Source organism: Ethanoligenens harbinense YUAN-3 (assembly GCF_000178115.2).
In the GTDB taxonomy this organism is placed as follows: domain Bacteria; phylum Bacillota; class Clostridia; order Oscillospirales; family Ethanoligenentaceae; genus Ethanoligenens; species Ethanoligenens harbinense.
The window spans coordinates 625999-741341 of record NC_014828.1; the positions used below are offsets into that span (position 1 = coordinate 625999).

Sequence of the window (115343 nt, forward strand, 5' to 3'; positions counted from 1 at the left end):
AGCGGCGTACGCAGATCGGTACGCTCAAGGCGCTGGGATACGGCAATGGCTCCATCCTGTCGCAATATCTGTTTTATGCCGGTGCCGCGAGCGCCTTGGGCAGCGCGGCAGGAATCGTTTTGGGCCTGTGTTTGCTGCCAAGGATGCTGTTCCATGCCTACATGAGCATGTTCACCATGCCGGTGATGGACATTTTGGCTCAGCCCGGCATCGCGGCCGCCGCGGCAGGCATCGCCCTTTCGCTTATCTTGTTTGCTACCGCGATTACCTGCATGGGCGAACTGCGCGCGGTACCTTCCGCGCTGCTGCGCCCCGAAGCCCCGAAGGCCGGCAAACGCATCCTGCTTGAACGCATCCCGTTTATCTGGGAACACCTGTCTTTCAGCCGCAAAGTGACGGTGCGCAATCTTTTCCGCTATAAAAAGCGCTTTTGGATGACGGTGCTCGGCGTGGCCTGCTGCTGCGCGATGCTGGTTTCCGGCTTTGGCCTGTATGATTCCATCTCCACACAGGTTTCCGCGCGCGAATTCGGCGGCATTCTGAAATACAGCCTGACCGTGCAGATGAAAGACGATGCAAGCGCTTCTCAGATCGCTGATGTGGCCGGCGCGCTGCAAAAAACATCCGGTGTCGCATCGTTGACGGAGAACACGCAGAAAACCGTCACAGCCAAAAACGGCGCGGCTTCGCAGCAATGCAGCCTGATGGTGCCGCAGCAGCCCGCCAAATTTTCAGACTACATTGCCCTGCGCTCCGTGCCGGGGGGGTTGGGTAAATCGGGCAGCCCTCTCAGCCTGACGGACAGCGGCGTCATCATCACGCAGCAATTGGCCAAAAACCTGGGCCTGAAGCAGGGTGACACCCTGACTGTACAGGACGACGATACCCATTCCCACCGCTTCCGGGTTTCGGGTATTGCGGAAAACTATTTGATGAATGATGTGTTCATCACTCCTGCTGCTTATCAGGACGCGTACGGTAGCGCGGCCGATGTCAACCAGCTCCTCGTCAATCTGAAAGCGGGCGCGTCGCAAAACACGATTTCGGAAAACGCGATGAAGATGGACGGTGTGGCCTCCGTTTCGTTGTTGTCCGATCTCAAGCAGACGTTCAGCGATACGGTCAAAAGCCTGAACGGCATGGTGGCCATTGTGATTTTTTCCGCGCTGCTGCTGGCGGCGGTGGTGCTTTTCACACTGACCTCCATCAACATTGCCGAGCGCTTCCGGGAAATCGCCACCATCAAGGTATTGGGATTCTACGACAGGGAGGTGTCCGGATATGTTACGCGTGAGAGCTATATCCTGACCCTCATCGGCATTGCGCTTGGATGTGCCGGGGGCATCGTATTGCATGCACGCATCCTTGATGCCATTTCGGTCAACAACGTTATGTTCGTGCGCTCCATTCTGCCGCAGAGTTTTCTCATCAGCGCTGCGCTGACGCTGGTATTCACCTGGTTGATCAACCTGCTTGCAATGCGCGCCATGCAGAAGATTGATATGGTGGAAGCGCTGAAGGGGACGGAATGATGGTTCGTATTGCCGTCAGAGCAGGGAACGTGTTTTTGAAATCAACAACGGCCGGTTTGGGTCGATTCTTTTTCCCATAAAGCAGGGAAAATGCGCTGCCAGATTTTTGCGCCCGGTTTTATACCGGGCGCTGTTTTTGTCTTCTGTTGTACATTCCGCATGTTCCGCTGAAATGGGGGATTTTGGATTGCATGTATACACGATTGCATTGCAGAGCCGATGATCTCTGAGCGGCACCCATAGCGCAAGCTGTACAAAATGCACGGCATGTTTCCCTTTTAATTCATATCATAAATTTCGCTTTCTTGGGAAAAAGTCCGTATTAATTGTTCTGTGGACACATGATACAACAATTTTGTTGGAAGTAAATAATTTATATTTAAATTAACGGGAGGAAATACATATGTCTGAAAATTGGCTGGAACTGTCCGGGAAAACGGTTGTTGTCACCGGAGGGGCATCCGGAATCGGTAAAGCGATTGCGGCGGAGCTTGTTCGCTGCGGTGCCAATACGGTCGTCACGGATCTGGCCGTGCAGGACGGAGCGGATCAGGACGGCGCCTACTGCGTTCAGTCCGACGTGACCAAGAAAGACAGTGTGGTATGGTTTTGCCGGCGGTGGTGTTTTCATGCTATGCAATCCGGCCTCTCTTTCGCTGGGGCGTTTCTTTCCGGAATTCTACAAACCCGGTTATGTCGCTTCCGCCATGGAGTTCAACCACACCAATATAGGCCTTTTCCCGCATGTCAACCCCGGTGAATTGTTCATCTACCTGGACATTGCAAACGGCATCAAAACACTCGGACTCAATGCGACCGATCTGGCGGTGCGTTATTTCCTGGTTGGTCTGGTCTTGAACCTGATGAGCGGCTGGGTCACCGACTTCACGGTCCGCTTCGTCGAAAAACAGCAGAAGATTCGCCTGAGCAGGGAACTGGGCGTACCGAATACCGTGTTAGCCGAAGCGTAAGGTGTGAGGGAGGATAAAGAAAACGGCCAACTATCGTGCGGTTAAAATTGTCAGGGGCAGCAATGGATTCGGCGGTCCGCTCATCATCCGGCCGACCAACCAGCGTAACAAAATCGCTTATATCACAGGCGGCAGAAAACCGCCCGTGGTGGATAAACTGGAAGAACTTCTGGAACTCGAGTCCATCAATGGGTTCAAGACCGGCATCAAGGACGATGAGATCGCGGTCATCGTGATCGACTGCGGCGGCACACTGCGCTGCGGTATCTACCCGCATCCCGACGGTCAATGTAATGCCTGTTAGGCAAAGCGGACCGCTGGCCAAATACATCACGGAGGACATCTATGTATCGGACGTGGGACCGGCGCAGGTGCTTCCGTTGGAGGGCGACGAAGCGGCGCAGGTTCCCGAGGCTGCCGCTTCTGCCACCCAGGAGCCGCCCGCCGCTCCCGCTCAGCCGGAACGGAAATATAAGTATTCGGGGGACGAGAAGATTTCCGAAACGATGAAAGATTCTCCCAACCGAAACTGGATGACGTCGACCGGCGTGGGCGTCGGTAAAGTTGTGAACGTACTGTACCAGGTGGGACGCGACGCCGTCAGCACGATGATCCATACCATCATTCCGTTCATGGCCTTTGTTGCCATGCTGATTGGTATCGTAAACGCGTCCGGTTTCGGCAACTGGTTTGCCAAGATCATGACCGGCCTGGCGGGGAATGTCTGGGGCCTGGTGCTTTTGGGCTTTATCTGCTCGCTGCCGTTCCTTTCTCCGCTGCTGGGGCCGGGCGCCGTCATCGGGCAGATCATCGGTACCCTGATTGGTGTGCAGATCGGCAAAGGCACCATTCCACCGCGGCTGGCGCTGCCCGCACTGTTTGCCATCGACGTGCAGGATGGCTGCAATTTCATCCCGGTTGCCCTCGGTCTTTCGGAGGCGGAGGAGTCTACGGTGGAAGTCGGCGTGCCCGCAGTCCTTTACTCGCGCTTCCTGACCGGCGCGCCGCGTGTGCTGCTCGCATGGGTTGCAAGCTTCGGCCTTTATGCCGTCAAGTAAGAGTGCGGTGGTCCCCTTCTTCACAGGGACGGCATGTGCGCAGCAAACAGTTGCGGCATCAATCTTCGCTTGAGTCTGCTCAGCCCATATTATACATTCAGTAAAGTGCTGGATTACATATCGAAATGGAGGGAAGCGCTTTTTTGGCAGCGCGCGTATATGACTACGATTTATGAAAACATGGTTAAAAGCATGGGTGCATGCGTCAACAGCTTTCAGGACGAAGGTATGTTCATCCTTTTTGGAAATCAGGCGCCCGATACGCTGCAGGATTACTGCTATGTGATCGACGTTCTGCCAATTAACGGCAAGATCGAACCCGGGCAGGTGGCCGAGATCGACGGAACCCGCTATATGATCACGGCGGTCGGTGAACTTGTGGAAAAGAAACTGGGCAATTTCGGGCATGTGACCTTTTCTTTTACCGGTGATACACAGGCGGAGCTGCCAGGCACTATCTATTTGGGAAAAAAGCCCGTTCCTCAACTGAATATCGGGTCCCAAATCACAATCCATTCATAAAAGCAGAACAAAGCGATTGATAAAAGGAGTCATGGTCGTGGAGCAGTTTACCTATGTCATCAAGGACAGCGGCGGAATCCATGCCCGCCCGGCGGGCATGCTCGTGAAAAAGGCGGCGGAGTTTTCGTCCAGAGTTGTGCTGAAAAAAGGTCAAAAAGCCGCCGACATTCATCGGCTTTTTTCCATTATATCTCTGGGAGCCAACAGGGCGATACGCTTACGATTGAAATCGAAGGCCCGGATGAAAAAACTGCGGTGGACGACTTAAAAACGTTTTTTGCATGCAGTTGTGCGGGTGCCATAGGCGGGCCGCTGGAAAGGCGGAAGGCGGACTCTTGACAAAGAAGACGGCCTGTTGTATTATTGTATGAGTTGTTTAATACAATAATACACAAGCCCGTTTACCGGAGGTGATGGGGTTGGATGTGGAATTCCGAGCATCTGAACCAATTTATACCCAGATCATGGATGAGATCAAGCGTCAGATCGTTTCCGGAGAGCGGGGGCCCGGCGACAAGGTGGAACCTGTGCGCGATCTCGCACGGATGCTGGGCGTTAACCCCAACACTGTGCAGCGGGCATTTTCGGAACTCGAGCGTGAGGGGCTGATGTATACGGAAAGGACCAGCGGAAGATATATCACCGCCGACCGGGAGCGGGTCAGCCGGGTGCGGGAGCAGTCGCTGATGCAGACCGTTGCGGATTTCGTGGGGCGCATGCGGCAATCCGGCCTCATGGATACGGATATCGTGGGTCTCGTGCAGCAGTACATGGATGGGGGGGCCACAAATGGATCGGATTATGGCGGATAACACCGGGGAAGGGGCGTCCGGCGTTCCGGGCGGCTTTCTGGAACTGCGGGGGGTCACCAAGCGGTATCCGGGAAGGGTGGCTCTGCGGGGTGCCACGTTTTCCATCCCGCGCGGGCGCATCGTGGGGCTTCTGGGACCGAACGGCGCGGGCAAAACGACGCTCATCAAAATTCTTGCCGGCATCCTGGGCGGATATGAGGGTACGGTGCGCATTGATGGGCAGGTGCCGGGCGCCTACACCAAATCCATCGTTTCCTATCTGCCCGACAGATCGTCCCTTCCTCACTGGATGCGGATCAGTGATGCCGTGGCGTTTTTTAGTGATTTTTACGCCGATTTCGACCGGGCGAAAGCCATGGAGCTGATCGGCCGCTTGAGACTCAACCCCGCGGAACGAATAGCCAAGCTTTCCAAGGGCACCTGCGAAAAAGTCCAACTGGTGCTGGCTATGTCGCGCACGGCGGGACTCTATGTGCTGGACGAGCCCATCGGCGGCGTGGACCCCGCCGCGCGGGATGTCATTATGGACACGATCCTCACGCAGTACTGTGAAAACAGTACGCTGCTGCTTTCCACTCAGATCATCGGGGATGTGGAACGCGTCTTCAACAGTGTGATCTTTCTCCGAAATGGGGAAGTGATCCTGAACGAGGAAGTCGATGCCGTGCGCGAGCGGTACAAGCGGTCTGTTGACGGTCTGTTTCGGGAGGTGTTCAAATGCTGCTGAAACTGCTCCGGTGGGAATTTCGTTCCACTTATAAGAAATTCGGCCTGGTGCTGGCAATTTTCGCGTTGGTCTGCATTGCATTGCCGCTCATCCTGTTCGCGTGCAACCGGCAGGCCGCCATCATCTGTTCGCTTTTCACATTTTCGTTGGGGCTCAGCGCGTCCTGCATCATCCTCTATATCTTCTGCATGCAGCGGTATAACAGCAATTTTTACGGCAGCGAAGGGTATCTGATGTTCACCCTGCCTGTCGAAAGCCAAACACTGTTGCTTGCCAAACTACTGTCCGGGTTCATTTGGACATTGGCGTCCTTCGCACTGGTCGGCTGCGCCACTTATACGGCGCTCTGGATCTTCCGGTCGAACGCCGATCTCTGGCGGGTGTTTGCACCTGTGATGGATCTCTATCATTTTAACCCCGGTCTGTGGCTGCCGATGGCTCTGTTTTTGCTGCTAAGCATCCTTGACGGTCTTATGATCCTGTATTTTGCCGTGACCGTTTCCAAAATCTCCATCTGGGGCAATTGGGGCGTTGCGATGGGGCTCGTCACTTTTTTCGGCATCTGCGTTCTGCAAAGCCTGCCCACGTTTTTCCGGACGGGCCAGCTGGCGCGTATATCCACAGGCACGGCACATGCCGTGTCGAAAGCACAAACGCTGAACCTGAGTGCGTTTTATAGTTGGCAGTCCGGCTGGCCGATGATGTTGACCTACGCCGTCGTTTTGGTTGTTCTTTTTCAGCTGACGGTGCTGCTGCTAAAGAAGACGACCGCGTTGAAATAGAAGCCGCTTTCTCTGTCGGCCCGCGCGCTGTACGGTGCGCTTATACATAACTCATAATCATCTGGAGGAATTAGCTATGACAAAAGTAAAAGTGAAACCGGGCAAATGGCTCTATCTTATCGGGGTGCTGCTGATCGTGGTCGGTATCGTGGCGGCAATCGCCACCGCCGCAAGCGCAGGCATGACAGCCATGCAGAGCGCCACAAAAGTGGAGGTTCCCGGTACAAGCACCGTGCAGGTTGAGAAAGCCGGTATGTACTCCATCGCGTTTTATCTTTCGTCCGACGGCAAACCGGTGCTCGATACGTCCCCGTACAAGAACATGACGTTTGCACTTACAGACGCCGCCGGCAACTCTGTGAAAGTCACGAGCGCGGGCAAAGTATTTTCGTTCAATGCCACCAAGACGGGCGCCTACACGTTGGTCACCGCATATCCCGCCGGCAGCGGTCCCTCCGCGACGATGATGGTCATGCCGCTTTCCGGTATCAATGGCGCGCTTATCGGCGTGCTGTTCTGGGGCTTTGTCATCGCTGGCGTGGTTCTCATCATTGTTACGGCGGTGCTGCGCAGCAAAAACCGCAAAAAGCTGTCTGTGCAATAAGAACCATATGAAAAAGGAGGTGGCACTATGCCGGAAGCGGCTTTGTTGACCAAAAACCTGAGAAAAGACATCGGTTCCAAAACCATTGTGTCGGATATCAACCTGAACATTCATACGGGCGAGGTTTTCGGCTTTTTGGGGCCGAACGGCGCGGGCAAAACGACGACCATCCGTATGATCGTCGGCCTCAGCCGCATCACGCAGGGCGATATTTTCATCAATGGCCATTCGGTGCGCACGGCGTTCCGCGAAGCCATGTGCGACGTGGGCTGCATCGTGGAAAACCCGGAACTGTACAAGTACATGTCCGGGCTTGATAACCTGCGCATGTTTGCCCGGCTCTACGCCGGCATTACACAGGCGCGCATCGACGAGGTGGTCAAACTGGTCCATCTCGAAGACGCCATCCGCGGCAAAGTAAAGACCTATTCACTGGGCATGCGGCAACGGCTGGGCATCGCACAGGCGCTGCTCCACCGTCCGCGCCTGCTCATTCTGGACGAGCCGACCAACGGGTTGGACCCGGCGGGCATCCGGGAAATGCGCGGGCTGTTCCGCAGCCTGGCCGAGCAGGGGACGACGGTGTTCGTTTCCAGCCATATCCTTGCCGAGATGCAGCAGATGTGCGATCGCGTAGGCATCATCCACCATGGGCGAATGGTGACGGTAAAGACGGTGGACGAACTGGTTGACATGTCGCACAGCGGCGGCGTGCAACTGCTTGTCCGCACGGGCGACAACGGCAAGGCGCTTGCGTGCATCACGGAACTGAATATACAGGCCGGCATGGAAAAAGACGGCGTGCGCGTTTCCACCGAGCCGGCACGGGTGCCGGAGATCGTCCGCGCGCTGGTCGGCGCGCAGATCGACGTGTTTGCGCTGGATACGCAGGAGGCGCATTCGCTGGAAGACGTCTTCATCAAACTCACCGGGGAGGAACAGCAGAATGGGTAATTTTCTTTCGCTTGTTTTCGTGGAAAACACCAAGCTGTGGAAGCGCCTCTCCACCAAAATCATGCCGCTGATCCTGATCGGGTTGATTTTTGGCCTGGCTGCCCTGATGAAGGTGCAGACCACGATGGTGGAAACCTACTCGACAAGCGGGTCCTCCGGCCAGTCGCAGACCCAACAGGCGCTGCCCGGCGGTTGGAAGGCAGCGTTGGAGGCGACGGATAAATCCCTCCAGAGCGGCATCGACACAGCCGAGAAAAGCGATCGGCAATCGGAAAAGAACACTCTCGATCAGACAAAACGGCAGTTGGCCGAAAACAAGTATGATCTGAAAAACAATATCAAACCGGCCACGCTCAACAGCGACGGCACATTGAACACCAAAGCGGTGTCGAATTTCTGGGGGAATGTGTTCAGCGTCGGGGCCGGTTCGCTGGTCACGCTGTTTGCCATCATCGCCTGCACGGCTCTGGTCGCGGGGGAGTTCTCCGACGGCACGATGAAAACCGTAATTCCGCGCCCCTTTTCCCGCTGGCAGATTTTAACGGCCAAGCTGCTGGTGTCGGTCGGCTATACCGTCCTGCTCATGGTGCTTGCCAATCTGGTCGCGCTTGCGTCCACGGCCATCTTTTTCGGAACCGGCGGTGCGGGAGACCCGGTGCTGCTGTGGCTGGGCGGCAGCATCGTCCCCACGCCGGGCTTTGCGGCCTTCGCGCTGGTGACGCTGCTTGATCTGCTGGCCGCGCTGGTCTATTTGTTCCTGACCTTTGCACTGTCGGCGATTACCCGCTCGCGTGCGTTTGCGACGGGACTGTCCATCTTCCTGATGTTCGGCGGCAGCTTTACGCTGTTCCTTGCCTATAATTTCAATTGGGGCAAGTTTATCTTTTTCGCGGATACGGCGTTTTCCACCTTTATCCGGAACGGCGCGCCATTTTACGGCATCACACTGGGACTGGCGCTGCTCATCTGCGGCATCTACAGCGCCGGTTTCCTCGCGGCCTCTTATATCACCTTCAACAAGCGGGATATCGCGGGCTGACGGCAGCACACCGGCGGCTCGGGCTTGCAGAAATATCCGCGGGGCGCGACCAAAGAAAAATGGACGGCCCGGCGGATATTTTGCAATATTTTGATTGACAGATTGCATCGCAGGGATTACAATACAAACAGATGTGATAAGGGAAAAGGCTTTGAAAGGGAAGAGTACGCACGTTTGCCGGCGCAGAGAAGGGATGTTTGGTGAAAATCCCTGCGGCGGCGTGTGGAAAGTAGCCCCGGAGCTGTGAACTGAACGCGCTTCGCGCAAGTAGGCTTCATCGGGTGTCCGCCGTTACAGGGAACGCCGCATCGGCCTTGTGCCCGTGCGGGCAGAGTGTGCGTGCCTTTTCGGGCGCGCAAACATAGGTGGTACCGCGAAAGAATCAGCTTTCGTCCTATTGGTTTAGGACGAAAGCTTTTTTGTTGCCTGTTTGCAGCAGCCGACCGTTTGAAAGGAGAAAAGATGGAGACAGCGTTTGCGACGCGGATGCGTCATGTGAAGAAATCGTTTATCCGGGAGATTTTGAAAGTGACGGAGGACCCGTCGGTCATTTCGTTTGCGGGCGGACTTCCCAATCCGGCGTCGTTTCCCGTGGAGGCGGTGAGTCGGGCGGCGCAGGCCGTGTTGGCGGAGGACGGGGCGAGCGCCCTGCAATACAGCACGACGGAGGGCTTCCTGCCCCTGCGGGAATTTATCTGCGCGCGGTATGCCAAACGGTTTGGCCTGCATGTTTCCCCGGAGGAAATCCTTATTACAAACGGCTCCCAACAGGGGCTCGATCTCCTCGGAAAGATTTTTCTGGATGAAGGGGACGGCGTTCTGCTTGAAGCGCCCGGTTATCTGGGGGCCATTCAGGCGCTGTCGCTTTATCAGCCGCGCTTCTGCACCGTCCCGCTCCGGGAGGATGGGGTGAACATTTCCGCTCTGCGGGACACGCTGGACCGCTATGGACCCAAGCTGTTTTATGCCGTGCCGAATTTTCAGAACCCGTCCGGCCTGACCTATACAAAAGAGAACCGGGAAGCCGCCGCGGCGCTTCTCCGCCGGCATGCCACCCTTTTTATTGAAGACGACCCTTATGGTGAACTGCGCTTTGCGGGGGAAGAGACACCGTCCATGCGGCAGTTCTTAGGCGAACAGAGCATTCTGCTCGGTTCGTTTTCCAAGATCGTCGCGCCGGCCATGCGACTGGGCTGGATCTGTGCGAAACCGGAGATCATGGAAAAACTTGTCGTTGCCAAGCAGGCCTGCGACCTGCACACCAACACATTTGCGCAGCGTGTGGTGGCCCGTTATCTGGCTGATAACGATCTGGATGCGCACATCGCTGCTATCCGGCAAATGTATAAAGAGCGCAGCGACTGCATGGCGGACGCGATTGCGCGGTATTTTCCGCCGGAGGTGCGCTGCACCCGGCCGCAGGGCGGTATGTTCATGTGGGCGGAGCTGCCGCAGGGCATGTCCTCCATGGAACTGTTCAACGAAGCGTCCGCCATGCGAGTGGCGTTCGTACCGGGGGCGCCGTTCTATGTGGACCGCACGGATGCCCCGACCTTGCGCCTGAACTATACGAATTCCGACGAGGCGGCGATTGTCGAGGGCATCCGGCGGCTGGGGCGCGCGATGGATGAAATGCTGAACGGGCGCGTTTGCTGCGCCCAATAGGCGCGGAGGTGATGGCCGGTGCTTGCAAGGCGGCGCAACGGGCTGGTATACTGGATTTACCGACAAGTGGAAAGGATATGGACGGATGGACAGACAGCAGGACTACTTTGGTATCAACGTTATCCAATACTGCAAAGCGCACAATGCCTATGTGGACGAAAAGCTGGATGCCGGGGCGCACCTTGAAGAATTGCTGGAATGCCATGACCGAAAGATCCGTTGGCTGCAGCACGAGCGTTTGGTGCATCTGCTGGTTACCATATGGACGTCGCTGATCGTGCCGTTTCTCTTTTATCTGGAGCTCGCGGTCGTGTCCAATTTGTTGGTCGTGCTGCTGCTGCTCGGCTTGCTGGTGCTGTTGGGCTTTTATCTGTTCCATTACTTCCGGCTTGAAAACATGGTGCAGCACTGGTACAAAGTCTCCGATCGAATCCGCCGGAAGATGGAAAACCGATAAAGAGCCTGCTGCGGCTGCCTCGTGGTGTTCTGTACGCCGTGCCGGACTTCTCCCCAAGAACAGGCGCGGGTGGTTTGAACTGCACAGGAAAAACGGATATGGAAAGAAAAACGCCTCCCATTGCAGGAAAGCACGACGATGGGAGGTGTTTTCTTGGCTGGAAAAAGGGAATGCCGGTTCACCGCCGGGATGCGGAGAGTTTAAAAAGCAATCTTATTGCCATTTTGGTTAAAAGTCTGTATAATAGGATTGCCGGCGTCTGCTTGTATCATTGGAAACGGCCAATACCAAAATCAGGTATGTTTCAGTGTGCCTCGATTGAGAAACAGTATGCGGTAGAGGTGGAAACACACGGGCGGCACCGGGCATGGCCGAAGAATATCTGAATTGTACAGGGAGAGATGAGCGGTTTGTTTACGATTGTAGCTTTAAAAATATTTCTCATCGCCATATGCGCGGGCTTTTTAGGCTCGCTTTTGGGGCTTGGCGGCGGCATCATCATCACGCCCGCGCTGACTCTGCTGTTTGGGATCGATATCAAATATGCGGTGGGGGCCAGCATCGTTTCAGTTATCGCCACATCAAGCGGCGCGGCGGTCGCATATATCAAAGACAAAATCACCAATGTCCGCGTCGGGATGTTTCTGGAGATCGGCACAACGCTCGGGGCCATCACCGGCGCATTTTTAAGTGGTATCATCCACTCGCAATGGTTGTATATCATTTTTGGGCTGTTGCTGCTGTATTCATCGGTGATGATCCTCAAAAAATCGAAATCCGAACTGCCGCAACGTGTCGAGAACCACCCGGTAGCGCAAAAGCTGGCGCTGAACGGCGCGTATTATGACAAGGTGCTCGGGCGGCAGGTCGTTTACAATGTGGCCGGCGTTTACGGCGGCCTTGGCATGATGTATGTGGCCGGTGTTGTTTCCGGGCTGCTCGGCATCGGCAGCGGCATGTTCAAAGTCATGGCGATGGATCTGTTTATGAAACTGCCGTTGAAGGTATCCAGCGCCACCAGCAATTTTATGATCGGCGTGACTGCGGCGGCCAGCGCGGGCGTGTATTTTCTGCGAGGCGACATCGACCCCAAGATCGCTGCTCCGGTGGCACTTGGCGTGCTGCTCGGGGCCACGGTCGGCACGAGGGTGATGGAAAGGCTGAGAAGCCGGACGCTGCGGTACATTTTCGCACCCGTGCTTGTGGTTGTGTCCATTCAGATGATTGTGAAGGGGGTGCGGATGTGATGGAGAAACGAAAGCAAAGAGACATTGAAACGATGATCAGCCTGTCACTGAAAATCGGCGTTTTGTGCAGTGCTGCCATCATTGCGGCAGGTTTTCTGCTTTTTTTGTTCACGGGCCGCAGCGGATATGCCGGCGGCGCGTTTCCCACCGATCCGCTGTCGATCTTGCAGGGCATCGCCGCCTTTAAATCCTATGCGGTTATCCTCTCGGGGCTGTTCGTTCTGATTTTGACGCCGGTTTTCCGGGTCGGGTTTTCCATTTTTCTCTTTTTAAAAGAAAAAGACCATGCGTTCGTCAAAATCACAGCGCTTGTGTTTGCGATTTTGATTGTCAGCTTTCTGCTTGGCGCGGTAGAATGACCGCCATCGGGTCCGTTCCGACCGCTTATGTTCCCGCCGGGGCCGCCGCGCAAAAATCCATGAATGCGTGCATGGGTCCGGTGAGGTATTTGTTTTTATGATGGATGATTTTAAAGGTGCGCTCAAACCGCACGGAATCAACGGTTACGACGGAAAGTAAACCGGAGGCGATTTCATTTTCCGCCGAGCGTTTGGAAATCACAGAAACCCCGAGGTTTTCGGCCACAGCCATTTTGATGGTGTCGGCGTTGTTGCAGGTCCAGGTCGCTTTCCAGGAAAGCCCGTGCGCCGTCATCACGTCCTCAAATGTTTTCCGGGTGCCGCTCCCCTTTTCCCGGATGATGAATGCCTCGTTTTCGAGTTCATGCGGCGCGATCTTGGTAAGTCTCCCAAAACGGTGCTGTTTCCCGCAGACCAGCACCAGTTCATCCTGCATAAACGGTCGGCAGACGACATCCAACGAAGTGGTTTCCCCTTCCACGAGCCCGATGTCCACGCCATCCTGCAGAATCAGTTGCTCCACCTGTCGGGTGTTGTCTTCCACAACTTCAATGCGGGTTTCCGGGTGCTGTCGCATGAAAGCGGCCGCCAGCTTTGGAAGAACGCTGGCGCCCACGGTCACGCTCGCCCCGATTCGCATGACACTGTATTCGCGCAGGGCTTTCATGTCCTTTTCGATCTCGGCGTTCATGCCGAGCATATGGCGCGCATAACTCAAGAGCTTTTCTCCGGCCCGTGTGCGATATAATTTTCTGGAAAGCCGCTCAAACAGCCGGACATCATAATAGCGCTCCAGCTCGGCGACCGCCTGGCTGACCGCAGACTGCGACATGAAAAGGGACTGGGCTGCTGCGGTCATGTTCATGGTATCACAAACCGCGACAAAGATTTGAAAATGGCGTAAGGTCAACAGACCGTCCTCCTCTATATATAAGGTATTCTTATCAAGATAATTAAATACTAATATTTTACTTATTGATTGTCAAGCGGTATACTATTCCCTGTAAAGGGGAAGAAGTATGAAATCGGTTTTAAACAAATTGCCGGGCATCGGGCTTGCCGCTCTGCTTGCGATACCTGCCTGGCTCATCGGCAAAGCGTTTCCCATCGTCGGCAGTCCGGTGCTGGGGATCCTGTTCGGTATGATCGTTGCGTTTTGGAGACGGCCTGCCTTTTTGGATAACGGTATCCGGTACACCGCCCAAAAACTGTTGCAGTATTCCATTATTCTGCTGGGATTCGGCATGAACCTGTTCAACATTTTCAGAGTGGGCGGGCAAACGCTCCTGCTGATGGCGTTTACGTTGACGGCCACGTTCCTTACGGCGTTTGTTGCTGGAAGACTGCTGAAATTCGGCGGAAACACGCGCACACTCATTGGGGTCGGCACCGCCATCTGCGGCGGTTCGGCCATCGCCGCGACCGCACCGGTGATTCATGCCGAGCATGAGGAAGTGGCGCACTCCATTTCGACCATTTTTCTGTTCAATGTGATCGCCGCGTTTCTGTTCCCGTTTCTGGGGCATGTGCTTGGCATGAGTGACCACAATTTCGGCCTCTGGGCAGGCACCGCCGTGAACGATACCTCGTCCGTGGTGGCGGCGGGCTATACGTTCAGCAATGCGGCAGGCAATCTTGCTGTTATCGTAAAGCTGACCAGAACCTTGATGATCGTTCCCGTCACGCTGGTGCTGGCAATCTATACATCGCGCCATGCTGCCGGAAAATCGAAAAACAGTTATTCCATCGTCAGGATATTCCCGTGGTTTGTGCTGGGATTTATAGCGGCGGCTATTATCAATACATTCTGCCCGCTTCCGGGCGGCGCGGGGAAAGATCTTACACAGGTGGGACAGTTCGTTATCGTGATGGCAATGGCGGCTATCGGCATGAATACCAATGTGGTGAAGCTCGTAAAAAACGGGGCGAAACCGATTTTGTTTGGTTTCATCTGCTGGGCGGCCCTGTCGCTGACCTCCCTGGGCGTGCAATACGCATTGCTCAAAGGGTAGAGCATGCCGAGCCTGTAAGACGGAAAACCATGGCCGGAACGCCAGAATAGAAAAACAGCGGCAGGATACGAAGGACGTTTCCTGCCGCTGTTCTGATATAGAATTGACACACCCATTTTGCATGCCGGCCGCTAATCGCCCCGCAAGCCTGCCGAAAATCAGCGCGACCGGGTGCCTCGTTCCGTCTCATATGCCCATGAGCGGATGCCGCCCATGCTGCTCACATTGGTGTAACCCATGGCGGTGAGCAGGCTGCATGCCGAGGCGGCACGCGCGCCGCTCAGGCAGTAGACGATGATCTCCATATCCTTATCGTTGGCAACTTTGGAGATCTGGGACTGCAAGCGGTCCAGCGGCACGGAAACACTGTGCGGTATATGGACCTCCGCATACTCTTCAGGTGAGCGAACATCGAGCAGAAGGATGTTCTGGCCGGAAGCAAGGCGGTTTCTTGTTTCTTGGGGAGAAATGTCCCGATAAGCCTTTTTTCCAAACAATGATCCAAACATGATGAACCTCCCTATGGTTTCAAACAGTTGCCAGACGGAACATGGAAAGCAGCTCGGCTTTCGAAGTCACGCCGGTCCTGCGCCCGACGACCTTGCCACCTTTAAGAAAAACAAGTGTCGGGATGCTCATAACCGAAAACTGCGCGGCAAGCTCGGGGTTTTCGTCCACGTTCAGTTTGGCGATGACCGCGGAGCCCTCGAGTTCCTCCGCAAGTTCTTCGATGATGGGGGACTGCGCCCGGCAAGGTCCGCACCAGGATGCCCAAAAGTCGATCAGCACCGGCTTGTCGGCATTCAGGGCCGCATCTTTAAAATTACTGTTGTTTAATGTCAGAACCGACATGATGATCACCGATCCTTTCTTGATTTCGTTCTTAGTATACTGCGGGGCCTCCGGCATTTCCGTAACATGATCACCCACCCGGATTTTCCGGCAGAACAGCGGCAGAGGAAACGCAAAACGGGTTGTTCCGTCGTGCCGTACAGCTCGGTTTGCATGCCGTCGGCATCTCTGGGGGCGTCTGTTTCATACGTGCGGTCTATTGCTTTGGAGTTGATGCAAAGCGAGATTCCGTGTGGAAAGTATGAGAATTAGTCTTCGCAAACAGCATCACATAAAAATTCCGTGCCTTTTGCCACACAGCCTGCACAGGGCAGTTTTTTGGCCGCCCGAATCTCTTTGCAATAGATGGAACCGGCGTTTTTTACAAAGTGCTCTTTCAGGTCGTCTATTTTGTCGGCTTTTCCGGTTGCTTCCAGGAAGACTTTGGCGGCATACATTGCCCCGCATTCCCCATTCGGTGCTCTGCCGCCGCCGTACTGGATGAACTTTTCGGGATTGATATCGCGGATATGGAGTTCTTCGGTGAAGGTATTTGCGACTGCTTGTGCACAATTGGATTTTTTATATCCGTCAAGACCCGCAAAATATTTCTTTGATGTTTCAACCAGCTTGCTCTTGTTATCCATAAATCCAGTCACCTTTCTTAAGCATTGTTTGTCTTTATTATAGCATGTGTTCTTCGGCGCACTGTGATATTGTTACAAATGTGTTCCGGTCTGCGCCGACGTGACTGTAAAGCACAAATACTGCTCTTGTGTCCGGATGGAAGGATGAGACGGATTCCGCTGTGATATGCATGGATGTTGCAGATGATGCGATAAAGTATACGGCGGGCTGGCTTTCGCATGCGATGGTGTTACTGTTCGATTTCAAATTCCGCTTTCCATTTGTCGTTTTTCAACCAATCATATAATTGGCTGGATTGTATGTAATCTTCTTGTTTATTATCAACAACTTTAAGCACACCGGAAAGATAATGGCTGGTATACCCTGTCCCGTTGGATATCAGATACCACACAGGCTGTATCGTTATGGTATGTCGGTCATATGTATTTATGTTTAAAGCAGATGGTGCAATGTTTGCGTTAAAAATGGCGTCCGGGGAGGTTTGCGACGAAGGGATGACGCCATTATAGCCTTTCGCTTGTTTCAACCAAAACGCTATTTTAGATAAAGTCGAATGTGGGGATTTGGGAATCCACAGTATGGCAGCGGCTGAATCATCCACCACATGAATGGTTTTGATATTTGAAATGCTTTCCAATTCGGTAAAAGAAGAAGATTCCATTCTACTCGGCTCGGTCTGGGTTACCTTTATGGAGCTGATGTTCTGATTCGGGTGAATTTTTTTCTCACAACCTACTGTGAAATTTAAAGATGTTGTGAAAATCAGTACCAAACAGAATGACGCTTTCCTAGAGTTTTTCAATATGATCCTCCTTGTAACCATGAATGATGCATGTCGCCCCACGCTCTCCGTGTGGAGAGCAACTAACGCGCCTGCGTCTGAAAAGTGAACAAGATTGGTAAAATCCTTCTACTTGACCACCTTGGTCAGCAGTTTCTTCTGATTGCCGATACTGTAGCTTTCACCGTCCAGATTGTCATCGCGGGAAAGCCTCTCATAAAGAAATGCGGTTGTGTCGCGGGTTTTCTTTTTGCCCGACTGTTTCATAACGTTCTCCTTTCCGGCAGTCGGGCAGTATTTACAAGAACGGTATACCACATCCGGGTGCCGTTGTCACGTCTGTGACGGAGGGGCGATACCCTCCAGGCATCCGCCTGCATGAGCTTGACGAGGATTGTGCCGATGGTTTCGTTCCCGCTTATCTGAAAAAACGGCTCGACCATAAAGGCTTTGCCGTCCACCTGATATCTGGAGGCTCTTTCAAAAGGGCTGCGCCCGTTAGTGCCGGGCGGCCCGTAGGTTCCAGCGGTAAATGTCCGGTTGATATTTGGAATAGGCATCGTGCGTCCCCTCCTTTCGCTTTTTTCATCGGCATCACAGGAATGAGTTGGCTCCACAGGAGCAGAGCCAGCCCATGATCTCTAATGCCGATGTTCTGCCGTATTTGCCACGCTATTTCAGGTTGCGACCGGCTCAGCCGCATCATAGCTCCGCAATACCGTGCCGTGCCTTTGCCAAAGGTCGCGCGTACCGCAGGGTTCCCCCTCAAGTCCATGGAAGTCGTGAGAAAGTACCATTGTGTCCCGCGTGTATCATCGAGCCAGGTTTGCCAAAACCGGGTGGGAAAGTGCGTGGATCGCTCCGGCCTTTACCATTGTCGCGCCGCCTTTCCTTCGCTTGTTGCTTTCGCAGCCACGAGGGGTATGTACCTGAAATGCCGTATATTCAGTTATCGAGGTTCCGGTAGAGAGGAATTAAAAAGTCTCTCTACTTATCATGGATAGAGGCCCTATTTTGACTCTTTTTTAGTAACCGTCAAGACCGCGCGCACCTTGTAAGCATGGTGTCGGGGAAGGTACAATGAACTTCAAAAGGGTTCAAAACATGTAATGGAGTGTTTTGGACCAAATTGGAGTGAATAAAATGGATACGCAAAAAATCGCGAGGGAGTTCCGGCTATCAGAGTGGGGCGAGGCGGTAAAGGAGCGAATAGCTGGCGGGCAGAGCGTGGACGCATTTTGCGAAGAAAAAAACATCAGCAAGGCCACCTATTACTACAGGCAGAAAAAAGTACGGGAAGCTGCCTGCATGGAGCTTATGGAGAAACAAAAGCGCGGAACCGGGCTTGTGCCGGACGGCTGGACGCAGCTTACGGAAGCAAAATCTGTTACTGCCGGCGAAGGCACCCTAGACATTGAAATCGCCGGCTGCCATATCCTTGCAAATGCCCAAACCGACCTGGAATTGCTGGCGAGAGTCTGCCGCATCCTGAGATCGCTGTGATGCAGTTCGGAGAAAAACCTGTGTATCTTTGCTGTGGGTGCACGGATATGAGGAAATCGATCAACGGGCTAATGACGCTTGTGCAGCACAGTTTTTCTCTCGACCCTTTTGTCGACGCGCTGTTCGTGTTCTGCAACCGAAGCCGTGACCGCCTGAAAATACTGGAGTGGGACGGCGATGGCTTTTGGCTGTATTTCAAACGGCTGGAACGCGGACATTTCCGCTGGCCGTCGTCAGACGAGGAAACCACAATGACGCTGAACAGTGAGGAACTGTCTTGTCTGATCGATGGCGCAAGGCTGGAGAAAAAGCTTCGCCGCAGCGAAGTTCTTGAACACAATATTTCGTAACACATCGGGATACGAAAATGCCGTTTTTTCTTGATTCTATGCGGTTTTTCCGGTATAATTAGAGAATGGAAAAACAAGAAAAAACAATTGAAATACCGCTTTCTGTTTACGAGAATTTTCTCAAACAGGCGGAGCAGATTGCCGAGCTAAAACAGCAGATTCAGTGGCTGATGGAGCAATTCCGCCTGGCCAAACGTAAGCAATTCGGCGCGTCCAGTGAACAGACGGACAACGAACAATTATGTCTGTTTAACGAAGCAGAGCAAACCGCCGATTTGACCGTGCCAGAGCCGGAAACCACCGAGGTCAAGGCGCATTACCGCAGAAAGACGCGCCTGACCACCGACAAGTTGCCGGAAGATTTACCTGTTGAGACCATTGAACACGAGCTGCCGATCGAGGCGCGTATCTGTCCGGACTGCGGTTGTCCTCTGCACAAAATGGGGGAAGACATCCGTGAGGAACTGAAAATCATCCCGGCAAAAGCCGTGATTGTACGCCATGTACGGCACGTCTATGCCTGCCGCCACTGCGAGGAGTCCTCTGATCGTGTGCCGATTGTCAAGGCGGAGATGCCAAAACCCGTCATCAAGGGAGGGTTCGCATCACCCGAATCCGTCGCCCATATCGCCGTGCAAAAATTTGTGATGGGCAGCCCGCTTTATCGGCAAGAGCAGGAGTGGGCGCAAAGCGGCATTCTGCTCTCACGTCAAACCATGTCCAACTGGCTCATCAGAGCCTGTGAAGATTGGCTGGAGCCAATTTATCAGGAAATGAAGCGACAGCTATGCAATCATCAAGTCCTTCACGCAGACGAAACCACCCTTCAGGTGCTGCATGAGGACGGCAAGCCCGCCCAGAGTAAAAGTTACATGTGGCTTTATCGTACAAGCGGCGAGGCTAAGCGCCAGATTGTGCTGTATGACTACCAGCGGGATCGAAAGCATATCCGTCCGAAAGACTTCTTAGAGGATTTTTCAGGTTTTCTCCATGCAGATGGTTATGACGGATACCACAAGCTGCCTGACCGAATCACCGTGGTGGGCTGTTGGGCGCATCTGCGTCGGAAATTTGACGAAGCGCTGCAAACACTGCCGAAGGATAAACGGAAATCGTCTGACGCCGCAAAGGGGATTGCTTACTGTGACAGGCTGTTTCATTTGGAGAAACAGTTCACTTTGCTGACCCCGGAAGATCGTTTGAAGGAACGCGAACAGCAAAGTAAACCGGTGGTTGAGGCGTTCTACGCCTGGGTCGGATCGCTCCGGGAACTGCCTAAAACCCTGATGGGTAAAGCAATCCATTATGCACAGTCACAGCGCATGTATCTTGTGCGGTATCTGTTGGACGGACGGCTGGAAATCAGTAACAATCGCGCGGAAAACGCCATTCGACCTTTTGTAATGGGACGGAAGAACTGGCTGTTTTCCAACACGCCAAACGGTGCAAAAGCCAGCGCAATCTATTACAGCTTGATCGTCTCTGCCAGGGAGAATGGTCTTGTGCCTTTTGAGTACCTCACAAAGATTTTCACCGAAGCGCCCAATGGCGCGGATGTTGAAAACCTCATGCCTTGGGGGGCGTGCCCGTTGATTTGACGGTTACCTTTTTTAAAAGGATTTTCTAAGTATTAAAAAAGATCCAGTCCGCGGGATGGACATGCAAATTACCTTTTTCGACATACCTTCTGCTTTCGCAATGGCTGTATTACTGATCTCCATGAAATAATGAGCAAAAACACGCCGAGCCTGTTTTTCCGACAAAGAAGCAAAAGCGGATAGAAGCGTTTCTCAGCGGCCTCGCGTTCATAAGTTTCCTCGGTAGACGGCTCTTTGCGAATAATGTGGTTTTCAATTCCATCGTCTATGTCGAGTGAGTATTGAGCATGGTTGTAGTATCTGCGCCGCTGGAATGCCATCTCGTCTCGTTTCGACACAATAAATACCTCGCCACTTCGTCTGGGACTTCGATGAAACTGTCGGATGCATAGAGAGAAGGGGAATAGTCCCGTAGATTGGCCATTTTCATTTTGATTCCTCCGTTTTGATCGACCTGGATGGAACGAGCCAAAACGGAAAAGGTGGTGAGCGGTAGCCGGGATATTCCGCTGCGGTGTATGGGTCAAAATGGGCAGAAAAAATGCCGGGCAGCGAGTTTACAACCTGCGGCTCGACATTTTTCGACTCTGTTGAGAATAAAATATTGTTCAACGTAGAAACTGCACTTTTGAATTTATAAACATATCCATTTTTGCCTTTTTACAACAGGAGCATATTGCTGCGACCAAGTATAAATCAGATAATAGAAATAATGACGTCGTCACGACTATGACAATTACCACAGTAATACTAGTCGGTAAGAAGATGATTGGTTGAATCAGGAAAAGCGCATGGATATTTCTTTCTCTAATACAAAGCCATTGAAGCATCTTCCACACCTTTTTTTGTCTCTACAGGGATATTTATTGTCAGCTATCAAGGCCCGTGTATCACAGGCAAAAAGCACCGATGACGATCAGATAAGCCAATCTCGTGAATTTGCTGTCCCATTTCACGTACAGGCTACTTGTGAAAATAGGGGTATCCAATTTTACCGAAGAGTAAGGTGACATGTAATTTAATTTCGTCTTGAAATACCATCTTGTTCTCCGAAATTAGCAACATGAATAATGGTATCTTGCCGACGGAAAATACATATACACGGTTTACTTCGATTATATTACGCCACTATCTGTAACGAGCCACTTTGTTACACTTCTCAACTTCTCACATGTTTCTTCAAGTTCTCTTTCAGGATTTGACATTTCTACAATTCCGGCACCTGCCCGCAGCCAAGTATCATCGACTGTTTGAAAAACGGTTCGCAAGACCAACGCTGCATCCATAGTACCAGTAATATCATATGTTAGTACACAACCGCTATATAAATTTCTTGGATCATTCTCTAATCTTCCAATAGCTTCAATTGCTTCAAGCTTGGGAATGCCTGATGCCGTAACTGCTGGGAAAAGCATGTTAAGTGCATGCCATGCATTACAGCCGTTCTTTAAGTGCCCCACTAATCTGGAACCCAGATGTTGAACTGTCCCTCTTTTTATCACAGACATATATTTGGACACTGCAACAGATCCAGGTATACATACTCGATTTAGTTCTTCAAATGCTAATTTAACTGAAATTGCATGTTCGGCAATTTCTTTAGGATCACATAATAATTCCCTTTCTAATTTCTGGTTCATCTCGTAATCATCTTTCACCAACGCGCGCGTTCCCGCCAATGGAAAAGTGGACACGATAGAGTTCGAATTTACTTCCACTACAGTCTCCGGGCTAAAACCTAAAACTTGCATTTGATCCCAGCTAATAAGGTATGAACGTTCCGGATTATTCGCTATCCGTCCGTATACATAGCTAAGAGGCATATTTAATCTACTGTCAATGGATATTTTTCTCGACATTATCGCTTTCTGATATTTATTATTCTGAATTTCCTTAATACATTCCCTTACAATATTTTTATAGTATTCAGCATTTTTATCCAATAATTGATTATCGTCCAACAGCGAAACATTTGAGGATTTTATATTTATCAATAAATTTTCATAATCCTTTATAATGTAAGCAAGAGTTTCTTTTTCTTTTAGTAATTCCTCTTCGCTATGTGTCTTAATTTCCAATTTATCTACATTCAATTCATATTCGATTTCTGGAAGAAAAAGTCGTATGAGAGCCTTGCTTTCATTCCCTAGTGGTACATGGTAATTATGACGCGCTAGGCCAAAATTGCACACACCATAGAATCTCCACCCGTCTTGTCCGGCGTAAATGCAAACATTTTGCAGGGTATCACTTAATACTCCTGTTTCATATAATTTCTTACCGTCGGCGCTGAATAAAGTGACATATTCATCCGTTACAGAAATTTCCGCATGAATTCCGATTCCAATTGATATTTTGTTGCCATTCTCATATAATATATAATTCGATTGGTTATGACTTTGGCAAATCACTGCGGCTAATATATACGGATTTTCTGCCATATTTTTTACTTGGCATTTATAATTGAAAGACGTGTTTTCATTAGACATAAAGAATCCCCTCTCATTATAGGCGGAAGATTGATGTTCTAATTCTTGATATAAACCTTGGAAATATAATTAACATCTATCCCGATGTTTTATAAATATCCTGCTTGTGAAATCAGCGAAAGACGGTCGGCTTCAAAGTCACATCTGTGAGTTGCCTGTAGTGACATTATGGGCGTTCAAGCAATCATGATCATTAATTATTGGGACTTGATTTGCTTAAGCCTGATCCTGTCGATTTTTTCCGTTGGCCCCATCGGTATTTCACTTACAAAACTATACTTAGTAGGGCATTTAAAATGGTCAATATTTGATTTCATATATCGTGTAAGTTCTTTAACTAAATCGTTGCCCGGTAGTATGGATGGCTCTAAAACCACATAGGCAACAATTTGCGTCAATTCTTCTTGGCTTACTTCATCATCAACTGCTGCTTGGCGAACTTTGGGGTGTTTAAGTAAAATATTTTCTATTTCATGAGCCTCAACCCACATTCCGTTGACTTTAAATAAGTCTATGCATCTTCCAGCATACCAGAAATATCCATCTTTATCTTGATAAAATTTATCACCCGTCCGCATTGAGTTTCCAAACATGACTTTTTGATTTTCTTCGTGCCTGTTCCAATAACCAAGCATAAGACTTTCGCCACTTACCAATAAGTCACCAATGACACCAACAGGCACAGGGGTGTTATTTGCGTCGACTACTTGAACCTTGTATCCTGGGACCTCCAGACCCGTGCTCCCAGGTTTGACTTTTCCGAATTGATTGGAAATAAAAACATGTAACAACTCTGTTGTTCCCATGCCTTCGATGATTTCGACGCCGAATCGTTCTTTCCAGCTATTCCATAATGCCATTGGTAATACTTCACCAGCGCTGTACATGATTCTCATGGGATTTGTGTCAATTAATGCAATATCCGCTATATGTAATAATGAGGAGTAAATCGTTGGTACACCAAAAAATATTGATGGTTTATATTCATTTATAGTATTAACAATTTCGAATGCGTTGTTACTATCACTTAAAATGGAAGTTGCGCCTACCCCGAATGTAAGAAAAGTTGAATTGCCTAAACCATATGCAAATGGCAATTTTGCAACAGAATAGACAATATCATCCTCCGTTATATTCAATATGCCTTTACCAAACAATTCGATGCATATGACTATATCATGGTGCATGTGGAGAACGCCTTTTGGCCTACCACTACTCCCTGATGTATACATCCAAAATGCAATATCATCGCGTGACGTGGAGGAGGTTTCTAATTGTTCTGAGCACGATTCCACTGTTGAAAGAAAATTGTTATTAGTGTTATCGTCAATAATTATTATGTGCTGAAGCCAAGGTGTATCAATTGCTCCCAATTTGCTTTTCCACTCTTTATTTGTAATTAGTGCATGAACTCTACTGTCCTTAATAATGTACCGAATATCATTCGGCTTTAATCGAGTGTTTATAAGGATTGGAACAATCCCAACTCGTATCGCCCCTAATAACGCAAAAACATATTCAGGCTGGTCTGGGAGCAAAATGGCGATTCTTTGTTCCATTACAATTTGCATATTTTGTAATGCATTTCCATATTTGCAGACATACCTTTCAATATCTGAGTACGTGTATTTACTATTTGCATAGTATAGAGCAATTTTATCGCCTCGAAATTTTTCTATGTTACATGTGCGAATTAGATATTCACTTACATTAAATTTTTCCGGCAAATTAGAATATATATTTTCCATATCTTTATTCCCCCAACAACATACATCTCATTTTGCAGATCCTTTGCTATTCACCAACTGACATATTTCTCCCAGCGTAATATCATTGGAAATTTTATATAGCAATGAAACATCAAAATCAAAAGCGTTTTTCAATGCTAATACGACCTCAATGATTTCACTAGAATCCAGTCCAAGGTCAGAGTGAACTTTTGCAGACTCTTTAATTTTATCACTTTCAATTCCCAAATCAATCAAAGTCGCTTTTATAATTTTCAGTTCAGAATAAGTGCTCATGCTCACACATCCTTTCAATTCCCATCATTTTGATTGCTGATAATCTCATTTGTTTCAACCACAAAAATTCGTATAATCAAACTGGCTGATAATGCTGCAACTGAACATATAAGGGTGGAAACAAAAAAAGTTAATCCATTTATAGTAATACCAACTATTGCACTTCCAGATGCTGTTCCAGCCCACATAAAGGAGTTGTTTAATGACATTACAGTGCCGCGTGAGCTACTGCTCAGTTGGGTCACAATCACTTGCATTATAGCAAAGGAGGCCCCACCTGCGGCTAACCAAACAAAAACGTCTATTCCAGCTAATATTATGTTAAAAGAAGAGAACGAAAGTATAAAAAGAGATGCAACCATTATTAATGTTGATATGGATACAAATTTTTTCTTCCCTACTTTATTGCTTAAGACACCGGCCAACTGCATGCCAATTAAATTCCCGACTCCTGCAATAATTAAAAACAGACCCGACATTGAAGTATTCAGTTTAAAAGTTTTATTTAACCAATATCCCAGAAAAGTGTATAATCCAAAATTTGCGAAAGCGACAAAAAATGTTGTCAAAAAGCTAAAAACAATATTCCGTTGCAGAAATACTTTTTTAAAAGAAATAAAATAATTTTGCTTGTTCACGGCCGATCCGGACATAGGCAAAAACGCGAGAATGAGAACGACTACTACTATGGCAATAGATCCGAGTACATAAAAAGCTTGTTGCCAACTCATAAACTGGGCTAACGCTGAGCCAGCAGGGACCCCAATAATCATACCTAAGGATAGTGCAGAAGCTATAACGGCAGTAACTTTACTACGCTCGGCATCAGAAAAATAATCGCCTATATATGACCATACGTTCGGAGCGGCGAATGCTGCCCCAGCTCCAGTCAGTGCTCTTGCGACAAGAGTGATCGCAAACACAGAAGTTAATCCGGTTGCTATGGATGCCAGTGCAAAAACAGCCATCCCAACAAGAATCATTTTTTTCCTGCCAATCATATCTGACAGAGGGCCCATAAAAATTGATACCAACACATAAAACAACGAATAAGCGGTTACTAAATATCCAGAAGTTCCGGCAGCTACGTTTAGCGTTTTCGAGATAAGTGGAATGAAAGGGGAGATAATAAATGTGTCACATCCTATTAGAAAAAAAACTGCGAATAAAAGTACCGTAACAAGTATTTTTTTATTCAAGTGGAATACCACCTTTCTTTTTTCTGATTAATCCACCATACAAGAATCTCGTTAATGTTATTATATAGATACGGAGAAGTATGCTGACCTTGATTAAAAATAAAAACATTTTTTTCGCAGCACGTATGTAGAAATGTTTTAATCAAAGACTCTACAGGAGAGATCTCATCTTTTTCAAAATGCACTAATAGTATCGGAAGTCCTGGAAGCTTTTTTATTATTTCTCTTACATCGTGATCCAAAAAAAATTGGCGTAAACGTTCAGTATCCATACGTACATTATGACCACCTTTATGTTCCTCCATATTTTGTATGGTTAAATTCCATATTTCAGGCGACATAACCCATTCCGGTGTTATCGACATACCAAAAACGCCTATTATATTTTTGCGTTTTGCAGCAGCATGAAATGAAAAAAGCCCTCCCATGCACTGCCCCCCTAGAATAACTGGTAGCTCTAAAGAAAAAAGAGATTGTACATAGTCTATTGCTGTATATAAATCATAAATAGTCTCGTAATTTGCCATTCCATCACTTTTTCCATGTCCACGGAAATCAAAAGTAAAGACATGATTTCCACTTTTGCAAATGGCTATAGCTTTTTTTTCAAGCCATTCCTTTTTACCGCCCAAATCATGTGACAAAACGACAATGCTTTTGTTAATGTTATCCTCGTTTGTATAAAGTTTCCCGCTCAATTCTATGTCATTACAGCTAAAGCTAACATCTTCAATTTCCAACTTTATCACTCCTATGTAGTTGGATTTTCAATTGCCGTTTGGTCAATTACAAAAGCTTTTTCCATATATAAGAACCGACTAAGGTATTCCTCATGTGGATTTGAGAAATCCATGTGATTCGTGGGAAGTCCTTTAAAAAGTTTTTTGTTGGAACACGAGAAGAGAAAGCGATTTAGCAGATCATTATCATTCGATAATAAAGATAATGATAGTGATTCAAAAGGAACTTCAAAGTATTCTCCATTGCAGTTGTCAATAAAAGTTACAAAAGGAAATGGAAGTTCAGCCCCAATATCATTTTTGTTGCGCATATTTGATTCGGTTTGATAAAGTATTGTTGGTAAAATATATGTAACCCCATTCAGTGTCGTCATTCTCGAAAAATCACGATACTTTTCTGTAATATCAATATAGCCATTCTGAATCATTTTTTCTACATAGTTGTTATATGATTCAGCGATTACATGAGATTTGATTGCCCCTATAGTTGCTTCTCTGTTTAATGGATCAAATAGCCCAACCTCTGATATTGATTTCGCCAGCAGCTCTGACAGCTCTGCTCCATTTCCGATAAAAAACACAGTGCTAGCATTTATGCAGCCACGTCCACTGGATTCGCACATAGATGTAAGAATTGTATTAATTACCTTATTCTTATGTTTATGATAATACTCTTCGTCTACTATAACTGCGCTACGGCCCGGCCCAAAAACCTTTATGCTGTTTTCGATGTATTTTTCTTTTATCTTGGAATCTCCAAAAAGCATTGAAAGATCTGTAGAATCAATCAGTGTATCGATTCCAGAATGTTGGCTTGGTATAAACGTAAAATTACATTTAGGAAAACCTGCCTCAATTAAGCATTGAATTAACCTATACGGTGTAAAAGGATCATCATCTGAGGGACGTAAAACCACAGGATAACCGAGGGCTACAGCGAGCAACCATAAATTGTTAACGTTAGGGTGGTTCGAAGGAGTCATTACGAACAGATTGTTTGCTCGGGGTACCCAAGCTATTGTCTTATTCTGAATATAATAATAACCTCTTTCTAGAGCTTCAATATCTCCATTCGGAATTTGCGGCCTTAATGCATCCTCTATATTTTCCATTAAATCGCTTAATTGGTCAATTGAATTGATTATTACAGAGAAAGGCATGCCAGTGGATAAAGAAACTAGCGTTGCATATTCGTTTTGATCAATAACCTCGCCTCCCATTTTTATTTTGCCTTTTTGAAATAATTTTGATGCAGTTTTGAATATGTCGATAACTTTCTTTACCGAAAAATGGCGATATAGATTCGTTGTTTTCAAATCTGGTTTCAGCATCCACTTTAATACATTTTCATCTATATGCATCAATTCTGCGATTTCTTTTCCAGTGTATGAATACAGCTTAATAAAATCGCCATTATAATCTTCATTTCCATTGATAATCGCACTAATTTTCATTAGTAGACCCCCTCGATTATCGCATCCTTCATTTTTTCATATAGTGCAACATCAGAAACACCATCCCAGGCATATTCATCTGTTCCGGGTATACGAATAGCTTCATCTCTCTCAAGGAGATTTGGAATAAAATAATCCTTGTTCAAAACCGTAATGCATATACGACCTTTTTGGTAATAATCGACGCACTCTTTCCAAGAATTATCATTTACAACTTTCAAAGTGAAATATGGGAAAAAACCATAATAACGAACACCAGTACTCTCCTTGTATCCAACGCTAGGGGCAACCCCCATCAATGTGTTTCCATAGCTAATGCAAAGAGGAATGTCCTTTGTAATATTACTCTTTAAAAATTTATAAAATGGGCCGGTAACATGAGTCCCGCCAATAATAATACCTTTAATATTTTTAAATGACACTTTACTGGCAAGTTCAGGAAGTAGCTTGGGAGTTGTCATAATACAAGAAATGTTTTGTGTGTTCAGTATATTGACGGCTTGGAGAATGACATGATCTATATATTGTTGAGTTCCTCTTTTGTCATTTTCTTTCACCATCACTTTTATCCATCTCGTATCAATATCTACGAAATAGCATAAACCACCTCCACGTATTTTTGCGATTTCAGCCGTCGTATGTCCAACGACATGTGGTCCGGACGGGCCGAGGTGAAGCCAATTTCCTTTCTGCGGAAAGTTATGTTTGTCGAGTGAAAAGGATATCCATTCTGCTAATTTCTTTCTGTATTCACAATCAATTATACGTTTGGGATCCCCTAACGTTCCACCGGTTTCAAAAACTCTTAAAGCAATATTGTTGTTTTTATATCCACGCGGAATTAAACTATCAACAGGAACTGCTTTCAAGTCTTCGTCGTTGAATACGCCGAACATTTCAAGATCTTGAAATGTTTTTATTTTTTGAATTGGATCAAATCCTAATTCTTTTATTTTGTTGAGCCAATAATCACATCCTGTGTCTTCACTAAAATGCCAAGAAATAATCTTTCTAGTCCATTCATCCAAATCCACATTTCTGTTAAAAAAAGGTTGGAAAACCGTCATGTCTATCCACTCCATTCTTTTTGACAAATATTAAGTCTTTAAAAAATTCAATTTTTAAATATGTGTTTTGTTTCTGGAAATAGTTTTATGAAATCTTCTTTTTTACTTATTTCATAACCATCAGTATTTTTGTCAAATGATATCATGCCGATTTCGCATAGTCCCTGTAAAAGTTTTGGAGTGTTTCTTTTTGTTTGTTCGGGGACATCCATTAATCGAAGAATTGAATTGACATCGGATTTTGGATGTTTTAATAAAATATAAGAAATTTGATAAATCAAGGTAGGATATGTCTTGAAATTTTTCACAGTTGGATAATTTCCGGAGACTTCAATATTATGGATAGAGTGTCCCATTTGTGTTTCAATAGCATTTTTTAAATATTTTACCGAGAACGGATCAACTCCAATAAATTTAGAAGCGATATAATCAACCTCTACGACATTATCTCCTGTCATAAATATTCCAGCGCCAACAGGGTTTCCGAAAATTGGGCCTTGACCTTCTAATGCCTGAATTCCATCGACTATTGTAAGGTTTGGCCTAAACTCTTTTAGCAATGCGACAAGTAAATCATGTATATAAAGATGGTATTGGGATTTATTTTTAACGGAAAGAAGACCGAATAGATTCTTCATGCCTACGGAAATTTTCGCATATATATGAGCTTTTAATACAGGAATATTTATAAGATAATCAAAGTTTTTTAGTAAATCTGCAAAGTCTATATTGTACTCTTTTTCGAGGCCTTTTATTTTTCTTGTTGATGTTTTTTCTTCGCTTAAGTTTACTAGGCTCGTGTTTGGATAATCTGAAAGAAAACTTGGATTCCATACTTTTATGTTGTCTTTGAAATCAGAGCTTGTGGTATCCGATTCGACGATATATACATTTTTAAATCTTGATAAAGCATTTAGCGCCCCTTTGATTATCTCATGATGAGTAGTGACCCCCGACTCGGGTGAAAAAGGCGCACAAATATTAGGTTTTATTATGATCTTGCTTTCCTGTGCAAGATTTCTAGTGTATGATTCCACTATGTTTTCCACGATATTTTCTACTTCTTGTAAGTCGTCAACCTTTTCAATAAGCACTCCCATAATGATATCTCCCTTTTCTTTGTCCGATACTTTAGATGAAAATTTATTTGGTATACCTATTTCCAGAAAGTTGACACATCTTACCTTTAAATATATAATAACGATATATAACTGTAAAGTAAGCACTTGGAAGTAACATGGTATACAATATATACTATGTATATCATGCGAGGAGGATTAATTATGATCGATTTAAACAATTTGCCTCCATGCCCTGTAGAGACCACGCTATTGCTTATAGGCGATAAATGGAAGGTCATCATTATTCGTGAGTTACTAACGGGAACAAAACGGTTTGGACAATTAAAGAAATCCATCGGAACTATAACACAAAAGGTATTAACTCAAGATTTAAGGGTTATGGAAGAGAATGGACTTGTTAAAAGAAAAGTCTATGCCGAAGTGCCTCCAAAAGTAGAATATTCCCTTACGGAATTTGGAAGGAGTCTAAAACCTATTTTGGATGCAATGTATAAATGGGGAAAGGACTTTCATACCATAGTGGCAAAAAAAGAACTTTTATCTGGTATGAAATAGAAACTATGGCACTTTGAGGTGCTTACTTTACATATTGAATAAAAAGAGTTTATACGTAACCGTCAAGACCGCGCGCACCTTGTAAGCATGGTGTCGGGGAAGGTACAATGAACTTCAAAAGGGTTCAAAACATGTAATGGAGTGTTTTGGACCAAATTGGAGTGAATAAAATGGATACGCAAAAAATCGCGAGGGAGTTCCGGCTATCAGAGTGGGGCGAGGCGGTAAAGGAGCGAATAGCTGGCGGGCAGAGCGTGGACGCATTTTGCGAAGAAAAAAACATCAGCAAGGCCACCTATTACTACAGGCAGAAAAAAGTACGGGAAGCTGCCTGCATGGAGCTTATGGAGAAACAAAAGCGCGGAACCGGGCTTGTGCCGGACGGCTGGACGCAGCTTACGGAAGCAAAATCTGTTACTGCCGGCGAAGGCACCCTAGACATTGAAATCGCCGGCTGCCATATCCTTGCAAATGCCCAAACCGACCTGGAATTGCTGGCGAGAGTCTGCCGCATCCTGAGATCGCTGTGATGCAGTTCGGAGAAAAACCTGTGTATCTTTGCTGTGGGTGCACGGATATGAGGAAATCGATCAACGGGCTAATGACGCTTGTGCAGCACAGTTTTTCTCTCGACCCTTTTGTCGACGCGCTGTTCGTGTTCTGCAACCGAAGCCGTGACCGCCTGAAAATACTGGAGTGGGACGGCGATGGCTTTTGGCTGTATTTCAAACGGCTGGAACGCGGACATTTCCGCTGGCCGTCGTCAGACGAGGAAACCACAATGACGCTGAACAGTGAGGAACTGTCTTGTCTGATCGATGGCGCAAGGCTGGAGAAAAAGCTTCGCCGCAGCGAAGTTCTTGAACACAATATTTCGTAACACATCGGGATACGAAAATGCCGTTTTTTCTTGATTCTATGCGGTTTTTCCGGTATAATTAGAGAATGGAAAAACAAGAAAAACAATTGAAATACCGCTTTCTGTTTACGAGAATTTTCTCAAACAGGCGGAGCAGATTGCCGAGCTAAAACAGCAGATTCAGTGGCTGATGGAGCAATTCCGCCTGGCCAAACGTAAGCAATTCGGCGCGTCCAGTGAACAGACGGACAACGAACAATTATGTCTGTTTAACGAAGCAGAGCAAACCGCCGATTTGACCGTGCCAGAGCCGGAAACCACCGAGGTCAAGGCGCATTACCGCAGAAAGACGCGCCTGACCACCGACAAGTTGCCGGAAGATTTACCTGTTGAGACCATTGAACACGAGCTGCCGATCGAGGCGCGTATCTGTCCGGACTGCGGTTGTCCTCTGCACAAAATGGGGGAAGACATCCGTGAGGAACTGAAAATCATCCCGGCAAAAGCCGTGATTGTACGCCATGTACGGCACGTCTATGCCTGCCGCCACTGCGAGGAGTCCTCTGATCGTGTGCCGATTGTCAAGGCGGAGATGCCAAAACCCGTCATCAAGGGAGGGTTCGCATCACCCGAATCCGTCGCCCATATCGCCGTGCAAAAATTTGTGATGGGCAGCCCGCTTTATCGGCAAGAGCAGGAGTGGGCGCAAAGCGGCATTCTGCTCTCACGTCAAACCATGTCCAACTGGCTCATCAGAGCCTGTGAAGATTGGCTGGAGCCAATTTATCAGGAAATGAAGCGACAGCTATGCAATCATCAAGTCCTTCACGCAGACGAAACCACCCTTCAGGTGCTGCATGAGGACGGCAAGCCCGCCCAGAGTAAAAGTTACATGTGGCTTTATCGTACAAGCGGCGAGGCTAAGCGCCAGATTGTGCTGTATGACTACCAGCGGGATCGAAAGCATATCCGTCCGAAAGACTTCTTAGAGGATTTTTCAGGTTTTCTCCATGCAGATGGTTATGACGGATACCACAAGCTGCCTGACCGAATCACCGTGGTGGGCTGTTGGGCGCATCTGCGTCGGAAATTTGACGAAGCGCTGCAAACACTGCCGAAGGATAAACGGAAATCGTCTGACGCCGCAAAGGGGATTGCTTACTGTGACAGGCTGTTTCATTTGGAGAAACAGTTCACTTTGCTGACCCCGGAAGATCGTTTGAAGGAACGCGAACAGCAAAGTAAACCGGTGGTTGAGGCGTTCTACGCCTGGGTCGGATCGCTCCGGGAACTGCCTAAAACCCTGATGGGTAAAGCAATCCATTATGCACAGTCACAGCGCATGTATCTTGTGCGGTATCTGTTGGACGGACGGCTGGAAATCAGTAACAATCGCGCGGAAAACGCCATTCGACCTTTTGTAATGGGACGGAAGAACTGGCTGTTTTCCAACACGCCAAACGGTGCAAAAGCCAGCGCAATCTATTACAGCTTGATCGTCTCTGCCAGGGAGAATGGTCTTGTGCCTTTTGAGTACCTCACAAAGATTTTCACCGAAGCGCCCAATGGCGCGGATGTTGAAAACCTCATGCCTTGGGGGGCGTGCCCGTTGATTTGACGGTTACGTTTATACTATACGCGAAGCCAACAACAAACGTTTAGGAGGTTGACAAAATGATGTTGAGTGTTGAACCAGTATTGAAGGAAAATCCCAATGGTATCCTCGCCACGAAAAATGGTGCAATGCTAGCGACGCGTATGTTTCAGTTCTTGTTTTCGGATGAAAATAAAGCTTATTTTTGCACCAGTAGTCAAAAGCCAGTCTATGAACAACTGCAAAAAGATGCGAATGTCTCGTTTTGTACCTATGCCCCTAAGTTTGATCCCGTAGTTTCGTTAAATGGAAAGGTTCATTTCGTTGACGATATTGCGCTGAAAGATCGTGCGTTGGAAGAAAACCCGGGAATTAAACGAATTTACAAATCATCAGCCAATGAAATATTTAAACTTTTTTACATTGCTGTTGAAACAGTCAATACGTTTAGCTTCAGCGAAGGTCCGAAAACAATACACGTTTAAAATCAAGTGATTATATTCGAAAGAGTCCGACAATTAGTAGCTTTGTTTATGCAGGGCACTTTAGTCGGGCCTTTTTGTGTGATTATTCTTTTGTTGACCGCAGAAAACGTTGTCATATACGGTTGCAATGAATGATGTAGTAACGATAGGCAAGCCCGTTTCGCGGCTTGCAATCTTCAATAGTTCTAGTCCGTCCGCCTTTAAACCCTGAAATGAATAAGGTGAAGTGCGTGGCTTATACGCAATTACCACGTAAGAGATTTGCCCCTGCCAATTGAACTCTATGTGCCACTTCAACAATTTGCTTTTCACTTTCCACCGCACAGGGCCCGGCCATCCTAGCAAATTGTTGACTGCCAATTATCAAGTTGTCTTTGATTTTAATACTAGTGTTTTGAGGATGCATTTTACGGTTTGCTCTTTTATACTGTTCGTTAATACGATCAACGCTTTCCACAGTTTCCTGCGTTGCGAGCATTTCCTTGTCAATTGAAGAGACATCCCTGAATAATCCAATGGCCGTGAACTTATCTCCAGCCGAGATATTTACAGTTACATTACACTTTTCTATCAGTTGTAGAAGTCCATCAAACTTTTCCTTTGGTACGCCACTTTTTACGACTACAATCATATTGCGCCTCCAGTATGTCATTGCATAGTTCTGTGAAAAGCAAAAAGCGTCTGAAGACTATTTAGTCTTCAGGCGCTGAATATGAATAGAACGATATGGCTACTAAAAATATAGTCAAAATCCTCTTTCATCCAGACTTTACTGTCGGTCTTGGAATTTCACCAAGTCCTGTGCTCTCGCACCTGCGCTTGCGCGCTCGCGGACTATACCGCCGATTGGGGATTTCACCCTACCCTGAAGATTTATAACTTTTTAATATAATAGCACGTTTTACCATAAATTCAATCTTTTTTCCAAAAATATTAAAAATTTGTGGCAAATACACTAACACAATTAACATTGAAGTTCCGATATATGAAGAATTTAGATGTTTGTTGATTGCTCATCTTCCTCATATGTTATAGCACCCGCAGATTGCTTTATGCCACCCTCAAATTTTCTGCGCATGCTGTTAAAATGCACAGGCTAATCTGATAAATCCGGCAAGCAGGGCAACTGTGACCACAGTTGTCCTGCTTGTTTTGTGCGCTAATTTTTGATGAGAGCGTTTTTAGACAGTCCCCGTAATCATGCTTCTATCGCGCGAATCAGATTGACCATTTCAATCGCGCCTTCCGCACAGTCAAAGCCTTTGTTGCCCGCCTTGGTTCCGGCGCGTTCAATGGCCTGCTCAATATTTTCCGTCGTAAGTACACCGAACATCACCGGAACTCCACTGGCAAGCGCCGTTTGCGCGATGCCTTTGGAAACCTCGTTGCAAACATAGTCGTAATGGCTGGTACTTCCCCGGATTACAGCACCGAGGCAGATGACCGCGTCGTATTTTCCGCTTTTCGCCATTTTCGACGCGATCAGCGGAATTTCGAATGCGCCGGGAACCCATGCCACGTCGATGCTGTCCTCCGATACATCGTGGCGCTTCAAACCGTCTAGCGCGCCGGACAGCAGTTTCGAAGTAATAAATTCGTTAAAGCGGGCTGCTACAATACCGGCCCGGAACTCTTTGGATACCAGTTTTCCTTCGAAAATATTCATTTGTAAAAGCTCCTTCAATAATTAAGAATATGTCCCATGCGGGACTGCTTTGTTTTCAGATAAAACAGGTCATAGGGGGTGGCGTCCATCTGGACGGGGACCCGCTCTGCAATTTCCATACCGTAATCAGCAAGTTGATACACCTTGTCGGGATTATTGGTCAAAAGCCGAAGCGTCTTGGCCCCTAAATCCCGAAGAATCTGCGCGCCGATGAAATATTCCCGTAAATCGCCCGCAAAGCCAAGCGCCTCGTTTGCTTCCAGCGTGTCCATCCCCTGATCCTGCAATTCGTAGGCCCGGAGCTTATTGATCAGCCCGATGCCTCGTCCTTCCTGCCGCATATAAAGCAGGATGCCGCGTCCCGCCCGTTCGATCTGCGTCATGGCGGATGCAAACTGCTGTCCGCAGTCGCAGCGGAGGGAGCCGAAAGCGTCCCCGGTCAGGCATTCGGAATGAACGCGGCACAACAGGTTTTGCCCGTCCCCTATTTCTCCCTTGACCAGCGCGATGTGATGCTCTCCGTTGAGCTTGTTGACATAGCCGTATGCGGTAAAATTCCCGTATCGGGTGGGCATCTTGGCAGCAGCGACTCGCTCGACCAGCTTGTCGTGCTTTTTTCGGTAATCCTGCAAGTCTTTAATCGTGATAAAGGTCAGTCCACATTGACCCGCAAGCCGAATCAGTTCCGGCGTCCGCATCATCCGGCCATCCGCGCTCATGACCTCACAGCACAGGCCGCACTCTTTCAGTCCGGCAAGCCGCAGCAGGTCAACGGTGGCCTCCGTATGCCCGCCCCGTTCCAGAACGCCGTTCGGCTTCGCCATCAGCGGAAACATATGACCGGGGCGACGGAAATCCTCGGGTTTTGCGTTGTCGCTTACACAGGCGCGGGCCGTGACGCCCCGTTCTTCGGCAGAGATGCCCGTCGTGGTATTTACATGATCAACGGAAACCGTAAACGCCGTTTCGTGGTTGTCGGTATTCTCGGCAACCATCTGCGGAAACCGGAGCTTTTGGCAGAGCGCAACGCTCATGGGCATGCAGATCAGTCCTTTGCCGTGCACCGCCATAAAATTAACATTTTCCGTTGTGGCGAATTCAGAGGCGCAAATCAAATCCCCTTCGTTTTCCCGATTCTCATCATCCGTTGCTAAAATTATTTTTCCCTGACGCAAATCGTCAAGCGCTTTTTCGATCGTGCTAAATGCAAACATGCCGGTTCCTCCTAAAATCCATACCGGGCAAGAAATTCCTTTGAGATGCCACCCTGCCCTCCCGGTGTGCGGAGCAGCTTTTCCACATACTTTCCGATGCAATCGTTTTCCAGATTCACCGTGTCCCCGACGCGCTTTTCCCCAAGCGTGGTGTTTCGGGCCGTGTGCGGAATCACGGACACACTGAAATCCTGTTTCGTTACGCCCGCAACAGTCAGACTGATACCGTCAACGGCGACGGAACCCTTTTCGATCACATACCGCAGGATAGAGGGGGATGTGCGGACCGTGAACCATATCGCGTTTTCATCTTTCTGCACTTTACTGATGACACCGGTTCCGTCGATATGTCCCGCCACGATGTGTCCGCCAAACCGTCCGTCCAGCGGCATGGCGCGTTCGAGGTTGACTGTGCCGCCGACATTCCTGTTCAGAAGATTAGAACGCGCGGCGGTTTCGTGAATCACATCGGCGGAAAAGAAATCTTCCGCCAGTGAAGTGGCCGTCAGGCATACGCCGTTGACCGCAATACTGTCACCCAGTCTCAAACCGTCCAGAACTGCCGATGCGCCGACGGTCAGGACGGCGGAGCATCCGCTTTTTTGGATTGAGCGGATGATTCCCACTTCTTCTATGATTCCTGTGAACATGAAAGCACCTCGCTTTCCAGCAAAATATCTTCTCCTAGCCGTGTCACTTGTGGCGAGGCAAGCCGGAACGCCTGCTCCGGGCTTTCCACGCCCATCCCCGCCACCGGTGATTTCGCATTGATGCCGCCGAACAGCTTCGGAGCGACGTATGCCTGTACCTTGTTGACGATGCCGCTTTGCAACGCCGACCAGTTCAGCGCACCTCCGCCCTCCAGCAGAACGCTGTCGATCCCTTTTTTCCCTAATGCAGTCATGAGCGCCCGCAGATCGACATGCCCGTCCTTTGCTGGGAGCGTTAGCACCTCGCATCCGGCATCCCGGTAAGGGTACGCAAGGGCTTCATCCCGTGAGCAGGTGACAAGAATAGTGGGAGCCTCTCCCGTTATCCGCACAATCTGCGCGTTCAGTGGTGTCCGAAGTCGGGAATCGCAAACAATGCGGACGGGATTCCTGCCGTCCGGCAAGCGGCAGGTCAAAAGCGGATCGTCCGTGAGAACCGTGCCGATGCCAACCATGATCCCGGAATACCGGTGCCGGTCCTCCTGTGTGCGCCTGCGGGCAGTTTCGCCTGTAATCCACTTTGATTGGCCAGAGCATGTGGCAATTTTCCCATCCATGGTCATCGCATACTTCATCACAACATAGGGCATCCGGGTTCGGATAAAATGAAAGAATACCTCATTTATCCCGGTGCAGGCATCACCCAATACACCTTCCGCGACTTCAATCCCGCGCTGGCGTAAAATCCGAATTCCTTTTCCGGCAACCAGCGGATTCGGATCGACCGAACCGACCACTACGCGATGGATACCGCTTTCCAAAATCGCATCCGTACACGGCGGTGTTTTCCCGTAATGGCAGCATGGTTCCAAGGTCACATACAATGTCGCCCCCTGCGGCGGTTCCGTGCAGGAAGCCAGCGCGTTCCGTTCCGCATGCAATTCTCCGTACCGCCGGTGCCAGCCTGTTCCAATTACACGGCCGTCTTTCACGACAACGGCTCCAACCATTGGATTCGGATTGACCCAGCCGCAGCCTTTTTCGGCGTATTCCAGCGCCAGTTTCATGTAAGTTTCGTCAGACAATCGCAACACCCCTCTAAAACAAAAAATTAACACCTGAAAGCATTGGAAATGTCTTTCAGGTGTTAAAATTCAAGTGTATTGGAATGCCCTTAAAACCGTCAGGCACGGAGAAACCACTCTGACGGTATTATAAAACACTGCCGAACATTATTTCGGCATTACATACAATTTCAGCACATCTTCTTCCATCCAGACTATACTGTCGGTTTTGGAATTTCACCAAATCCTGACTTGAACGTCATGTCAAGCCCTGCGCTTACGCGCTCGCGGACTATACCGCCGATCGGGAATTTCACCCTGCCCTGAAGACATTTAAATCTATTCAGTTGTTGTATCTCATTATATGCTTATTGACAAAAAAATCAATATTTCCAGTGAAAATATATTTACAAATGCTCAGAGTGCATTTGTAGTACGCGTACTTGACCATGAGCATAAAAAACCAAGTCTGTCGGTTTTTGAAATAGGTGCGTAAGAAACGGTAGCAAGCAATGCCACCGGGGGTACCCGGTGACCGCTCATTAAGGGCATCCCGCCCCCAATCTCCTGGGCAAAAGCTGCCTTCCAGCTGTTTTTGCGAACGCCCCGTTCCGGGGTGGCTGTGCATCCCCGCGGATGCCAAAAGGTGCGCTGTCGCGCAAAACAAAAATCCCCATTTACGACTGTTTACTCCTGTCTTGCTCCCGTTGCCTGTCGGGCAGCTCTACACACAAAATCTGATTTATGTTCGCCTCACTGTCTGAAGCTCAAACTGTTCATCTTTCAGGTGGCGATATTCCTCATACCGTGCCTTTTTCTGCTCCAAAAGCCCCACATATTTCGCCTGTAACTGTGCTATCGTCGGCAGTTTGGCGGCGTACAACGCATCAAACAGCTGTTTGGCTTCCTGCCGTAAACGCAGTTCCTCCGCGTGCTCCGCCCGGTACGTTTTTCCATCCGGACGCCCTGTACGCGTCAAAGATTTTCCGTGTCTTGCTGTGGGTGGTGATGTGCTTTTTCAACGCCGCGATCTCCGTCATGCGGCCCTTCAGTTTTTGCATGCCGGATGATGCGTCGGACATGCCCTCCGTTACTACCGTCATGCGCGCAAGCAGGCCCGCGTAATCGGTAATGACATGTTCAGACAGGTAGTTGAAAGTCTTTGCCGCCTGTTTGAGATTAAAAATCTTGGCCCAGGGTTTGTAACCGGGGCCTTTTTCCATATCAATTTTAGCCTGAATATCAATAAGCAGATGGATGTTGCACACATGTTTCTGCCGCGCTTTCTTCTGCGCCGGTGTGGGCCTCTGCCGCCCTGTCAGACGTGCGTCAATCGCTTGTCCGGTATAATCCGCGCCCAGTGCTTTGGCGTGCGTGAAGCGTTGCTGCCCCGGCGCGCGGAACGAAATGTACTTGCCTCGCTTGATCTCATACCCCGCCTGCCGCATCCGGGCGAGGAAATTGTTAAAATCGGTGGCGGACGGCAGCACTGCATCAATGGTCTGACGCAGCTTCGCTTTCCAACTGGTGCCTGCCTTTTCCGCCGACCACTCTTTGCAGCTTTTGCCTTTTTCTTTCGGATGCTTGATCACAAAATAACCGTGCTCCTTGCAGAACCGGTCATTGATGGCGCGTAAAGTTTTATAGGAATTGTAATGGTTTCGAAATTTGCGTGTGGCATCCAAGACGGTGCTGTTGAAATAGACGTGCGTATGGACATTTTTACGGTCAACATAGGTGCAGACAAAAAAGCATGTTTGCCTTTTGTAAATTCCTTCACGGTTTCATAGGGCCAGTCGGTTCGCGTCCTCTGGTGTAATTTTCCCTTGCTTATAAGATTGAATAATCAGGTAAGCGATCACATCCTTCCGATGTTCACGGCGGCGCCCGGTCAGCGCCTCGTACAACTGTTTGGTCTCATAAAACTCTTTGTACGCATAGCGGGGATTGCATTGATACGGGGTAATTAACCGTCCTTCGTCGGTTTTGTACAGGTTCATGCCGTGATCTCCGCGATCTTTCAATGTTTTCATAAAATTTACACCATTGCGTCCATGAAGCGGACGGATTTTTGAAATTGCCATTAATACGGTCCTTTCCAACACGGAATGCGCTTTACTTTTTTGGGGTGTTTACGATACACTGACAAGGTCAAGAATGCGGATGGAATTTTTCAAAATCAACGAGGAGTGACTTCCATATGGCAAGAGGCGCCGCAAAATCTCCGGAAGAACGGATTTCGGAAATCGAGGACAAAAAGCTGGAATATCAGGTGCGGATCAACCGCTACCGTGAAAAAATTGCGGAGCTGGATCAGCAGATAAAAGAGTTGCAAAACGTGCAGAATCAAGAAAAACTGGACAAACTTCTGCAAGCCATCGCAGCAAGCGGCAAAACCGTCGATGAAGTCATGGAAGCCCTCAATAAATAAGATCGTGAACGAAAAAGGCGCGGCAGCCAATGCATGGTTGCCGCGCCTCACTATTTCATACAGGATTCAAGAGTCAATAAACATATCTTCGGTCGTTTGCTGTGCCCGCTTCAAAAGCTGTTTTGCCTGTTCAATGTCCGGCGACACCATCCTCTCCCGCTCAAGTGACATGAGCGCATCCGTCAGTGCATTGAATAATGTTTTGTATGCGGATTCGTAATCCATAACGCAGCCCCCTTTGTGCATTTGTTTATGGCTATTATAATAGCTATAATGGTGAATGTAAGGGGGCGCTGTCCAGTGATTACATTCGCACCATTATGGAGAACAATGCAGGAGAAAGGCGTCACGACCTACACGTTGCGTGTGAAGCACGGTATGAGTCATGCAACTGTCCAACGTCTTCAGCGGAATATGCCGGTTTCTACCATTACCTTAAACCGGCTTTGTGAACTGTTGGATTGCTCGCTGACGGAGATTGCGGCGTACATCAAAGAATCCTGATCAAGCGTCAAGGGGACGTCATTGAAAAAAACTTACAGGGCATAAAATGGTCAAAGCAGAATTACCTATTTACCAATTTACGCATGGTGCTTATCATGCAGATAGGGTATATTGTACCTTTTAGGAGATGAGATAAGATGCCGCGCAACCACAGGAGGAATTTACCGCTACGTCGATGAATTTTATCGGGACAATGGATATACGCCGTTGCTGGCGCAGGTTGGGAAGACGGTCAGGATGTCCTCGCGTTCCGCCGTCCAAAGGCGGATCTGGCAGCTTGCGGAAGATGAACGTCTTATAAACGCCGGAGGGAAATATCTGTCTGCCGGGGCGCAGGCTTTGTCTGATGTGCGGATGGTGCCGGTGCTGGGAACGATTGCCGCCGGTGTTCCCATTGAAGCCATCGAGGATCTGGACGTCTATGTTGCCGATCTGCCCATCTTATCATCTTCTTTCATACCCCAATTTTGTAACACTTTACCTGTGAATACAGCTTCTAAGGTGGCTGTTTCTCAACCGCAGGATAGGGCGACGCAGAAGTGCGACTTGAGCGGCGGTTAAGGTTGTACACCGAAACTGATAGCGGAAGCTGTCCGCTTCGGGGATAGCAAAAGAGATAAATTTCAGGGGTTTGGGGGCAGAGCCTTCAGATGGCCTTTGGTTGCGTAAGCCTGCCTTCGAAATAAATAGACAGCGACCCCATTGTGATACCCCGATTCCGGACGGGCACATTTCATCACTCACGTGGGCTCTAATGCAGAAGGCCCTCAACCGGAAACAATCCGATTGAGGGCCTTCCCTTTGACATGGACGGCGGTCGGCCAATTCTTGGATTGGCATCGGCCTCGGCATTCTGCTTCGCGGCATTACACCGCGCGTTTTTTTCGTCTTTTCAAAATCGGAATCAAATGCGACGAGACAAGCGCAACCATCGGAACGGTTAGAATCATTCCAAAGCTGCCAGACAAACTCTGAATGATGTCGATGGCAATTTCAGATGAATTAATCGTCTCCGTGTACGGCTGGTTATATGCATAAATGGTTACCAGCATGATGAGCATTCCGCCGACAAAAGCCAGGATCAACGTGTTGCACATGGTGCCGATCATGTCGCGTCCGATGCGCACGCCGGAGCGAAAGAGCTGCCTGCCGGATACGTCTGGGTTTTGAGCCTCAAGTTCCGCAATTGCGGACGCAATGGAATATCCCACATCCATCACGGCACCTAGGGAAGAAAACAGAATGCCGGCAAACAGCAGCTCGCCGATGCCGATTTTAGTTCCCTGACCAATCACGATGAGCGATTCGTACTCGGAAACACTGTAGCCCGATATGTTGGCAATGTGTCCGGCGATCGCCGCGAACAGGCCGGCGGCCATGATGCCGAAAATCGTTCCCACTATGCCGGCGGCTGTTTTGACCGTATGCCCGCCAATGATGTAGAGACTGACAACCGCTGTCAGCACAGAAATTAGAACAGCGCCCCAAAACGGTGAAAATCCGCGGTAAATTAAAGGCATGTAAAAAAAGATCAGTGCGGAAAAGGTAAATGCCAGCGCAGCTATGGAGCGAATGCCCTTTTTCCCGCCGATGAGCCAAAGAGCCAGGACAAAAGCGGCGATAATACCGTACAAAATGGGTTCCCGGTTTGGACCGTAAACCGTCGCGACGCTTCCGCTGTTGGTGGATATGCTGATGTTGACGATTACCTCCATCCCCACCCGGCAAATCACGCCAATCTGGTCGCTGCTGCTGCTTGAGGCGCTGAAAAGCCGCCCTTTGTCCTTCCCCTCCAGCACACGCACCTGCACCAATTGGCTGCCATTGCGCTGCCCGTTTGAAGCCAGATTGTCCCGAATGATTTGAACGACCTTTGCCTTTACATAATATCTTCCCGAATAGTCAACCAGCTTTGCCTTGTCAACCTGGTTAAACCAGATCAAAAACACCACATAGGTAACCGCAAGAGCTGCAAGGATGCTCCTTCGTACGGTAACTTTTGGATTTGGAAAACACTTTGAACGCACTTTTAAAAACATAAATTGCAACGGACCCCCCAAACCGCTTGTTTCGGGCGCCTGCATTTTTTGCGGCTGTCCCTTGTCTGCGCGAAATATCTCCGCTGTCTCATAGAGCGTCGACCGCAGTACATTCGATCGACATTCCGCCCTCACACGGATTTGCGTTTTTGCGACCGTACAAAGATTAGAATGCCCGCTACAACAAGGGCAACCAGCAGAAAATCGATGCCATAGAGAACCCATGGCGTTTCCTGGCCGGTTTTAGGGTTTGCCTCCTCACCCGACGAGGATGCGGCGGATGCCGTGTTGGACAAAGACGACGACGCAGCAGAAGCGGATGTCTCATGCCCGATCGTGATCGGAGTCAAAGCGTCTTGAGCTGCCTGCAGCGTGCTGAACGCGCTGTTGATTTCTTCTTGGCTCGGTTCCCCGGCGAGAACCTTCCGCGCAGCCGCCAGCGCATCGCCGAGCGCCTTCCAACTGTCCTGGGTGTATTTCGTGGAATCCAGCTTCGTAACCGCCGCAACTAGTGTGTTCAGCTGGGTGCGGTCAACGGTAACCGCTGTGTTCCGGAATGCGGCCGTTGCGCCATTCAGTGACGTGATAGCCGCTTGAATTTGGCCCAGTGTGGCATTTGCATCGTTTTTCACCGCTTGGGATGTATTGATGCTATCTTGAAGCGCATCAATGTTGCTTTGTGCATAGTCTCCCTCATGGTCACCCGCAACAGCCCCGTCGTGCAGTGTCTGCGCATCGGCGATGGCGGACTGCAACGCGGCCTTTTCCGCGTTGAGCTCCACGGCCGCAATGGCGGCCTCGTCCGCGGTCAGTGTAGCGTAATTGGTTACCATAGTCTTTTCTTCATCCGTCAATGCGTCGTATGCCGTACGTGCAGCCACGACCGCATCCACGTCGCTCAGGGAAACATCGGCCGGCAGCGCCGCGATTTGCTGCTGAACTACTTTGGCAGCGGCCTGCTCTTGCTGCAGTGTCGTAAGCCTCGCCTCATCCGCGGTCAATACAGAATAATTGGTCACCATTGCCTTCTGATCATCCGTCAGAGCATCATATGCGCTTTGAGCAGCCTGCAATGCGGCCTGATCGTTCAGCGTGACGGCTGCTGGCAGCGCCGCAATCGCGTCGATCACCGACTTGGCAGCAGCCTGATTGATCTCTTTGGTGATGATACTTTCATCCGCAGCCAACACATCGTAATTGCTTACCAAAGGCTGTTCATCATTTGTCAAAGCGTCATAAGCCGCCTGTGCGGCCTGGACATCGGCCTGATCCGTCAAGGTAATGCTGTCCGGCAGGGATGCAATCTTTGTGGAGACCGCATCCGCAGCCGTTTTGTAGATTGAGGACGACATGCCTGAAAACCGCAAGCTGAAATTAAAATCAATCTCGTTGTAATTGCCTGTTCCGGTCAGGTAATTCACATCGAAGAAGGCCTTTTTGGAAGACGACAGCGAGGCAGCATAAGGCGAATAAGTGGAAATATAGAGCTTGTTCGCCTCTTCGTTGAACTCCAGCATTTTCATCCAGCCTTCGCCGCCATTGTAGGCAAACTGATAGTCGGAAAGCAGGCCGATTACCGAATTGCCAGAGTTGTTGGTCAGCGTCATCATACCGGAGCCGTGGTTATGCCCGGCCACCATCATAAACACCTGATTGTAGTTCTTGACGATATTCCAGACCAGAGTACCGTTTGCACTGTCGTCGTGACTGTTGTCCAGTGTGATCGCACTGGGGTCAGTGGGGGAAACCGCAAACAGGTCGTGGCTTGTTACAATGGTCGGAATATTGGGATTAGCCTTCAGGACGTTTTCAAACCAGGTTAGGTCGTTCGAGTTGATGCTGGGATAGGCGCTGGTGTTCTGGTTCCACGCCAGAGAGAGCACCATGTACTTGTAGCTACCTGCGTTGAAAATCATATAGGAGCTCAACCCGGACGGCGAGTTGTTTGTTAACGTGGCGTCTTTTACATTGTTGCTGAAATCGGAGATATACTGGCTTTGGGAACCCCAATTGGTGCGGTAATAACTGGAGACTCCGCACCAGGTCGCCTCGCCGAAGTTTCCGCCGCCGTTGTAGAAATCGTGGTTGCCCGGCTGCACAAAAAATGGAACGCCGTTCTTGGCGAGCTGACCGAAGATGTTGAGCGCGCGGTCGTTTTCATCCGGGCTGTCGTCCACCTGAACGACATCACCCAAATGAATAACCGATTTGATCCGGTTTTTGACCTGGTTGTCAATCAGCCACTTGACGTCAGCTGTCATGGTTTGCGGCACGTCTTCAATTTCATACTGGGTATCTGGGAAAAGCGCCATGTTGTAATCGTCCACGTTATGCATAGTAAACGAGCTGTTGGAACCGTAGTTCTGCAGATATTGCGTGGGGTCGGGCACCAGCCACTCGCTCTGCGCAAGCGCCCGATCGGAAACGCGCACTTCCTGCAGATTGCCTTCCAGCAGCTTGTCCAGCACACCGCCGTAGTAACATCCGCCAATCCGGAAACGTCCGTCGCTCGGGTCTGCATAAATACCGACCAGCGTACCGGTGATGTCGCGGAACCCGTCCGCGCCGTTCAAATAGACTTTGATAGATTTTGTGTCATTGACGACGGTGATTTCATACCATTTATCGCCCTCGTCCATGGTAACGCCCCATGCAGAATCGAATTTGTAACTGGTGTTGTCCGCTGCGTTGGAGGATTCGACCTGCGTTTCCTTGCAGTTGGAAAGCGCAATGTTGAACGTGCCCTGCGGCTCCGAAATGGAGTTGGCTTCCCCGGAACGCTGGAGGAACGACATCCATGCCTGGCTGGTTGTCCAATACGACGGAAATTTGTAGAGCAACTCCATGGTATATCCGTTGGTAAACTGTTCCTTGCTGATGGGCGAGCCCGCTGTGGTAATAAAATCAGCGCCTGTGTTAGTCCCGTTCGTTTTGGCGTTTGCGGCGGTCCACTGTATGCTGCCCTGTCCGTCCGCCGTCATTTTGTCGTCGCTGAAATTGACGTACTGGCTCCAATCGGACGCCGAGCCAAAGGTTTCTTCATTCAGATCGTTGCCGTTACCGCTTGCGTCCTTAATGACAAGGTTGCCGCTTTGCGCCGTGCCGGATTTGACTTCGGACGAGTTGAATTTCCAGTCTGCAACCGTGGAGTCGCGCGTCTTCGCGGCAAGAACGGCGCTCAGTTCCGACTCGCCGTATGTGTTGTCGGCCGTCACCTTGTAATAATAGGTGGATTTTGGGGAAAGCCCTGTATCGGTGTAGCTCAGTGCGGTGCCGCTGTAAATCTGTGCATAAGTTCCTCCTGCACTGTCGGCACGATAGAGATTGTAGAAATCTGCCCCGTGAACTGCATTCCAGTTGAGCGTTGCGCTGTCGCTGGAGTAATAACTCTCGCTCAGGTCGGGAGCGACCGGTGTGCCTGGCTTCGTTGTGACTGCCACCTCATTGGAATAGGCGGATTCGCTCGTGGCATCCCGGTAGGTTACGACATAATAGTAAGACTGCGATTCGTCCAGATTCGTATCCGTAAAATTCGCCGCGGTGCCCTGATAAACGCGGGAATAGCCGCTGCCGGAGGTTGAGGAACGATAAACTTGATATTGCGTCGCGCCCTCCTCCGCGGGCCAGTTCAAATCGACCGTGTGCGCGGTTGTATTGTCCGCACTCAGCGCGAGCTTGTTCATCACGTCGATATTCGCGGTGATGGGCTGCGATGTGCCCACAACAACGCCTTTCACCGTGAAGTCACCGCCGGACGCATAGGAAGATGGATCAACTGCATCCCATGTGACGGCGACGTTTTTTGTCGAGCCGTCGGAATATGTTGCGCTCACCAGTGCCGGCAGCACGGGTGCCGTACCGACAGTTGTCGTCACGGCAACTGAATTCGGTACGGAAGAAACCGTGGCGTTCAGAATGGATGAAAGCTGATCTGAGGTGAGCGCCGTGTTGTAAATACGGAAATTATCTACCTTACCGTTAAAGTACGGATCGCCGGAATATAGAGACTTTCCAATATATCCGGTAAAATCGGCGGCGGCGGTGTACATGGCGGCCGGGTCAGACGTCATGCTGGCGTTTGTGGCGACACACTTGCCGTTCACATATAACTGTTCCGTTTTGGAATCAAGCGAAAGAACCAGCGCCACATTGTTCCACGCACCAACTGACAGCGCAGAGCCGGAGACCCCCTGCTCGTTCATGTACCCGTTGCCTGTCGTACCGTTGGTGGTAATGGCACCGTAAAGATGTCCGCTGCCGTTCAGAGAGTTGACGAAAATATATGTGCCGCTGTTCGGGCCAATCCCGAAAAGCCATCTGTTTGTCGCGGCAGATGTCACATAAACATCCGCCATCACGGTGACATTGTGTACGCCATTCATCACACCCTTGGGAATTGTGACATACCCGTTGGAACCGTTCAGAACAACACCGCCATTATCCTTGCCAGTGCCCCAGGACGCGCCGCTACTAAGCGTGCCATCGTTTCCGTGGCCGGAAGCATCGTGCGCCGTCGTTCCGGATGTTTCATCAAAGTTGTACTGGACAAGCAGGTTGCTCTGTATCCCGTCGGCTTTCGCCAGCGACAGCATGCCCTGCAAGCCGGACAAGGCGATCAGTACGGAGAGAAATACGGCCAAGGTCTTTCGAAACTTTTTCATATGGCTAACTACACACTCCTCTACATTCAATTGTGATTTCCCGATGCGGATAAAACGGCGCAGCATGTTCTCTTATTTCCGGCAGACAGCAAGCGCACCAACATATTATACTTTATTTTTGTATTATTTAGGTAAATTTTAGGCAAACTTTATATAATGCCTGTGAAAAATTTTGATAAAATATTGCGTACGAAAAAATGCCGATGGCCATGTGACCGATTCTAGTGATTTGTGCAAAAAAACATTTCCGCGTGTCCCGAACATACTTATCAGAATTGCGTTATCTTTTTTATCATTTATGCTAAGTGTGATGCGCGCCGAATTTAGAATCCGTATTCACAAGCGCTTAAATTTTGTAAGCGGTTCCAACTCATCTGCAAAGAAGGACAAAAATTGTGACAGGTCAATCCGATAAGCGTTCAATGTCTTTTTGTCTGGCATTTTTTGGGATTTACAGTAGCTTAAGTAATTGCTGATTTGCATGTATAATTGATTCATAATGTTCCTCCTGGTTTTTAGGTTGAAATCATTATGAGCCGTTTCTTATGGGTTGTCGTTTCAATCCACGCTCTCCGTGTGGAGAGCGACTTTCCTCCTGGCAAAATTAAAACAGAATATATATATTTCAATCCACGCTCTCCGTGTGGAGAGCGACCGCCGTCAAGGGTGCTACGCGTCGCTTACAGCGATATTTCAATCCACGCTCTCCGTGTGGAGAGCGACCCCCGTCTGATGATGACCGGATGGCTACCGGTCGATTTCAATCCACGCTCTCCGTGTGGAGAGCGACGGCCGATTCGATAGATTTAAGGCTATCCAGTTTAATTTCAATCCACGCTCTCCGTGTGGAGAGCGACTTTCCTCCTGGCAAAATTAAAACAGAATATATATATTTCAATCCACGCTCTCCGTGTGGAGAGCGACTCCCAGCAGTTTGCCAGCATGGTATACGCTCCATAATTTCAATCCACGCTCTCCGTGTGGAGAGCGACCAACAACACCCATGTGGGCGCGCAGATCACGCTGCATTTCAATCCACGCTCTCCGTGTGGAGAGCGACCTTGTCGATGTTTACGTCGGGTTAAGTGTCTATCATTTCAATCCACGCTCTCCGTGTGGAGAGCGACCCTGTACTATGATGGAGTTCGCATTCATTGGACAACATTTCAATCCACGCTCTCCGTGTGGAGAGCGACTGGCACGGGATATTTATGGTCGCATTCGAGGTACATTTCAATCCACGCTCTCCGTGTGGAGAGCGACGCGCGCGTGGGTCTGTCAAACTGCGTAAACAGAAATTTCAATCCACGCTCTCCGTGTGGAGAGCGACTACGCATCAACTTACGAGATATCATGACAAGAGCATTTCAATCCACGCTCTCCGTGTGGAGAGCGACCAGAAGCAGAGGCGAAGCCGCAATGGCCGCAACGGATTTCAATCCACGCTCTCCGTGTGGAGAGCGACAAAGGCAATGTGGTGCTGCAGGTGCCGGAGGACATTTCAATCCACGCTCTCCGTGTGGAGAGCGACATACAGGCTTGGATTTGGATAATGTCGCTTCCATATTTCAATCCACGCTCTCCGTGTGGAGAGCGACCCTCGGTAACCGCAGAGGTATCCGCACTGGTGGATATTTCAATCCACGCTCTCCGTGTGGAGAGCGACCGCAGCAGCGCCGCCGTGGCAACGTCCTGCTGGACATTTCAATCCACGCTCTCCGTGTGGAGAGCGACCGGATCGTGGCTGACATATGGTGATATCGAGAACATTTCAATCCACGCTCTCCGTGTGGAGAGCGACCCGTGGTGGTTAGCTACCAGATCGATGTCCCGTACATTTCAATCCACGCTCTCCGTGTGGAGAGCGACCTAAGCAGGGCGTTACATTCACCGCTGATCAGGATTTCAATCCACGCTCTCCGTGTGGAGAGCGACTTGTCTGTGGGAATACGTTGCCTTTGATGTTGGTATTTCAATCCACGCTCTCCGTGTGGAGAGCGACCTTTCCTTGACATTTCAACCAACCTTTCCTGCAAATTTCAATCCACGCTCTCCGTGTGGAGAGCGACCACAACTACACCATATTGATGTATATTTCTGCAAAATTTCAATCCACGCTCTCCGTGTGGAGAGCGACTCTGCCGAGCAGGTAGTCTGTTGATGTTTTGAATATTTCAATCCACGCTCTCCGTGTGGAGAGCGACCCACGTGATCGGATGGTTTTATCAGCTGTTTCCTATTTCAATCCACGCTCTCCGTGTGGAGAGCGACGTATAGACCTTTGTGGCTCTGGTTGTCGCACAGTTATTTCAATCCACGCTCTCCGTGTGGAGAGCGACCTGCCCTGGGCGAGATCAAAGAAAACTATGTGACATTTCAATCCACGCTCTCCGTGTGGAGAGCGACTGATACCCGCCAACATACGATTGGCATTACGTTAATTTCAATCCACGCTCTCCGTGTGGAGAGCGACCATACTTTTACCACACTGGCGCTGGATGGCGGCGCATTTCAATCCACGCTCTCCGTGTGGAGAGCGACGCAACTTCCTCCTGCGCTCCGTGAGACTATCTATATTTCAATCCACGCTCTCCGTGTGGAGAGCGACTACAACGGGTTCAGGCAGTGCAAACATTGAAAAAGATTTCAATCCACGCTCTCCGTGTGGAGAGCGACCCTGCCACGATTGCCGGATATCGCCGTATCCAGAAATTTCAATCCACGCTCTCCGTGTGGAGAGCGACCGATGGCAGAGAGGATCAACCTTGAGCATCTGGATAATTTCAATCCACGCTCTCCGTGTGGAGAGCGACACAAGCAGGTGGCGGGATATCTCAACGCCAAGAAATTTCAATCCACGCTCTCCGTGTGGAGAGCGACAGATACTGCTTTATTCCATAGCTGTTGGTGGTAACATTTCAATCCACGCTCTCCGTGTGGAGAGCGACTTTCGCATGGCGGCAGTTGGGATGGAACAATCCGATATTTCAATCCACGCTCTCCGTGTGGAGAGCGACTTGACGATCATCTTGGTGACGCCGGTGACGTTCTGATTTCAATCCACGCTCTCCGTGTGGAGAGCGACCTGCACTATGGTTTTCATATCCATACAATAAGATCATTTCAATCCACGCTCTCCGTGTGGAGAGCGACTGCGCTTGGCATGTTGAGTATGCGCGCAGCACAAATTTCAATCCACGCTCTCCGTGTGGAGAGCGACATATACATTTTGGCGTAGTAACATGAATGATATTATTTCAATCCACGCTCTCCGTGTGGAGAGCGACGGCGGCTGTTACTATTATCCGCAAACGGTACATTGATTTCAATCCACGCTCTCCGTGTGGAGAGCGACCCAACACACAACAACGACGACAAAATAATCATATATTTCAATCCACGCTCTCCGTGTGGAGAGCGACTTCCCGCGTCGCCGAGGATGACACGCAGCATATCCATTTCAATCCACGCTCTCCGTGTGGAGAGCGACGCGGCGATATCCCGGCGGATAACGTGATCGAGGTTATTTCAATCCACGCTCTCCGTGTGGAGAGCGACACCGATTGGGGTATTTTTTTGCTACTGTGTCACAATTTCAATCCACGCTCTCCGTGTGGAGAGCGACGACGCGCGGCCGCAGCGGGGGTGGCAACGGTATGAAATTTCAATCCACGCTCTCCGTGTGGAGAGCGACGTTTTTATATTTGAGGTTTTATGGGATGAAAAAATTTCAATCCACGCTCTCCGTGTGGAGAGCGACCCGAGGGCCTGACCAGCAGGCCCACACCACACACATTTCAATCCACGCTCTCCGTGTGGAGAGCGACTCCGATCGCGCCGGGCATACTCCCGAGGATTAAAATTTCAATCCACGCTCTCCGTGTGGAGAGCGACCTCAAAATTCGCAATCACATTCGTATGCGTTGGCATTTCAATCCACGCTCTCCGTGTGGAGAGCGACAGTTGCATAGTATTGCAACACCATTTTAGTAGACATTTCAATCCACGCTCTCCGTGTGGAGAGCGACTTGGGCATCTGGTTATTTGGTTGTTCGTGCAGGAATTTCAATCCACGCTCTCCGTGTGGAGAGCGACCTTCCCCCATCTGGCCGCTGTCGACCATGCATAATATTTCAATCCACGCTCTCCGTGTGGAGAGCGACGATATTTATGATGTGGATTTTGAGGTAAAACGGATATTTCAATCCACGCTCTCCGTGTGGAGAGCGACCATCACAACCATCATAATCAGGAATACTTTCACTGATTTCAATCCACGCTCTCCGTGTGGAGAGCGACCCTTTTGTTTTGAACCACATATACATTATAACACAATTTCAATCCACGCTCTCCGTGTGGAGAGCGACGCTTGTTGATGGTTTATGGATGGAATACGTTGATAATTTCAATCCACGCTCTCCGTGTGGAGAGCGACTGATTTTGCCCAATCATTGTGATGTTTGACGCTAATTTCAATCCACGCTCTCCGTGTGGAGAGCGACGCTCTTGATTGTCATGCTTATCATATATTTTTGAAATTTCAATCCACGCTCTCCGTGTGGAGAGCGACGTGATAAGCAATCAGTGTAATAGTTACGTGTTGATTTCAATCCACGCTCTCCGTGTGGAGAGCGACATTCTGAAGTCCTTTAGCATGAAAGTTCCCAAAGATTTCAATCCACGCTCTCCGTGTGGAGAGCGACATCAAGGTTTCCGCCAATTACCGTTGAATTTGCCATTTCAATCCACGCTCTCCGTGTGGAGAGCGACCATCCCGGCGCAAGGTACACAAGACATCCTGCGTATTTCAATCCACGCTCTCCGTGTGGAGAGCGACTATCGGATCGCCTATTGACCTTGCCAGCGTACCCATTTCAATCCACGCTCTCCGTGTGGAGAGCGACTTGTCTGCGGGGCGACGGACAGCGGGGTCAAAATCATTTCAATCCACGCTCTCCGTGTGGAGAGCGACTTTTAATATCCGGAGTGATTTCTCCGGGCTTTGTATTTCAATCCACGCTCTCCGTGTGGAGAGCGACCGGCATCAGCAGCGCTTTTTCCGACGGCTTAGGCATTTCAATCCACGCTCTCCGTGTGGAGAGCGACCAGCCCTCACCAATGATGATGCAGTCCCCGGTTCCATTTCAATCCACGCTCTCCGTGTGGAGAGCGACTCCACAGGGGCGCAGGGCTTAGGGCACCGGTGAAATTTCAATCCACGCTCTCCGTGTGGAGAGCGACGTATTGGATTCCCCAAATCCTCTATAATTGAACTATTTCAATCCACGCTCTCCGTGTGGAGAGCGACGCTGGACGCGTTGAAAGCCCGCATCGACCGTATAATTTCAATCCACGCTCTCCGTGTGGAGAGCGACCTCACCTGCTCTACAGCACCGCAAAGGGTGACGATTTCAATCCACGCTCTCCGTGTGGAGAGCGACCTTACCAGACAGGTGTTCAGACACGCGTCCTTGCGATTTCAATCCACGCTCTCCGTGTGGAGAGCGACATTGGACCGGATGGGTCTCTGGTAGCCTACCTCGATTTCAATCCACGCTCTCCGTGTGGAGAGCGACGGGGTTTCTATGGAAGGGTTAATGTCCCAATATAAATTTCAATCCACGCTCTCCGTGTGGAGAGCGACACCAGCACACGGGACAGGCCGAGGGAGAAGCTCTCATTTCAATCCACGCTCTCCGTGTGGAGAGCGACCGCAGACACAGGCCAATCACTTTTGGCAGACCATCATTTCAATCCACGCTCTCCGTGTGGAGAGCGACGCATGCGTGGTGCCACGGGTATATCACCAACGATATTTCAATCCACGCTCTCCGTGTGGAGAGCGACACAAAGTATGTAATAAATATAACCATGCATAACAATTTCAATCCACGCTCTCCGTGTGGAGAGCGACCTTACTTTTTTACCATTTTGCATTATGTCAATAATTTCAATCCACGCTCTCCGTGTGGAGAGCGACGAGTATCCTTCCATGATGTTGTGACTTAACTCGTGTTATTTCAATCCACGCTCTCCGTGTGGAGAGCGACGTCACCTTCCAGCCCATCCTCAACGAGACCCCTATATTTCAATCCACGCTCTCCGTGTGGAGAGCGACATTCTGCGATTACGATGTTATGTGCAGAGTTAGAATTTCAATCCACGCTCTCCGTGTGGAGAGCGACAGTGGGTGCACGGCGAAATTGCACCCTGCATGGAAATTTCAATCCACGCTCTCCGTGTGGAGAGCGACTGAGTTATCATTAACAGATATTAAGCACTATATGGAATTTCAATCCACGCTCTCCGTGTGGAGAGCGACGCAATCCAGTCCGTTATTGCCGTATACGCTGATCATTTCAATCCACGCTCTCCGTGTGGAGAGCGACTGATTGCATCTTTGGGCATGGGTGCATGTGCAATCATTTCAATCCACGCTCTCCGTGTGGAGAGCGACCAGTTCCGTCAGTGAAATGACTGGGCATGCCTATGATTTCAATCCACGCTCTCCGTGTGGAGAGCGACTCGCACCCAGCGTCAACAGGCAAAGGCACGGTTGATTTCAATCCACGCTCTCCGTGTGGAGAGCGACGGACAAGTGACATAGATATTATAAGATATCAAGAATTTCAATCCACGCTCTCCGTGTGGAGAGCGACTCCGCTACGGCGGCAATCAGGATAACAGCTATTTATTTCAATCCACGCTCTCCGTGTGGAGAGCGACCAACGACAGACAGTTATCCTATGAACGACGTGATATTTCAATCCACGCTCTCCGTGTGGAGAGCGACTTATGACTGTTGATAATCTGAAACGTTATGCTATATTTCAATCCACGCTCTCCGTGTGGAGAGCGACTTAGCCCAGCGTGCCGCAATGCTATAAAGATAATATTTCAATCCACGCTCTCCGTGTGGAGAGCGACCGTCGGGCACCACGACGAACCGGTGAGCGGATGCATTTCAATCCACGCTCTCCGTGTGGAGAGCGACTGTCAATCCAGAACATGCAATCAGGGCAACTTGTATTTCAATCCACGCTCTCCGTGTGGAGAGCGACTGCTACATTGGCTAATATGTATTCTACTGAAATTATTTCAATCCACGCTCTCCGTGTGGAGAGCGACCTTTCTGAAAATAATCCAGAGGATTGACCACCATTTCAATCCACGCTCTCCGTGTGGAGAGCGACGCACAGGGCAAGGGCAAGTCTACTGTGCTGGCCAATTTCAATCCACGCTCTCCGTGTGGAGAGCGACGATGGATGCTATTAATACACCAATGGATGTAATTATTTCAATCCACGCTCTCCGTGTGGAGAGCGACTCATAATTTTGACTTCCTTTGCAATAATGTCATGATTTCAATCCACGCTCTCCGTGTGGAGAGCGACTTGTTGCGATATACAAGAAAGACGCAGCATTTCAAAATTTCAATCCACGCTCTCCGTGTGGAGAGCGACGCGATATCCCCGGAAAGCATCGCCGGGGGAATATATTTCAATCCACGCTCTCCGTGTGGAGAGCGACGGTTTCAGAATTTAAAACAGAGGGGATAGAATGTATTTCAATCCACGCTCTCCGTGTGGAGAGCGACAATATCAGGCAATCATAACTTCACTTAAATATAAATTTCAATCCACGCTCTCCGTGTGGAGAGCGACTCGGCGTTCGGATGGGTGCCACGGATGGATCGAAATTTCAATCCACGCTCTCCGTGTGGAGAGCGACGTGAGGAGGTGTGAAAGCATGAGCAATCTTCCTCATTTCAATCCACGCTCTCCGTGTGGAGAGCGACCACTCTGGATACTGTTGTTGATGATGTACACAATATTTCAATCCACGCTCTCCGTGTGGAGAGCGACCAACGGACACAGTGGGACATGCTACCAATATACCATTTCAATCCACGCTCTCCGTGTGGAGAGCGACTCAGCGAGGTTGTTTTTGACGGGAATCCGGGCTTTATTTCAATCCACGCTCTCCGTGTGGAGAGCGACCAGCCTTATCACTCCCGAGCACCGGTATAAGCCCATTTCAATCCACGCTCTCCGTGTGGAGAGCGACTTCCTTTACCGCTACTCCCTGCCGCTTGGATGGAATTTCAATCCACGCTCTCCGTGTGGAGAGCGACCTACACCAGTTATATCACCGAGTATGGCCTTGCCATTTCAATCCACGCTCTCCGTGTGGAGAGCGACAGGGCCTCGCGGCTATCAGACAAGCTATCCAAACATTTCAATCCACGCTCTCCGTGTGGAGAGCGACAAGTATATAACTCCATCTCCGCCACTCCGGGTGTATTTCAATCCACGCTCTCCGTGTGGAGAGCGACCGGACGCTGCCGGGGCGCATGGCGTGGACTATTGGATTTCAATCCACGCTCTCCGTGTGGAGAGCGACCGTGCTGGTTCTTGTCGTCAAGCATATCATTTCCATTTCAATCCACGCTCTCCGTGTGGAGAGCGACTCCACCATCTCGCCGCGCTGAGCGCGGTGTATTAATTTCAATCCACGCTCTCCGTGTGGAGAGCGACCCTCAAACTACCGATTCGACAAACAGCGGGACAAAATTTCAATCCACGCTCTCCGTGTGGAGAGCGACTCCAGCGAGGGATTACAGCTCGGCAGGTGTTCAAATTTCAATCCACGCTCTCCGTGTGGAGAGCGACAAGGATACCGCGTTGTCGTTTACGCCGGGTATCAATTTCAATCCACGCTCTCCGTGTGGAGAGCGACGCGACACGCGAAGTAATGACTGGTATACGGAAATATTTCAATCCACGCTCTCCGTGTGGAGAGCGACTCCAGCGAGGGATTACAGCTCGGCAGGTGTTCAAATTTCAATCCACGCTCTCCGTGTGGAGAGCGACTCCCCCTCACGCAAGCATCGGCAGAATCGCTTTTATTTCAATCCACGCTCTCCGTGTGGAGAGCGACCTCGCATTGTTTCTTGTAGTTCTTCAGCGCTGAGTATTTCAATCCACGCTCTCCGTGTGGAGAGCGACTACAGGGCGACACTGTGTTGCAAATCTCGAATTAATTTCAATCCACGCTCTCCGTGTGGAGAGCGACTGACAGCCTTTGACGCCACGCACGGCCTGACCGTCATTTCAATCCACGCTCTCCGTGTGGAGAGCGACTCCAGCGAGGGATTACAGCTCGGCAGGTGTTCAAATTTCAATCCACGCTCTCCGTGTGGAGAGCGACTATCGACAAGGGCAATCTGTGTCGCTTCCATCTCAATTTCAATCCACGCTCTCCGTGTGGAGAGCGACTCCAGCGAGGGATTACAGCTCGGCAGGTGTTCAAATTTCAATCCACGCTCTCCGTGTGGAGAGCGACCGGATTTTCTTGTTTTGGTAGTTGAAGATTTGAGATTTCAATCCACGCTCTCCGTGTGGAGAGCGACTCGAGCGGCGTATGATCGGTGGGCAGCTGATCACCATTTCAATCCACGCTCTCCGTGTGGAGAGCGACGTAATTTATGCGCGGAACTGCTATCGTGCACCGTAATTTCAATCCACGCTCTCCGTGTGGAGAGCGACCTTAAAATCGCCTTGCTTTGAGTTAAATCCATCCAATTTCAATCCACGCTCTCCGTGTGGAGAGCGACTGTGACCGATGGCCCCAAATGTGATACCGTTTTCATTTCAATCCACGCTCTCCGTGTGGAGAGCGACGCCAGCACCAATGCGAGCAGCGCCGTAACAACTGCATTTCAATCCACGCTCTCCGTGTGGAGAGCGACCCACACCGTTCACATGTATAATACTTCGATTCAAGATTTCAATCCACGCTCTCCGTGTGGAGAGCGACGAACCCGCCATTTTCACAAGCAGAGCAATTTATTATTTCAATCCACGCTCTCCGTGTGGAGAGCGACCGATGGCAACCACAACATCGTTGTGCCTTTTACTATTTCAATCCACGCTCTCCGTGTGGAGAGCGACCCGGGAACACCTACACCGCGTCCTTGCAGAAGCATTTCAATCCACGCTCTCCGTGTGGAGAGCGACACGCAGGGCTGATTATGACCGTATCCACCGAGATATTTCAATCCACGCTCTCCGTGTGGAGAGCGACCTATCGGCGCATCGTATCTGGCAGTATTTTTGAACATTTCAATCCACGCTCTCCGTGTGGAGAGCGACGTCCGGCGGGACGTTCTACCAGTCTACCACAAATATTTCAATCCACGCTCTCCGTGTGGAGAGCGACTCCTCCTCGTATTCTCTTCGCGTTTCTTCACGGTAATTTCAATCCACGCTCTCCGTGTGGAGAGCGACTTCCACGACAAACCTTTTTTGTCGCAATCAAAATATTTCAATCCACGCTCTCCGTGTGGAGAGCGACGATGCCGGCAACTCGGACAGCGCCACACGTACACATTTCAATCCACGCTCTCCGTGTGGAGAGCGACCAGCCCGCGTAAAAAAGGCATCCGAACCAGTGACATTTCAATCCACGCTCTCCGTGTGGAGAGCGACACGACATGCGTGTAGCTGTTTTAGCCAAACCCATAATTTCAATCCACGCTCTCCGTGTGGAGAGCGACACACAAAAGATGCCCTGCAATACATCGTTGGGTTATTTCAATCCACGCTCTCCGTGTGGAGAGCGACTGGCAAGTAACGTTCATTTTGCAGAGCCAAAGTCATTTCAATCCACGCTCTCCGTGTGGAGAGCGACCGAAACTGGTCTGCCGACTTCGACTGGATGATCATTTCAATCCACGCTCTCCGTGTGGAGAGCGACCGAAAATAACGTCATGCAGCATCAGACCACCGCCTATTTCAATCCACGCTCTCCGTGTGGAGAGCGACCTGCATAGTCCTTGTTTCGACGTGCGCGCTTGGTATTTCAATCCACGCTCTCCGTGTGGAGAGCGACCCATTGCAGCACTCATGTCCAGCGTTCGGAAATATTTCAATCCACGCTCTCCGTGTGGAGAGCGACCTCGGCCGAATCTGCAATCATCCAGCTCAAAAGCATTTCAATCCACGCTCTCCGTGTGGAGAGCGACTAACCCAACGATGTATTCCAGCGCACTTCTTGTTATTTCAATCCACGCTCTCCGTGTGGAGAGCGACGAGGATGTGTTCGATGGTGCGTCCACCGCTTTCTATTTCAATCCACGCTCTCCGTGTGGAGAGCGACCGTTCCGTTTTTGTTTAACGCCAGCTGGAATGTTATTTCAATCCACGCTCTCCGTGTGGAGAGCGACCACGATACAGTGTAAATGATATAATATAGACAGTATTTCAATCCACGCTCTCCGTGTGGAGAGCGACTTTGATGATTGGGAAGACGACGAGTCAGAAGATTATTTCAATCCACGCTCTCCGTGTGGAGAGCGACCATCCGCACCGACATAGATCATGGTCGGAATTGCAATTTCAATCCACGCTCTCCGTGTGGAGAGCGACGACATCTTTTGTAGACTTATACCCAGTGATTGCAATTTCAATCCACGCTCTCCGTGTGGAGAGCGACTTTCAACAACAGACGGTTTTACAATTATGTGAGTATTTCAATCCACGCTCTCCGTGTGGAGAGCGACATTTCGTGCCGGAAAGCTTCGGTAGTGTCATAAAATTTCAATCCACGCTCTCCGTGTGGAGAGCGACAGATGTCGTGCTGCCCCGCCGCTTTTGGCGGCTCATTTCAATCCACGCTCTCCGTGTGGAGAGCGACCAACGGATGCTTACCTGTGGGAATTGTGCGAAGAAATTTCAATCCACGCTCTCCGTGTGGAGAGCGACATATTGGGAATCACATGCTTGGTGGTTCGACGATATTTCAATCCACGCTCTCCGTGTGGAGAGCGACTCAAGCTGACGATCATAGTCCACGCCGATGATGTATTTCAATCCACGCTCTCCGTGTGGAGAGCGACTGTCCCTCTCTGCTATACTATCCACAGGGGTGTCATTTCAATCCACGCTCTCCGTGTGGAGAGCGACGTGCAGACAGTCCGTTGATTACAGACACGATGCCATTTCAATCCACGCTCTCCGTGTGGAGAGCGACGCCATTGCAGCACTCATGTCCAGCGTTCGGAAATATTTCAATCCACGCTCTCCGTGTGGAGAGCGACCATTGCACTTGCTGCAGATGTTCCGGCTATTCTAATTTCAATCCACGCTCTCCGTGTGGAGAGCGACAGAAGGGCAGATCGTCTTCTCCACTGATTTCTACATTTCAATCCACGCTCTCCGTGTGGAGAGCGACTAAGAACATAAATATATATATAGGGGGTTTTAAGGAATTTCAATCCACGCTCTCCGTGTGGAGAGCGACTGACATCACCGGGGCAATCAAGCGCATGGCTGATATTTCAATCCACGCTCTCCGTGTGGAGAGCGACCATGTTCTGGCTGTGCTCAATAGATGCGCAATAACATTTCAATCCACGCTCTCCGTGTGGAGAGCGACCAATGGCCCACCAGATTGCAATGCCCACTGAAAGATTTCAATCCACGCTCTCCGTGTGGAGAGCGACTCTTACCAGTCAATGCAGCTTCACCAGCAGTACCAATTTCAATCCACGCTCTCCGTGTGGAGAGCGACGTGACCTCATCAACTGCAACGTGACCGTGCTGCAATTTCAATCCACGCTCTCCGTGTGGAGAGCGACGCGTCGGAAATGTGATCGAATAGGGGAAATTCTCATTTCAATCCACGCTCTCCGTGTGGAGAGCGACTGGCACTTTGGTTCAAGGCCAAGTTGGAACGACTCATTTCAATCCACGCTCTCCGTGTGGAGAGCGACACAAACCTTTTTAATCTTCCCCGCCGTGGCAACATTTCAATCCACGCTCTCCGTGTGGAGAGCGACCGGCTCTTGGATTTTTGCCATTTATAAAGTAATTATTTCAATCCACGCTCTCCGTGTGGAGAGCGACGCCGCCCCATAGAGGGCGGCATTTTTATGCGAAAATTTCAATCCACGCTCTCCGTGTGGAGAGCGACCCACACGTGCCGCAACACATGCTCCGAAAAATGCATTTCAATCCACGCTCTCCGTGTGGAGAGCGACCTCACGCTGGATGGCATCACCGTAGACGCAAAAATATTTCAATCCACGCTCTCCGTGTGGAGAGCGACTGTTGCAATTGAAGCACTGGTGCTTGCACTGCCATTTCAATCCACGCTCTCCGTGTGGAGAGCGACCCATAGCTTTCAGCTTTGGCGAACGGTCAAACACATTTCAATCCACGCTCTCCGTGTGGAGAGCGACGTGTTTACTCTGCGCATCTCAAGCACCCCTTTATATTTCAATCCACGCTCTCCGTGTGGAGAGCGACCATACCCGGTGCCCTCAGACACCTTGATGAAAGCATTTCAATCCACGCTCTCCGTGTGGAGAGCGACGTGCAGACAGTCCGTTGATTACAGACACGATGCCATTTCAATCCACGCTCTCCGTGTGGAGAGCGACCCAGCAAGACGATACATTCCGATTGCTCATATAAAATTTCAATCCACGCTCTCCGTGTGGAGAGCGACGGCAGCGCCAGCACCAGCGCGTCAATGGCAACCGATTTCAATCCACGCTCTCCGTGTGGAGAGCGACCGCCATCCGCCTGCCAGTCACGGATCATCTCCAAAATTTCAATCCACGCTCTCCGTGTGGAGAGCGACGGAAATTCCAAGAGTGCGGCGGAGTTCGATTGGCATTTCAATCCACGCTCTCCGTGTGGAGAGCGACACAGACGCTCTTGTATCGCCTGCTCCATCTTATTATTTCAATCCACGCTCTCCGTGTGGAGAGCGACACCTGCTTGACCGGCTGGACGGTCTGCGCGTGCCCATTTCAATCCACGCTCTCCGTGTGGAGAGCGACCTTGGATGACGAGGAGCTTGCCGAGGCGGTCGAAATTTCAATCCACGCTCTCCGTGTGGAGAGCGACGCATCGTGCGTACCATTGCTTTCAGGCACATAGAAATTTCAATCCACGCTCTCCGTGTGGAGAGCGACTTCAAAATGTGCCGCTACCCGTCATTATTTCATCATTTCAATCCACGCTCTCCGTGTGGAGAGCGACCGGATGGCCGCGTACACCTGCTATACTCCACGGATATTTCAATCCACGCTCTCCGTGTGGAGAGCGACACATCATCATTTGCCCTTTGCACCGCAGATGGGCATTTCAATCCACGCTCTCCGTGTGGAGAGCGACGCGGTCAGTGTTTGTTTTGTACGTACCAGATGAAATTTCAATCCACGCTCTCCGTGTGGAGAGCGACATATGTTGCTGTCGTTGCTTGACGTATAGGTGTTATTTCAATCCACGCTCTCCGTGTGGAGAGCGACTGAACAGCTTTCAAAGGCGACCGCGCCGATAATTATTTCAATCCACGCTCTCCGTGTGGAGAGCGACAGCACCCGCCGTTATACGTTGACGGGTGCTTAAGATTTCAATCCACGCTCTCCGTGTGGAGAGCGACCATTGAGCAGCACATTTACCCCGTCGTCATGCAAATTTCAATCCACGCTCTCCGTGTGGAGAGCGACCTTTCAGTCCCTCGGCGTTCCACATTAAATTTCCATTTCAATCCACGCTCTCCGTGTGGAGAGCGACTACGGGCTTATGCGAGATTGATGCATACGCGATTATTTCAATCCACGCTCTCCGTGTGGAGAGCGACTGTGCTGGATGCCCAGCAAATTGCAGATGGTGTATTTCAATCCACGCTCTCCGTGTGGAGAGCGACCCGGTATCAGCACCACTGTTGATCTTAACACAGCATTTCAATCCACGCTCTCCGTGTGGAGAGCGACATAATCTGTTCGCCATTTGCCTTACAAGTTTGATATTTCAATCCACGCTCTCCGTGTGGAGAGCGACCTGTTGAAGCGACCTATAAGGCACAGCTCGCAGTATTTCAATCCACGCTCTCCGTGTGGAGAGCGACTGACCGACTGGAACGTGAAAAACCGATCGAAGGAATTTCAATCCACGCTCTCCGTGTGGAGAGCGACGACAGACCACAATTGCCGCGACAATCACCGCAACATTTCAATCCACGCTCTCCGTGTGGAGAGCGACGCAACCAACGTAGCAGATATCGTATCCAGCATCATTTCAATCCACGCTCTCCGTGTGGAGAGCGACCAGATTGTAATGCCCACTGAAAGAAATCCTTAACATTTCAATCCACGCTCTCCGTGTGGAGAGCGACTTTCCGTCCAGTGCAAGCGGATACCATCATAATACATTTCAATCCACGCTCTCCGTGTGGAGAGCGACTGTATGCGCGTTGTCATCGTCAAGTAATCAATCAATTTCAATCCACGCTCTCCGTGTGGAGAGCGACTATCACCGCCTTATAAGATATTATTATATCATACATTTCAATCCACGCTCTCCGTGTGGAGAGCGACATATTATATCATTGACACTGTATAATGTCAATACATTTCAATCCACGCTCTCCGTGTGGAGAGCGACTCACGGATAAGCATAGAATCAGATATGGAGGATTGATTTCAATCCACGCTCTCCGTGTGGAGAGCGACCCAACATTCTTGACCCGAACACGGACGCGAAGAAATTTCAATCCACGCTCTCCGTGTGGAGAGCGACCCAACATTCTTGACCCGAACACGGACGCGAAGAAATTTCAATCCACGCTCTCCGTGTGGAGAGCGACCCCATCTGAACGCCGAAAGAAATTAATATCCTTGCATTTCAATCCACGCTCTCCGTGTGGAGAGCGACATCTTTCTGCTACATACATTCCTTCCGTGCAGAAAATTTCAATCCACGCTCTCCGTGTGGAGAGCGACTACATGGGCCTTGGGTCTGTGTCTTTGATTAATAATTTCAATCCACGCTCTCCGTGTGGAGAGCGACAACACATACGCCCGCCGGTGGTGTCGGTTATACAATTTCAATCCACGCTCTCCGTGTGGAGAGCGACCCTTGAAAACCCGCGATGGGCGAATGTTTCTTACATTTCAATCCACGCTCTCCGTGTGGAGAGCGACTTTGGGTTATTTCCGGTTTATCAATCCATATGGCTATTTCAATCCACGCTCTCCGTGTGGAGAGCGACGTCAGTGCCGCCGGTGCCGGCCCCCTTGTTCCACATTTCAATCCACGCTCTCCGTGTGGAGAGCGACCAAATCGTTTCCCGTTTGCCATAACGCCGTTCATATTTCAATCCACGCTCTCCGTGTGGAGAGCGACTCATCAAGTGACGGGGGCTTTCCTCCGCCGCCTCCCATTTCAATCCACGCTCTCCGTGTGGAGAGCGACTATACACGGCAGAAAACCGTCCGCATATGTCGCATTTCAATCCACGCTCTCCGTGTGGAGAGCGACTCAGTTGATTTCCGTTCTCGCGCCGAAGGAACTGATTTCAATCCACGCTCTCCGTGTGGAGAGCGACTTTCTTAGCGGTTGCACTACAACCGCTATAATGCTATTTCAATCCACGCTCTCCGTGTGGAGAGCGACTTAATTGCCATATCCATTCCCCCTCAAATATGCCTATTTCAATCCACGCTCTCCGTGTGGAGAGCGACCATCAGCCAGCCGCTTCCGACGCTGGATCAAAGCATTTCAATCCACGCTCTCCGTGTGGAGAGCGACTCCGCATATGGCGCGCAAAATTGTGGATGAAATCATTTCAATCCACGCTCTCCGTGTGGAGAGCGACATTAACAGTTTGTTCATAAATGTGGTTTGGAGGGATTTCAATCCACGCTCTCCGTGTGGAGAGCGACTTGATGGAATTGTCGGACGGCGATGTGAGAAAATATTTCAATCCACGCTCTCCGTGTGGAGAGCGACTGGTACATCCGGCGCGGTTGGGCGAGCCATATATCATTTCAATCCACGCTCTCCGTGTGGAGAGCGACCCTACGGGCGGATTTTTTATGCCTAAAAGGAGCTATTTCAATCCACGCTCTCCGTGTGGAGAGCGACTTGATGGAATTGTCGGACGGCGATGTGAGAAAATATTTCAATCCACGCTCTCCGTGTGGAGAGCGACTTTTCCCGTATAGGCTGTATTGGATGCCCTATGGATTTCAATCCACGCTCTCCGTGTGGAGAGCGACGGGCATTACATGTAAGCGAAATATGCCGCATTATATTTCAATCCACGCTCTCCGTGTGGAGAGCGACCGTGGGAAAAAATCATGACCGGCAGCTACAATGAATTTCAATCCACGCTCTCCGTGTGGAGAGCGACTCCGGTTGAGCACGCCATCTCTACGATATCTTTGCATTTCAATCCACGCTCTCCGTGTGGAGAGCGACTTTTTGCGGGCTTGAGACCGCCAGTGGCCGCATTATTTCAATCCACGCTCTCCGTGTGGAGAGCGACGGTCACCCAGCGACGCGTCCACCGGCTCCCGGTCATTTCAATCCACGCTCTCCGTGTGGAGAGCGACGGACATCTTTTGTAGACTTATACCCAGTGATTGCATTTCAATCCACGCTCTCCGTGTGGAGAGCGACGTGATACCATTGATCGTTATAGTTGTCCGGGGAAATTTCAATCCACGCTCTCCGTGTGGAGAGCGACAAATCCCAGCCGTAGAACTGGTATACGCAAAGATATTTCAATCCACGCTCTCCGTGTGGAGAGCGACATAAGAGATTTGAAAAGCCCGTGGTTTCGTCCATATTTCAATCCACGCTCTCCGTGTGGAGAGCGACCAAACCATATTTTCCGCCGGACGCGTTTGCAAGGTATTTCAATCCACGCTCTCCGTGTGGAGAGCGACTACCGCTTGATCGTGCGTTGTGATGTCTTCACGCATTTCAATCCACGCTCTCCGTGTGGAGAGCGACTTGTATATAAACCCTTTTTGACTACCATAAATCGATTTCAATCCACGCTCTCCGTGTGGAGAGCGACTGTGCTGCATCCAGCAATACAGGCCCTTATGCTTATTTCAATCCACGCTCTCCGTGTGGAGAGCGACAATTTTACTTTCATACGTCATACGCCGCCTTGCAATTTCAATCCACGCTCTCCGTGTGGAGAGCGACTCAACCGACGCGATACCTACGCCAACTGGCAGAAATTTCAATCCACGCTCTCCGTGTGGAGAGCGACCATTGCCATATAATTATCCTCCTGTTTTTTCAGTATTTCAATCCACGCTCTCCGTGTGGAGAGCGACCGCGCGGTAGTATAATATAGTTACAGGGTAAGCGATTTCAATCCACGCTCTCCGTGTGGAGAGCGACGCGTCAGATAGGTGGTGGCAGGCATCACCTTGGTAATTTCAATCCACGCTCTCCGTGTGGAGAGCGACGAAAAAGCCGGTACAACACTGCGCGGAGCTTTGACATTTCAATCCACGCTCTCCGTGTGGAGAGCGACTAAATCCGCACTGGATAACAAGCGGCTGGAAATCATTTCAATCCACGCTCTCCGTGTGGAGAGCGACGCGTTACGCCCGGTTCCGATTTAAATGCCAGCGCATTTCAATCCACGCTCTCCGTGTGGAGAGCGACTCAGCGGTTCCGGCGTTACGCCCGGTTCCGATTTATTTCAATCCACGCTCTCCGTGTGGAGAGCGACCAGCAGGTCATTGTAGCTGCTCAGTACTTCCGCCATTTCAATCCACGCTCTCCGTGTGGAGAGCGACCGTTGGTTGCTGTATCCATCCAGCATGCGCTCGCATTTCAATCCACGCTCTCCGTGTGGAGAGCGACGGAAATCAGTTTGTCGCTTTGCTCTGCCATGTCATTTCAATCCACGCTCTCCGTGTGGAGAGCGACCACCGCCATTACGGACGAGCTTTCCGGCAGCATCGATTTCAATCCACGCTCTCCGTGTGGAGAGCGACTTCATTTGACATAATCGTGATGACGGCGGATGTGAATTTCAATCCACGCTCTCCGTGTGGAGAGCGACCTCATGTAGCTCCATATTTCTTGATACACGCTATATTTCAATCCACGCTCTCCGTGTGGAGAGCGACCCTTGAAAACCCGCGATGGGCGAATGTTTCTTACAATTTCAATCCACGCTCTCCGTGTGGAGAGCGACCCTTTTGGGCTAACGCATACGCCCTGTACACTAAATTTCAATCCACGCTCTCCGTGTGGAGAGCGACCTGCCGAATTTGCTTGCAATGTTATTTGCAAGGATATTTCAATCCACGCTCTCCGTGTGGAGAGCGACCCCCAGCCGGTGTGTTTCCAGAGCTTGCGGCCAAATTTCAATCCACGCTCTCCGTGTGGAGAGCGACCATCGACTTCATTCACGCTGTCCAGACGGCAAATATTTCAATCCACGCTCTCCGTGTGGAGAGCGACTCCACAAGCCGTCCAGAAGCCCGTACAGGAACCCATTTCAATCCACGCTCTCCGTGTGGAGAGCGACAGCAAAAGCAGCAAAAATCACCTATGTTTTTGAGTTGTTTCCATGTTAAAATGCCCAATTTCGTTACTGGAACATGCTTTTTCAAACATGAAATCGACTTGAAACAGACGGATTTCGCCTATAACTTGGTGCGAAGCACACGGGAAAAGTCTGCGCGCTTATCCTTCGCACCGTCACAGAATCAATGGTTCTGTGACGTCAAACGATGGTTTGGCACCCATGTGCTCGACCTTTGTTTTGTAGTGGTTCCCGAGGTAGTAAAAGCGCAGGCTGTCTTTTTCCGGGTCGATGATTTGTTCCAACTTGTGCTTGACCGAGCAGCACAGTGCGGCGTCCATAACGCATTCAAACACCGAATTTTGCACGCGTTGCCCGTAATTGACGCATTCCCGGGCGATTTTGCGGAGCCGTTTTCTTCCCGCAGCCGTTTCGGTATTGACATCGTATGTGATCAGGACCAGCATGTTTTCACCTATTTCCACAAAAATGGCGGGTATGTATCCAGGTCGCCCCGCAAAAAACGTGCCAGAAGCATTGCCTGTGCATAGGGCACCAATCCCCAGTCCATTTTTTCTCCGAGCAGCGGGTGGGTGATGGTTTCCTGTTTCTTTTTTTGCCAGGCGTTCAGAATGGCTTTGCGGCAGCTGTCATCCATGAGCACGGCGCCGTTTTCTTTTTGGATGAATCCGTCGGGGCTTACTTGTTTGGTGTTGATCAGCGTCAGGACGAACCGGTCGGCCAAAACCGTACGCAGTTCCTCCACCAGATCCAGGGCCAGAGACACCCGCCCCGGGCGGTCGCGGTGCAAAAAGCCCACATACGGGTCAAGGCCCGCGCTTTCCAATGCCGCGGACGTATCATGCGCCAGCAGGGCGTATACAAACGAGGCCATGGCATTGACATTATCCGTCGGCGGGCGCCTGTTGCGGCCGTGAAAAAAGAACTGTTCCTTTTGTTGCAGGATCAGGTCGTCCAGGACGGAAAAATAGCGTGTGGCGGCCACACCTTCGATACCGCGCAGTTCTTCCAAAGTCTGGGCCGACTGCACGGACAGAATGGATTTCGCCAACAAAGACGAGACCTGTTTTAGCTTTTCGGTATTCAACCGGGCCGCGTGGTCTCGAACCGCGCGTTCCACCACCCACCGCGCATTGAACAGTTTGCCGATGATAAAGTTCTTGGCCAACGGCAGGCTGTCTTGCTCGTTGTCCGACAGGCGGTACTGGGTTTTGCGCAGCAAAACGTTGCCTTGCACGCTTCCGGAGACCCTCGCCAGAAAACGGCCGTGCGCGGTCAGAAAGGTGAGGGCAATACCCCGTTCGGCGCAGCCGCCCATCAATGCGGGGCTGGCGCCGGTATAACCGAATGTCACGATGCCTTCCAGATTGTGCAGCGGCACGCGCAGCAACGTTTCTTGTTTTTGCTGCACGACCACGTTCTCTCCGTCCAGCGCCAGATACGCATCCGGCAAAGTGACATACAGGGTGTTGAGCAGCGTTTTCATGGTACTTCCTCCAGCCGCTTGCGTAGATAAGCCGCCGCCGAACCGACCCGCTGCAATTTAGGCAGGCATAGTTCTTTCAGCGAGCATGCGTTGCAGCTTCTGGTTGGCTTTACCCGCGGCGTGTATTGTCTGCGGTACAGTTCGTGCATTTCGTCCGAAATGGCGCGCACACGCTGGCGCAGGTCATCGTCGAGCGCGACAACGGAACGGCGCGCCGTCTCGCCATAATAGAGGTATGCCTGCGGAATGCTGTCGCACACGAGCATTTCCTCCAGACACATGGCCTGTGCGCAGAGCTGCAGACGGTCGGCGTCGTTTTCCTTGGGACTGCCGCGCTTATATTCCACCGGTACGGGCAGCCATTTTCCCTCCCGACCAAAAAGCGGCACGCCCCTGGCGGAAGCGTGGAATTCCACCACGTCGCAAACGCCGTTGATTCCCAGCTCCCTTGAAAATACCGACATGCCGCGCGAAATGAGCAAGTTGCCACGCTTTTCGGTGGCAAAGGCGTCGTGCGCCCGTTCATGCAGGAGGTGACCCTCGGTGGTACGCAGGTTTTCGGCCCACTGCATTTCGATATAAGCCAGCGCCCATTGCCGGCGGCAGAACGCAAAATGCTGGATGCCCGCCAGATTTAAGAATGCGTCTTCCTCATATGCCATCTTCGATTTCCGGTTGCAGGCCGTCGAGCGCGTCTGCGGTGACGGCATAGCCGGTCACGTCGCGGGGATCGCCGCCGTCACGCGGCAGCACATTCAGCGAACGGTGCACTTTGGCGGAAGAATACTGGCCGGTCTTGCAGTTGTGTTTCCACCAGATGACCTTGTAGACCTCCATGCTGCCGTCCGGCCGGGCGGCGGAACTGTCGTTTTCAAAGAGCGAACGCAGCGCCTGATGGATCAGCTCGGCATCCTCGTCCGTAAACCCGGTCTTTTCGGCCAGTTGGCAGCTGATGCTGCCGAAAAAGGTATAGACGCCGAACGGTACGCGGTGTTTCATGCCCATCGTATCGGACGACTTTTTATCGCCGGTGACGCTGTTGACACTTTTGGTAATCTGGATGCTCACGGCGTCGATGGGTTCGATGCTGAATGCCGGGTGCACCGACACCGGGCCGCGCACGCCGACTGAAACGTCGCTGCCTTTAAACGCAAACACCTGTCCAAAGCTGCGCACATCCATCCACGCCGTACAGGCCGCTTTGGCAAACGCGTCCTTGTCTTTGGCGGTTTCGGCTTTTTTCAGTTCCGTGCAGGCGTCCGCGCGCTCCCGCAGGCTCTTGAATCCGTCCACGCGGCGGTCGTCCGACTGCACGAAGATGGGCTGCCCCATATCCAGCAGGCGGTTGCGGATCTTGCGCTTGATGCAGACGTCGGAGATCTCACCCAGCCCCTCGTAGGTTTCGCGCGGGCGGTTGCCGTTGAGCGGGTCGCCGTTCGGGTTGGCGTTTTTGACGGAGAGGACCACGGCAAAGTCGATCTTGTTTGATAGAGTTCCCATTATTCCTGCACTCCTTCGGCGGTATTGGCTTTTTCTTTTTTATGGCGGTTGTATGCTTCCATTTCTTCGTGGAACGCCTGCATCTGGCAGGCATAGCCGAGCAGGTATTTTTCACTGAGCGGGGCGCTCGTGAAGGCCTCCGGCGGAATGCGTGAGAGGATCTCGTTGAGCTCGTCATGATACCGTGTCGCTTTTTTCCCAAGCCGGAGCAGATAGGGCCGCAGTTGGCGGTCTATGGTGAGCCAGGTGCGCGCGGGGTGCTGGCAGAATGCGGTTTGCAGCCGTTCCGCGTTGGTGCTGCGTTTTTCGCCCGCCCCATCCAGCGCATAGCTTTCGATCTTCTGCGCATAGGCCAGCGCGCGGCCGAAAAGATAGTCGCGCTCGTCGATCTGCTTGTCCAGTGCCATGGCCCAGACCTCCTTATAGGTTGCGTCTTTGATGGTTTCTCCGTTGTACCGGTCGTTGTGGTATTTGCGGATCAGCGCGCAGGCGATGCCACGCGTCTTGCGGACTTCCCAGTCCTCCCTTCCCACGGGGTTCGACGCCCGGTGGACCGCGCAGAGCATGATGTCCCGCGGCAGGCGCGCGCCGTCGATGATGCAGGGCAGCAGACGCTGCACGATGTTCTTTTTCAGTTTGTCATCGGCGTTCGGCCCATAGGCGGCGAATACGATGTCTTTGGGAGACGGCGCGCCCACAAAGGCGACGTGTTTCCGCTTCTTTGCGTCCACGGGGTCGGGCACCCAGCCGTAATCGTGCGCCCAGCCGCAGGTGTCGTGCCAGCTTTGCACGCGGGCGAGGAAGTCCACGGCCTGCATCTCGCGGTAATAAAAAACGGAGAGCCTGCCGGGTGTGGCGGAGTCCAGCCCCATGATGGTGGCCTCCTCGCCGTTTTGCAGATCGCAGATATAACCGGAAAGCGCCCGACGCAGCCTGGCCGCGAATTCGTCTTTGGTGGGGATAGGTTCCTCCGGTTTTTTCAGCTTGTTGAAAAACAAATCCAGCGCGTCGGCGCAGGGATCCGGCAGTTTTCTCCCGGTTGTGCCCCATGTCACGATCACCTGTTCTCCGTTGGGCCACCCCTGTCGGGAGATAAGCCAGCGCAGGGCGCTGTGCGCTTTTTCGGTGGTCTCCCGGCTGATGCAGAACGCCTCGGTGGCATCCCGGAACCGGCCGCGGAATGTGAAATTGCTGGTGTCGTTACTGGAAATCAACTTTGCGCCGTCGCCGGGGTTACGAATCTTCTTGGGGCTGAGGGTAGATACCGGCAGTTCCTCGCCGCGCACATAGCAGATGTCCTGCTTTTGCTGCCGGTGGTTCTCATAGTCGATGTAACTCTGCCAAACGGCGGGGTTCTGCCAAAGTGCGCTGTGGATATCGGGGGAGCCGTCCGCCGGGACGACACGGAACCGCACGAACGCATCGGTTTGTGCCCCGGCGCAGGCTTTGAAGATCGACGGCGTGTCCTCTTTTTTTCCGGCCCATTTGGCCGGCAGCGCGCCCGTTTCATCCCGGAACAGGATGCCGTCCGCCATCAGATCCGCCATCAGCGTGCCTTTTTGCAGGTAGGCATAGAGTGCACGGACGTTCGGGTGCGCATACGGCGAGGCGCACCAGTCCGCGAGCGCGGTGATATACCCCTGAAAACCGCTTTTTTTGCCGGTGACACAGGTCTCGAAATCCCCGGCGATGTATTGCAGTTTGTCGAACAGAGGGTGCGGTTCGAGTCCGCTGGTGCGTGCGCCGGAACTTTCCGTGCAGGGGATGATGGTGGTCATGTCGTTTTTGTTCAGAATCACCTGCGCCCGCCCGAGGCACCAGTTGCCGTCGCTGTCCACCACCGCCTCGATCTGCGCCTGTTGGGTGGTGTGGTAGATGGGCAGCAACGGGAGCTTGCCTTCTTCCGTTCTGCCGACTTCCCTCTGGCAGCTCTCATAGGTCTCATACAGTTTCTGCATCCAGCCCATCGACGGCCACCTCCTCTGCCAGCGTGTCACAGGGCGCGAAGTTTTCACCGGGTGTGAACGATTTGACCGCTTTCTGCTGTTTGACCACGCGCACCACCCGGCAGTTTTCCGGCCGACAGAACCGGATGACGCCGTTTTCCATTTTGGGATACCATAAGCGGGTCTCCAGCGTTTGCCGCCCGGTTTCATCCGGATAGTTGAAGCCGTGGAACATCAGGCCGAACGAAAGCGTGCCCGCCTCGTCGTAATGTCCGCTGCCCTCGCCGAATGTGCATGGCTCCACATAGGCCTGGCATTCTCTGGTGCCCAGAAATACATCCCGCCTGCCGCCGCGCGCGATCATGCGCCGGGCGATGGCGTAATGTTTGTTCTCGTTGCGGTCACCCGCCAGCTCGGGACGGTGCTCGTTCCATTCAAAATGTGCCTGCACCTGATAGGCCACATCGGTCAGATAGGTATAAATGGAAAGGTCGTTCCCTCCGCCGTATTTGATCGGTCGGATGCCCTTGGACTGGCTTTGGATCGGGCGCATCACCCGGACGGCGTCGATGACCCAGACCAGCGTGGGCTTCCAATAACAGCTTTCCAGAATGCCTTTGAGTGCCTGATAGGTGGGAACTTGATAGCTGCATTTTTCGCCCCCCACCCGTGTAACAGGATCACTGAACAGCGCCAGCCTGCCGCCTACCAGAAAATCCACACGGTTGCGATACTCCATGTTTCGCTCCTTTCCGAATCCATAATGGTCCTGTTCTGATTTCATAAAAAGGCTAGACGATCAGCGTGTCCATCGCATGCCTGCGCGTCTGCACGCCCAGCGTCTTATCATAGAAATGTTCTCTTAAGACGGCAACGCCGCAGTCCGGCAGATAAATGATCGCACCCTGCGTCTCCAACGCACGCCGCTCCTGTTCAAACAGGTTGACGGCATACCGCTGTGTCCGGCGCAGCAGGGCGGGCAGGGCGGCCAGATCGGGTTTGCCGCACAGCCGGGCGATGAGTGCCTCGCCATCGCCGTAGGGCGCCACCACGGCGATGCCTTGCCGGTCGATCACCTGAAACCGGCTGCCCGCTGTTGCGTATGCCTGATGCAGCGGGTGCTGCGGCAGGGCGCGGCCGTTTTCTTCGCAGGCCGACCGCGCCAGTGTATGGACGGAGAGCAGGTCAAACAGGGAGGTAGGGCGATCCAGCGCCACCGGATAATCCAACTGGCTTTTCTGCATCTCGAAATAGAACGCGTAATACTGCCGGATAGCGTCGGGGGAGAGGAGATCGCCGCCATAACGCTGCGGGGCACGGGCGAAACCTTCCAGCACCAGTTTTGCCGCGCTCTGTCCCGCCAAAATATCCGGCAGATGGCGCAGATCTTCGTCTGCACACTGCATGATATAAACCGTCCGGAGCGCGGCTTCGCCGTGCCGGTTGCACCGCCCGGCCGCCTGCGCGATACTGTCCAGCCCCGCCAGCGAGCGGATCACGCAGGCAAAGGAAAGATCGACGCCGGCCTCTATGAGCTGCGTACTTACACAGATCAGCCGCTCGTGCTTTTTCAGCCGCGTGCGTATCTCGTCGATCACATCTTTGCGGTGCGCGGGGCACAGGCTGGTGGACAGAAAATAAACCGGTATCTGTTCTCCGTCCGGCAGCGTGTTCATGCGCGCCCGGAGCGCGGCACAGAGCTTGGCCGCTGCGGATTTGGTGTTGAGCACCGCGAGCAGGCTGCCGTCCTGTTTTGCCCGGCTGAAGGCGAAGTCGGCGAGTTGGTCGGCTCCCAGCGCGCCCTGTCTCGTTTTATCTTCCACCCGCACGCGGCGGAACGCGGCAAAAACAGCGTCCATGTCCGGCACCATGTCGCTCTGCGCGCGCAGGCGGATGGGGTGCGTGGTGTTCTCCAGCGCGGGTTGGGTGGCTGTGCAGAGGATGACGGCGCAGTCCATCACGCAGGAAAGGAAGTTTGCGGCCGCATTGAACAGGTGCAGACACCGCACCGGCATGGCCTGTACCTCATCCAGAATGATGACGGAACCGGCCAGACTGTGCATCCGCCGCACGCTGCTCAGCCTGCCGTCGAACAGCGTGTTCAGAAACTGCACGGTGGTGGTGAGGACGACCGGCGCGTCCCATCGCTCGGTGAGCAGCTCGTACCGCTCGAGTTCTTCGCGGGAAGACGAGGAGCCGTTACGGTCAAGCACGACGTCGCTGTGATGTTCCAGCACGGCGTCGTCCTGCTGTAAAACGTCGCGGATATCGGCGGCGTTTTGTTCCAGAATGGTCTTGTAAGGCGCGACATAGAAAATGCGGCGTTTGCCCGCCTTGGCGGCGCAGTGCAGCGCATACCGCAGGGAACTGTAGGTCTTGCCTCCGCCCGTGGGCACCACCAGACGAAAAATGCCCGCGCTGTGTTCGGAAAACGCCAGACAGGCATCGGCGATTTCGCGACGCTTCCGGTTGATATGCGCCGTCTCCGGATGTTCCGCCGCTTTTTCGGCCAGATCTGCCAGGTGGGCTTCCAACCGGGCGGCCAGCGTTTCCCACAGAGGGGTCGGGTCGCTTTCTTTTGCCGGCGCGGCGCCCGCCTCGAAACCATACGCGTCGTACCGGTCGGCGTCCACCAGGCTGCTCATCAGATACCGCTGGATCATGCCCAGCATGAACCAGAGCTGAACATATCCGCTCGTGCCGGGTAAATCGGCGCAGAACGCCTGTGTTTTTCCGCAGATCTGTGCGGTTTCCTGTACGGCCCGCATGAACAGTGCCGACAGCTCTTCGGGCAAGGTGCAGGTCTTAAAAAACCGCGCGAGTGCCTGGCCGCAGGCACATTCCTTTTGGGGGTAGGCGCGCTGCCGCAGGATGTCTTCTCCCGCGCTGCCGGTGCAGTCCGGCAGGCCGCCGTGGTGCCCGCAGACAGCAGCTATCACCCATTCCGCCGCGATGTTCGCGGGGACATCGTCGGTCAGAAAGTGCTCAAATGCGTACCGCGCGCCGCAGGCGGCATGGTTGACTGTTCCGCGTTTGGATGGGTCCGCTTCTGCCAAATAGGTCTGGAATGCGTCCGCCCCTTTTCCGCTGTCGTGCAGCAGGCCGGTCAGCCGTCCCAGCGCGCCGAGGCCGATTTTGGCGCAGGCTGTTTCACACGCGTCCGCGACGGCGAGGGTATGCGCGCGCAGGGTCTGTGTCCGCCCGGTTTTGGGGTCGCGCCGTGCAAGGATCTCCATCACATCACCTGCCGACAAGTTTTTTACAGGATTGCCAAATTTCTGTATGTTTCGACTATAGCATATAGACAGAGCACTGTCAACAAAAGCCAACGTCCGCGCGTGTCTACCGGGGAAACCGGCCTTTTGCGTGCAGAGGAACAGGAGCACGGGAACAAATAAAACAGGCGGGCCGGCATTATGTCATGCCTGGCTCAGTCGCGCCGGTACAGGTCGCGTGTGTAGACCTTTTCCTCCACGTCGTCGAGCGCTGCGTCGTAGCGGTTGGCCACAATAACATCGGACATGGTTTTGAACGCCGTGAGATCGTTCACCACTTTGCTGCCGAAAAACAGTTCCCCTGCATGCAGCGTCGGTTCGTAGATGACGACCTCCACGCCTTTGGCTTTCAGCCGCTTCATAACGCCCTGAATGCTGCTCTGGCGGAAATTGTCGCTGTTTGCCTTCATGGTCAGGCGGTAGATGCCCACGATGACCTGCCTGCCCGGCGTTCCGTTCCGCCCGGCGGCGCCGCTGTAGTATCCGGCTTTTTCCAGGATGCGCTCCGCGATGAAGTCTTTCCGCGTACGGTTGGCTTCCACAATGGCCTGGATGATGTTTTCGGGCACGTCCCGGTAGTTTGCCAGTAATTGCTTGGTGTCTTTCGGCAGGCAATATCCGCCGTATCCGAAAGACGGGTTGTTATAATGGCTTCCAATGCGCGGGTCCAGGCCGATTCCCTCGATGATCTGCCTGGTGCGCAGCCCGTGTATTTCCGCGTAGGTGTCCAGTTCATTGAAGAACGAGACGCGGAGCGCCAGATATGTATTGGCAAAAAGCTTGATCGCTTCCGCTTCGGTCGAGCCCGTGAACAGCACCGGAATGTCCTTTTTCACGGCGCCTTCCGCAAGCAGCTGTGCAAACTGTTCCGACGCGTTTGCCAGTTTTTCGTCATGTTCGGGCCTGCCGATGACGATGCGGCTGGGATAAAGGTTGTCGTAAAGCGCGCGGCCCTCCCGCAGAAATTCCGGGCTGAAGATGAGATTGCCATACCCCTGCTTTTCGCGCAGGCTTTTGGTGTAGCCCACAGGCACGGTGGACTTGATGACCAGAACCGCATTGGGATTCACCTGCCGGACCTGCGCGATGACACTTTCCACGGAGCTGGTATCAAAATAGTTTTTCACGGGGTCGTAATTGGTCGGCGTGCAGATCACGACAAAATCGGCCTCGCGGTAAGCGGCTTCCCAGTCGGTGGTCGCGGTGAGGTCCAGCGGGCGGTTTGCGAGATAGTCCTCAATTTCCGGATCAATAATAGGGGATTTTCGGCTGTTGATCTGTTCCACTTTTTCCGGGAGGATGTCCACGGCAAAGACGGTATGGTGCTGCGACAGGATGATGGCGTTGGACAGGCCGACATAACCTGTGCCCGCGACCGCGATCTTCCGTTTTGGATAGGTTTGGTGCATAGCAAAGTCCCCCGTATCTGTTCCAGATTTACGGCACATCCGCAGGATGCCGGTGTGGCGCTGTTTTCATCATATGGAATCGGGGCGCCTTTGTCAATCGGAATTTCCCGCAATGCTGCTGTTTCGCGCGCGGAAGATTGGATATATGTGGAATGGCTTGCCTTGCCAGAGCAGAATAATTATGTTACAATGCCCGTGAAAACCGGGCAAAGCCGATCGCCGCGGACGCAGGCGCGTGCCGCCCGCAGAATGGTTGGGGGATGCAGTTGAAAACATATGATTATCTGGTGGTGGGCGCGGGGCTGTTTGGCGCCGTTTTTGCCCATGAGGCGGCTGCGCGCGGCAGAAAGTGCCTTGTCATCGACAAGCGGGACCATCCGGGCGGGAACGTCTACTGCGACGTGATCGAGGGTATCCATGTGCATACCTATGGGGCGCACATCTTCCACACCGGCAAGGAGCACATCTGGCGGTATGTCAACCGGTTCGTTACGTTCAACCACTATGTCAACAGTCCCATCGCCAATTACAACGGGGAAATATACAACCTGCCGTTTAATATGAACACATTCAATAAACTGTGGGGTGTCGTCACGCCGGACGAGGCCCAGCGCAAGATTGCCGGGCAGATCGCGCGGCTTGGCATTGAAACGCCGCGCAATCTTGAGGAACAGGCCCTCATGCTGGTGGGGCCGGATATTTATGAAAAGCTCATCAAGGGCTATACCGAAAAACAGTGGGGGCGTCCCTGCGACCAACTGCCCGCCTTCATCATCCGCCGACTTCCGGTGCGCTATACCTATGACAACAATTATTTCAACGATCCCCACCAGGGCATCCCGAAAGAGGGTTACAACACGCTGGTGGAAAAGTTGCTGGATGGTGTGGAGACGCGGCTCGGCGTCGATTTTCTGGAGGACCGGCAGGCCCTGCAGGCGCAGGCGGAAACCGTGGTCTATACCGGCATGGTCGACGCGTTTTACGGCTATCGGTTCGGCGAACTGGAATACCGCAGCCTGCGGTTCGAAACGCAGGTGCTGCCTACATCCAATTATCAGGGCAACGCGGTGGTGAACTATACGGATGCCGAAACACCCTATACCCGCATTATCGAGCATAAGCATTTCCTGTTCGGCGAGCAGGAAAGCACGGTGGTCACCAGAGAATATCCGGCCGGGTGGGAACGGGGCACCGAGGCGTATTACCCGGTTGGGGACGAGCGGAACAAAGCGCTGTACGCGCGCTATCAGGCGCTGGCCGAGCAGGAGCCGCACGTACTGTTCGGCGGCCGTCTGGCGGAATACCGGTACTACAATATGGATCAGGTGATCGAAAGCGCGCTGGAGATGGTAAAGCGTGTGTTCGGGGAAAATGCCTCCGCCGTCAAACCGTGAGCGGCCCAGTCGTGCCGGTACCGCGTGGGCGCGGAAAGACGTTCGGGTCATCCCGTCCGGTCGAAAAAGTGTTTTGGTGTTGCGGACCGGCAGCGGAGCGTGTCCCGGACAAAGCGCGCAAAGCATAGGGGTGCAGACAAGCCGCCGATGCGGTATAATAGTGGCGGGACCAGATACCGGACTCGATACATCCATACATCAAAAGGGGTGGCTGCGATGAAACTGTTTGTGGATACGGCCAATGTGGACGAGATCCGCTGGGCGAACGACCTGGGTGTGATTTGCGGCGTGACGACCAACCCGTCGCTGATTGCCAAATCGGGGAGGATCTTTGAGGAAGTGGTGCGGGAGATCACCACCATCGTGGACGGCCCGATCTCCGCAGAGGTGGTTTCGCTCGAGGCGGAAAAAATGGTGGAGGAGGCGCTGCCGCTGGCGGCCATCCACCCGAATATCGTAATCAAGCTGCCGCTGTGCGCGGAGGGGCTGAAAGCGACCAAACGGCTGGCGGCCAAAGGCATCCACACGAATGTGACGCTGGTGTTTTCGGCGGCGCAGGCCCTGCTGGCGGCGCGCGCTGGCGCGACGTATGTCAGCCCGTTCCTTGGGCGGGTGGACGATATTTCGTGGGAGGGGATGACCCTCGTGCGGGACATCGCGGAAATTTTCAAGGTCCATGGTATCCCGACGGAAATCATCGCGGCGAGCATCCGCAGCCCGCTGCATGTGACGGAGGCGGCGAAGGCGGGCGCGCATATTGCCACCGTGCCCTATAAGGTCATCCTCCAGATGATCGAGCATCCGCTGACGAAGATCGGCGTCGAGCGTTTCCTGAAAGACTGGGAGAGCGTGCCGAAAGCATAATACAGAGCAGGTTTTTCGATTTTTCCCTTGTGCGTTCGAACGAATCGTTTCCGCAGATAAACCGGCCCGCATGCGTGCGCCTGCGGGCCGGTTTGGCGCGCCTGGTTTTGAAAAGGCGGGTTTTTATCATGGAAAAGCGCATTTTCCACATACCCCCCGATCGCACGCATATACATATAGCGATACGATCACGTGAGGGGGATTTTTAGTGAAAGGCATTGTGGAGGAACGGGCCGTGGAACTGGGTGAATATATTATTGCGCACCAGTCCACGGTACGAGGCGCCGCCAAAGAATTTGGAATCAGCAAATCTACCGTACATGCGGCAGTGACGAAATGGAACGTTTTGCATGGACGATCGTATAAGAGAATCAAAGTGACACAAAGGTCAGGCGGAAATGGTGCATTGCAAAGGCCCTGCCGCTATCACCAATCGTGAAAGAAACAGGGCTTTTGTCATGCGTATGATTGAATCATACAGATAGGGCAGGGTGGACAAAGGCTTAAATACTCATACGGGCGAGTTTATCTGCTTTGTTATGGCAAAGCATTTCCCATTGGCATCCTCCACAGATAGAACGTATAGTGCCCCGGCTAATTATGTGGGAGAAAACCATCTGTTTGAAATCTGTCCATTTGAGGATTTGTCCGGCATGCAGATGGCAGGCGGCCAATACGGCTCTGTCAAATCGGACAACGGTTTTTTGGTGGATACATTGATTGTTCCGGATATTTGGGCATTCGGAACAGATCACATCTTTGCCGGTTACAAGTTGAATTTGTGCGGAGTTATCGAGCAAATTGATCACCGCTTGCATGTTTTGGATAAAAGAAGGTGAGTATCCTTTCCCTTCAAAAAAGGCAATGCAAACACCATGGTGAGGATGTAGTTTATAATTGAACATGGCTTGACAACCTTTTTACAAGGAATATGGAAATTGCCATTTTGATCAGATCTGGAATGATGAATGGAAACACACACCATCCAAGAGTGGCGATCAAGCTGACGGCACCGGATTTCTGTGAATAAACGACCATGAACCAAACGGTGCCAAACGCGTAAACAGTCAGAAGACCTACTGCCATTGCAATGATGGTAAACAATAATTTTGTGCCAAGCAATTTCGTAATCAACCAGTATACAAGTGCCAAAAACACAAAACCGATGATGTATCCGCCGGTTGGCCCTAACAAGGCACCGATGCCTCCGGAAAATCCGGCAAATACCGGTATGCCGATGATGCCAAGTAATATGTACACCAGAACCGAAACCGTACCACGTTTCCCTCCCAATAATCCGACCGTACAAAAAATAGCAAAGGTCTGCAAGGTAAAGGGGACGATACCCGGGATGGAAATCCATGAGCAAACGGCGATCAGGACCGCAAACAATGCGATATAGACGGTGGCGGCGGTTCTTGGATGCGCGTACGTTCTACTTGTCATGATCATAACCTCCTCCTACAAAATTAAAAAGAGTATAGCATCGGAATTTCTTATTGTCAACTTATTATAGGCAGATGGGTTTACAACCAAAACTGCAATGTGAACGCCACGGTGCATATAAAAGCAGGAAATCTGATTTCGCGCTGGAAGTGAATAGAACATCGTATTTTACTATATGCCGTCGGAATACTTGGCACATACGATGTACCGCCTTGTCGTATCCGGCATGGTTTTTCGGGTCCCGCTGAGAGCAATCGGATAAAAAGAATGCGAAAAAAACGATTTGTGCGGAATATTTGTGTGGAATATATTGAATTACTGCGCTTAATATCCTATAATTTGGTATGGGAATCGATATGAACCATGTGCGTTCGCCCCTCCTGAAGCGACGGTACTGTCACCCGTCACCGATGTGTGTTGCGGCAGTGCCGGGAATGGATTTCCGCCTGCGGATGGAGGCGGGATGGGAGGAATTTTATTGCAGCCGGATGATTTGACGGAGCTTCAGAACCTGATTGAAAAACTGGATAGCGTATATTCCGTAAAACTGACGGCCGATCCAGACGGCAACCTCTGCGAGATTCATGTTCTCTCAGATAAAAGCAAGAGCCCAAAGCAGATATCCAGAGACATTCAATCGGCGGTTGCAGCCCGTACCGGTCAAGATATCGAGCACCGCATCATCAGCATTGCGCAGGTTGATTCGGACACGATTCCCAAGCAGGAACGGCTCAAAATCAGCGGTCTGGAAACCACCAACACCGAGGGCTCTTTTTCCGCCACAGTGATACTTGCCGGCAAAGCGGACGAATACCGGGGCCAGGCAAGCGAGGTCAACGCGATGGTAGCCCGGCGAAAAGTTCTGGCCATCGCTTCCATCAACGCCATACATGATTATCTGAAAAGCTGCCCGTTCAGCCTTTCGGATATCCAAAAGTTCCACATTGCGGGTTCGGATGAAATCAATGTTGCCATCCACTATTACTGCAACGGAAGCGCCCGCCTGCTGACGGGCACGGCCTTGATCGTTGACGACGAATACAGCGCGGTCATTAAAGCCACACTTGATGCCGTCAACCGTGTCATACCGGTGACACTTAGCTGAATGTTCCGTTGGAGTCCGGTTCATCTGCATACAATACGGGTCGTGAAACAGCGAAGCGGAACAGCCTGCCTGTTTAGCGTAGGGGCAGAGAAACTCCAAGGGAGGCTGTTTCATAATGCGTAAAGTGTTGGTCGCGTTGGGTACCATCGCCGCTCTGCTTCTTTCCAGCGGTGCTCTTATGAAGATCTTCGAGTGAAGAACACGTAAGACTTTCGTTTTCTCATTGCGACCCGTATTGCATATATAAAAATTATTCAAGGGAGCCTGCATGCAAGATACTGTCACACTTCCCAAGAAAGTCTATAAGGCTCTGATTATTGCGGCTGGAGTCTGCACTCTGGCTTATCTGACCGCCACCAGCCCCTTTTCGGGTAACTGGTGGCCTTTTCTTTTTCTGTGTCTTCTTGCCATCGTTACGGAAACGCAGACTATTCTAATCGGTGCGGTTGGATTTTCCATCACCATCGCGGTAATCCTCTGTGCCATGCTCACCTGCAATATTACGGAGACGGCGTGGATCTCCGCTCTTTCGGTGCTTGGCACGTATTCCAGCGGCAGAGACCGGCGAAGCTTGACCATCTTCAACATACCGGTTTCCGCCACGCTGTTCAACGCTTCTAGCTATGAACTGAGCCTCCTGGCGGCCTATGCGGTCTACCGGGCTCTGGGAGGCTACATTCTTCCACTTGGCATTTCTTTCAACACTGTGATGCGGGATATAAACGGGATCGCACTGCCGCTGATCGTCTCCATTTTCGTTTTTGTTATGGCCGACACCGTGATCGTATCCATTTTTATGTACCTTCGGTACCGGGAAAACTTTGCAAAGATTTGGGTATCAAACCTGCCCCGAATGGTGATGAGCACTTTTTTTGTGGGGCTCATCGGCATCATCATCACGGCGGTCTACATAGCCTACGGCTGGTTTCTGGTGTTGGTGCTGTTCGTGCCGTTTTTGCTGGCCCGCTATGTTTTCAGCATGTATAAAGACCTGCAGGAAAACTATCTGCAGACCATCACCAGCCTTTCTACGGCCATTGAAACCAAAGATTCCTATACCAACGGCCATTCCCGCCGCGTGGAGTTTTACAGCGGGATCATCGCCGTGGAGCTTGGCCTGAGCTCCAGGCACTGCCAGATGCTGCGCTATGCGGCACTGCTCCACGATATCGGGAAGATCGCCGTCGATGAAAGCATTCTGCATAAAGTTGATCCGCTTACGAAGGAAGAAATGGAAGTGCTCCGACGCCACCCTGCCAACGGCGAGCATATCCTCGAAGAGATCAAGTTCCTCTCGTGTGCGGCCAAGATCATCCGCTCCCACCATGAGTGGTACAACGGGGAAGGCTACCCGGACGGGCTGTCCGGCAAGGCGATCCCCCTGGAAGCGCAAATTCTTGCGGTGGCGGACAGCTATGACGCGATGACGTCCGACAGGCCCTACCGCCGTGCTTTCAGTCACGAGGAGGCCATGACGGAACTTTTTGCATGCGCAGGGAGCCAGTTTGCTCCGGAAATCGTTTCCGCTTTCGAAAAAGCCATGAAAAAAAGAGGGGACAAGCCATATGTTATTTGATGCGGCTGTATGCGGCCTGTTGGTGGGCATCCTGGCAGGGGGCAGTTTTAAGCATTTGCTTGAAATGCCGCTTCGGCACCTGTGGCTTTTGGTGGGCTCCGTTCTGGTCAGCCAGCTCCCGCGCATTATGTTCATCGCAGTGGCGCTTTCCCGCCTCGGCACGCCCGGCGCCGTCTGCTTCGCACTTGTTCGCTATGGGCTGCTGCTCGGGTTCGTGGCGGTCAACTACCGGTGCATTTCGGTGGATATCATTGGCGCCGGCGGCGCACTCAACATGCTGGTCACATTGGCCAACGGCGGCCGGATGCCCGTGGTGGCGAGTGCAATCGGCGGAAGTTCGCCGCGGTATGCCGAAAACGAATTGCTCAAAAGCGGACAGATTCTGAACTATACGCTGACGGATGCCCACACGCGTCTCGCTTTCCTATGCGACCGGTTGGAAATCCCGTTTTATGACTGGCTTCTCCGTCGCGTCCATTATTATCTCAGCATCGGCGATGTTTTGATTGCCGTGGGCGTTTTTCTGTTGATCGTAACGCTTATGAAACCGACGCGGCTGAAAAAGCTGCGAAGAGGAAAAACAGGCGGTTGAGTGTGCAATGCCGGCATGCGGCAAGCAAATCAAAGTCGCATGCGCTTCTATCCGGCTGGTGCCGCGGACTGCCCCGGATGCAGGGCTGGAAACGAACGTTTTGTGCGGGCTATGGCATAAAACACAGACCGATATGGACAAGGGTCTTTCTGTTACTTCAGAAAGGCCCTTGTTGCATTGCTGGAGGGGTGGGATGAGGGGGTTGCGCATATCGTTTCTCTCGTGAAAAAAGCGTATGAACCTTTGAAATACGAAAGGCATGTCTACCCTGTGCGGTGGAAGAAGGCAAAAAGGCAAAAATCAGCGAACCGTTAAAACATGAAAAGAGCAAAGCTATGACAAGCAGCTAAAGCGGCTGAAAACCGCCACTCTGCCGCATATGCGGCGAAAAGGCCGGCAGCCCATACAAGTCGGCGCCCATAAACATTCCCGGTCACGGCACGCATATTCCAGATGCTGGAATAATACAAATGGACAGGGAAGGGGGCGTCGCGCTGCTGTGAAAACACAAAAACTGAACTTCCGGTTCCACAATCCCAACACGGCAGAGGCGGCTGCCGGCTACATACTGGATATTTTGATTGAGGCAAACAAAGCAAAGCTGGAGCAGGCCGTACAAACGGCCGCAAGCTCATTTGAACAACAGATACGGATTCAAAAGAGCCGTTCCGCGTGAATGGCCCTTTTTGTTGCTTTCCCGGAGCATGCAGACCGTGTAATGAAGATGTGACAGAACGAACGGAAAAACACAGAAAGGCAGAAGCCATGCACATCGCCGCCTATTGCCGCGTTTCTACGGACAAGGCCGACCAGCTCAACAGTCTGGAGGCACAGAAACGCTTTTTTGCCGAATACACGGAAAAGACCGGCCATGCGCTGGTGCGCCTGTACGCGGATGAGGGCATTTCCGGCACCAAAATCAAGAAGCGCAGGGAGTTCCAGCGCCTGATGCGCGATGCGGAGACCGGCCTGTTCGATATGGTGGTGGTCAAGGACATCTCCCGTTTTGCGCGCAACACGGTCGATCTTTTGCAGAGCATCCGCAAGCTGAAAAGTCTTGGCATCGAGACGCTGTTTCTTACGGCCAACATGACCTCGATGGGCAACAGCGAATTCGTGCTGACGATTTTCGGGGCGCTGGCGCAGGAAGAGAGTGCCAACACCTCCAAGCGTGTAAAGTTCGGCAAGAAGCTGAACGCCGAAAAAGGCCGCGTGCCGAACATCGTGTTTGGTTATGACAAAACGCCCGGCGATTACTTCAACCTCTCCGTCAATGAGGCGGAGGCCGCCGCTGTGCGGCAGATCTATCACTGGTATGCGGAGGAGGGCTACGGCGCGTCCAAAATCGCCAGAATGCTCAATGCGAAAAGCCTGCGCACCAAGCGCGGCTGTATCTGGTCGCAGAACGCCGTCTGCCGCATCCTGACAAACGAGCTGTACGCCGGCAAGATCATCAACGGCAAGCAGGAAGTCGCTGATTTCCTGACGGGCGTGCGCGCCGAAAAGGACGAGACGGAATGGATGGTGACCGACCGCCCCGACCTGCGCATCGTCGCGCCGGAGCTGTTTAAAAAAGCCGGGCAGGTCATGCGCGAGCGCGGCAAAACCTTCAAGGTGAACAAGGAGCGGCAAAGCAACAAGTATTTGTTTTCCACCCTCATCAAGTGCAAGGAGTGCGGTTGGTCGTTCCGGCGCTCGGTGCGTACTTATAAAAATACGTATGTTCGCTGGGTGTGCAGCGGGCACAACGGCAAAGGGGCGGATTCCTGCCCGAACAAAACCGGTGTGGATGAGGACGCGCTCGTCGGCGCGCTGAACGCCTATTTTGCAGAGGTGCTCAAGTCCCGGAAGAACATCGTCCGGTATGTGGTAAGCGAGTTCAACCGGCTCTACAAGGCAAAAAGCGACCATGCGGAATACGGCCGGGAATTGCAGCAGAAGCTTACACGGCTTCAGAGGACACGCCAGAAATACATGGACCTGTACGCCGACGGGTTGATTTCCCGCGAGGAAATCAATGAAAAAATAGGCGGCATGCGCGAAGAAGCCGAGCGGCTGGAAAACGATCGGAAGCTGGCGGAGCTGAACATCGACAAGAGCGACCGGTTGGAGGGCATTATTCGCAAGACGTTCCAGACCATCGAGAGCATCACGGACGTGCGCCAGCTCACCAACGCCCAGCTCAAGCAGATTATCCGGAAGATCGAGGTGGACAAGGACGGCAACGTGGACGTCCACCTGCGCCTGCTGGGTGATCTGGGTTTGAATCAGACCGTTCCGATTCGTGACAGCGGTACATAAAGATGTTTCGGAACGGTTAAAAAAGCTCAACCCCCAGTTGTATATAGAAGTCAAACACGTGTTGGAAGTCAATAAAGCCCAGAGGCATATCCGCGGAGGCATGGCGACCCGCCGGAAATATCGGCACGAGTGAAGGGCCGCTTTCGGCGCATCCGGTTTTGGTATCTGCACACAGCCCTGTCGCAGCCGTCGTCGAGACGGTGCGGCGGGGCCTTTGCGCATGTGCGGCGGGACATGCGGCGGCAAAAAAAGTTTTGCCGTACAAGCAACAGCAGCTTGTCCGCTCCATATACATGCAGTAGAGCCACACGTCCTTTGAGCGGACAAATCCTGAAAATTTTTATATATGGAATAAAAAGGAAAACGACGGTTCAAGATATATATAAGCAAAAAAATGCGGAATGGTCTGAATGGGACGACCCGGACATATAGTGTAAAAGAAAGGGGCACATGACATGGAAGGCGTAATCGCAGGCTTTTTGGAAACGGCGGTGCATCTGCGCCGCACGGCGGCGGGGCAGGATGGGCACATGCAGCTTCTGGATGAGATCGAGGCGGTGAAAGCACGGCTGGAGCATGTTTCGGCACGTTTTGACCTGCAAAGCGATCCCGACCTGCTGGAAGAATGCATCTATGAGATGCAGGCGCTGACGGCGCGTTATCGTTATCTCACGCGGGAGGCGCGCAGGCAGGGCGTAACACGGCGGCCGGCTGCAAGTTTACAGCGCCTGTAACCGTCCGACGGACCGTGCACCCTTTGAAATTGAGAAAGAGCCGCTCTGCGGTTCCGAAAAGGAGAGGACGGCCATGCAGATGTTGGCGGCCACGGTTTCTGCCGGCATTGGGCACTACCTGCTCTATGGCGGCATCGCCGTGCTGTGCGGGCTGCTCATTCTGTTGCTTCGCAACCCGCGCGCACTGGGAAAATGGGCGCTTGGCGGCGTCGGCGGCTGTGTGGCGCTTTGGGCCGTGAATGCGGCGGGCGCTTTCACCGGTGTAAGCGTCGCGTGCAATCTTTGGACGGTGGGGGCGGCGATTGTGCTCGGTTTGCCCGGCGTTGTAAGCCTGTTTTTTCTCAAACTGCTGCTGCGGATGTAATACGATTTTTCCACTAAATTGACGACATCTTTGCGGTTGATTTTCCGCCCCGCCGCGTCTTCGCCGTCGGCGGGCGAAAGCGCGCTTTCCTTCTTGTCCATGCAGGGCCAAAACCTCTCGCAAATCCTGATTCCTCTTCAATGGAAGAACCGTATAAAACAAACGGGCCGGAGACCCCGGCGGGACTACGGCCCCGCCGGGGCTTTTTCTGCGCGCCGGCACTTGAGGGCCGCCGGCGGACGGTACGTTGACAAACCCTGTCGGGAAACGTATAATAAATGTGACTACTTTACGAAAAGCGGCGCGGCAGAGTTTTTTCTGCATGTATGCGCCGTTTTTTGGCGTTTGATCGGCAACGCCCGGGAGCGGCGGGCGCCTGTGCCTTGGCGTGCCGATTTATATAGGAAATTTGCGGCGGGGCCCCGCGCGGTGGCCCGCCTGCGTCGGGTTTCCCGGCAACTGGGAGAGAGCGTCTGTATGCGCGTGTTTCATAAAATGCTTTCGGCAGTGCTCTATGTCGTGTGGGATGTGGCCGCGGCGGCCGCGGCGGTCGTCATCGGTCTGGGTCTGCGGTTCGGCTTTGATAATGCCGCGCTGAAGCCGGGTTTTTATGCGTCGCGCGCGGAATTCATCCTGCTGGCTGTCGTCGTGCTTTTGCTGTGCAACGTGCTGTTCCGTTGCTATAACGACGTATGGAGCCGGTCGGGCCTGCCGGAATATCTGCGGCAGATCGGTTCGGTGGCCACCTCCACGGCGATCCTGCTGCTTTGCGCGGCCATTTTCCAGTTTGTTCCGTTTGAGATCCTGATCATCATCGCCATGCTCGAGCTGATTTTTGTGCTGACGGTGCGGGCATCGGTGCGGGTGGCCACCTGGCTGCAAACGCGCGTGCGTTCCATCCGCATCCGCAGCCGAATGACACGGGTGGTCATCTACGGCGCGGGCGAAGCCGGCACCAACCTGCTGCACAAGCTGGCGAACAACCCCGAGGAACACCGCCTTCCGGTTTGCTTCATCGACGACAACCAGGGCATGTGGGGCAAAAAGGTGGGCGGGCTGCCGGTCGTTGGCGGGCGGGACAGGCTGGGGGAGGCCATCCGGACCTATAATGCCGGGGAGGTCATCCTTGCGATCAGTTCCGCAGGGCACGACATGCTCAAAGAACTGCTCATCATCTGCCACGGCATGCACTGCCCGCTTAGACGGTTTGGCACCATTGACGAGGTCAATGAGAGCAGTTTCAGTAATGCCAAAATTTCCGACCTGAACCTGGAGGATCTGCTCAAGCGCGACAGCGTGCAGTTGAACATGCGGGCCGTGCAGGATTTCGTGGCCGGCAAGACCGTGTTGGTTACCGGGGGCGCAGGCTCCATCGGCTCGGAGATCTGCCGGCAGGTGCTGGCGTTTGGCGCCCGCAGGCTGCTGGTCTTTGATATTTTTGAAAACGGCCTGTATGAGATCAACAACGAACTGGGCGCGCTCTATCCGGCCGAGCGTTATCGCCTGCTGCTCGGCTCCATCCGCGACGCCGCCCGCCTTGAAGAGGTCTTTGCGCGCTACCGTCCGGAGGTCGTCTTTCATGCGGCGGCGCACAAGCATGTGCCCATGATGGAATACAACCCGATGGAGGCGCTGAAGAATAACGTCTTTGGCACCCTCAACGTGGCGAAGGCCGCCATTGACGCACACGCTGAAAAATTCATCCTCATCTCCACGGACAAGGCGGTCAATCCCGCCAACATTATGGGCGCGTCCAAGCGTATCGCCGAGCTGTGTGTCCAGTTGCTCAACCGCGAGTCCCGCACCGAACTGGCTGCCGTGCGGTTCGGCAATGTGCTGGGCAGCAGCGGCAGCGTGGTGCCGTTTTTTAAAAAACAGATCGAGCGCGGCGGGCCGGTCACCGTCACCCACCCCAAGATGCGCCGCTATTTCATGACGATCCCGGAGGCGGTGCAACTGGTGCTGGAGGCCGGCGCAATGGCGCGCGGCGGCGAGATCTTCGTGCTGGATATGGGCGAGCCGGTGCTGATTTACGACTTGGCTTGCGATCTCATCCGCCTGTCCGGTTATGAGCCGGACAAGGACATCCGCATTGAATTCACCGGACTGCGGCCGGGTGAAAAACTCTTTGAGGAGATCAGTCTGGCCGAGGAAGATGTGTCCAAGACCCCGAACGACAAGATCTATATTTGCAGGCCGGGGGGATTTGACGAGCAGCGTATCCGCGAGCTGGTGGAACTGCTGCGCGGCTATCTGAAAAAGGGGGATGACGCGGGCGCATTCGCCTGTGTGCGCGCGCTGGTTCCCACCTTTAAAAGCGCGGGCGCCCCGTGCGACTGCGGAAAGGAGGCGCCGACATGGAATACGAGCGCCTGAAACAGAAGATCGAGGAGAAAACCGCCCGCTTGGGCATCATCGGCATGGGGTATGTCGGGCTGCCGCTGGCGGTGGAGATCGCCCGCGCGGGCTATGCCGTCACCGGGTTTGACGTGCAGCAGAAAAAGGTGGACTGGCTCAACAGCGGCCATAATTACATCGGCGACGTGGTGGAAAGCGACCTCGCCGCGCTGGTGAAGAACGGCCGGCTGCGCGGCACCACCGATTATGCCGCGCTGGCGGACTGCGACTGCGTGTCCATCTGCGTGCCTACGCCGCTGGACATCTACCAGCAGCCGGATATCAGCTATGTGCAGGCGTCGGCGGAATCGGTGGCGCAGTACGCCCACTCCGGCATGCTGGTCATCCTCGAAAGCACCACCTATCCCGGCACCACCGAGGAGATTATCCAGCCGTTGCTGGAAGCGCGCGGCCTGCGCGTGGGCGTGGATATTTTCCTGGCCTTTTCGCCCGAGCGCGTGGACCCCGGCAACAAGCAGTATAAAACCAAGAACACGCCCAAGGTGGTGGGCGGCGTGACACACGCCTGCACCGCGCTGGCGGCGCAGCTCTATGGCCAGGTGCTGGCGGGCGGCATCTGCGAAGTCTCCAGCCCCAAAGTGGCGGAGATGGAGAAAATACTGGAAAACACCTTCCGCAACATCAACATCGCGCTGGCCAACGAAATGGCCATCCTCTGCGACCGCATGGGCATCCCGGTGTGGGAGGTCATCGATGCGGCCAAGACCAAGCCCTACGGCTATATGGCGTTCTATCCCGGGCCGGGGCTGGGCGGCCACTGTATCCCGCTCGACCCGTTCTATCTCACATGGAAAGCGCGCGCCTACAATTATCACACCCGCCTGATCGAGATCGCGGGCGAGATCAACAACGGCATGCCCGAATACATCATCGGGCGGGTGTCGCGCATCCTCAACCGGCAGAAAAAGCCGCTGAACGGCAGCCGGGTTTTCCTGCTCGGCGTGGCGTATAAGCCCGACATCGACGACCTGCGCGAATCGCCGGTGCTCAAAATCATCACGCTGCTTGAACGGGAGGGCGCGGAGGTCTGCTACAACGATCCGTTCATCCCGTCGTTCACCCACGAAGGGAAAACATATGAGTCCATACCGCTGGACGAAGCCGCCCTGCAAAACGCGGATGTGACGGTCATCACCACCAACCACAGCGCATATGACCCGGCGTTCATCGCGGCGCATGCGCCGGCGGTGTTCGATACGCGCGGCGCGACCCGCGACGTGGAGGGCGAGCATGTCGAACGGCTTTGAGCGCGCCGTCAGCCCGGACGCGGAGATCGGCGGGGGCACCGTACTCGGCGCATATTGCGTGGTGGAAGCCGGCGCGCGCATCGGCAGAAACTGCACCGTGGGGCACCACGTGGTCATCCACGCCGGTGCGCACATCGGCGACGGCACGCGAATCGACGACTTTGCCTGTGTGGGCAAGCAGCCGTTCCGCGCCGCGCACAGCGCCGTGTCCGACGGGGCGGAACGGCCCGGCGCGGAGCTTGGCGAGGGTTGCATCCTCGGCACCGGCGCGGTGGTTTATGCGGGTGCGGTGCTGGCCGCGCGGGTGCTGGTGGCCGACGGTGCCAGCGTGCGCGAAGATGTCGCGGTGGGCGAAGGCACCATCATCGGGCGGGGCGTCGCGGTGGAAAACCATGTGCGCGTCGGCGCGCGGTGCAAGATTGAGACCGGCGCCTACATCACCGCCTACTCGGCGCTGGGAGACGATTGCTTCATCGCGCCCGGCGTGGTAACCTCGAACGACAATTTCGCCGGGCGCACCAAAGCGCGGTTTGCCGCGTTCAAGGGCGTGACGGTGGAAAACGGCGGGCGCGTCGGCGCGGGTGCGGTGGTGCTGCCGGGTCGCACGGTGGAAGCGGACGGTTTTGCCGCCGCAGGCAGCGTGGTGACGTGCAACGTGCCCTCCGGTGCCATCGTGGCGGGAAACCCGGCAAGACCGCTGCGCCCCGTGCCGGATGAACAACGTCTGGGGAATCAGGAGAAACGGCCATGAAGATCGTCACGGTGGTGGGCGCGCGCCCGCAGTTCATCAAGGCGGCGGCGGTGTCCCGCGTGCTGCGCAGAACGCATCAGGAGATCCTGGTGCACACCGGCCAGCATTACGACGCCAATATGTCGGATGTGTTTTTCGAGGAGCTGCACATCCCGCGCCCGGATTACGCGCTGGGGGTCGGTTCGGGCACGCACGGCAGGCAGACCGGTGAGATGCTGGCCAAGGTGGAGGAGGTGCTCCTCACTGAAAAGCCGGACACCGTGCTGGTCTACGGCGACACCAACTCCACGCTGGCGGGCGCGCTGGCGGCCTCCAAGCTTTGCATCCCGGTCGCGCATGTGGAGGCCGGGCTGCGCTCATTCAACCGCGCCATGCCCGAGGAGCAGAACCGCGTGCTCACCGACCATATCTCCACGCTGCTGTTCGCGCCCACCGAAACGGCTGTTACGCACCTGCGGGCCGAGGGCGTCACCGACGGCGTGCGGCTGGTTGGCGATGTGATGTGTGACGCGCTTTTCTATTACCGCGACTTGGCCGAGCGGTCCGGGAATGCGCTGGATATGCTGGCGGATATTCTGCCCCATGCGCCGGAAATCGACGAAAAGTGGATACTGGCGACCATACACCGTGCGGAAAATACAGACGGTATACAACATTTATCGCAGATTCTCGCGGCGTTTGAGCAAATGCCCGTGCCGGTGATCTTTCCGGTGCATCCGCGCACCGTCGGGCTGGTGCGTACCCTCTGGCGGCGGGAGGATTACCGCAACATCCGTTTTGTGGAGCCGGTGGGGTATCTGCACATGCTCTGGCTGGCTGGGCACGCGCGCCGGATCGTTACCGATTCGGGCGGGTTGCAAAAGGAAGCCTATCTGCTCGGTGTGCCGTGTGTGACGGTGCGGGAGCAGACCGAGTGGGTGGAAACGGTGGAGAGCGGCTGGAACACGCTGGCCCATGCGGACACGGCCGATATCCTTGTCAAGGCGAGCGCCTGCACACCCACCGCGCCGCGCCCGCCGTTTTACGGCGACGGCCACGCGGCGGAAAACATTACGCAAAGCCTGGCCGAATTGATTCGATAAGATCGTCATCCGGGAAGGGGCGCGGCATGAGCCGGGAACTGGTCACCATCATCGAGGAACAGACGCGCATCCTGTTGCACAATGTGGACATCCTGCTGCAAACCTGCGAGCCGGACGCCGTGCTGTGCGATATGCCGGTCTGGAAACACGCATACCACATGCTGCATTCCCTAGACCGGTGGTTCGTCAACCCGGAGCGGTATGAGGAGCCGGCTTTCCATGCGCCGGGCTTGAACTCGCTCGACATCGCCAGTGAAAATGCGCTGACAAGAGAGCAACTGCGCGCCTGTTTTTTCGCTATCCGCCAAAAGGTGACGGCCTATCTGGCTACGCTGACCGACGGACAGCTGTCCACAAAACCGGAGGGCTGCCCGCACACGCGTCTGGCGCTGATTCTGGGGCAGTACCGGCACCTGAACGCGCATCTGGGAAATATCAACGCCGTGACCATGATGCGTACCGGCCGCTGGCCGCGCGTGGTGGGACTGGACGGCGGCCTTGATCAGGGACTGTATGAATAGCCGGAGATTCGACGGGAAGCGCATCTTAGAAGATGTTAACATTGTAATATAGATTAAAATACAACCTTTTGTAGATTTTTGGAATCTGTTGGATAAAGGGGAACCGCTATGCTCACCTATGCGCTGATCGGCTGTGGCCGTATTTCGCCCAATCATATTGCCGCCGTGCAAAACAATGCGGAAAAGCTGCGTTTGGCAGCTGTTTGCGATGCGGAGGAAACGACGGCCCACGTCCTGCTGGAACGTTTCGGGGTGCAAGGCGCGCACCTTTACACCGATCACCGCACGATGCTGGAGCATGAGCACCCCGATCTGGTTGCCGTGGCCACGCCGAGCGGTACTCACGCGGCCATCGCGCTAGACTGCATCCGCGCGGGCAGCCATGTCATCGTGGAAAAACCACTGGCTCTTTCGCTGGATGAAGCCGACGCGCTCATCGCCGCTGCCGCGGAGGCGGACGTGCGCCTGTGCGCCTGCCATCAAAACCGGTTCAACAAATCCATCCGGCGCATCCGGCAGGCGCTGGAGGACGGACGGTTCGGGCGGCTGTTCCACGGCGCGGCGCACATCCGCTGGAACCGCGGCGAATCGTATTACCGGCAGGCGCCGTGGCGCGGCACCTGGGAGCAGGACGGCGGTGCGCTGATGAACCAGTGCATCCATAACATCGACCTGCTGCGCTGGATGCTGGGCGACGATGCGACCGAGGTGTTCGCCTATACCGACCGCCTGGCGCATCCGTACATCCAGGCGGAGGATCTCGGGCTGGCGCTCATCCGGTTTGCGGGCGGGGCCTACGGTCTGCTGGAGGGCACCACCAACGTTTACCCCAAAAATCTCGAGGAAACGCTCTATCTGTTCGGCGAGCACGGCACGGTCAAGGCGGGGGGCAAGTCGGTCAACCGCATTGAGGAATGGCGGTTTGCCGACGGGCAGGACGACCCTGAAGCCGTCAAATCCTGTTTTGCGGAAGATCCGCCCAATGTGTACGGCTTTGGGCACACGCCGCTCTACGCAGATGTGATCGACGCCATCGAACAGCATCGCGCGCCGCTGGTGGACGGCGCGGCGGGCCGCCGGGCATTGGAACTGGTGCTGGCTGTCTATCAGTCCGCGGCGACCGGTATACCGGTGCGCCTGCCGCTGCACGGCCTGTCCACGATGGATTTCGCCGGGCGTTTTGGGTGAAAGCCTCGAAAAAGCTGTAAGAGCAAGAGGCATCCCCGCAATGTTTCACAGAAGATACTGCCGGTATTTTCTAAATATTTATTTCGGATTGTAAAGATCACACCGTCTTTGCGTCTCCTGTTGATGGTTGAATTCCGGGCGCTTTGAGCGCGGTTGGCACAGAGGAACCACTCCTGTGGAAAGCGAGGAACCATGACGGCGCGGCTTCAAAAAGTGCTCAATTATGCAAAGCAGGGCATCCGCAGGGGCTTCCTGCACGTGTTCATGGGCAGCACGCTCATCAATGTTGTGTCGGCGATAGCGGCCCTGCTGCTGCCCAACGTGCTGGTACCCGCGCAGTTCGGTCTGCTCAACGTGCCGGATACGTTCATCGGCTATGTGATGTTGTTCAACGGGCTGGGCATCGCGGGCGCCTTTTTGCGCTATTGTGCCGTGGGGGACGACCCGCGCGAAAAAAAGGCATATTTTCTGTTTGGTCTGCGCTTTGGGTTAGTGAGCGACGCCGTGCTCATCGCGGCGGGCGGTGTTTTGTTTTTTGCGTTGTATCGGGCGGGTATCTATCGCGGCGCATCACAGCAGGAAACGAAGCTGGAGTTTGAATTGCTGGGCGCGCTGGCGCTTACGCCGGTCGCCAAATTCCTGCTCGACAGCCTGACCAATTATTTCCGAGGGGTGCAGGCCAACAAGCAATACGGCCGCCTCTCGGTCGTCTATACGGTTGCCTTTGCGCTGCTTCCGCTGGGTTTCGCGTTTTTTCTGCGCATATGGGGCATCGTGCCGGGGCGTTATCTCGGTTATCTTGCCGCATTGGCCGTCGGGTTCTGCATGCTGCGCGCCCTGCCGGCTTTCCGTTGCCGGGCGGCTGTGCTGCGCCGGGAAGATAAGATCGGCATCGTCAAATACGGCGTGAACCAGATGTTTGCCAGCCTGTTTTCACAAATCATGCCGCTGGTGGAGATGACCATTGTCAACTGGTTTGTGCTGGACAATGTGCGGCGTGGCGAGTTCCGCATCTCCACGCTCCTGCCTTCCATGCTGCAGGTGCTCACGCTTTCGGTCATTGTGTTCGTGTTCCCGTATTTTGCCAAGCATTACGCCGACGGCGCGTGGGTGTGGCAGAAATCCAGGAAACTGTATCTGGCGCTGGCGGCGGGCATGGCGGTGCTCATTCCGCTGGGCATGCTGCTCACGCCATGGCTGCTGCGGATCTTCTATCCGGGTTATGACAGCCCCGAGACGATCCGCGTGATGTGCGTGTTCTGGGCGGCCTATGGCGTGAACGCCGCGTTCAAGGCCACTACCGGCAACATCCTCGCCGCGCTGGGCGAGGTGAAGTTCAATCTAGTGGTCACGTTTTTCGCGTCGGTGGCGCAGGGCGTGTTTTGTTATCTGCTGGTGTCGCGCTTCGCGCTCGACGGCGCAGCCTGGGGCCTGCTCATCGCTTATTCCGCTTATTCCCTTGCGGGCATGGTCTATTTGCGGTATTATTGTAAAAAGCTGATACGCGCGCAGGCGGCCTTTGCCCATGAGTCCGACGGAGAGGAGAGCGATGAACCGTGAACGTTTTCGTCATCCCCTCGTGGTACGATACCGGAGATAAGCCGCACTGCGGCGTGTTTTTTGCGGAGCAGGCACGCGCGCTCATCCGCGCCGGACATCGGGTGCATCTGCTGTATCCCGACCTGCGCTTCAAGCTGGGCGGTCTGCCCACCGGCGTGTTCTCTCTGCCGGGCGGCGTGCCGGGCCTGTTCTGCCGCCGCCGCAGTCTCACGCCCTTCTGGGAGCGCGGGCGGTGGCCACAGCGCCGGTGGATGCTGGAAAAGCTCTACCGGCGGGCGGAGCAGGAGTGGGGCAGGCCGGATGTGGTGCACCTGCATGCCTGCACGATGGGCGTCGAGGCGGTGTGGCTTTGCCAAAAGCACCGGTTGCCGCTCGTTTACACCGAGCACTATTCCGCGCTGATGCGGGAGCCGCACGGCGCACTGCGGGAACAGCTCATGCGCACGTTGGCAGGGGCAACCGTGGCGGCGGCGGTGAGCCGGGCCTTGCAGGAGCGCCTGCGGGAATTTCGCGCCGACACCTGCTACATCCCCAATCTGGTGGATGCGGAGCGGTTTGCGCCCGCGCCTATACCCCACGGCGGCGTGGTGTTCGGCACGCTGGGCAACCTCATTCCCCGAAAGCGCGTGGATTTGCTGTTGCGTGCGTTCGCCAAAGCCGGGCTGGAAAACGCGCGCCTGCGCATTGGGGGCGACGGGCCGGAGCGGGAGCGGCTGGAACGGCTGACGGAGTCGCTCCGGCTGAAAGACCGTGTGGAATTTTGCGGTGCGGTGCCATACAGCCGGGCACCCGCTTTTTACAACGCCTGTAACTGTCTGGTGAGCGCCAGCGAGGCGGAAACGTTCGGCATGACGCTTATCGAGGCGCTGGCCTGCGGGGTGCCGGTGCTGTCCGCCCGCAGCGGCGGGCCGGAGAGCATCGTCGTTCCCGGGCAGAACGGCTGGCTGGTTCCCGTAGGGGATGCGGACGCATTGGCGGACGGCCTGCGGGAAGCGGCCGGGCGCCCGTTCGACCCGGCCGCGCTGCGGGCGGATTGCATCGCGCGCTTTGGTGAAGGGGTCGTGGTGCGCCAGATCGAGCAGGCGTATCAGAAAGCCGTTTACGGCTATGAACGCGCATAGCGATCCTGTGGATATGGATAGAAGCGGGCGGATGTACGGGAAATGAAAGCGACCGATTCTGCCCAAGCGTATGCCTTGTGGAACGGTACGGCGGGTATGGAACACTACAAACAGGAGCATGACATGGAACGAATGCAAACGCTCAAGAAAACGGCGCGGGTGCTGGTCTATCTGCTGCCGGTGGCCACGCTTCTGGCGGGGCATGCCAGCCTGCCGCAGTTGCCGGGGCTTCCGCTGCTCAACGTGGTGCTGCTGTTGCTCGGCGCATGTTTTATCGTATATTGTGTGGGCAGCCGCAGGTTCCGGCTGCCGTTTGGCCATGCGGCGCCGTATGCCGGCGTGCTCATCCTGCTGGCGGCCTACGGCGCGCTGTCGCTGCTCTGGGCGAAGAACATGGATTATTCCTGGAACATCTACACCTATCAGGCGCTGGGCGTGGCGGCGGTGCTGTGCATGGCGGCGGCGCTCCGGCAGCGCGGGCAGTTTCTCCGTTTTCTGGATGTGCTCACGCTCTGCTATGTCTTTACAGTCTGTGTGGGCATTTATGAAATTTTTACCGGGCATTTCATCTTCAGCCCCTCCAACGACCAGCTTCAGTTGAAAAACGCCTACGGCCTGTGGTTCCCCTATGTGACGTTCAACAACACCAACGATTACGCCACCTATATCATCCTGTTTTTCCCGTTCGCGGCCTACACGCTGACCGAACGGCTGCGAGGCTTGTGGGGCCGCGCGGCGGCCACGGCGCTCTTTGCTGCGGCGATGTTCACCATGTTCAATGCCGATCCGCGCATTTTGTATTTTGCTATCGGGCTGGTGGCGGTGGCATTTTATGTCTGCATGGCGTTCAAGCCGGGTGCCGGGCGGTATGCCCGTGCGCTGGCGGGGATGGCCGCGGCGGGTGTCGGGGCCGTCGCGCTGCTGGGCGGCACCATGCTCATCAAAGCGAGCGTGTTTGCCAGTGAGATCAATTCCATCAATATGGATAACCACTCCGTGAGCGAGCGCACCATGCTGCTGTTTGCCACGCTGCGAATGATCCCGGCATCGCATTTTCTGGGTGTGGGCGTAGGCAACGCGGCCCAGCTGATGGGCTATTTCAGCGCCAGCATCAAGCCCTTCAACGTGCACAACATGACATTGCAGCTGCTTGCCGAATATGGTATCCTTGTGTGGGTGCCGTATGTGCTGATGCTCGTCGCGCTGCTGGTGCGTTTTTTCCGCTACCGCGGCGGTGCGTTCCGACAGGATGCGCTGGCTTCCCTCTGCTTTGCGCTGGTTGTGGGGCTGCCGGTCATCGGTATTGCTTCGGCGGATATGACGCATATTCTGGCGGTCTGGCCGTTTTTCGGCCTGCTGTTTGTCTGCCTGAAGGTGCTGTATCCGTACCGCCCTCCCGCAGCGGGGGAAAAGGCCCGAAAGCTGTTGTTTATCAGCTTTATTGATTTCGGGGATTTCACCTCCGGGTCCAGCGTGCGGCCACAGCGGATGGCGCAGGCATTTGGAAAACTGGGGTATGCGGTCACGGTGCTCTCCGGCCTGCAGAACCGCAAGCGCCAGCGCTGGCTGCGGGTGTGGCGCGTGTGGCGCACCCTGCGGGACGATCTGCCAGATTTCTGCTATGTGGAGCCGCCCAGCGGGCCGTTTTTCAATCTGTGTGACCATCTGCTGCTGTTGCGCCTGTGGGCAAACGGCGTGCCCATCGGCCTGTTTTACCGCGACGCCTACTGGAAGTTTGCGGACTGGTGGGGGGTAAAAGGCTTCAAGCGCTGGGGCCTGACGCTGATGCACCGGTTCGACTTGATCGTCTTCCGCATCACCTGCACGGTGCTGTTTTTTCCCACGCAGAGCATGGCCGACCTGTTTGCCTTCCCGCGCAAGGCCGTGCTGCCGCCTGCGGGCATGGAGTGCTCCGTGCCGCCGCATCCGCCGGCGGGCAAAGCGCTGTATGTCGGCGGCGTGTCGCATTTTTACGGCACCGACATGCTGCTCGGCGCGTTTGCTATTCTCAACGAGGAGCTCCGGCGCCCGGTGCACCTTACGGTAGTCTGCCGCAAAAAGGAAATGGGCGATTTCTTTGAGCCGTACCTCGGGCGCGAGTGGCTGACGGTGCTGCATCTTTCAGGGGATGCGGCGCTGGCTCCGCTTTATGCCCAAAGTGACGTCGCGCTCTATCCCTCCCGCCCCGACCGGTATATGGATTTCTGCATGCCGGTCAAGTTGTTCGAATATCTCTCCCGCGCGCTGCCGGTGGTTTGCACCGATTGCACCGAGGCCGCCGCATTCGTGCGCGAAAACGGTGTCGGCGTGGTCACACCGTACAATCCGCGGGAATATGCTCTTGCCGTGGCGGCGCTGTTCGACGATCCGGACGGGCTGCAGGCCATGCGCGCGCACTGCGCCGAGGTGCTGCGGACAAAACACCTCTGGCGGCACCGTGCCGCTCAGGCGGCGAAAATCATTTTGCAGGCGCGGCAGCCCGCGCCGTTTGCCCCGCAACCGGCGGACTGAGCGCGGCGATACGGCGGGTATCCGCACCAAACGGATGGGAGGTCAGGACATGCGCATTGCGTTGCTATCGGCGGCTTCTTCCATTCACACCGCCCGCTGGGTGAGCGCGCTTGCGGCACGCGGGCATGCGGTGGCGCTGTTCTCAATGGAAAGGCACTCCGCGCCGGCAGGTTCTATTTCACCGGACGTGCCCGTATATTATCTGCGAGGTGGATACCTGCGCGCGACCTGCGCATTGAAAAAAGGGCTGGCGGCGTTCGCACCGCAGGTGCTCAATGTGCATTATGCCACCGGATACGGCACGCTGGCCCGGCGCAGCGGCTTTGCGCCCGTGCTGCTCTCAGTGTGGGGCAGCGATGTGTACGATTTTCCGCGGAAAAGCCCGTTTCATCGGCAGATCGTGGTGCGTAATCTGCGCGCGGCCACGGCTGTCGCCTCTACCAGCGAGCGGATGGCCATGCGGGTGGAAGAGCTCTGCCCGCAGACGCGCCCGCCGTTTATCACGCCGTTCGGCGTGGACACGGGGGTGTTCTCGCCCGCCGATCCTCCCCGCGTGCGGGACGGCAGGTTGACCATCGGCATCGTCAAGGCGCTGGAAACCAAATATGGGGTGGATGTGCTGCTGCGCGCATTTGCCTGCGTTCTGCCGCAGCTTTCCGATCTGGATGTGCGGTTGGAGATCTACGGCGGCGGGTCCAGGCGGCAGGCGCTGGAGCAGTTGGCGGTTTGTCTGGGCGTGGAGAAGCGTACGCGTTTCTTTGGCGCGGTGCCGCATGAGCAGGTGCCGGAGGTGCTGCGCAGGATGGACATCTTCTGCGCACCCAGCGTGTCCGACAGCGAGAGTTTCGGTGTTTCGGCGGTGGAGGCGCTGGCCTGCGGCGTGCCGGTGGTGGCCAGTGCGGTGGACGGTTTTAAGGAAGTGCTGCGCGATGGGGAGACCGGGTTTTTGGTGCCGCCGTTTAATGCCCAGGCGATGGCCGGGCGACTGGTGCGCCTGGCGCGCGACGCGGATCTGCGCAGGCGGATGGGCGCCGCCGGGCGGGCCGACGTGCAGGAGCGTTTTGAATGGCAGACCTGCGTAACGCGGATGGAGCAGGCGCTGGTATCCACCATCCGCCTGCGCGCGGGTGGCGAGACGAACGAAGCGAAAAGGGGAGCGGCCGGATGAATATCCTGCTCATCAACCATTACGCCGGGTCGCCGGTGCGGGGCATGGAGTTCCGCCCGTGGCTCATGGCGCGCGAATGGCAGAAGCTGGGGCACACGGTGACGATCGTGGCGGCGGATTTCACCCACCTGCGCAGCCAGAATTTCGAGGTGCCCCGCAGTTTCACCGAGGTGGATGTGGACGGCGTGCCGTATGTTGTGCTGAAAACGCCGCGTTATCACGGCAACAACGCCGGGCGCGGGCGGAACATCGCGTCGTTCTGCCTCCAGCTTTCCGCGCACGCCGGGCGGGTGGCCAGAACCTACCGGCCGGATGCGGTCATCGCTTCCTCCACCTACCCGGTGGATATCTACGCCGCATCGAAGATCGCGCGCAAGGCGGGCGCCCGTCTGTATTTCGAGCTGCACGACCTCTGGCCCCTCACGCCGATGGTGATGGGCAATCTGCCGTGGTGGAACCCGATCATTCTCATCCTGCAGGGCGGGGAGAATGCCGCGTTCGCGCGCTCGAACAAGATCATCTCCATCCTGCCGGACGCCGACCGGTATATCCGTGAGCGGGGGTATGACGTCGGCAAGTTCGTGTATATTCCAAACGGCGTGGTGCGCGAAGAAGAAAATACCGCGCCCGCGGAGCCGGTGCCGCAGGTGGAGACGCTGCGCGCTCTGCGGGCCGACGGCTGGTTTCTGGTGGGCTATACCGGCAACCACTCCGTCGCCAACGCGCTGGAAACCTTCATTGACGCGGCGGTTATGCTCCGGGATGTGCGGGTGAAGCTGGTGCTGGTGGGAAAAGGAAACCATAAGGACGCGCTGACGGCGCGTGCGGCGGGGGCGGAGAATGTGCTGTTTCTCGACCCCGTGCCCAAAACGGCGATGGGCGCGCTGCTCGCGGAATTGAACGCGGCCTATATGGGTCTTGCCAAATCGCGGCTGTTCGATTACGGAGTCAGCCCCAACAAACTGTTTGATTATATGCTGGCCGCAAAGCCGGTCATCTACGCGGTGGAGTCTTCCAACAACCCCGTGCGGGACGCGGACTGTGGGCTGACGGTGCCGGTGGGCAGCCCGCGGGCCGTGGCGGATGCGGTGCGCACACTGATGGCGATGGATGCGCCCGTGCGCCGGCAGATGGGAGAGAACGGGCGCGCCTATGTGCGGCGCAACCACGATTACCCCACGCTGGCCAAACGGTTCTTGGCCGCACTGCAAGATTGAAACCAAGCGGAAAGGTCTAAGGAAGATGCTGAAAAAACGGGAAACATTTCTGCCCTATTGTCTGCCGTATTGGGACGACAACGAACTGGAAAGCGTGCAGGCCGCCATCCGCTCCAACTGGTGGTCGCGCGGGCCGAAAACCGGCGAGTTTGAGCAGGCGTTCGGCACGTTCGTGGGCGGGCGGCACGCCGTGGGTGTCAACTCCTGCACGGCGGCGCTCCATACGGCGCTGGCGGCCAAAGGCATCGGCCCGGGGGACGAGGTCATCACCACGCCGATGACCTTCTGCTCCACCGCCAACGTCATCTGCCATGTGGGTGCCACGCCGGTGTTTGCCGATGTGCGGCCCGATACCGGCTGCATCGACCCCGCCGCCGTGGCGCGCGCGGTCACACCGCGTACCAAGGCCGTCATTCCGGTGCATTACGCCGGGCAGCCCTGCGACATGGATGCCATCGACGCCATTGCGGACGCGCACGATCTGTTTGTGCTGGAGGATGCCGCCCACGCCGTCTACACCACCTACAAAGGGCGTAGGATCGGCGCGAAACACACCGTTGCGTTCAGCTTTTACGCTACCAAAAACCTCGCCACCGGCGAGGGCGGCATGCTGGTAACGGACGACGCGGAACTGGCCGACCGCGCGCGGGTGTTCGTGTCGCACGGCATGAGCCGCGGCGCGTGGAACCGCTACGCAAAGGGCGGTTCCTGGCGGTATGATGTGGAGATCGCCGGCTTCAAATACAACATGACCGACCTGCAGGCGGCGCTGGGGCTCACACAGCTCGACCGGCTCGCATATATGCAGGAGCGCCGGGAAACCTATGCGGGATTATACAGCGACCTGTTTCGGGATGTGCGCGGCGTGCGCCCGCCGGTGGACGGCGGCCTGGGGCGTAACGCCTGGCATCTCTATATCATCCGCGTGAAGAAAGACGAGCTGGATATCGGGCGGGATGCGTTCATCGAGGAACTGCACGATTACAACATCGGCACCAGCGTGCATTTCATCCCGGTGCACCTGCACCCGTTCTACCGGGAGCATTACGGCACCTGTGAAGGGGATTTTCCGGTGGCGGAGGGCATATTTGAGGAGATCATCAGTCTGCCGCTCTACCCGTCCATGACAGAAGAGGATGTGCGTTATGTTGCAGGAGCCGTTCGGGAGATTTGCGCGCGCCATGCAAAATGAGGCGCTTGCGCCCTATAAAACCCATCTGGCAAGACACCGCGCCGGTCAGGCGGCCAAGCGCGCGCTGGACGTGTTTGCCGCGCTTGTGTGCCTGTTGATTCCGCTGCCGCTCTATCTGGCGGCGGCCGTCGCCGTCAAATGCACCTCGCCGGGGCCGGTGTTTTACCGTCAGCTCCGTGTGGGACGGATGGGCAGGCCGTTTTGGGTGCTCAAGTTCCGCACCATGCGCGTGGGGGCCGACCGCTCCGGCGAGATCACGGTGGGCAGCGGCGATGTACGCATCACCGCCGTGGGCAAGGTGTTGCGTGCGTCGAATTTTGACGAATTCCCGCAGTTCTGGCAGGTGCTCATGGGAGAGATGTCCATCATCGGCGTGCGTCCCGAGGTGCCGCACTATGTGGAGCACTACACGCCGGAGGATTTTGCCACGCTGCTCCTGCGCCCGGGTATGACCTCCCCGGTGGCCATTGCCTACCGCCATGAGAATGACCTGCTCGCGGGCGCCGCCGACCCGGAGGACTGCTACATACACGAGATCCTGCCCGCCAAAATGGCGATCAACCGGGAGTATGTGCGGGGCTTTTCGTTTGGCAACGACTGGCGCATCCTGGGGCGCACGTTCCGCTGCCTGTTTGAGAAAGACGAGCTGCTTGAGCAGAAGAGGCACGGGGGGCCCGCAACGAAATAGATATGGATTTTAGCATGAAGAAGCCCCGCACGATGATTCCGATCGTGCGGGGCTTCCGTCCGTGTATTCATGCAAGCAAACCGCGCACGGTTTTCCAGCCGTAGCGCAGCGCGTTGCGCGCCTGCCAGAGTGTCAGCGCGAGGGAAACTGCGAACAGGCAGGCTGCGATGACCTTTCGCCGGCCGGGACGATCTTCGTTCCATACCGTGTTGAATGCGCCCGCTTTTTTCAATAAAACAGCCACCAAACCCAACCGCCTCCCATTTATGCATCCGGTTATGATTAGCATATCCGGCATGGGCGGGCGGTATGCGGACGGAGCCGTGCCTTTTCAGGAATTCTGGAAATTGATGACGATGACTTTCGGGCGGCTCATGGCTTCGATGCTGTAGCGGATGCCCTGGGTGCCCATGCCGGAGGATTTCACACCCAAAAACGGGAAGTGGTCAGGGCCGCGTTCCGGTTTGCCGTTGATCTGCACGGTGCCGACGTCCAGCCGGGAAGCAACGTAGAACGCCTTGTTGATGTCTTTGGTGAAGACGGCGCCCTGCAGGCCGTATTCGGAACGATTGGAGATGGCGATGCCTTCGTCCGCGTCCCGGATGCGGATGATGGGCAGCACGGGGCCGAACGGTTCCTCCCACGCCAGGCGCATGTCGGTGGTCACATGGTCGAATAGGGTGGGGTAAAGCAGGTTGCCCTCTCGTTTTTTGCCGATGAGAAGTTTGGCGCCTTTGGCCAGCGCGTCGTCGATGAGCTCCTGCACATAGTCGGCCGCGTGGGTGTTGATGAGCGGTGTAACGTCCGCGCTTTCACGCGGCTGCCCCACGCGCAGCCTGCCGATCTGCTCCACGATCTTCCCGGCAAGTTCGTCCGCAATGTCGTCCTCCGCCAGCACGCGCTTCACCGCCGTGCAGCGCTGCCCGGAATAGCCGTATGCCCCTGAAACAATCAGCCTGGCGGCCAGATCGAGGTCGGCGTCTCTCAGAATGATGGCGGCGTCTTTTCCGCCCAGCTCCATCAAGAGCGGCACCATGCCCGCAATCTCCGCGATGTGTTTGCCCACCGCGCTGCTGCCGGTGAAATTGATGAAATCCACCAGCGGATGAGTGACCAGATAGTCACCGATCTCGCTGCCGCGGCCGGTCACGGTGGTGAGCACGCCGTCGGGCAGTCCGGCCTCTTTAAACGCGGCCGCCAGGTGCAGGCCGCTGATGGCGCCGCTCGTGGGAGGCTTGAGTATTACGCTGTTGCCCGCGATAAGCGCGGGCGCCACTTTGGAAGCGGCCAGGTTGATCGGGTAGTTGAACGGCGAGATGGCCAGCACCACGCCCAGCGGCACGCGTGTGACCACCGAGATCTTGTCTTTTTGAAAGTGCGGGAAGTTTTCACTGCCCACGCTGCGCCCTTCCGCCAGTTCCCCCTGGTCGGCGGTGAAACGGATGAAATCGGCCGTACGGCGCACCTCGCCGACAGCGGAGGAAAGCCCTTTGGAAATCTCCTCGGACAAAACGCCGCCGATCTCGTCCGCGTTTTCATCCAGAATCTGCGCGGCTTTGCGCAGGATGCGGGCGCGCTCGTTCACAGGTTTTGCCGCCCAGATCTTCTGCGCGTCTCTGGCGCTTTGCAGGTAGAGGTCGATCTCATCTTTCTGCAAAGAGGGGATGGTGCCGAGAACCGTGCCGTCGGCCGGCGCTTTCACGGTGATGGCGCCGCTGTGGCCGTGTGCCCATTCGCCCCGATACAGATTGCGGTAGCTGCCGTTTTCGGCAATATATTCAAACATGATTCGTTCTCCTATAAGGTATGGATGCCCTTCCCGGCCCAGAACGCGCGGCCCCGGATTCCGGAAAAGCGGATGCGGGGGCTATTCCGCGCGTAAGGCTGCCAGGAAAGGCGACAGGTCATATGCGCCGGTTTTGACATCCCGGCTGGAAACGGAAAAGGTGGCGTCCAGCTTTTTGCCAAGCATGGTCTGAAGCTGCTCAAACACGCCGTTGTAAGGATTTTTCGCGTCGCCGTGGGTGATAAACGCCGCCGCCGACTGGATGCCGCCGCCATATTGCGCCAGAAAACTGGTGACCGGAGAGCTGACATGCCCGGCCCACACCGGCGTACCGATGATGATGCGGTCATAGGCGGACACATCCAGCGAAAGCGGCTGGATCTCGGGCTGCTTTCCCGAAAGGGACTGCGCGATCTCCTGAAAAAAGGCAAACACGCCGCCGTTCCCGAGGCGGACGATGCCTTCCACAGGCGCGCCCAGCTCTTTGGCGATGTGCTTTGCTGCCGTGGCGGTCATGCCGGATTTGGAAAAGTAGATCACGGCGGTTGTCATGCGTATCCCTCCAGATGATATGATGGGCTTTTTCTTGTTTTATTATAGCACGCCTGGCAGGTAAATTTTAGATGCGGCGGCCTGTGGGAAGAACAAAAAAACAGGGAGCGGACCGCTCCCTGTTTGGCAAAGTGTCCAAAACGGTTGTCAGAAAGCACGGAACGTGCTGCCGTGCGGGCGGTTTATACGATGGAAATGCCGCCGTCCACCAGCAGCAGCTGGCCGTTGACATAGCTTGACGCGTCCGAAGACAAAAACAGGATCGGTCCGTTGAGTTCGCCGCGCCGGCCGGGGCGGGAAGCCGGGCAAAGCGCGTTGTAGGCGTTGAGGAACTGTTCCTGTTTGAAGAGGGTGTTTGCCGTCATCTCGCTCTCAAAGAGGGCGGGGCCGAGCGCGTTGACCGTGATGCCGAACTGCCCCAGCGAAGCGGCCATGCCCACCGTCAGCCCCACCACGGCGCTTTTGGAGGCATTGTATACATGCCGCACCATCCGAGGGTCCTTGTCGGCCAGCACGGCGTTGACCGACGCAATGTTGACGATCTTGCCGTATTTCTGTTTTTTCATCACCGGCACAACATATTTGCACATCAGGAAAATGCCCTTGACATTGGTGCCCATCGCAAGATCCCACTGCTCCGCGGTCAGGGTTTCCACCGAACCGGGAATGGCGATGCCCGCGTCGTTGAGCAGGATGTCGATGGTATGGTACCGCTCGAGCACCTCGTCCACGGCGGCCTGCACGCTGCTTTCATCGGCTATATCGCACTGCACGGCGATCGCGTGTTTGCGCGTGCGGTTGATCTCGGCCACCACGTTGTCCAGTTTGTCCTTTCGGCGCGCCAGCAAAGCCACTTTTGCGCCCTGCTCGGCATAGGCGCGCGCCGCGTCGGCCCCCAGGCCGCTGGAAGCGCCGGTAATCACCGCCACTTTTCCGGATAATTCAAACATGCTGCTCATCCTTTCCGTTTGGTGTGTTTGCTTTATGCGATTTGGTTTGCGGGATACGGTGAAAGGGATGGTTTCCAACTGTTTTATGTCAAAATCATACCATTGTTTGCACAAAAAAGCAATGAATGCGCCCGGGTTGTTGTGCATAAAGGCGGCGGTTTGCCATGCGTACCGGTCGTCTTCAACTATTTTATTGAAAAAACAGAATGCCCCTCTAGTTTTGCGGAAAAAAGTCGATATAGATATATGTATTTTTATATTCTTCATACCCATGGGGAATGTCAGGTGAATCTCTTGGTCAAAAAGCGGTCTTGGTCCGCTGAATCCGGGCGCTTTGTGTATCTGCTGCGACGGAGTGTCGATTTGGAACGAATTGATTGAAGAGGTTTTTTCGATGAGATTTATTTCTGTGTATTGCCTGCGTAACGGCATGACGCTGGGCCGTGACCTGTACGGGAAAAACGGCGAACTGCTGTTGGGAAATGGGCAGGTACTGCAGGAATCCTATATAGAACGCATCCTCGCCCTGGGGTATCACGGGGTTTACATCTGCGATAATCTTTCCGGTGATATCGAGATCCAGGAGACAGTCAACCAGGAGCTGCGCATGAAAGCGGTGACGACCGTGCGCGACACGTTCATCATCACCCGCGCACAGGGGAATGTGAGCGACGCGATGGAAAACACCAAGGCCATCGTGCGCCGCATGATCGAGGAAATTTTGTCCCACAGCAACGCCATGATAAACATGGTGGACATGAAAGTGTTCGACGACTATACATTTTTCCACTCGGTCAATGTGACGGTTTTATCGCTGGTAATGGGCGTTTCCCTCGGGTTTCCGGAGTCGAAACTGATCCGCCTGGGTCTGGGCGCGCTGCTGCACGATATCGGCAAAGTGTTCATCGACAAAAAAATTCTGGATAAGCCGGGCCCCTTGGACGATGAGGAAATGGAGGAGATGAACAAGCATGCGGCGCTCGGGTATGAATTCCTGCGTGACCACAGCGAACTGCCGGTGACTTCCTATGTGGCCGTGCTGCAGCACCATGAACGCTATGACGGGACCGGCTATCCCTATGGTCTGAAAGGCGAAGAGATATCGGAGTTTGCCCGCATCATCGCGGTGGCCGACGTCTATGACGCGCTGAACTCCGACCGCCCGTACCGGCGTGCCATCCTGGCCTCCAACGCGATGGAATACATCATGGGCGGCTCGGGAACGCATTTCGACCCGCTCTGCGTGGAAACATTCGTCCGCAAGGTGGCGGCGTTCCCGCTTGGAACGGTCGTCCGCCTGAGCAATGGGATGAGCGCCATCGTGGTGCGCAATTATGCGGATTGCTGCATACGCCCGTCGGTGCGTGTGCTTTCGGGCGAGTGGCAGGGGCGCATCATCAGTTTGCGGGATGACCATACGCTGCGAAACGTGACAATCTCGGAGGTTCTGGACGTCTGAGGAATGCGGGTGGCAAAAATGCCCGGTTTGTTGACTGTGCTGGACGAATATGCTATATTGAAACGGGACCGGCGGGCATTTTGCCGCCGGTCCGTCTGCCGGGCACGGAACGTCCGGCAGACGCGTGACGTTTGTTCCAATGGGCGTATCGGGGTGTCGGCATGACATTGATAGACTGTCTCCATGTTTGCAACCCGTGGTGGAGAGGGGACGGGGTCGAGCCGGACCTGTTACATCAAACCATCCGCAGTGAGTTTGCGCAGATCGTCAAGGAACTAGGCGGGGAAAAGACCATCGCGCTCGCCGGTCCGCGCGGCGGCGGCAAGACCACGCTGCTGTTTCAGGCGGTACACTACCTGTTGCAGATGAAGGTGCCGCGGGAGCGCATCCTGTTTTTCAGCGGGGACGACCCCTCGCTGTTCATCCACAATCTGCACGCGCAGGATGTGGTGATGGCGTATTGCACGGGCGTGCTGCGGGAGGAGCCGGAGCTGCTCGCACAGCCGGTCTATGTGCTTATTGATGAGGCGCACCGTGTGCGCGGCTGGCGGCTTTTCGTCCAGCGCTGCCGTGAAAAAGGCTGGCGATTCCGCTTCCTGGTGGCTGCGCCCATGCCGCAGCTCCTGTTTCCGCCGGGCAGCGAGGCGCTGCAGGAAAAAGCGCGGCTATGCAGTGTGGCGCCGCTCTGCGCGCCGCAGTTTCTGGAGTTTTACTGCACATACCATGAAGCGGACTTCGACCATGCGGCCTACAAAAGCCGCCTGCCCGGTTTTGATGTGTTCGCGCAGCCCGAGGCGTATGCCCGCGCGCTGCGGGAGCAGGCGGGCGCGCTGGAGCCGTTCCGGGCGGGCAAGCGGAACATTCTGAACCAATACCTGCTGGCCGGGGGATATCCGGGGTATTTCGCCGCGCGGGATATGGCCGCGTGGCACCGGCGCCTGTTTGATGAAATGATCGAGCACAGTCTCTACAGCGACCTGCTGAGCAATTATGCCATCAAGTCCCCCGAAAAGCTCAAAAAACTGCTGTATTATCTGGCGTTTCTGGAAGGGCGGGAGCAGGCCTATGCGGGCATCGGCAAATATCTCTCGCTCAACACGGTGACGGTAATGCATCACCTGCGGCTGCTTTCGGATGACCGAATCGCGGTTGTGTGCGAATATTATAAGGAAAACATGGCCGGCGTGCTGCGCAAGAATAAGCGGTTCTATCTGCGCGATTGCGGGATGAAGCATGCGCTGCTCCACCGGAACACGTTTACTCCCGAGGAACATGCGCGCGCCTGCCGCGAAGCGGTGCTGACCATGCTGTTCGAGTTCGCGGAGAAAAACGGCGGACGGGTCTGGTACTGGCGCAGCGCCAAAAAGCAGGCGGTGTTCGTGCTGGAGAGGCGCGGGCAGATGCTGCCGGTGCAGTTCCTGACAGGGCTGGATGCCGGGCAGGAGAGTCCGCGTGCGCTGCAGTCTTTTTGCCGCGCGTTTTCGCATACGGGTGGGCTGGTCATCACACGCGAGACGCTCGATGTGCGCGGCGGTGTGACGTACATCCCGCTGTGGATGCTCTGACATGATTCAAAGAGGACGGCGGCCGCCGTCCATCTTTTGCCCCCGGGCATCGCAGTCCGTTTGCCGCAGACCGCAGCCAAAGGGGGGCTCCGGCGGCGCGTGCCCGCCGGAGCGGCGGGATGTATCGCTTTGCGGTCTTTTCGACAGGTTGTATCAATCATGCAAACCGATAGCGGGCAGCCTATGCAGGCTGCCCGCTATCGGTTTGCATATACAAGCGGAACGTTTTAGTCGATCTGGAACAATGTAGTGGAGAGATACCGCTCGCCGGTGTCCGGCAGCAGCGCCACGATCAGTTTTCCTTTGTTTTCCGGGCGCTTGGCCAGCACAGTGGCCGCGTGGATGGCGGCACCGGAGGAGATGCCCACCAGCAGGCCCTCATCTTTGGCCAGGCTGCGGGAAGCGGCGAAAGCGTCGTCGCCGGTGATGGGGAGAATCTCGTCCACCACGCTGCGGTCGAACACATCGGGTACAAAGCCGGCGCCGATGCCTTGGATCTTGTGCGGGCCGGGTTTGCCGCCTTCCAGTACCGGGGAATCGGATGGCTCCACCGCCACGATCTTCACACCCGGTTTTTTGGCTTTCAGGCCTTGGCCCACGCCGCTGACCGTTCCGCCGGTGCCCACGCCCGCCACGAAGATATCGACGGCGCCGTCGGTGTCGCGCCAGATCTCCTCGGCGGTGGTGGCGCGGTGGATGGCCGGGTTGGCCGGGTTTTTAAATTGCTGCGGGATAAAGCTGCCGGGTGTCTGCGCCGCCAGTTCCTCGGCCTTTTGGATGGCGCCTTTCATGCCCGCCGCGCCCGGGGTGAGCACCAGTTCCGCGCCCAGTGCTTTGAGCAGGTTGCGGCGCTCCACGCTCATGGTCTCCGGCATGGTGAGGATCAGCCGGTAGCCTTTGGCCGCCGCGACGAACGCCAGCCCGATGCCGGTATTGCCGCTGGTCGGTTCGATGAGCACGCTGCCTTCTTTGATGAGACCCTTTTCCTCAGCGTCCTTAATCATGGCATAGCCGATGCGGTCTTTCACGCTGCCGGCGGGATTGAAGTATTCCAGCTTGCCCACGATGGTGGCTTCCAGCCCGTTATGTTTGTTGTAGGCCGTCAGTTCCAGCAGGGGGGTGTTGCCGATCAGGTCAGTGAGATTTTTTGCGATGTTCGCCATAGTGATTTACCTCCAAATGATACAGTCCTGCCGCCGCCGGGGGTCGGCAGGCATATGCGGGCGCGTGCGCGGCGAGCGTCAACAGGACGCGACGGCCTCGATCTCCAACAGTACACCCTTTGGCAGAGCGGACACTTCCACGCAGGAACGTGCCGGATACGGCTCTTTGAAAAAGGCGGCATACACGGCGTTGACGGCGGCGAAATTCTCCATATGCCGGATGAATACTGTGGTTTTCACCACATCTTCCAAACCGGCGCCCGCTTTTTCCAGCACGGCCCCGAGGTTTGCCAGAGCCTGCCTGGCCTGGTCCTCCACCGCGGCCGGTATCGTTCCGTCCGCGGGGTTCACCGGGATTTGCCCGGACGTGAACACGAAGTGGCCGGACCGCGTGGCCTGTGCATACGGGCCGATGGCTGCGGGCGCGTTTTCCGTGGCGATTTCCTGCTTTGGCATGGTCATCCTCTTTTCTGTTCTGCTCGTTGTATCGGAAACGCCATGCTTGGGGTGAGGGGTCAGATGTAGAACATGGTGTAATCCTGCCCGCTGCGGTATTCCTCCACAAGGTCGCCCAGCGTGATGGAGTCCACCACCTGGTCGATGCTGTCGTTGATGCGGTCCCATACATACTTTTTAATACAGTCCTGCAACGGGTTTTCACCGGACGTTTCTTCGGTGGCGATGTGCAGGCTACCTTCCAGCACGCGCAGGATGCCGCCGATGGTCATCTCCTGCGGCTGCATGGCCAGCGCATAGCCGCCCTGCGCGCCCTTCACGCTGCGGACAAAGCCGGCCTTGCGCAGTTGGGAAAACACCTGTTCCAGATAGTTGACCGAGATCTGCTGCCTGTCGGCGATGTTATACAGTGAAACATGGCTGCCGTCGGCATGCACGGCCAGATCCAGCAGTGCGCGCAATCCATAGCGTCCTTTGGTAGACAGTTTCATGATGTTCCTCCAACGATTAGTAATACTATATGTTTAGTATATATCTTTTGTGCCCGGTGTCAAGCTCTTTGGGCATGATTTCGTATTTTTTCGTAGAGCGTGTTCCATGCCGGGGGCTTGCGCCGGTTGCAATTATCGTTATAATAAAGATAGGATTCGTCCGGAGCGGCGGGCGCGGTTTTGCGTATATAGGGGATTGAATGATGAGTAAACAGTTGATGGCCGCGCTGTTGTTGCGCATGGCCTCTTATAACGGCAGCGACACAAGGCGCATCGACCACGCGCTGAAAGTGTATGGTTATGCGCAGATGATCGGTGGAAACGAGGAAATGCCCGCCCCCGTGCGTGCCAATTTGCTGATGGCCGCCGTGCTGCATGATATCGGCATTCACAACGCCGAAGCGAAATACCATTCCGCCGCGGGCCGGTATCAGGAGATCGAAGGCCCGCCGGTGGCGCGCGCCATTCTGGAAGAACTGGGCGTGCCGGTCGAAATGGCCGAGCGCGTGTATTTTCTGGTGGGGCACCACCACAGCTACACACAGGTGGACGGCCCGGATTTTCAGGCTCTTATCGAAGCCGATTTTCTGGTGAATATTGAGGAAGACGGCCTGTCGAAGGAATCCGCCGCCTCCATCGGTGAAAAATATTTCCGGACGGAGAGCGGCAAGGCGCTGCTTTCCAGCCTGTTTGGCGTATCGGCGGAATAACAAAAATGATTTAAGGATACAGGATATTGGGAGAAAATAAATTGCGGGAAGAAAATCCCGGAAAGGGCTGGGAAACGCAGCGGCAATATGCATTGCGGGTGCGCGGCTTGTGGGGCGCGGCGCCGAAAAAAGCGTATGTGCGCACCTATGGCTGCCAGCAGAACGTGAGCGACAGTGAAAAACTCAGCGGCATGCTTTCGGAAATGGGCTATGTTTTCACCGACAGCCCGAAAGACGCCGACCTGGTGCTGTTCAACACCTGCGCGGTGCGTGAGCACGCCGAACAGCGCGTGCTGGGCAACGTGGGCGCGCTCAAAGGCTTCAAGGCGAAAAAGCCGGACATGCTCATCGCGCTCTGCGGCTGTATGATGCAGGAGCGGCATGTGTCCGAAAAGATCAAACAGAGCTATCCGTACGTCGATCTGGTGTTCGGCACCGGGGCGCTGCCGCGTTTTCCGGAGCTTTTGTGGCGCGCGCTGACCGAAAACGGCCGCGTGTTCGACCTGGAGGAGCAGAACGGCGTGGTCGAGGGCGTGCCCGTCCGGCGGGACGGCGCTTATACCGCATGGCTGCCGGTGATGAACGGCTGCAACAATTTCTGCACCTATTGCATCGTGCCGTATGTGCGCGGCAGAGAGCATTCCCGCGCGCCGGAGCAGGTGCTGCGTGAGGCGGAGGAGTTGCTTGCCGCGGGGGTGAAAGACCTCACGTTGCTTGGGCAGAATGTCAATTCCTATGGAAAAAATCTGCAAAACGACTGGGATTTTGCAAAGCTGCTTGAAAAGCTGGCCGCCCTGCCCGGGGAGTTCCGCCTGCATTTCATGACCTCGCACCCCAAGGACGCGTCGCATCGCCTGTTCGACACCATCGCGGCCAACCCGAAGATTTCGCGTCGTCTGCATCTGCCGTTCCAGTCCGGCAGCGACCGTATCCTGCGGCAGATGAACCGCGGCTATACCGCCGCGCAGTACCGGGAGCTGGTCGCTTACGCGAAAGCGGCCATTCCCGGCCTGTGCCTCACCAGCGATGTGATCGTCGGTTTTCCCGGCGAAACCTGCGAGGATTTCAAACAGACGCTCGCGCTGGTGGAAGAGGTTGGCTTCGCTAATCTCTACACGTTTTTGTATTCGCCCCGGAAGGGGACTCCGGCGGCCGAGATGCCCGACCCCGTGGCCCGCGAGGAAAAGGCGCGCTGGTTTGAGGAACTGCTGGCCGCGCAGGGCGTGAAAAGCCGCGCGTTTCTGGAGTCCCACGTGGGCATGGCCGGGCGGGTGCTGGCCGAAAACGTGGAAAACGGGCTGGCCGCCGGACATACCGACAGCGGCGTGGCCGTGTCGTTCCCAGCGCCTGCGGCCGGCCGATTTTACGAGGTATCCTTCACCGAGGTGAAGGGCGTGACACTGCTCGGCGAGCCCAAGCAGGTCCCGGTAAAGGAGAATGTCTGAATGGACGCGATCGAAAAGGCAAAAGAACTCGTCGAGACCATCTCGCGGGACCCGCGCTGCGTACGGCTGCAGGCGGCGCGCGCGGCGGCGGAGGCCGATGGGGCGCTGCAAAGCCGCATACAGACGTGGAATGTCCGCAAAGAGCAGCTTTCCACCGCCATGCGGCAGCCGGTGAAGGACCCGGCCGCGCTCATCGAGCAGCGCAAAGCGCTTTCGGCGGATTACGATGCGCTGATGGCCGAACCGCTGATGGCCGAGCTGCATACCGCGCAGAGCGAGCTCAACGGCCTGCTGATGCAGATCAACAATATGATCCAGCGCGCCGTGAGCGGCGAGGTGGACGCAGACGGTTGCGGCGGCGACTGCGGCGGCTGCCCCGGCTGCCATTGATCGAAAACAGACGGAAAGACGGAGGAGTGCGGGATGGCGGACATGACGCCGATGATGCGGCAGTATATGGCGGTGAAAGAGCAGCATAAAGACGAAATTCTGTTTTTCCGTCTG

99 protein-coding genes, 5 pseudogenes, 1 CRISPR repeat array, 2 riboswitches and 1 other annotated feature (2 of these 108 only partly in view) are annotated in these 115343 nt (G+C 53.7%); of the genes and pseudogenes, 59 read left to right on the forward strand and 45 right to left on the reverse strand.

Going from position 1 to position 115343, the window contains the following annotated elements:
* The 17 genes and pseudogenes from ETHHA_RS03020 to ETHHA_RS03100 all read left to right on the forward strand — a co-directional run.
* A protein-coding gene (locus ETHHA_RS03020) for an FtsX-like permease family protein (RefSeq protein ID WP_156793967.1) crosses the window boundary here: on the forward strand, nucleotides 1-1532 show its end. 1711 nt of this gene lie to the left of the window's left edge; 1532 of the gene's 3243 nt are visible here — the last part of the coding sequence; its start codon lies beyond the left edge, outside the window; it ends in the stop codon at nucleotides 1530-1532.
* A 403-nt stretch (nucleotides 1533-1935) separates the two neighbouring features.
* Nucleotides 1936-2076, forward strand: a pseudogene (locus ETHHA_RS15765) (SDR family NAD(P)-dependent oxidoreductase); the annotation flags it as partial.
* 82 nt (nucleotides 2077-2158) lie between these two features.
* Nucleotides 2159-2503, forward strand: a pseudogene (gene srlA / locus ETHHA_RS03030) (PTS glucitol/sorbitol transporter subunit IIC); the annotation flags it as partial.
* Nucleotides 2504-2516: 13 nt separating this feature from the next.
* A pseudogene (srlE, locus tag ETHHA_RS03035) lies at nucleotides 2517-3561 on the forward strand (PTS glucitol/sorbitol transporter subunit IIB).
* 159 nt (nucleotides 3562-3720) lie between these two features.
* Nucleotides 3721-4083 (forward strand): PTS glucitol/sorbitol transporter subunit IIA, encoded by a 363-nt coding sequence (locus tag ETHHA_RS03040; protein WP_041687081.1) that lies wholly within the window; start codon nucleotides 3721-3723, stop codon nucleotides 4081-4083.
* A gap of 16 nt (nucleotides 4084-4099) precedes the next feature.
* The gene (locus tag ETHHA_RS03045; protein WP_479723651.1) at nucleotides 4100-4351 is read left to right on the forward strand and encodes an HPr family phosphocarrier protein; all 252 of its coding nucleotides are present in this window, start codon (nucleotides 4100-4102) and stop codon (nucleotides 4349-4351) included.
* Nucleotides 4352-4496: 145 nt separating this feature from the next.
* Nucleotides 4497-4895: a GntR family transcriptional regulator gene (locus tag ETHHA_RS03050; RefSeq protein ID WP_106919182.1), complete on the forward strand. Its 399-nt coding sequence runs from the start codon at nucleotides 4497-4499 to the stop codon at nucleotides 4893-4895.
* The gene (locus tag ETHHA_RS03055) at nucleotides 4873-5622 is read left to right on the forward strand and encodes an ABC transporter ATP-binding protein (RefSeq protein ID WP_013484545.1); all 750 of its coding nucleotides are present in this window, start codon (nucleotides 4873-4875) and stop codon (nucleotides 5620-5622) included. Before ETHHA_RS03050 ends, ETHHA_RS03055 begins: the two co-directional genes overlap by 23 nt.
* Nucleotides 5613-6404, forward strand: coding sequence for a hypothetical protein (locus ETHHA_RS03060; protein WP_013484546.1), 792 nt, complete (start codon nucleotides 5613-5615; stop codon nucleotides 6402-6404). Before ETHHA_RS03055 ends, ETHHA_RS03060 begins: the two co-directional genes overlap by 10 nt.
* Nucleotides 6405-6480: 76 nt before the next feature.
* Entirely contained in the window at nucleotides 6481-7008 is a 528-nt protein-coding gene (locus ETHHA_RS03065) for a hypothetical protein (protein ID WP_013484547.1), read from the forward strand.
* 27 nt (nucleotides 7009-7035) lie between these two features.
* Complete coding sequence (locus ETHHA_RS03070; RefSeq protein WP_013484548.1) at nucleotides 7036-7962, forward strand: ABC transporter ATP-binding protein; 927 nt, start codon at nucleotides 7036-7038, stop codon at nucleotides 7960-7962.
* A complete protein-coding gene (locus ETHHA_RS03075) occupies nucleotides 7955-9001 on the forward strand; it encodes an ABC transporter permease (RefSeq protein WP_013484549.1) in 1047 nt (348 codons plus the stop codon). Before ETHHA_RS03070 ends, ETHHA_RS03075 begins: the two co-directional genes overlap by 8 nt.
* Nucleotides 9002-9143: 142 nt before the next feature.
* Nucleotides 9144-9401, forward strand: a binding site (T-box leader).
* 62 nt (nucleotides 9402-9463) lie between these two features.
* Nucleotides 9464-10666, forward strand: coding sequence for an aminotransferase-like domain-containing protein (locus ETHHA_RS03080; RefSeq protein ID WP_013484550.1), 1203 nt, complete (start codon nucleotides 9464-9466; stop codon nucleotides 10664-10666).
* A gap of 85 nt (nucleotides 10667-10751) precedes the next feature.
* Nucleotides 10752-11123, forward strand: a complete 372-nt coding sequence (locus tag ETHHA_RS03085) for a hypothetical protein (protein WP_013484551.1) — start codon at nucleotides 10752-10754, stop codon at nucleotides 11121-11123.
* Nucleotides 11124-11221: 98 nt separating this feature from the next.
* Nucleotides 11222-11509: a hypothetical protein gene (locus tag ETHHA_RS03090; protein ID WP_041686617.1), complete on the forward strand. Its 288-nt coding sequence runs from the start codon at nucleotides 11222-11224 to the stop codon at nucleotides 11507-11509.
* Nucleotides 11510-11524: 15 nt separating this feature from the next.
* A complete protein-coding gene (locus ETHHA_RS03095) occupies nucleotides 11525-12370 on the forward strand; it encodes a sulfite exporter TauE/SafE family protein (RefSeq protein ID WP_013484552.1) in 846 nt (281 codons plus the stop codon).
* Nucleotides 12370-12729, forward strand: coding sequence for a DUF1634 domain-containing protein (locus tag ETHHA_RS03100; protein ID WP_013484553.1), 360 nt, complete (start codon nucleotides 12370-12372; stop codon nucleotides 12727-12729). Before ETHHA_RS03095 ends, ETHHA_RS03100 begins: the two co-directional genes overlap by 1 nt.
* A gap of 25 nt (nucleotides 12730-12754) precedes the next feature.
* Here ETHHA_RS03100 and ETHHA_RS03105 read toward each other — a convergent pair whose 3' ends face one another.
* Nucleotides 12755-13639, reverse strand: a complete 885-nt coding sequence (locus ETHHA_RS03105) for a LysR family transcriptional regulator (protein ID WP_013484554.1) — start codon at nucleotides 13637-13639, stop codon at nucleotides 12755-12757.
* Nucleotides 13640-13748: 109 nt separating this feature from the next.
* Here ETHHA_RS03105 and ETHHA_RS03110 point away from each other — a divergent pair, with 109 nt between their 5' ends.
* Nucleotides 13749-14741 (forward strand): YeiH family protein, encoded by a 993-nt coding sequence (locus tag ETHHA_RS03110; RefSeq protein WP_013484555.1) that lies wholly within the window; start codon nucleotides 13749-13751, stop codon nucleotides 14739-14741.
* 158 nt (nucleotides 14742-14899) lie between these two features.
* On the opposite strand, the gene ETHHA_RS03115 is transcribed toward ETHHA_RS03110, so the two are convergent.
* The 6 genes from ETHHA_RS03115 to ETHHA_RS03135 all read right to left on the reverse strand — a co-directional run bounded on the left by ETHHA_RS03115 (nucleotide 14900) and on the right by ETHHA_RS03135 (nucleotide 17561).
* Nucleotides 14900-15250 carry a rhodanese-like domain-containing protein gene (locus ETHHA_RS03115; RefSeq protein WP_013484556.1) on the reverse strand — a complete coding sequence of 117 codons (351 nt, stop codon included), beginning with the start codon at nucleotides 15248-15250 and terminating at the stop codon, nucleotides 14900-14902.
* Nucleotides 15251-15269: 19 nt separating this feature from the next.
* Nucleotides 15270-15593 carry a thioredoxin gene (gene trxA / locus ETHHA_RS03120; RefSeq protein WP_013484557.1) on the reverse strand — a complete coding sequence of 108 codons (324 nt, stop codon included), beginning with the start codon at nucleotides 15591-15593 and terminating at the stop codon, nucleotides 15270-15272.
* A 248-nt stretch (nucleotides 15594-15841) separates the two neighbouring features.
* On the reverse strand, nucleotides 15842-16219 hold the full coding sequence (locus tag ETHHA_RS03125; protein ID WP_013484558.1) for a C-GCAxxG-C-C family (seleno)protein: 378 nt from the start codon (nucleotides 16217-16219) through the stop codon (nucleotides 15842-15844).
* 230 nt (nucleotides 16220-16449) lie between these two features.
* The gene (locus ETHHA_RS14345) at nucleotides 16450-17022 is read right to left on the reverse strand and encodes a hypothetical protein (RefSeq protein WP_013484559.1); all 573 of its coding nucleotides are present in this window, start codon (nucleotides 17020-17022) and stop codon (nucleotides 16450-16452) included.
* A 108-nt stretch (nucleotides 17023-17130) separates the two neighbouring features.
* Nucleotides 17131-17268 carry a recombinase family protein gene (locus ETHHA_RS03130; RefSeq protein ID WP_013484560.1) on the reverse strand — a complete coding sequence of 46 codons (138 nt, stop codon included), beginning with the start codon at nucleotides 17266-17268 and terminating at the stop codon, nucleotides 17131-17133.
* Nucleotides 17265-17561 (reverse strand): hypothetical protein, encoded by a 297-nt coding sequence (locus ETHHA_RS03135; protein WP_013484561.1) that lies wholly within the window; start codon nucleotides 17559-17561, stop codon nucleotides 17265-17267. The genes ETHHA_RS03130 and ETHHA_RS03135 overlap by 4 nt, the downstream gene beginning before the upstream one ends.
* 583 nt (nucleotides 17562-18144) lie before the next feature.
* Between ETHHA_RS03135 and tnpA (ETHHA_RS03140) the strand changes: the two genes are divergently transcribed.
* The 3 genes from tnpA (ETHHA_RS03140) (at nucleotide 18145) to tnpC (ETHHA_RS03150) (ending at nucleotide 20452) form a co-directional block, all read left to right on the forward strand.
* Nucleotides 18145-18504, forward strand: a complete 360-nt coding sequence (gene tnpA / locus ETHHA_RS03140; RefSeq protein ID WP_013484562.1) for an IS66 family insertion sequence element accessory protein TnpA — start codon at nucleotides 18145-18147, stop codon at nucleotides 18502-18504.
* Nucleotides 18504-18854 carry an IS66 family insertion sequence element accessory protein TnpB gene (gene tnpB, locus ETHHA_RS03145; protein ID WP_013484563.1) on the forward strand — a complete coding sequence of 117 codons (351 nt, stop codon included), beginning with the start codon at nucleotides 18504-18506 and terminating at the stop codon, nucleotides 18852-18854. The genes tnpA (ETHHA_RS03140) and tnpB (ETHHA_RS03145) overlap by 1 nt, the downstream gene beginning before the upstream one ends.
* Before the next feature lie 65 nt (nucleotides 18855-18919).
* Nucleotides 18920-20452 carry an IS66 family transposase gene (gene tnpC / locus ETHHA_RS03150; RefSeq protein ID WP_013484564.1) on the forward strand — a complete coding sequence of 511 codons (1533 nt, stop codon included), beginning with the start codon at nucleotides 18920-18922 and terminating at the stop codon, nucleotides 20450-20452.
* A gap of 1115 nt (nucleotides 20453-21567) precedes the next feature.
* On the opposite strand, the gene ETHHA_RS03155 is transcribed toward tnpC (ETHHA_RS03150), so the two are convergent.
* The 8 genes from ETHHA_RS03155 to ETHHA_RS03190 form a co-directional block, all read right to left on the reverse strand.
* On the reverse strand, nucleotides 21568-22941 hold the full coding sequence (locus ETHHA_RS03155; RefSeq protein ID WP_013484565.1) for a salicylate synthase: 1374 nt from the start codon (nucleotides 22939-22941) through the stop codon (nucleotides 21568-21570).
* A 197-nt stretch (nucleotides 22942-23138) separates the two neighbouring features.
* A complete protein-coding gene (locus ETHHA_RS03160; protein ID WP_013484566.1) occupies nucleotides 23139-24689 on the reverse strand; it encodes a benzoate-CoA ligase family protein in 1551 nt (516 codons plus the stop codon).
* Nucleotides 24690-24716: 27 nt separating this feature from the next.
* Nucleotides 24717-24965, reverse strand: a complete 249-nt coding sequence (locus tag ETHHA_RS03165) for an acyl carrier protein (protein ID WP_013484567.1) — start codon at nucleotides 24963-24965, stop codon at nucleotides 24717-24719.
* Nucleotides 24966-24979: 14 nt separating this feature from the next.
* Nucleotides 24980-26164: an MFS transporter gene (locus tag ETHHA_RS03170; protein ID WP_013484568.1), complete on the reverse strand. Its 1185-nt coding sequence runs from the start codon at nucleotides 26162-26164 to the stop codon at nucleotides 24980-24982.
* Nucleotides 26161-26904 (reverse strand): alpha/beta hydrolase, encoded by a 744-nt coding sequence (locus ETHHA_RS03175; RefSeq protein WP_013484569.1) that lies wholly within the window; start codon nucleotides 26902-26904, stop codon nucleotides 26161-26163. Before ETHHA_RS03175 ends, ETHHA_RS03170 begins: the two co-directional genes overlap by 4 nt.
* An 11-nt stretch (nucleotides 26905-26915) precedes the next feature.
* A complete protein-coding gene (locus ETHHA_RS03180; RefSeq protein WP_013484570.1) occupies nucleotides 26916-28358 on the reverse strand; it encodes an aldehyde dehydrogenase family protein in 1443 nt (480 codons plus the stop codon).
* Nucleotides 28358-29425 (reverse strand): hypothetical protein, encoded by a 1068-nt coding sequence (locus tag ETHHA_RS03185; protein ID WP_013484571.1) that lies wholly within the window; start codon nucleotides 29423-29425, stop codon nucleotides 28358-28360. The genes ETHHA_RS03180 and ETHHA_RS03185 overlap by 1 nt, the downstream gene beginning before the upstream one ends.
* A gap of 47 nt (nucleotides 29426-29472) precedes the next feature.
* Nucleotides 29473-30525 carry a DUF362 domain-containing protein gene (locus ETHHA_RS03190; protein ID WP_013484572.1) on the reverse strand — a complete coding sequence of 351 codons (1053 nt, stop codon included), beginning with the start codon at nucleotides 30523-30525 and terminating at the stop codon, nucleotides 29473-29475.
* A 183-nt stretch (nucleotides 30526-30708) separates the two neighbouring features.
* Between ETHHA_RS03190 and ETHHA_RS03195 the strand changes: the two genes are divergently transcribed.
* The 5 genes from ETHHA_RS03195 (at nucleotide 30709) to ETHHA_RS03215 (ending at nucleotide 34000) form a co-directional block, all read left to right on the forward strand.
* A complete protein-coding gene (locus ETHHA_RS03195) occupies nucleotides 30709-31062 on the forward strand; it encodes a winged helix-turn-helix transcriptional regulator (protein ID WP_013484573.1) in 354 nt (117 codons plus the stop codon).
* A gap of 170 nt (nucleotides 31063-31232) precedes the next feature.
* A complete protein-coding gene (tnpA, locus tag ETHHA_RS03200; RefSeq protein ID WP_013484562.1) occupies nucleotides 31233-31592 on the forward strand; it encodes an IS66 family insertion sequence element accessory protein TnpA in 360 nt (119 codons plus the stop codon).
* Nucleotides 31592-31942 carry an IS66 family insertion sequence element accessory protein TnpB gene (gene tnpB, locus ETHHA_RS03205; protein WP_013484563.1) on the forward strand — a complete coding sequence of 117 codons (351 nt, stop codon included), beginning with the start codon at nucleotides 31592-31594 and terminating at the stop codon, nucleotides 31940-31942. Before tnpA (ETHHA_RS03200) ends, tnpB (ETHHA_RS03205) begins: the two co-directional genes overlap by 1 nt.
* Nucleotides 31943-32111: 169 nt before the next feature.
* The gene (gene tnpC, locus ETHHA_RS03210) at nucleotides 32112-33539 is read left to right on the forward strand and encodes an IS66 family transposase (RefSeq protein WP_242822087.1); all 1428 of its coding nucleotides are present in this window, start codon (nucleotides 32112-32114) and stop codon (nucleotides 33537-33539) included.
* Nucleotides 33540-33595: 56 nt separating this feature from the next.
* On the forward strand, nucleotides 33596-34000 hold the full coding sequence (locus ETHHA_RS03215) for a pyridoxamine 5'-phosphate oxidase family protein (protein WP_013484575.1): 405 nt from the start codon (nucleotides 33596-33598) through the stop codon (nucleotides 33998-34000).
* Between the two features lie 60 nt (nucleotides 34001-34060).
* Here ETHHA_RS03215 and ETHHA_RS15995 read toward each other — a convergent pair whose 3' ends face one another.
* The 9 genes and pseudogenes from ETHHA_RS15995 to ETHHA_RS16425 all read right to left on the reverse strand — a co-directional run bounded on the left by ETHHA_RS15995 (nucleotide 34061) and on the right by ETHHA_RS16425 (nucleotide 40678).
* Nucleotides 34061-34324: a hypothetical protein gene (locus ETHHA_RS15995; protein WP_341349190.1), complete on the reverse strand. Its 264-nt coding sequence runs from the start codon at nucleotides 34322-34324 to the stop codon at nucleotides 34061-34063.
* A complete protein-coding gene (locus tag ETHHA_RS15770) occupies nucleotides 34236-34631 on the reverse strand; it encodes a hypothetical protein (RefSeq protein ID WP_049776535.1) in 396 nt (131 codons plus the stop codon). Before ETHHA_RS15770 ends, ETHHA_RS15995 begins: the two co-directional genes overlap by 89 nt.
* A gap of 115 nt (nucleotides 34632-34746) precedes the next feature.
* Nucleotides 34747-34877, reverse strand: a riboswitch (FMN riboswitch).
* Nucleotides 34878-35198: 321 nt separating this feature from the next.
* A complete protein-coding gene (gene ribH, locus ETHHA_RS03225) occupies nucleotides 35199-35666 on the reverse strand; it encodes a 6,7-dimethyl-8-ribityllumazine synthase (RefSeq protein WP_013484576.1) in 468 nt (155 codons plus the stop codon).
* A gap of 14 nt (nucleotides 35667-35680) precedes the next feature.
* Nucleotides 35681-36880 carry a bifunctional 3,4-dihydroxy-2-butanone-4-phosphate synthase/GTP cyclohydrolase II gene (locus tag ETHHA_RS03230; RefSeq protein WP_013484577.1) on the reverse strand — a complete coding sequence of 400 codons (1200 nt, stop codon included), beginning with the start codon at nucleotides 36878-36880 and terminating at the stop codon, nucleotides 35681-35683.
* A gap of 11 nt (nucleotides 36881-36891) precedes the next feature.
* Entirely contained in the window at nucleotides 36892-37530 is a 639-nt protein-coding gene (locus ETHHA_RS03235; RefSeq protein ID WP_013484578.1) for a riboflavin synthase, read from the reverse strand.
* Nucleotides 37512-38615: a bifunctional diaminohydroxyphosphoribosylaminopyrimidine deaminase/5-amino-6-(5-phosphoribosylamino)uracil reductase RibD gene (gene ribD / locus ETHHA_RS03240; protein ID WP_013484579.1), complete on the reverse strand. Its 1104-nt coding sequence runs from the start codon at nucleotides 38613-38615 to the stop codon at nucleotides 37512-37514. The genes ETHHA_RS03235 and ribD overlap by 19 nt, the downstream gene beginning before the upstream one ends.
* 173 nt (nucleotides 38616-38788) lie before the next feature.
* A riboswitch (FMN riboswitch) is annotated at nucleotides 38789-38929 on the reverse strand.
* A gap of 552 nt (nucleotides 38930-39481) precedes the next feature.
* Nucleotides 39482-40186, reverse strand: coding sequence for a relaxase family protein (locus tag ETHHA_RS14350; RefSeq protein ID WP_423219409.1), 705 nt, complete (start codon nucleotides 40184-40186; stop codon nucleotides 39482-39484).
* A gap of 18 nt (nucleotides 40187-40204) precedes the next feature.
* Nucleotides 40205-40366 (reverse strand): annotated as a pseudogene (locus tag ETHHA_RS16420) (relaxase/mobilization nuclease domain-containing protein); the annotation flags it as partial.
* Between the two features lie 12 nt (nucleotides 40367-40378).
* Entirely contained in the window at nucleotides 40379-40678 is a 300-nt protein-coding gene (locus ETHHA_RS16425) for a relaxase/mobilization nuclease domain-containing protein (RefSeq protein WP_049776537.1), read from the reverse strand.
* A 116-nt stretch (nucleotides 40679-40794) separates the two neighbouring features.
* Between ETHHA_RS16425 and ETHHA_RS03250 the strand changes: the two genes are divergently transcribed.
* Nucleotides 40795-41025, forward strand: a complete 231-nt coding sequence (locus ETHHA_RS03250; protein ID WP_013484580.1) for a hypothetical protein — start codon at nucleotides 40795-40797, stop codon at nucleotides 41023-41025.
* A 66-nt stretch (nucleotides 41026-41091) separates the two neighbouring features.
* Here the strand turns inward: ETHHA_RS03250 and ETHHA_RS15420 are convergent, their stop codons facing one another.
* Entirely contained in the window at nucleotides 41092-41250 is a 159-nt protein-coding gene (locus ETHHA_RS15420) for a hypothetical protein (protein ID WP_013484581.1), read from the reverse strand.
* Nucleotides 41251-41355: 105 nt separating this feature from the next.
* On the opposite strand from ETHHA_RS15420, the gene ETHHA_RS16000 reads away from it, so the two are divergent.
* Together ETHHA_RS16000 and ETHHA_RS03255 are read left to right on the forward strand one after the other, a co-directional pair.
* Nucleotides 41356-41529, forward strand: coding sequence for a helix-turn-helix domain-containing protein (locus ETHHA_RS16000; protein WP_278244201.1), 174 nt, complete (start codon nucleotides 41356-41358; stop codon nucleotides 41527-41529).
* Between the two features lie 207 nt (nucleotides 41530-41736).
* On the forward strand, nucleotides 41737-42090 hold the full coding sequence (locus tag ETHHA_RS03255; RefSeq protein WP_041686622.1) for a LexA family transcriptional regulator: 354 nt from the start codon (nucleotides 41737-41739) through the stop codon (nucleotides 42088-42090).
* A gap of 305 nt (nucleotides 42091-42395) precedes the next feature.
* Here the strand turns inward: ETHHA_RS03255 and ETHHA_RS03260 are convergent, their stop codons facing one another.
* The 11 genes from ETHHA_RS03260 to ETHHA_RS03305 all read right to left on the reverse strand — a co-directional run bounded on the left by ETHHA_RS03260 (nucleotide 42396) and on the right by ETHHA_RS03305 (nucleotide 77222).
* Nucleotides 42396-43793 (reverse strand): YibE/F family protein, encoded by a 1398-nt coding sequence (locus ETHHA_RS03260; protein ID WP_242822088.1) that lies wholly within the window; start codon nucleotides 43791-43793, stop codon nucleotides 42396-42398.
* Nucleotides 43700-48229, reverse strand: a complete 4530-nt coding sequence (locus ETHHA_RS14360) for a LamG-like jellyroll fold domain-containing protein (protein WP_013484585.1) — start codon at nucleotides 48227-48229, stop codon at nucleotides 43700-43702. Before ETHHA_RS14360 ends, ETHHA_RS03260 begins: the two co-directional genes overlap by 94 nt.
* Nucleotides 48230-48565: 336 nt before the next feature.
* Nucleotides 48566-48727 (reverse strand): site-specific integrase, encoded by a 162-nt coding sequence (locus ETHHA_RS15425; protein ID WP_156793968.1) that lies wholly within the window; start codon nucleotides 48725-48727, stop codon nucleotides 48566-48568.
* Between the two features lie 57 nt (nucleotides 48728-48784).
* Nucleotides 48785-67588: a CRISPR direct-repeat array (repeat unit 33 nt; unit sequence ATTTCAATCCACGCTCTCCGTGTGGAGAGCGAC).
* A 173-nt stretch (nucleotides 67589-67761) separates the two neighbouring features.
* Nucleotides 67762-68052 carry a CRISPR-associated endonuclease Cas2 gene (gene cas2, locus ETHHA_RS03270; protein WP_013484586.1) on the reverse strand — a complete coding sequence of 97 codons (291 nt, stop codon included), beginning with the start codon at nucleotides 68050-68052 and terminating at the stop codon, nucleotides 67762-67764.
* 8 nt (nucleotides 68053-68060) lie between these two features.
* Entirely contained in the window at nucleotides 68061-69092 is a 1032-nt protein-coding gene (cas1c, locus tag ETHHA_RS03275; protein WP_013484587.1) for a type I-C CRISPR-associated endonuclease Cas1c, read from the reverse strand.
* Nucleotides 69089-69754 carry a CRISPR-associated protein Cas4 gene (gene cas4, locus ETHHA_RS03280; protein ID WP_013484588.1) on the reverse strand — a complete coding sequence of 222 codons (666 nt, stop codon included), beginning with the start codon at nucleotides 69752-69754 and terminating at the stop codon, nucleotides 69089-69091. The genes cas1c and cas4 overlap by 4 nt, the downstream gene beginning before the upstream one ends.
* Complete coding sequence (gene cas7c / locus ETHHA_RS03285; protein ID WP_013484589.1) at nucleotides 69744-70592, reverse strand: type I-C CRISPR-associated protein Cas7/Csd2; 849 nt, start codon at nucleotides 70590-70592, stop codon at nucleotides 69744-69746. Before cas7c ends, cas4 begins: the two co-directional genes overlap by 11 nt.
* On the reverse strand, nucleotides 70592-72559 hold the full coding sequence (gene cas8c / locus ETHHA_RS03290; RefSeq protein WP_013484590.1) for a type I-C CRISPR-associated protein Cas8c/Csd1: 1968 nt from the start codon (nucleotides 72557-72559) through the stop codon (nucleotides 70592-70594). The genes cas7c and cas8c overlap by 1 nt, the downstream gene beginning before the upstream one ends.
* Nucleotides 72534-73277 (reverse strand): type I-C CRISPR-associated protein Cas5c, encoded by a 744-nt coding sequence (cas5c, locus tag ETHHA_RS03295; protein ID WP_013484591.1) that lies wholly within the window; start codon nucleotides 73275-73277, stop codon nucleotides 72534-72536. Before cas5c ends, cas8c begins: the two co-directional genes overlap by 26 nt.
* Nucleotides 73278-73329: 52 nt before the next feature.
* Entirely contained in the window at nucleotides 73330-75774 is a 2445-nt protein-coding gene (locus ETHHA_RS03300) for a CRISPR-associated helicase/endonuclease Cas3 (RefSeq protein WP_013484592.1), read from the reverse strand.
* Between the two features lie 194 nt (nucleotides 75775-75968).
* Complete coding sequence (locus ETHHA_RS03305) at nucleotides 75969-77222, reverse strand: nucleotide sugar dehydrogenase (RefSeq protein ID WP_013484593.1); 1254 nt, start codon at nucleotides 77220-77222, stop codon at nucleotides 75969-75971.
* 260 nt (nucleotides 77223-77482) lie between these two features.
* On the opposite strand from ETHHA_RS03305, the gene glf reads away from it, so the two are divergent.
* The 3 genes from glf (at nucleotide 77483) to ETHHA_RS16430 (ending at nucleotide 79919) form a co-directional block, all read left to right on the forward strand.
* Nucleotides 77483-78616: a UDP-galactopyranose mutase gene (gene glf / locus ETHHA_RS03310; RefSeq protein WP_175405610.1), complete on the forward strand. Its 1134-nt coding sequence runs from the start codon at nucleotides 77483-77485 to the stop codon at nucleotides 78614-78616.
* Nucleotides 78617-78832: 216 nt separating this feature from the next.
* Nucleotides 78833-79480, forward strand: a complete 648-nt coding sequence (fsa, locus tag ETHHA_RS03315; protein WP_013484595.1) for a fructose-6-phosphate aldolase — start codon at nucleotides 78833-78835, stop codon at nucleotides 79478-79480.
* A gap of 220 nt (nucleotides 79481-79700) precedes the next feature.
* Nucleotides 79701-79919, forward strand: coding sequence for a sporulation transcriptional regulator SpoIIID (locus ETHHA_RS16430; protein ID WP_479723653.1), 219 nt, complete (start codon nucleotides 79701-79703; stop codon nucleotides 79917-79919).
* Nucleotides 79920-79983: 64 nt separating this feature from the next.
* Here the strand turns inward: ETHHA_RS16430 and ETHHA_RS16295 are convergent, their stop codons facing one another.
* Nucleotides 79984-80385: a DUF1284 domain-containing protein gene (locus ETHHA_RS16295; RefSeq protein ID WP_013484596.1), complete on the reverse strand. Its 402-nt coding sequence runs from the start codon at nucleotides 80383-80385 to the stop codon at nucleotides 79984-79986.
* Nucleotides 80372-80932 carry a biotin transporter BioY gene (locus ETHHA_RS03325; RefSeq protein WP_013484597.1) on the reverse strand — a complete coding sequence of 187 codons (561 nt, stop codon included), beginning with the start codon at nucleotides 80930-80932 and terminating at the stop codon, nucleotides 80372-80374. The genes ETHHA_RS16295 and ETHHA_RS03325 overlap by 14 nt, the downstream gene beginning before the upstream one ends.
* A gap of 457 nt (nucleotides 80933-81389) precedes the next feature.
* On the opposite strand from ETHHA_RS03325, the gene ETHHA_RS03330 reads away from it, so the two are divergent.
* From ETHHA_RS03330 to ETHHA_RS03425, 21 genes and pseudogenes are all read left to right on the forward strand, one after another.
* Complete coding sequence (locus tag ETHHA_RS03330; RefSeq protein ID WP_013484598.1) at nucleotides 81390-82031, forward strand: hypothetical protein; 642 nt, start codon at nucleotides 81390-81392, stop codon at nucleotides 82029-82031.
* A gap of 268 nt (nucleotides 82032-82299) precedes the next feature.
* Entirely contained in the window at nucleotides 82300-83607 is a 1308-nt protein-coding gene (locus tag ETHHA_RS03335; protein WP_013484599.1) for an HD-GYP domain-containing protein, read from the forward strand.
* Nucleotides 83597-84199, forward strand: a complete 603-nt coding sequence (locus ETHHA_RS14365; protein WP_013484600.1) for a DUF5317 domain-containing protein — start codon at nucleotides 83597-83599, stop codon at nucleotides 84197-84199. Before ETHHA_RS03335 ends, ETHHA_RS14365 begins: the two co-directional genes overlap by 11 nt.
* Nucleotides 84200-84698: 499 nt before the next feature.
* Complete coding sequence (locus ETHHA_RS15775) at nucleotides 84699-84875, forward strand: hypothetical protein (protein ID WP_013484601.1); 177 nt, start codon at nucleotides 84699-84701, stop codon at nucleotides 84873-84875.
* 89 nt (nucleotides 84876-84964) lie between these two features.
* The gene (locus tag ETHHA_RS03345; protein WP_013484602.1) at nucleotides 84965-86500 is read left to right on the forward strand and encodes a recombinase family protein; all 1536 of its coding nucleotides are present in this window, start codon (nucleotides 84965-84967) and stop codon (nucleotides 86498-86500) included.
* Nucleotides 86487-86633, forward strand: a pseudogene (locus ETHHA_RS14970) (sporulation transcriptional regulator SpoIIID); the annotation flags it as partial. The gene ETHHA_RS03345 and the pseudogene ETHHA_RS14970, both read left to right, overlap by 14 nt.
* Nucleotides 86634-86955: 322 nt before the next feature.
* Nucleotides 86956-87234 carry a DUF2508 family protein gene (locus ETHHA_RS03355; protein WP_013484603.1) on the forward strand — a complete coding sequence of 93 codons (279 nt, stop codon included), beginning with the start codon at nucleotides 86956-86958 and terminating at the stop codon, nucleotides 87232-87234.
* 73 nt (nucleotides 87235-87307) lie between these two features.
* Nucleotides 87308-87598, forward strand: coding sequence for a pro-sigmaK processing inhibitor BofA family protein (locus ETHHA_RS03360; protein ID WP_013484604.1), 291 nt, complete (start codon nucleotides 87308-87310; stop codon nucleotides 87596-87598).
* A gap of 477 nt (nucleotides 87599-88075) precedes the next feature.
* Nucleotides 88076-89974, forward strand: coding sequence for a polysaccharide biosynthesis protein (locus tag ETHHA_RS03365; RefSeq protein ID WP_013484605.1), 1899 nt, complete (start codon nucleotides 88076-88078; stop codon nucleotides 89972-89974).
* Complete coding sequence (locus ETHHA_RS03370) at nucleotides 89956-91263, forward strand: nucleotide sugar dehydrogenase (protein ID WP_013484606.1); 1308 nt, start codon at nucleotides 89956-89958, stop codon at nucleotides 91261-91263. The genes ETHHA_RS03365 and ETHHA_RS03370 overlap by 19 nt, the downstream gene beginning before the upstream one ends.
* Nucleotides 91247-92014: an acyltransferase gene (locus ETHHA_RS03375; RefSeq protein ID WP_013484607.1), complete on the forward strand. Its 768-nt coding sequence runs from the start codon at nucleotides 91247-91249 to the stop codon at nucleotides 92012-92014. Before ETHHA_RS03370 ends, ETHHA_RS03375 begins: the two co-directional genes overlap by 17 nt.
* Nucleotides 92011-93096, forward strand: coding sequence for a non-hydrolyzing UDP-N-acetylglucosamine 2-epimerase (gene wecB, locus ETHHA_RS03380; protein WP_013484608.1), 1086 nt, complete (start codon nucleotides 92011-92013; stop codon nucleotides 93094-93096). The genes ETHHA_RS03375 and wecB overlap by 4 nt, the downstream gene beginning before the upstream one ends.
* A 26-nt stretch (nucleotides 93097-93122) precedes the next feature.
* Nucleotides 93123-93617, forward strand: coding sequence for a DinB family protein (locus ETHHA_RS03385; RefSeq protein WP_013484609.1), 495 nt, complete (start codon nucleotides 93123-93125; stop codon nucleotides 93615-93617).
* A 108-nt stretch (nucleotides 93618-93725) separates the two neighbouring features.
* On the forward strand, nucleotides 93726-94805 hold the full coding sequence (locus ETHHA_RS03390) for a Gfo/Idh/MocA family protein (protein WP_013484610.1): 1080 nt from the start codon (nucleotides 93726-93728) through the stop codon (nucleotides 94803-94805).
* Between the two features lie 192 nt (nucleotides 94806-94997).
* A complete protein-coding gene (locus ETHHA_RS03395; protein ID WP_013484611.1) occupies nucleotides 94998-96365 on the forward strand; it encodes a lipopolysaccharide biosynthesis protein in 1368 nt (455 codons plus the stop codon).
* Nucleotides 96362-97486: a glycosyltransferase gene (locus tag ETHHA_RS03400; RefSeq protein WP_013484612.1), complete on the forward strand. Its 1125-nt coding sequence runs from the start codon at nucleotides 96362-96364 to the stop codon at nucleotides 97484-97486. Before ETHHA_RS03395 ends, ETHHA_RS03400 begins: the two co-directional genes overlap by 4 nt.
* A gap of 42 nt (nucleotides 97487-97528) precedes the next feature.
* Complete coding sequence (locus ETHHA_RS14370; RefSeq protein WP_049776539.1) at nucleotides 97529-99997, forward strand: glycosyltransferase family 4 protein; 2469 nt, start codon at nucleotides 97529-97531, stop codon at nucleotides 99995-99997.
* Nucleotides 99998-100046: 49 nt separating this feature from the next.
* The gene (locus ETHHA_RS03410; RefSeq protein WP_013484614.1) at nucleotides 100047-101165 is read left to right on the forward strand and encodes a glycosyltransferase; all 1119 of its coding nucleotides are present in this window, start codon (nucleotides 100047-100049) and stop codon (nucleotides 101163-101165) included.
* Entirely contained in the window at nucleotides 101063-102382 is a 1320-nt protein-coding gene (locus ETHHA_RS03415) for a glycosyltransferase family 4 protein (RefSeq protein WP_242822090.1), read from the forward strand. Before ETHHA_RS03410 ends, ETHHA_RS03415 begins: the two co-directional genes overlap by 103 nt.
* 25 nt (nucleotides 102383-102407) lie before the next feature.
* Nucleotides 102408-103574, forward strand: coding sequence for a DegT/DnrJ/EryC1/StrS family aminotransferase (locus ETHHA_RS03420; RefSeq protein ID WP_013484616.1), 1167 nt, complete (start codon nucleotides 102408-102410; stop codon nucleotides 103572-103574).
* The gene (locus ETHHA_RS03425; RefSeq protein WP_159033349.1) at nucleotides 103564-104262 is read left to right on the forward strand and encodes a sugar transferase; all 699 of its coding nucleotides are present in this window, start codon (nucleotides 103564-103566) and stop codon (nucleotides 104260-104262) included. The genes ETHHA_RS03420 and ETHHA_RS03425 overlap by 11 nt, the downstream gene beginning before the upstream one ends.
* Nucleotides 104263-104329: 67 nt before the next feature.
* Here ETHHA_RS03425 and ETHHA_RS03430 read toward each other — a convergent pair whose 3' ends face one another.
* The 4 genes from ETHHA_RS03430 to ETHHA_RS03445 form a co-directional block, all read right to left on the reverse strand.
* Nucleotides 104330-104509 (reverse strand): hypothetical protein, encoded by a 180-nt coding sequence (locus ETHHA_RS03430; RefSeq protein WP_013484618.1) that lies wholly within the window; start codon nucleotides 104507-104509, stop codon nucleotides 104330-104332.
* An 84-nt stretch (nucleotides 104510-104593) separates the two neighbouring features.
* Nucleotides 104594-106048 carry an NADP-dependent glyceraldehyde-3-phosphate dehydrogenase gene (locus ETHHA_RS03435; RefSeq protein ID WP_013484619.1) on the reverse strand — a complete coding sequence of 485 codons (1455 nt, stop codon included), beginning with the start codon at nucleotides 106046-106048 and terminating at the stop codon, nucleotides 104594-104596.
* 81 nt (nucleotides 106049-106129) lie between these two features.
* Complete coding sequence (locus tag ETHHA_RS14375; RefSeq protein ID WP_013484620.1) at nucleotides 106130-106600, reverse strand: flavodoxin family protein; 471 nt, start codon at nucleotides 106598-106600, stop codon at nucleotides 106130-106132.
* Between the two features lie 182 nt (nucleotides 106601-106782).
* Entirely contained in the window at nucleotides 106783-107550 is a 768-nt protein-coding gene (locus tag ETHHA_RS03445; RefSeq protein WP_013484621.1) for an SDR family NAD(P)-dependent oxidoreductase, read from the reverse strand.
* A 394-nt stretch (nucleotides 107551-107944) separates the two neighbouring features.
* Between ETHHA_RS03445 and ETHHA_RS03450 the strand changes: the two genes are divergently transcribed.
* Together ETHHA_RS03450 and ETHHA_RS03455 are read left to right on the forward strand one after the other, a co-directional pair.
* The gene (locus ETHHA_RS03450; RefSeq protein ID WP_013484622.1) at nucleotides 107945-109009 is read left to right on the forward strand and encodes an HD-GYP domain-containing protein; all 1065 of its coding nucleotides are present in this window, start codon (nucleotides 107945-107947) and stop codon (nucleotides 109007-109009) included.
* A gap of 161 nt (nucleotides 109010-109170) precedes the next feature.
* On the forward strand, nucleotides 109171-110574 hold the full coding sequence (locus tag ETHHA_RS03455) for an ATP-binding protein (RefSeq protein ID WP_013484623.1): 1404 nt from the start codon (nucleotides 109171-109173) through the stop codon (nucleotides 110572-110574).
* A 227-nt stretch (nucleotides 110575-110801) separates the two neighbouring features.
* On the opposite strand, the gene cysK is transcribed toward ETHHA_RS03455, so the two are convergent.
* The 3 genes from cysK to ETHHA_RS03470 all read right to left on the reverse strand — a co-directional run bounded on the left by cysK (nucleotide 110802) and on the right by ETHHA_RS03470 (nucleotide 112684).
* Nucleotides 110802-111737: a cysteine synthase A gene (cysK, locus tag ETHHA_RS03460; protein ID WP_013484624.1), complete on the reverse strand. Its 936-nt coding sequence runs from the start codon at nucleotides 111735-111737 to the stop codon at nucleotides 110802-110804.
* A 78-nt stretch (nucleotides 111738-111815) separates the two neighbouring features.
* Complete coding sequence (locus ETHHA_RS03465) at nucleotides 111816-112193, reverse strand: RidA family protein (RefSeq protein WP_013484625.1); 378 nt, start codon at nucleotides 112191-112193, stop codon at nucleotides 111816-111818.
* A gap of 59 nt (nucleotides 112194-112252) precedes the next feature.
* Nucleotides 112253-112684, reverse strand: coding sequence for an RrF2 family transcriptional regulator (locus ETHHA_RS03470; protein ID WP_013484626.1), 432 nt, complete (start codon nucleotides 112682-112684; stop codon nucleotides 112253-112255).
* A gap of 200 nt (nucleotides 112685-112884) precedes the next feature.
* Here ETHHA_RS03470 and ETHHA_RS03475 point away from each other — a divergent pair, with 200 nt between their 5' ends.
* The 4 genes in view from ETHHA_RS03475 to mutS are tightly spaced (at most 33 nt apart) and all read left to right on the forward strand, a layout consistent with a single transcriptional unit that may run on beyond the window.
* Nucleotides 112885-113394, forward strand: coding sequence for an HD domain-containing protein (locus tag ETHHA_RS03475; RefSeq protein WP_242822091.1), 510 nt, complete (start codon nucleotides 112885-112887; stop codon nucleotides 113392-113394).
* Between the two features lie 26 nt (nucleotides 113395-113420).
* Nucleotides 113421-114839: a tRNA (N6-isopentenyl adenosine(37)-C2)-methylthiotransferase MiaB gene (miaB, locus tag ETHHA_RS03480; RefSeq protein WP_106919189.1), complete on the forward strand. Its 1419-nt coding sequence runs from the start codon at nucleotides 113421-113423 to the stop codon at nucleotides 114837-114839.
* Nucleotides 114840-115229: a YlbF/YmcA family competence regulator gene (locus ETHHA_RS03485; RefSeq protein ID WP_013484629.1), complete on the forward strand. Its 390-nt coding sequence runs from the start codon at nucleotides 114840-114842 to the stop codon at nucleotides 115227-115229.
* Nucleotides 115230-115262: 33 nt separating this feature from the next.
* On the forward strand, nucleotides 115263-115343 hold the 5' end (the start) of the coding sequence (mutS, locus tag ETHHA_RS03490; RefSeq protein WP_013484630.1) for a DNA mismatch repair protein MutS. It continues 2535 nt past the right edge of the window; only the first 81 of its 2616 coding nucleotides appear in the window; it begins with the start codon at nucleotides 115263-115265; its stop codon lies off the right edge, out of view.

Coding starts and splice junctions, on each gene's coding strand:
- ETHHA_RS03100 (WP_013484553.1), top strand. CDS start 12,370: ATGGAGAAACGAAAGCAAAGAGACATTGAAACGATGATCAGCCTGTCA.
- ETHHA_RS03260 (WP_242822088.1), bottom strand. CDS start 43,793: ATGGGTTCTCTATGGCATCGATTTTCTGCTGGTTGCCCTTGTTGTAGC.
- ETHHA_RS03330 (WP_013484598.1), top strand. CDS start 81,390: ATGGGAGGAATTTTATTGCAGCCGGATGATTTGACGGAGCTTCAGAAC.
- ETHHA_RS03070 (WP_013484548.1), top strand. CDS start 7,036: ATGCCGGAAGCGGCTTTGTTGACCAAAAACCTGAGAAAAGACATCGGT.
- ETHHA_RS03335 (WP_013484599.1), top strand. CDS start 82,300: ATGCAAGATACTGTCACACTTCCCAAGAAAGTCTATAAGGCTCTGATT.
- ETHHA_RS15770 (WP_049776535.1), bottom strand. CDS start 34,631: ATGATTGTAGTCGTAAAAAGTGGCGTACCAAAGGAAAAGTTTGATGGA.
- cas5c (WP_013484591.1), bottom strand. CDS start 73,277: ATGGAGTATCGCAACCGTGTGGATTTTCTGGTAGGCGGCAGGCTGGCG.
- ETHHA_RS03370 (WP_013484606.1), top strand. CDS start 89,956: ATGGAATACGAGCGCCTGAAACAGAAGATCGAGGAGAAAACCGCCCGC.
- ETHHA_RS03040 (WP_041687081.1), top strand. CDS start 3,721: ATGACTACGATTTATGAAAACATGGTTAAAAGCATGGGTGCATGCGTC.
- ETHHA_RS03050 (WP_106919182.1), top strand. CDS start 4,497: ATGGGGTTGGATGTGGAATTCCGAGCATCTGAACCAATTTATACCCAG.
- cysK (WP_013484624.1), bottom strand. CDS start 111,737: ATGGCGAACATCGCAAAAAATCTCACTGACCTGATCGGCAACACCCCC.
- ETHHA_RS15425 (WP_156793968.1), bottom strand. CDS start 48,727: ATGAATCAATTATACATGCAAATCAGCAATTACTTAAGCTACTGTAAA.
- ETHHA_RS03250 (WP_013484580.1), top strand. CDS start 40,795: ATGGCAAGAGGCGCCGCAAAATCTCCGGAAGAACGGATTTCGGAAATC.
- ETHHA_RS03080 (WP_013484550.1), top strand. CDS start 9,464: ATGGAGACAGCGTTTGCGACGCGGATGCGTCATGTGAAGAAATCGTTT.
- ETHHA_RS03425 (WP_159033349.1), top strand. CDS start 103,564: ATGCAAAATGAGGCGCTTGCGCCCTATAAAACCCATCTGGCAAGACAC.
- ETHHA_RS14370 (WP_049776539.1), top strand. CDS start 97,529: ATGAAAGCGACCGATTCTGCCCAAGCGTATGCCTTGTGGAACGGTACG.
- ETHHA_RS03125 (WP_013484558.1), bottom strand. CDS start 16,219: ATGGATAACAAGAGCAAGCTGGTTGAAACATCAAAGAAATATTTTGCG.
- ETHHA_RS16425 (WP_049776537.1), bottom strand. CDS start 40,678: ATGGCAATTTCAAAAATCCGTCCGCTTCATGGACGCAATGGTGTAAAT.
- ETHHA_RS03065 (WP_013484547.1), top strand. CDS start 6,481: ATGACAAAAGTAAAAGTGAAACCGGGCAAATGGCTCTATCTTATCGGG.
- ETHHA_RS03130 (WP_013484560.1), bottom strand. CDS start 17,268: ATGAAACAGTCGGGCAAAAAGAAAACCCGCGACACAACCGCATTTCTT.
- ETHHA_RS03445 (WP_013484621.1), bottom strand. CDS start 107,550: ATGTTTGAATTATCCGGAAAAGTGGCGGTGATTACCGGCGCTTCCAGC.
- ETHHA_RS03390 (WP_013484610.1), top strand. CDS start 93,726: ATGCTCACCTATGCGCTGATCGGCTGTGGCCGTATTTCGCCCAATCAT.
- ETHHA_RS03090 (WP_041686617.1), top strand. CDS start 11,222: ATGGAAAGAAAAACGCCTCCCATTGCAGGAAAGCACGACGATGGGAGG.
- cas1c (WP_013484587.1), bottom strand. CDS start 69,092: ATGAAAACGCTGCTCAACACCCTGTATGTCACTTTGCCGGATGCGTAT.
- tnpC (WP_013484564.1), top strand. CDS start 18,920: ATGGAAAAACAAGAAAAAACAATTGAAATACCGCTTTCTGTTTACGAG.
- cas8c (WP_013484590.1), bottom strand. CDS start 72,559: ATGGGCTGGATGCAGAAACTGTATGAGACCTATGAGAGCTGCCAGAGG.
- ETHHA_RS03180 (WP_013484570.1), bottom strand. CDS start 28,358: ATGAAAATTAGTGCGATTATCAATGGAAATGAAGATTATAATGGCGAT.
- ETHHA_RS03305 (WP_013484593.1), bottom strand. CDS start 77,222: ATGCACCAAACCTATCCAAAACGGAAGATCGCGGTCGCGGGCACAGGT.
- ETHHA_RS03195 (WP_013484573.1), top strand. CDS start 30,709: ATGATCGATTTAAACAATTTGCCTCCATGCCCTGTAGAGACCACGCTA.
- tnpC (WP_242822087.1), top strand. CDS start 32,112: ATGGAGCAATTCCGCCTGGCCAAACGTAAGCAATTCGGCGCGTCCAGT.
- ETHHA_RS03365 (WP_013484605.1), top strand. CDS start 88,076: ATGCGCGTGTTTCATAAAATGCTTTCGGCAGTGCTCTATGTCGTGTGG.
- ETHHA_RS03185 (WP_013484571.1), bottom strand. CDS start 29,425: ATGACGGTTTTCCAACCTTTTTTTAACAGAAATGTGGATTTGGATGAA.
- ETHHA_RS15420 (WP_013484581.1), bottom strand. CDS start 41,250: ATGGATTACGAATCCGCATACAAAACATTATTCAATGCACTGACGGAT.
- ETHHA_RS03235 (WP_013484578.1), bottom strand. CDS start 37,530: ATGTTCACAGGAATCATAGAAGAAGTGGGAATCATCCGCTCAATCCAA.
- ETHHA_RS03355 (WP_013484603.1), top strand. CDS start 86,956: ATGGAAGGCGTAATCGCAGGCTTTTTGGAAACGGCGGTGCATCTGCGC.
- wecB (WP_013484608.1), top strand. CDS start 92,011: ATGAAGATCGTCACGGTGGTGGGCGCGCGCCCGCAGTTCATCAAGGCG.
- ETHHA_RS16000 (WP_278244201.1), top strand. CDS start 41,356: ATGCAGGAGAAAGGCGTCACGACCTACACGTTGCGTGTGAAGCACGGT.
- ETHHA_RS03415 (WP_242822090.1), top strand. CDS start 101,063: ATGGCAGACCTGCGTAACGCGGATGGAGCAGGCGCTGGTATCCACCAT.
- ETHHA_RS03135 (WP_013484561.1), bottom strand. CDS start 17,561: ATGCCTATTCCAAATATCAACCGGACATTTACCGCTGGAACCTACGGG.
- ETHHA_RS03435 (WP_013484619.1), bottom strand. CDS start 106,048: ATGTTTGAATATATTGCCGAAAACGGCAGCTACCGCAATCTGTATCGG.
- ETHHA_RS03190 (WP_013484572.1), bottom strand. CDS start 30,525: ATGGGAGTGCTTATTGAAAAGGTTGACGACTTACAAGAAGTAGAAAAT.
- ribH (WP_013484576.1), bottom strand. CDS start 35,666: ATGAATATTTTCGAAGGAAAACTGGTATCCAAAGAGTTCCGGGCCGGT.
- ETHHA_RS03075 (WP_013484549.1), top strand. CDS start 7,955: ATGGGTAATTTTCTTTCGCTTGTTTTCGTGGAAAACACCAAGCTGTGG.
- fsa (WP_013484595.1), top strand. CDS start 78,833: ATGAAACTGTTTGTGGATACGGCCAATGTGGACGAGATCCGCTGGGCG.
- tnpB (WP_013484563.1), top strand. CDS start 31,592: ATGCAGTTCGGAGAAAAACCTGTGTATCTTTGCTGTGGGTGCACGGAT.
- ETHHA_RS03155 (WP_013484565.1), bottom strand. CDS start 22,941: ATGTCTAATGAAAACACGTCTTTCAATTATAAATGCCAAGTAAAAAAT.
- glf (WP_175405610.1), top strand. CDS start 77,483: ATGCAGTTGAAAACATATGATTATCTGGTGGTGGGCGCGGGGCTGTTT.
- ETHHA_RS03475 (WP_242822091.1), top strand. CDS start 112,885: ATGATGAGTAAACAGTTGATGGCCGCGCTGTTGTTGCGCATGGCCTCT.
- ETHHA_RS03470 (WP_013484626.1), bottom strand. CDS start 112,684: ATGAAACTGTCTACCAAAGGACGCTATGGATTGCGCGCACTGCTGGAT.
- ETHHA_RS03095 (WP_013484552.1), top strand. CDS start 11,525: ATGAGCGGTTTGTTTACGATTGTAGCTTTAAAAATATTTCTCATCGCC.
- tnpA (WP_013484562.1), top strand. CDS start 31,233: ATGGATACGCAAAAAATCGCGAGGGAGTTCCGGCTATCAGAGTGGGGC.
- ETHHA_RS03215 (WP_013484575.1), top strand. CDS start 33,596: ATGATGTTGAGTGTTGAACCAGTATTGAAGGAAAATCCCAATGGTATC.
- cas2 (WP_013484586.1), bottom strand. CDS start 68,052: ATGCTGGTCCTGATCACATACGATGTCAATACCGAAACGGCTGCGGGA.
- ETHHA_RS14365 (WP_013484600.1), top strand. CDS start 83,597: ATGTTATTTGATGCGGCTGTATGCGGCCTGTTGGTGGGCATCCTGGCA.
- tnpA (WP_013484562.1), top strand. CDS start 18,145: ATGGATACGCAAAAAATCGCGAGGGAGTTCCGGCTATCAGAGTGGGGC.
- ETHHA_RS14375 (WP_013484620.1), bottom strand. CDS start 106,600: ATGACAACCGCCGTGATCTACTTTTCCAAATCCGGCATGACCGCCACG.
- ETHHA_RS03455 (WP_013484623.1), top strand. CDS start 109,171: ATGACATTGATAGACTGTCTCCATGTTTGCAACCCGTGGTGGAGAGGG.
- trxA (WP_013484557.1), bottom strand. CDS start 15,593: ATGTCGGTTCTGACATTAAACAACAGTAATTTTAAAGATGCGGCCCTG.
- ETHHA_RS03085 (WP_013484551.1), top strand. CDS start 10,752: ATGGACAGACAGCAGGACTACTTTGGTATCAACGTTATCCAATACTGC.
- ETHHA_RS16295 (WP_013484596.1), bottom strand. CDS start 80,385: ATGTTCAATTATAAACTACATCCTCACCATGGTGTTTGCATTGCCTTT.
- ETHHA_RS03060 (WP_013484546.1), top strand. CDS start 5,613: ATGCTGCTGAAACTGCTCCGGTGGGAATTTCGTTCCACTTATAAGAAA.
- ETHHA_RS03395 (WP_013484611.1), top strand. CDS start 94,998: ATGACGGCGCGGCTTCAAAAAGTGCTCAATTATGCAAAGCAGGGCATC.
- ETHHA_RS03300 (WP_013484592.1), bottom strand. CDS start 75,774: ATGGAGATCCTTGCACGGCGCGACCCCAAAACCGGGCGGACACAGACC.
- ETHHA_RS03110 (WP_013484555.1), top strand. CDS start 13,749: ATGAAATCGGTTTTAAACAAATTGCCGGGCATCGGGCTTGCCGCTCTG.
- cas7c (WP_013484589.1), bottom strand. CDS start 70,592: ATGGGAACTCTATCAAACAAGATCGACTTTGCCGTGGTCCTCTCCGTC.
- ETHHA_RS14360 (WP_013484585.1), bottom strand. CDS start 48,229: ATGAAAAAGTTTCGAAAGACCTTGGCCGTATTTCTCTCCGTACTGATC.
- ETHHA_RS03465 (WP_013484625.1), bottom strand. CDS start 112,193: ATGCCAAAGCAGGAAATCGCCACGGAAAACGCGCCCGCAGCCATCGGC.
- ETHHA_RS03420 (WP_013484616.1), top strand. CDS start 102,408: ATGCTGAAAAAACGGGAAACATTTCTGCCCTATTGTCTGCCGTATTGG.
- ETHHA_RS03410 (WP_013484614.1), top strand. CDS start 100,047: ATGCGCATTGCGTTGCTATCGGCGGCTTCTTCCATTCACACCGCCCGC.
- ETHHA_RS03325 (WP_013484597.1), bottom strand. CDS start 80,932: ATGATCATGACAAGTAGAACGTACGCGCATCCAAGAACCGCCGCCACC.
- cas4 (WP_013484588.1), bottom strand. CDS start 69,754: ATGGCATATGAGGAAGACGCATTCTTAAATCTGGCGGGCATCCAGCAT.
- tnpB (WP_013484563.1), top strand. CDS start 18,504: ATGCAGTTCGGAGAAAAACCTGTGTATCTTTGCTGTGGGTGCACGGAT.
- ETHHA_RS03230 (WP_013484577.1), bottom strand. CDS start 36,880: ATGTTTGCATTTAGCACGATCGAAAAAGCGCTTGACGATTTGCGTCAG.
- ETHHA_RS03165 (WP_013484567.1), bottom strand. CDS start 24,965: ATGAGCACTTATTCTGAACTGAAAATTATAAAAGCGACTTTGATTGAT.
- ETHHA_RS03450 (WP_013484622.1), top strand. CDS start 107,945: ATGAGATTTATTTCTGTGTATTGCCTGCGTAACGGCATGACGCTGGGC.
- ETHHA_RS03160 (WP_013484566.1), bottom strand. CDS start 24,689: ATGGAAAATATATATTCTAATTTGCCGGAAAAATTTAATGTAAGTGAA.
- ETHHA_RS03485 (WP_013484629.1), top strand. CDS start 114,840: ATGGACGCGATCGAAAAGGCAAAAGAACTCGTCGAGACCATCTCGCGG.
- ETHHA_RS03055 (WP_013484545.1), top strand. CDS start 4,873: ATGGATCGGATTATGGCGGATAACACCGGGGAAGGGGCGTCCGGCGTT.
- ETHHA_RS03115 (WP_013484556.1), bottom strand. CDS start 15,250: ATGTTTGGATCATTGTTTGGAAAAAAGGCTTATCGGGACATTTCTCCC.
- ETHHA_RS03360 (WP_013484604.1), top strand. CDS start 87,308: ATGCAGATGTTGGCGGCCACGGTTTCTGCCGGCATTGGGCACTACCTG.
- ETHHA_RS03375 (WP_013484607.1), top strand. CDS start 91,247: ATGTCGAACGGCTTTGAGCGCGCCGTCAGCCCGGACGCGGAGATCGGC.
- ETHHA_RS03345 (WP_013484602.1), top strand. CDS start 84,965: ATGCACATCGCCGCCTATTGCCGCGTTTCTACGGACAAGGCCGACCAG.
- ETHHA_RS03385 (WP_013484609.1), top strand. CDS start 93,123: ATGAGCCGGGAACTGGTCACCATCATCGAGGAACAGACGCGCATCCTG.